This is a genomic window from Klebsiella sp. ZJOU C1 (assembly GCF_035620215.1).
Lineage (GTDB): Bacteria > Pseudomonadota > Gammaproteobacteria > Enterobacterales > Enterobacteriaceae > Klebsiella > Klebsiella variicola.
Window position 1 is genome coordinate 3,584,741 of the sequence record NZ_CP141644.1, and the last position, 115,343, is coordinate 3,700,083.

108 protein-coding genes, 2 pseudogenes and 1 other annotated feature (2 of these 111 running past the window's edge) are annotated in these 115,343 nt (G+C 55.9%); of the genes and pseudogenes, 68 read left to right on the forward strand and 42 right to left on the reverse strand.

Annotated elements, in window-relative coordinates; all coding sequences use genetic code 11:
* Both SPE70_RS17230 and SPE70_RS17235 read left to right on the forward strand, forming a co-directional pair.
* Positions 1–158: the 3' portion of an oxidoreductase gene (locus SPE70_RS17230; RefSeq protein ID WP_324726715.1), read on the forward strand. The gene continues 601 nt to the left of window position 1, outside the view; the window shows 158 of its 759 coding nt (coding positions 602–759); its start codon lies off the left edge, out of view; it ends in the stop codon at positions 156–158.
* A 143-nt stretch (positions 159–301) separates the two neighbouring features.
* Positions 302–610, forward strand: a complete 309-nt coding sequence (locus SPE70_RS17235) for a YciI family protein (RefSeq protein WP_324726358.1) — start codon at positions 302–304, stop codon at positions 608–610.
* Between the two features lie 930 nt (positions 611–1,540).
* Here the strand turns inward: SPE70_RS17235 and SPE70_RS17240 are convergent.
* Positions 1,541–2,005 (reverse strand): winged helix-turn-helix transcriptional regulator, encoded by a 465-nt coding sequence (locus tag SPE70_RS17240; protein WP_324726359.1) that lies wholly within the window; start codon positions 2,003–2,005, stop codon positions 1,541–1,543.
* Positions 2,006–2,091: 86 nt separating this feature from the next.
* On the opposite strand from SPE70_RS17240, the gene SPE70_RS17245 reads away from it, so the two are divergent.
* Both SPE70_RS17245 and SPE70_RS17250 read left to right on the forward strand, forming a co-directional pair.
* A complete protein-coding gene (locus SPE70_RS17245; protein WP_324726360.1) occupies positions 2,092–3,009 on the forward strand; it encodes an NmrA family NAD(P)-binding protein in 918 nt (305 codons plus the stop codon).
* 131 nt (positions 3,010–3,140) lie between these two features.
* Entirely contained in the window at positions 3,141–3,596 is a 456-nt protein-coding gene (locus SPE70_RS17250) for an Lrp/AsnC family transcriptional regulator (RefSeq protein WP_324726361.1), read from the forward strand.
* A gap of 23 nt (positions 3,597–3,619) precedes the next feature.
* Here SPE70_RS17250 and SPE70_RS17255 read toward each other — a convergent pair whose 3' ends face one another.
* Genes SPE70_RS17255 through SPE70_RS17270 form a run of 4 tightly spaced genes read right to left on the reverse strand, consistent with a single transcriptional unit; the run spans position 3,620 to position 6,318 of the window.
* Complete coding sequence (locus tag SPE70_RS17255; RefSeq protein WP_324726362.1) at positions 3,620–3,913, reverse strand: hypothetical protein; 294 nt, start codon at positions 3,911–3,913, stop codon at positions 3,620–3,622.
* The gene (gene brnQ, locus SPE70_RS17260; RefSeq protein ID WP_324726363.1) at positions 3,906–5,252 is read right to left on the reverse strand and encodes a branched-chain amino acid transport system II carrier protein; all 1,347 of its coding nucleotides are present in this window, start codon (positions 5,250–5,252) and stop codon (positions 3,906–3,908) included. Before brnQ ends, SPE70_RS17255 begins: the two co-directional genes overlap by 8 nt.
* Before the next feature lie 41 nt (positions 5,253–5,293).
* Positions 5,294–5,584: an AzlD family protein gene (locus tag SPE70_RS17265; RefSeq protein ID WP_324726364.1), complete on the reverse strand. Its 291-nt coding sequence runs from the start codon at positions 5,582–5,584 to the stop codon at positions 5,294–5,296.
* Positions 5,581–6,318, reverse strand: a complete 738-nt coding sequence (locus SPE70_RS17270; protein ID WP_324726365.1) for an AzlC family ABC transporter permease — start codon at positions 6,316–6,318, stop codon at positions 5,581–5,583. The genes SPE70_RS17265 and SPE70_RS17270 overlap by 4 nt, the downstream gene beginning before the upstream one ends.
* Positions 6,319–6,977: 659 nt before the next feature.
* Here SPE70_RS17270 and SPE70_RS17275 point away from each other — a divergent pair.
* Both SPE70_RS17275 and SPE70_RS17280 read left to right on the forward strand, forming a co-directional pair.
* Complete coding sequence (locus SPE70_RS17275) at positions 6,978–7,898, forward strand: LysR family transcriptional regulator (protein WP_324726366.1); 921 nt, start codon at positions 6,978–6,980, stop codon at positions 7,896–7,898.
* Between the two features lie 110 nt (positions 7,899–8,008).
* A pseudogene (locus tag SPE70_RS17280) lies at positions 8,009–8,431 on the forward strand (DMT family transporter); the annotation flags it as partial.
* A 62-nt stretch (positions 8,432–8,493) separates the two neighbouring features.
* Here the strand turns inward: SPE70_RS17280 and SPE70_RS17285 are convergent.
* Positions 8,494–9,606, reverse strand: coding sequence for an alkene reductase (locus tag SPE70_RS17285; RefSeq protein ID WP_324726367.1), 1,113 nt, complete (start codon positions 9,604–9,606; stop codon positions 8,494–8,496).
* A gap of 1,326 nt (positions 9,607–10,932) precedes the next feature.
* Between SPE70_RS17285 and SPE70_RS17290 the strand changes: the two genes are divergently transcribed.
* The 15 genes from SPE70_RS17290 to virB10 all read left to right on the forward strand — a co-directional run bounded on the left by SPE70_RS17290 (position 10,933) and on the right by virB10 (position 24,173).
* Entirely contained in the window at positions 10,933–11,904 is a 972-nt protein-coding gene (locus SPE70_RS17290) for an LLM class oxidoreductase (RefSeq protein WP_324726368.1), read from the forward strand.
* A 424-nt stretch (positions 11,905–12,328) separates the two neighbouring features.
* The gene (locus SPE70_RS17295; RefSeq protein WP_324726369.1) at positions 12,329–13,246 is read left to right on the forward strand and encodes a hypothetical protein; all 918 of its coding nucleotides are present in this window, start codon (positions 12,329–12,331) and stop codon (positions 13,244–13,246) included.
* A 340-nt stretch (positions 13,247–13,586) separates the two neighbouring features.
* Positions 13,587–13,772, forward strand: coding sequence for an AlpA family transcriptional regulator (locus SPE70_RS17300; RefSeq protein WP_324726370.1), 186 nt, complete (start codon positions 13,587–13,589; stop codon positions 13,770–13,772).
* A gap of 113 nt (positions 13,773–13,885) precedes the next feature.
* Positions 13,886–14,470: a DUF2857 domain-containing protein gene (locus SPE70_RS17305; protein ID WP_324726371.1), complete on the forward strand. Its 585-nt coding sequence runs from the start codon at positions 13,886–13,888 to the stop codon at positions 14,468–14,470.
* A complete protein-coding gene (locus SPE70_RS17310; protein ID WP_324726372.1) occupies positions 14,460–14,669 on the forward strand; it encodes a TraR/DksA family transcriptional regulator in 210 nt (69 codons plus the stop codon). Before SPE70_RS17305 ends, SPE70_RS17310 begins: the two co-directional genes overlap by 11 nt.
* A gap of 361 nt (positions 14,670–15,030) precedes the next feature.
* The gene (locus SPE70_RS17315; protein ID WP_324726373.1) at positions 15,031–15,252 is read left to right on the forward strand and encodes a hypothetical protein; all 222 of its coding nucleotides are present in this window, start codon (positions 15,031–15,033) and stop codon (positions 15,250–15,252) included.
* A gap of 89 nt (positions 15,253–15,341) precedes the next feature.
* On the forward strand, positions 15,342–16,049 hold the full coding sequence (locus tag SPE70_RS17320) for a lytic transglycosylase domain-containing protein (protein ID WP_324726716.1): 708 nt from the start codon (positions 15,342–15,344) through the stop codon (positions 16,047–16,049).
* Positions 16,049–16,342, forward strand: coding sequence for a TrbC/VirB2 family protein (locus SPE70_RS17325; protein ID WP_324726374.1), 294 nt, complete (start codon positions 16,049–16,051; stop codon positions 16,340–16,342). Before SPE70_RS17320 ends, SPE70_RS17325 begins: the two co-directional genes overlap by 1 nt.
* Before the next feature lie 10 nt (positions 16,343–16,352).
* Positions 16,353–19,097 (forward strand): VirB4 family type IV secretion/conjugal transfer ATPase, encoded by a 2,745-nt coding sequence (locus tag SPE70_RS17330; RefSeq protein ID WP_324726375.1) that lies wholly within the window; start codon positions 16,353–16,355, stop codon positions 19,095–19,097.
* A 20-nt stretch (positions 19,098–19,117) separates the two neighbouring features.
* Positions 19,118–19,822: a TrbJ/VirB5 family protein gene (locus tag SPE70_RS17335; protein WP_324726717.1), complete on the forward strand. Its 705-nt coding sequence runs from the start codon at positions 19,118–19,120 to the stop codon at positions 19,820–19,822.
* 11 nt (positions 19,823–19,833) lie between these two features.
* Positions 19,834–20,058 carry an EexN family lipoprotein gene (locus SPE70_RS17340; RefSeq protein WP_117341811.1) on the forward strand — a complete coding sequence of 75 codons (225 nt, stop codon included), beginning with the start codon at positions 19,834–19,836 and terminating at the stop codon, positions 20,056–20,058.
* 10 nt (positions 20,059–20,068) lie between these two features.
* Positions 20,069–21,100 (forward strand): TrbL/VirB6 family protein, encoded by a 1,032-nt coding sequence (locus tag SPE70_RS17345; RefSeq protein WP_324726376.1) that lies wholly within the window; start codon positions 20,069–20,071, stop codon positions 21,098–21,100.
* A gap of 247 nt (positions 21,101–21,347) precedes the next feature.
* Positions 21,348–22,031, forward strand: a complete 684-nt coding sequence (locus SPE70_RS17350) for a VirB8 family type IV secretion system protein (RefSeq protein ID WP_324726377.1) — start codon at positions 21,348–21,350, stop codon at positions 22,029–22,031.
* Entirely contained in the window at positions 22,031–22,936 is a 906-nt protein-coding gene (gene virB9, locus SPE70_RS17355; RefSeq protein WP_324726378.1) for a P-type conjugative transfer protein VirB9, read from the forward strand. Before SPE70_RS17350 ends, virB9 begins: the two co-directional genes overlap by 1 nt.
* A 19-nt stretch (positions 22,937–22,955) precedes the next feature.
* Entirely contained in the window at positions 22,956–24,173 is a 1,218-nt protein-coding gene (gene virB10 / locus SPE70_RS17360) for a VirB10/TraB/TrbI family type IV secretion system protein (RefSeq protein ID WP_324726379.1), read from the forward strand.
* Positions 24,174–24,482: 309 nt separating this feature from the next.
* Here the strand turns inward: virB10 and SPE70_RS17365 are convergent, their stop codons facing one another.
* Positions 24,483–25,490 carry a hypothetical protein gene (locus tag SPE70_RS17365; protein WP_324726380.1) on the reverse strand — a complete coding sequence of 336 codons (1,008 nt, stop codon included), beginning with the start codon at positions 25,488–25,490 and terminating at the stop codon, positions 24,483–24,485.
* A gap of 37 nt (positions 25,491–25,527) precedes the next feature.
* Between SPE70_RS17365 and virB11 the strand changes: the two genes are divergently transcribed.
* The 6 genes from virB11 (at position 25,528) to mobC (ending at position 30,974) form a co-directional block, all read left to right on the forward strand.
* Positions 25,528–26,547, forward strand: a complete 1,020-nt coding sequence (gene virB11 / locus SPE70_RS17370; protein WP_324726381.1) for a P-type DNA transfer ATPase VirB11 — start codon at positions 25,528–25,530, stop codon at positions 26,545–26,547.
* Positions 26,544–26,942 (forward strand): cag pathogenicity island Cag12 family protein, encoded by a 399-nt coding sequence (locus tag SPE70_RS17375; protein WP_324726382.1) that lies wholly within the window; start codon positions 26,544–26,546, stop codon positions 26,940–26,942. Before virB11 ends, SPE70_RS17375 begins: the two co-directional genes overlap by 4 nt.
* A gap of 47 nt (positions 26,943–26,989) precedes the next feature.
* Positions 26,990–27,292, forward strand: a complete 303-nt coding sequence (locus tag SPE70_RS17380) for a TrbM/KikA/MpfK family conjugal transfer protein (RefSeq protein WP_324726383.1) — start codon at positions 26,990–26,992, stop codon at positions 27,290–27,292.
* A 49-nt stretch (positions 27,293–27,341) separates the two neighbouring features.
* Positions 27,342–27,647, forward strand: a complete 306-nt coding sequence (locus SPE70_RS17385) for a dpoa decarboxylase (RefSeq protein ID WP_324726384.1) — start codon at positions 27,342–27,344, stop codon at positions 27,645–27,647.
* A gap of 711 nt (positions 27,648–28,358) precedes the next feature.
* Entirely contained in the window at positions 28,359–30,218 is a 1,860-nt protein-coding gene (locus SPE70_RS17390) for a type IV secretory system conjugative DNA transfer family protein (RefSeq protein ID WP_324726385.1), read from the forward strand.
* 9 nt (positions 30,219–30,227) lie between these two features.
* Complete coding sequence (gene mobC, locus SPE70_RS17395) at positions 30,228–30,974, forward strand: MobC family replication-relaxation protein (protein ID WP_324726386.1); 747 nt, start codon at positions 30,228–30,230, stop codon at positions 30,972–30,974.
* Between the two features lie 195 nt (positions 30,975–31,169).
* Here mobC and SPE70_RS17400 read toward each other — a convergent pair whose 3' ends face one another.
* On the reverse strand, positions 31,170–32,117 hold the full coding sequence (locus SPE70_RS17400) for an ArdC family protein (RefSeq protein ID WP_324726387.1): 948 nt from the start codon (positions 32,115–32,117) through the stop codon (positions 31,170–31,172).
* Between the two features lie 434 nt (positions 32,118–32,551).
* Here SPE70_RS17400 and SPE70_RS17405 point away from each other — a divergent pair, with 434 nt between their 5' ends.
* The 4 genes from SPE70_RS17405 (at position 32,552) to SPE70_RS17420 (ending at position 37,197) form a co-directional block, all read left to right on the forward strand.
* Positions 32,552–33,346, forward strand: a complete 795-nt coding sequence (locus SPE70_RS17405) for a TIGR02391 family protein (RefSeq protein ID WP_324726388.1) — start codon at positions 32,552–32,554, stop codon at positions 33,344–33,346.
* A 128-nt stretch (positions 33,347–33,474) separates the two neighbouring features.
* On the forward strand, positions 33,475–34,911 hold the full coding sequence (locus SPE70_RS17410) for a 3'-5' exonuclease (protein WP_324726389.1): 1,437 nt from the start codon (positions 33,475–33,477) through the stop codon (positions 34,909–34,911).
* Positions 34,908–35,558, forward strand: coding sequence for a DarT ssDNA thymidine ADP-ribosyltransferase family protein (locus tag SPE70_RS17415; RefSeq protein ID WP_324726390.1), 651 nt, complete (start codon positions 34,908–34,910; stop codon positions 35,556–35,558). The genes SPE70_RS17410 and SPE70_RS17415 overlap by 4 nt, the downstream gene beginning before the upstream one ends.
* Entirely contained in the window at positions 35,548–37,197 is a 1,650-nt protein-coding gene (locus tag SPE70_RS17420; RefSeq protein ID WP_324726391.1) for an ADP-ribosylglycohydrolase family protein, read from the forward strand. Before SPE70_RS17415 ends, SPE70_RS17420 begins: the two co-directional genes overlap by 11 nt.
* A gap of 309 nt (positions 37,198–37,506) precedes the next feature.
* On the opposite strand, the gene SPE70_RS17425 is transcribed toward SPE70_RS17420, so the two are convergent.
* The 4 genes from SPE70_RS17425 to SPE70_RS17440 all read right to left on the reverse strand — a co-directional run bounded on the left by SPE70_RS17425 (position 37,507) and on the right by SPE70_RS17440 (position 40,422).
* A complete protein-coding gene (locus SPE70_RS17425) occupies positions 37,507–38,529 on the reverse strand; it encodes a Kiwa anti-phage protein KwaB-like domain-containing protein (protein WP_324726392.1) in 1,023 nt (340 codons plus the stop codon).
* Between the two features lie 2 nt (positions 38,530–38,531).
* Complete coding sequence (locus tag SPE70_RS17430) at positions 38,532–39,146, reverse strand: hypothetical protein (protein WP_324726393.1); 615 nt, start codon at positions 39,144–39,146, stop codon at positions 38,532–38,534.
* Between the two features lie 685 nt (positions 39,147–39,831).
* A complete protein-coding gene (locus SPE70_RS17435) occupies positions 39,832–40,164 on the reverse strand; it encodes a type II toxin-antitoxin system PemK/MazF family toxin (RefSeq protein WP_008804165.1) in 333 nt (110 codons plus the stop codon).
* Positions 40,165–40,422 (reverse strand): AbrB/MazE/SpoVT family DNA-binding domain-containing protein, encoded by a 258-nt coding sequence (locus SPE70_RS17440; protein WP_012541132.1) that lies wholly within the window; start codon positions 40,420–40,422, stop codon positions 40,165–40,167. It abuts the gene before it with no gap.
* A 527-nt stretch (positions 40,423–40,949) separates the two neighbouring features.
* Here SPE70_RS17440 and SPE70_RS17445 point away from each other — a divergent pair.
* Positions 40,950–42,050, forward strand: coding sequence for an AarF/UbiB family protein (locus tag SPE70_RS17445; RefSeq protein WP_022065756.1), 1,101 nt, complete (start codon positions 40,950–40,952; stop codon positions 42,048–42,050).
* On the opposite strand, the gene SPE70_RS17450 is transcribed toward SPE70_RS17445, so the two are convergent.
* From SPE70_RS17450 to SPE70_RS17460, 3 genes are all read right to left on the reverse strand, one after another.
* The gene (locus tag SPE70_RS17450; RefSeq protein WP_016161433.1) at positions 42,047–43,018 is read right to left on the reverse strand and encodes a sensor domain-containing diguanylate cyclase; all 972 of its coding nucleotides are present in this window, start codon (positions 43,016–43,018) and stop codon (positions 42,047–42,049) included. The two genes, SPE70_RS17445 and SPE70_RS17450, sit on opposite strands and share 4 nt — an antisense overlap.
* 206 nt (positions 43,019–43,224) lie before the next feature.
* Positions 43,225–44,061, reverse strand: coding sequence for an alpha/beta fold hydrolase (locus SPE70_RS17455; RefSeq protein ID WP_008804155.1), 837 nt, complete (start codon positions 44,059–44,061; stop codon positions 43,225–43,227).
* A 177-nt stretch (positions 44,062–44,238) separates the two neighbouring features.
* A complete protein-coding gene (locus SPE70_RS17460; protein WP_032730762.1) occupies positions 44,239–44,814 on the reverse strand; it encodes a hypothetical protein in 576 nt (191 codons plus the stop codon).
* Positions 44,815–44,945: 131 nt separating this feature from the next.
* On the opposite strand from SPE70_RS17460, the gene SPE70_RS17465 reads away from it, so the two are divergent.
* Positions 44,946–45,860: a LysR substrate-binding domain-containing protein gene (locus tag SPE70_RS17465; protein ID WP_008804154.1), complete on the forward strand. Its 915-nt coding sequence runs from the start codon at positions 44,946–44,948 to the stop codon at positions 45,858–45,860.
* 5 nt (positions 45,861–45,865) lie between these two features.
* On the opposite strand, the gene SPE70_RS17470 is transcribed toward SPE70_RS17465, so the two are convergent.
* Both SPE70_RS17470 and SPE70_RS17475 read right to left on the reverse strand, forming a co-directional pair.
* Complete coding sequence (locus tag SPE70_RS17470) at positions 45,866–46,201, reverse strand: DUF1869 domain-containing protein (protein WP_016161436.1); 336 nt, start codon at positions 46,199–46,201, stop codon at positions 45,866–45,868.
* A 6-nt stretch (positions 46,202–46,207) separates the two neighbouring features.
* Positions 46,208–46,540, reverse strand: coding sequence for a TehB family protein (locus tag SPE70_RS17475; protein ID WP_008804152.1), 333 nt, complete (start codon positions 46,538–46,540; stop codon positions 46,208–46,210).
* 97 nt (positions 46,541–46,637) lie between these two features.
* On the opposite strand from SPE70_RS17475, the pseudogene SPE70_RS17480 reads away from it, so the two are divergent.
* Positions 46,638–46,765 (forward strand): annotated as a pseudogene (locus SPE70_RS17480) (hypothetical protein).
* Here the strand turns inward: SPE70_RS17480 and SPE70_RS17485 are convergent.
* Together SPE70_RS17485 and SPE70_RS17490 are read right to left on the reverse strand one after the other, a co-directional pair.
* Entirely contained in the window at positions 46,762–48,672 is a 1,911-nt protein-coding gene (locus SPE70_RS17485) for a putative bifunctional diguanylate cyclase/phosphodiesterase (RefSeq protein WP_012541126.1), read from the reverse strand. The pseudogene SPE70_RS17480 and the gene SPE70_RS17485 overlap by 4 nt on opposite strands.
* 10 nt (positions 48,673–48,682) lie before the next feature.
* On the reverse strand, positions 48,683–49,180 hold the full coding sequence (locus tag SPE70_RS17490; protein WP_012541125.1) for a putative pterin-binding protein: 498 nt from the start codon (positions 49,178–49,180) through the stop codon (positions 48,683–48,685).
* Positions 49,181–49,486: 306 nt separating this feature from the next.
* Between SPE70_RS17490 and shiA the strand changes: the two genes are divergently transcribed.
* Positions 49,487–50,806: a shikimate transporter gene (shiA, locus tag SPE70_RS17495; protein ID WP_117106921.1), complete on the forward strand. Its 1,320-nt coding sequence runs from the start codon at positions 49,487–49,489 to the stop codon at positions 50,804–50,806.
* Between the two features lie 46 nt (positions 50,807–50,852).
* Complete coding sequence (locus SPE70_RS17500; RefSeq protein ID WP_032733310.1) at positions 50,853–51,593, forward strand: lipoyl protein ligase domain-containing protein; 741 nt, start codon at positions 50,853–50,855, stop codon at positions 51,591–51,593.
* Here the strand turns inward: SPE70_RS17500 and SPE70_RS17505 are convergent.
* Positions 51,553–52,509: a LysR family transcriptional regulator gene (locus SPE70_RS17505; protein WP_072122288.1), complete on the reverse strand. Its 957-nt coding sequence runs from the start codon at positions 52,507–52,509 to the stop codon at positions 51,553–51,555. The two genes, SPE70_RS17500 and SPE70_RS17505, sit on opposite strands and share 41 nt — an antisense overlap.
* A gap of 115 nt (positions 52,510–52,624) precedes the next feature.
* On the opposite strand from SPE70_RS17505, the gene SPE70_RS17510 reads away from it, so the two are divergent.
* Positions 52,625–53,014, forward strand: a complete 390-nt coding sequence (locus SPE70_RS17510) for a tautomerase family protein (RefSeq protein ID WP_008804146.1) — start codon at positions 52,625–52,627, stop codon at positions 53,012–53,014.
* 21 nt (positions 53,015–53,035) lie between these two features.
* On the opposite strand, the gene SPE70_RS17515 is transcribed toward SPE70_RS17510, so the two are convergent.
* Positions 53,036–53,767 (reverse strand): HPP family protein, encoded by a 732-nt coding sequence (locus tag SPE70_RS17515; protein ID WP_040968708.1) that lies wholly within the window; start codon positions 53,765–53,767, stop codon positions 53,036–53,038.
* A gap of 200 nt (positions 53,768–53,967) precedes the next feature.
* On the opposite strand from SPE70_RS17515, the gene SPE70_RS17520 reads away from it, so the two are divergent.
* On the forward strand, positions 53,968–55,077 hold the full coding sequence (locus tag SPE70_RS17520) for an adenosylhomocysteinase (RefSeq protein ID WP_032730769.1): 1,110 nt from the start codon (positions 53,968–53,970) through the stop codon (positions 55,075–55,077).
* A gap of 45 nt (positions 55,078–55,122) precedes the next feature.
* On the opposite strand, the gene cobT is transcribed toward SPE70_RS17520, so the two are convergent.
* The 6 genes from cobT to dacD all read right to left on the reverse strand — a co-directional run bounded on the left by cobT (position 55,123) and on the right by dacD (position 60,732).
* Complete coding sequence (gene cobT / locus SPE70_RS17525; protein ID WP_023297931.1) at positions 55,123–56,190, reverse strand: nicotinate-nucleotide--dimethylbenzimidazole phosphoribosyltransferase; 1,068 nt, start codon at positions 56,188–56,190, stop codon at positions 55,123–55,125.
* 27 nt (positions 56,191–56,217) lie between these two features.
* Complete coding sequence (gene cobS, locus SPE70_RS17530; protein ID WP_136047314.1) at positions 56,218–56,958, reverse strand: adenosylcobinamide-GDP ribazoletransferase; 741 nt, start codon at positions 56,956–56,958, stop codon at positions 56,218–56,220.
* Between the two features lie 312 nt (positions 56,959–57,270).
* Positions 57,271–57,594: a DUF496 family protein gene (locus SPE70_RS17535; RefSeq protein ID WP_002911883.1), complete on the reverse strand. Its 324-nt coding sequence runs from the start codon at positions 57,592–57,594 to the stop codon at positions 57,271–57,273.
* A gap of 167 nt (positions 57,595–57,761) precedes the next feature.
* Complete coding sequence (locus tag SPE70_RS17540) at positions 57,762–58,820, reverse strand: FUSC family protein (protein WP_004203544.1); 1,059 nt, start codon at positions 58,818–58,820, stop codon at positions 57,762–57,764.
* A 98-nt stretch (positions 58,821–58,918) separates the two neighbouring features.
* Entirely contained in the window at positions 58,919–59,392 is a 474-nt protein-coding gene (sbmC, locus tag SPE70_RS17545; protein WP_324726394.1) for a DNA gyrase inhibitor SbmC, read from the reverse strand.
* Between the two features lie 176 nt (positions 59,393–59,568).
* Entirely contained in the window at positions 59,569–60,732 is a 1,164-nt protein-coding gene (gene dacD / locus SPE70_RS17550) for a serine-type D-Ala-D-Ala carboxypeptidase DacD (protein WP_016161444.1), read from the reverse strand.
* Positions 60,733–60,912: 180 nt separating this feature from the next.
* Here dacD and sbcB point away from each other — a divergent pair, with 180 nt between their 5' ends.
* Positions 60,913–62,337, forward strand: a complete 1,425-nt coding sequence (gene sbcB, locus SPE70_RS17555) for an exodeoxyribonuclease I (RefSeq protein WP_136047310.1) — start codon at positions 60,913–60,915, stop codon at positions 62,335–62,337.
* A 105-nt stretch (positions 62,338–62,442) separates the two neighbouring features.
* On the opposite strand, the gene fusA is transcribed toward sbcB, so the two are convergent.
* Positions 62,443–64,545 carry an elongation factor G gene (fusA, locus tag SPE70_RS17560; RefSeq protein ID WP_023297933.1) on the reverse strand — a complete coding sequence of 701 codons (2,103 nt, stop codon included), beginning with the start codon at positions 64,543–64,545 and terminating at the stop codon, positions 62,443–62,445.
* Between the two features lie 240 nt (positions 64,546–64,785).
* On the opposite strand from fusA, the gene SPE70_RS17565 reads away from it, so the two are divergent.
* The gene (locus SPE70_RS17565; RefSeq protein ID WP_008804136.1) at positions 64,786–65,094 is read left to right on the forward strand and encodes an ArsR/SmtB family transcription factor; all 309 of its coding nucleotides are present in this window, start codon (positions 64,786–64,788) and stop codon (positions 65,092–65,094) included.
* Positions 65,095–65,110: 16 nt separating this feature from the next.
* Here the strand turns inward: SPE70_RS17565 and nifJ are convergent, their stop codons facing one another.
* Positions 65,111–68,626, reverse strand: a complete 3,516-nt coding sequence (gene nifJ, locus SPE70_RS17570; protein WP_039104100.1) for a pyruvate:ferredoxin (flavodoxin) oxidoreductase — start codon at positions 68,624–68,626, stop codon at positions 65,111–65,113.
* A gap of 403 nt (positions 68,627–69,029) precedes the next feature.
* Here nifJ and nifH point away from each other — a divergent pair, with 403 nt between their 5' ends.
* The 14 genes from nifH (at position 69,030) to nifM (ending at position 82,643) form a co-directional block, all read left to right on the forward strand.
* Positions 69,030–69,911 carry a nitrogenase iron protein gene (gene nifH, locus SPE70_RS17575; RefSeq protein WP_004203553.1) on the forward strand — a complete coding sequence of 294 codons (882 nt, stop codon included), beginning with the start codon at positions 69,030–69,032 and terminating at the stop codon, positions 69,909–69,911.
* 16 nt (positions 69,912–69,927) lie between these two features.
* Positions 69,928–71,376, forward strand: coding sequence for a nitrogenase molybdenum-iron protein alpha chain (gene nifD / locus SPE70_RS17580; protein WP_012541112.1), 1,449 nt, complete (start codon positions 69,928–69,930; stop codon positions 71,374–71,376).
* 55 nt (positions 71,377–71,431) lie between these two features.
* Positions 71,432–72,994, forward strand: a complete 1,563-nt coding sequence (nifK, locus tag SPE70_RS17585) for a nitrogenase molybdenum-iron protein subunit beta (RefSeq protein WP_008804133.1) — start codon at positions 71,432–71,434, stop codon at positions 72,992–72,994.
* A gap of 39 nt (positions 72,995–73,033) precedes the next feature.
* Positions 73,034–73,252 carry a putative nitrogen fixation protein NifT gene (gene nifT, locus SPE70_RS17590; protein WP_004203557.1) on the forward strand — a complete coding sequence of 73 codons (219 nt, stop codon included), beginning with the start codon at positions 73,034–73,036 and terminating at the stop codon, positions 73,250–73,252.
* Between the two features lie 10 nt (positions 73,253–73,262).
* Positions 73,263–73,925 carry a NifB/NifX family molybdenum-iron cluster-binding protein gene (locus SPE70_RS17595; protein ID WP_012967614.1) on the forward strand — a complete coding sequence of 221 codons (663 nt, stop codon included), beginning with the start codon at positions 73,263–73,265 and terminating at the stop codon, positions 73,923–73,925.
* 582 nt (positions 73,926–74,507) lie between these two features.
* Positions 74,508–75,881, forward strand: a complete 1,374-nt coding sequence (nifE, locus tag SPE70_RS17600) for a nitrogenase iron-molybdenum cofactor biosynthesis protein NifE (RefSeq protein WP_117123125.1) — start codon at positions 74,508–74,510, stop codon at positions 75,879–75,881.
* A gap of 9 nt (positions 75,882–75,890) precedes the next feature.
* Positions 75,891–77,276 (forward strand): nitrogenase iron-molybdenum cofactor biosynthesis protein NifN, encoded by a 1,386-nt coding sequence (gene nifN / locus SPE70_RS17605; protein WP_016161449.1) that lies wholly within the window; start codon positions 75,891–75,893, stop codon positions 77,274–77,276.
* The gene (locus SPE70_RS17610; protein WP_008804129.1) at positions 77,263–77,733 is read left to right on the forward strand and encodes a NifB/NifX family molybdenum-iron cluster-binding protein; all 471 of its coding nucleotides are present in this window, start codon (positions 77,263–77,265) and stop codon (positions 77,731–77,733) included. Before nifN ends, SPE70_RS17610 begins: the two co-directional genes overlap by 14 nt.
* 194 nt (positions 77,734–77,927) lie before the next feature.
* Positions 77,928–78,767, forward strand: coding sequence for a Fe-S cluster assembly protein NifU (nifU, locus tag SPE70_RS17615; protein ID WP_016161450.1), 840 nt, complete (start codon positions 77,928–77,930; stop codon positions 78,765–78,767).
* 15 nt (positions 78,768–78,782) lie between these two features.
* Positions 78,783–79,985 (forward strand): cysteine desulfurase NifS, encoded by a 1,203-nt coding sequence (nifS, locus tag SPE70_RS17620; RefSeq protein WP_023297938.1) that lies wholly within the window; start codon positions 78,783–78,785, stop codon positions 79,983–79,985.
* A gap of 15 nt (positions 79,986–80,000) precedes the next feature.
* A complete protein-coding gene (gene nifV, locus SPE70_RS17625) occupies positions 80,001–81,143 on the forward strand; it encodes a homocitrate synthase (RefSeq protein ID WP_032700998.1) in 1,143 nt (380 codons plus the stop codon).
* A gap of 2 nt (positions 81,144–81,145) precedes the next feature.
* A complete protein-coding gene (locus SPE70_RS17630; protein WP_008804125.1) occupies positions 81,146–81,403 on the forward strand; it encodes a nitrogenase-stabilizing/protective protein NifW in 258 nt (85 codons plus the stop codon).
* Positions 81,400–81,843, forward strand: a complete 444-nt coding sequence (locus SPE70_RS17635) for a nitrogen fixation protein NifZ (protein ID WP_012541106.1) — start codon at positions 81,400–81,402, stop codon at positions 81,841–81,843. Before SPE70_RS17630 ends, SPE70_RS17635 begins: the two co-directional genes overlap by 4 nt.
* On the forward strand, positions 81,843–82,643 hold the full coding sequence (nifM, locus tag SPE70_RS17640) for a nitrogen fixation protein NifM (protein ID WP_136047308.1): 801 nt from the start codon (positions 81,843–81,845) through the stop codon (positions 82,641–82,643). Before SPE70_RS17635 ends, nifM begins: the two co-directional genes overlap by 1 nt.
* A gap of 22 nt (positions 82,644–82,665) precedes the next feature.
* Here the strand turns inward: nifM and SPE70_RS17645 are convergent, their stop codons facing one another.
* The gene (locus SPE70_RS17645; protein ID WP_008804122.1) at positions 82,666–83,196 is read right to left on the reverse strand and encodes a flavodoxin; all 531 of its coding nucleotides are present in this window, start codon (positions 83,194–83,196) and stop codon (positions 82,666–82,668) included.
* A gap of 319 nt (positions 83,197–83,515) precedes the next feature.
* Here SPE70_RS17645 and nifL point away from each other — a divergent pair, with 319 nt between their 5' ends.
* From nifL to SPE70_RS17665, 4 genes are all read left to right on the forward strand, one after another.
* The gene (gene nifL / locus SPE70_RS17650) at positions 83,516–85,000 is read left to right on the forward strand and encodes a nitrogen fixation negative regulator NifL (RefSeq protein WP_136047306.1); all 1,485 of its coding nucleotides are present in this window, start codon (positions 83,516–83,518) and stop codon (positions 84,998–85,000) included.
* Positions 84,997–86,571 carry a nif-specific transcriptional activator NifA gene (gene nifA, locus SPE70_RS17655; RefSeq protein WP_047666776.1) on the forward strand — a complete coding sequence of 525 codons (1,575 nt, stop codon included), beginning with the start codon at positions 84,997–84,999 and terminating at the stop codon, positions 86,569–86,571. The genes nifL and nifA overlap by 4 nt, the downstream gene beginning before the upstream one ends.
* 164 nt (positions 86,572–86,735) lie before the next feature.
* On the forward strand, positions 86,736–88,142 hold the full coding sequence (gene nifB / locus SPE70_RS17660; RefSeq protein WP_016161454.1) for a nitrogenase cofactor biosynthesis protein NifB: 1,407 nt from the start codon (positions 86,736–86,738) through the stop codon (positions 88,140–88,142).
* Positions 88,142–88,657 carry a nitrogen fixation protein NifQ gene (locus tag SPE70_RS17665; RefSeq protein WP_032733323.1) on the forward strand — a complete coding sequence of 172 codons (516 nt, stop codon included), beginning with the start codon at positions 88,142–88,144 and terminating at the stop codon, positions 88,655–88,657. The genes nifB and SPE70_RS17665 overlap by 1 nt, the downstream gene beginning before the upstream one ends.
* 2,021 nt (positions 88,658–90,678) lie before the next feature.
* Here SPE70_RS17665 and plaP read toward each other — a convergent pair.
* The 4 genes from plaP to SPE70_RS17680 all read right to left on the reverse strand — a co-directional run bounded on the left by plaP (position 90,679) and on the right by SPE70_RS17680 (position 94,080).
* Complete coding sequence (gene plaP, locus SPE70_RS17670; RefSeq protein WP_004148994.1) at positions 90,679–92,037, reverse strand: putrescine/proton symporter PlaP; 1,359 nt, start codon at positions 92,035–92,037, stop codon at positions 90,679–90,681.
* Complete coding sequence (gene yoeI / locus SPE70_RS26460) at positions 92,027–92,089, reverse strand: membrane protein YoeI (protein WP_096335043.1); 63 nt, start codon at positions 92,087–92,089, stop codon at positions 92,027–92,029. The genes plaP and yoeI overlap by 11 nt, the downstream gene beginning before the upstream one ends.
* Positions 92,090–92,326: 237 nt before the next feature.
* The gene (locus SPE70_RS17675) at positions 92,327–93,217 is read right to left on the reverse strand and encodes a LysR family transcriptional regulator (protein WP_032735995.1); all 891 of its coding nucleotides are present in this window, start codon (positions 93,215–93,217) and stop codon (positions 92,327–92,329) included.
* A 38-nt stretch (positions 93,218–93,255) separates the two neighbouring features.
* Positions 93,256–94,080, reverse strand: coding sequence for an SDR family oxidoreductase (locus SPE70_RS17680; RefSeq protein ID WP_111526519.1), 825 nt, complete (start codon positions 94,078–94,080; stop codon positions 93,256–93,258).
* Positions 94,081–94,256: 176 nt separating this feature from the next.
* Here SPE70_RS17680 and hisL point away from each other — a divergent pair, with 176 nt between their 5' ends.
* The 9 genes from hisL to hisIE all read left to right on the forward strand — a co-directional run bounded on the left by hisL (position 94,257) and on the right by hisIE (position 101,493).
* Entirely contained in the window at positions 94,257–94,307 is a 51-nt protein-coding gene (gene hisL / locus SPE70_RS17685) for a his operon leader peptide (protein WP_004899375.1), read from the forward strand.
* Positions 94,283–94,405: a sequence feature (His leader region), on the forward strand. Its footprint overlaps the gene before it by 25 nt.
* A 47-nt stretch (positions 94,406–94,452) precedes the next feature.
* Positions 94,453–95,352: an ATP phosphoribosyltransferase gene (gene hisG / locus SPE70_RS17690; RefSeq protein WP_002912152.1), complete on the forward strand. Its 900-nt coding sequence runs from the start codon at positions 94,453–94,455 to the stop codon at positions 95,350–95,352.
* Positions 95,353–95,391: 39 nt separating this feature from the next.
* Positions 95,392–96,696: a histidinol dehydrogenase gene (hisD, locus tag SPE70_RS17695; RefSeq protein WP_032740081.1), complete on the forward strand. Its 1,305-nt coding sequence runs from the start codon at positions 95,392–95,394 to the stop codon at positions 96,694–96,696.
* The gene (gene hisC, locus SPE70_RS17700) at positions 96,693–97,754 is read left to right on the forward strand and encodes a histidinol-phosphate transaminase (RefSeq protein ID WP_012967604.1); all 1,062 of its coding nucleotides are present in this window, start codon (positions 96,693–96,695) and stop codon (positions 97,752–97,754) included. The genes hisD and hisC overlap by 4 nt, the downstream gene beginning before the upstream one ends.
* On the forward strand, positions 97,751–98,818 hold the full coding sequence (gene hisB, locus SPE70_RS17705; RefSeq protein WP_008804114.1) for a bifunctional histidinol-phosphatase/imidazoleglycerol-phosphate dehydratase HisB: 1,068 nt from the start codon (positions 97,751–97,753) through the stop codon (positions 98,816–98,818). The genes hisC and hisB overlap by 4 nt, the downstream gene beginning before the upstream one ends.
* Positions 98,818–99,408 carry an imidazole glycerol phosphate synthase subunit HisH gene (gene hisH, locus SPE70_RS17710; protein WP_008804113.1) on the forward strand — a complete coding sequence of 197 codons (591 nt, stop codon included), beginning with the start codon at positions 98,818–98,820 and terminating at the stop codon, positions 99,406–99,408. The genes hisB and hisH overlap by 1 nt, the downstream gene beginning before the upstream one ends.
* Entirely contained in the window at positions 99,408–100,145 is a 738-nt protein-coding gene (gene hisA / locus SPE70_RS17715; RefSeq protein WP_004152515.1) for a 1-(5-phosphoribosyl)-5-[(5-phosphoribosylamino)methylideneamino]imidazole-4-carboxamide isomerase, read from the forward strand. Before hisH ends, hisA begins: the two co-directional genes overlap by 1 nt.
* Complete coding sequence (gene hisF, locus SPE70_RS17720) at positions 100,127–100,903, forward strand: imidazole glycerol phosphate synthase subunit HisF (RefSeq protein WP_008804112.1); 777 nt, start codon at positions 100,127–100,129, stop codon at positions 100,901–100,903. The genes hisA and hisF overlap by 19 nt, the downstream gene beginning before the upstream one ends.
* A complete protein-coding gene (hisIE, locus tag SPE70_RS17725; protein WP_008804111.1) occupies positions 100,897–101,493 on the forward strand; it encodes a bifunctional phosphoribosyl-AMP cyclohydrolase/phosphoribosyl-ATP diphosphatase HisIE in 597 nt (198 codons plus the stop codon). Before hisF ends, hisIE begins: the two co-directional genes overlap by 7 nt.
* 38 nt (positions 101,494–101,531) lie before the next feature.
* Here hisIE and wbdC read toward each other — a convergent pair whose 3' ends face one another.
* Genes wbdC through SPE70_RS17765 form a run of 8 tightly spaced genes read right to left on the reverse strand, consistent with a single transcriptional unit; the run spans position 101,532 to position 113,437 of the window.
* Positions 101,532–102,647 carry an N-acetyl-alpha-D-glucosaminyl-diphospho-ditrans,octacis-undecaprenol 3-alpha-mannosyltransferase WbdC gene (gene wbdC / locus SPE70_RS17730; protein ID WP_004184789.1) on the reverse strand — a complete coding sequence of 372 codons (1,116 nt, stop codon included), beginning with the start codon at positions 102,645–102,647 and terminating at the stop codon, positions 101,532–101,534.
* A gap of 9 nt (positions 102,648–102,656) precedes the next feature.
* Positions 102,657–103,802: a glycosyltransferase family 4 protein gene (locus SPE70_RS17735; protein WP_136047304.1), complete on the reverse strand. Its 1,146-nt coding sequence runs from the start codon at positions 103,800–103,802 to the stop codon at positions 102,657–102,659.
* 46 nt (positions 103,803–103,848) lie between these two features.
* Positions 103,849–106,371 (reverse strand): polymannosyl GlcNAc-diphospho-ditrans,octacis-undecaprenol 2,3-alpha-mannosylpolymerase WbdA, encoded by a 2,523-nt coding sequence (gene wbdA, locus SPE70_RS17740; RefSeq protein ID WP_023340496.1) that lies wholly within the window; start codon positions 106,369–106,371, stop codon positions 103,849–103,851.
* A 10-nt stretch (positions 106,372–106,381) separates the two neighbouring features.
* Positions 106,382–108,508: a class I SAM-dependent methyltransferase gene (locus SPE70_RS17745; RefSeq protein ID WP_012967601.1), complete on the reverse strand. Its 2,127-nt coding sequence runs from the start codon at positions 108,506–108,508 to the stop codon at positions 106,382–106,384.
* Positions 108,509–108,527: 19 nt separating this feature from the next.
* The gene (gene wzt, locus SPE70_RS17750; protein WP_012541096.1) at positions 108,528–109,823 is read right to left on the reverse strand and encodes an O9 family O-antigen export ABC transporter ATP-binding subunit; all 1,296 of its coding nucleotides are present in this window, start codon (positions 109,821–109,823) and stop codon (positions 108,528–108,530) included.
* A 2-nt stretch (positions 109,824–109,825) separates the two neighbouring features.
* A complete protein-coding gene (gene wzm / locus SPE70_RS17755; protein ID WP_012541095.1) occupies positions 109,826–110,611 on the reverse strand; it encodes an O9 family O-antigen export ABC transporter permease subunit in 786 nt (261 codons plus the stop codon).
* Positions 110,612–110,616: 5 nt separating this feature from the next.
* Positions 110,617–111,999 (reverse strand): O9 family phosphomannomutase RfbK, encoded by a 1,383-nt coding sequence (rfbK, locus tag SPE70_RS17760; protein WP_012967600.1) that lies wholly within the window; start codon positions 111,997–111,999, stop codon positions 110,617–110,619.
* Between the two features lie 22 nt (positions 112,000–112,021).
* Complete coding sequence (locus SPE70_RS17765; RefSeq protein WP_012967599.1) at positions 112,022–113,437, reverse strand: mannose-1-phosphate guanylyltransferase/mannose-6-phosphate isomerase; 1,416 nt, start codon at positions 113,435–113,437, stop codon at positions 112,022–112,024.
* A gap of 1,077 nt (positions 113,438–114,514) precedes the next feature.
* On the opposite strand from SPE70_RS17765, the gene SPE70_RS17770 reads away from it, so the two are divergent.
* Positions 114,515–115,343: the 5' portion of an NAD-dependent epimerase gene (locus SPE70_RS17770; RefSeq protein ID WP_008804104.1), read on the forward strand. It continues 176 nt past the right edge of the window; only the first 829 of its 1,005 coding nucleotides appear in the window; the start codon lies at positions 114,515–114,517; its stop codon lies off the right edge, out of view.

The window sequence follows — 115,343 nt, forward strand, 5'->3', positions numbered from 1 at the left end:
GTCCGAACTTTATTGCAGACGTAATCGTTGAATCAGCTGTGGGTCCATGGAAGATGCGTTCGGCTCCAAAGGGTGAGGCCTCGCTGTTGAGCAAATTGCGCCGCTTTGTGCCGGCAAAGGCCTTCGATTCGAGTGTTCGAAAGGCCTTTGGCCTTTGACTCTTCCAGGGCACCGTGACTTTGAGCGGTGAATCGTTTGTTTAATCCGGAATTTCTAGTGGCGCTGAGGTCTTTTAAAGATCTGCGATTCAGCTGGTTAAACTTGGCCCTCTTCACTGGTCAGTAAAACTTAAGGAGTTTTCGTGAAATATTATCTTTGCAAGTACGTACCCCCTCGTTCGGATTTCCTTGCGACGATGTCCGAGGAGGAGTGTAAATGGATGAAGCAGCATCGTGTTTATCTGGACAAACTGCTAGCGCAGGGAACTGTTGTGGCTCACGGGCCCGTGATTGACGGCGCAGGGGGCTATGGAGTTTCTCTGTTTCAGATCCCAGACGAGATGGAAATTGCTGATCTCACGGCTGAGGATCCGATTATGGCTAACGGGGTAGGCCACTACGAGCATTTTCCGATGCTCAATCTGAGCAGTCACGCACCGTCTGGAGACTGAGTGCGCATGGACTTAACGCCCGCCTCCGATTAACGTACCGAATTGTCAGGGAGTACGCGGTACATACGCAAGAGCCGTTTTGAAGCGGAGCTAGAACGACAAGTCCATACTCTGACTCGACTCAGCCAACGAATGATTCTTGGCGCAAACCCTACTTCACAAGTGCATCACACGATTTGCGCTGGACACTTTTCAGCTGTTTCGGATCACCTTCGAAACTATTTCGGCTATGCCGCCAGGATTAGAACCAGATTCCACTCGTGCCATGCTTAGCACGGTGGGCAGATGACTACTGGCGGTACACTGCATTGCCGCCGCCAGGAAAGGCAATAGGAAAACCATGATGACCACGTGATTGCAGGCATCCTGCACAGCCAGCAAACCCTGCACTCTGCGGAATGAGTAGTAAAAAGAAGTCCTAAAGCTCCGTTTCTACAAACTCGCACTCTGTGGCGGATTGTTATCCTCATGTAAATAAAGCAGGAGCACTTTAACGAAAACTGCAGCTCTAGGCGTCAAGACAATATTCAAATAGGTCTTGCCGTGATAGGAAAAATACCACGCCGATTTTTATCCAAAAGATATTTTTTTCTCACCTGTATATCCGATTGACTTTCTAGCTCAACATAGCCATTATCGAGGGTCTATTATGAAATTTAAACTAGTTTTTTTGAGGAATTTTAAATAATTAAAACGTCTAATCAGCGAGATTTGAATGAGAGCTTCACGTCTTCGTCGCATTCTAATGATGCTCAAAATGTTGCAAAACGCCATCTTCATCCCTGAGTTATTAGCGTATGAGTAATATCCCCTTGGAGCTCATCCAGATCCACAATCAATTCAGAAATCAACAAACCAGTATAATTAATTCCTCAGAAAGGGTTGATTTGACGATGTTTTGACAACTTTAAATAAAATGAGAAAATTATTTCATTTTTTTTGACGTCTAATATCTTTACTTGTACGCTTCAGAAAAATATGCTCTACGTCAAGCCTCTTCATAGTATTCAGATCCACTACTCCTGCTTTTATCTGTTGCCCGGTAGTCTCGTCTGTGACTGAAATTAGTTTCTCCTGCGGGGAAAGCCATCTGTTCCCCCACTCCCCGAGTGCAAGTAATATGGGCAGTAAATCTCGGGCCTTAGCAGTCAGTTCGTAGCGGTGACGAAGCGGATTTGTCTGATACTGAACCCGTACAAAAAAACCCTTTACCACCAAGGCATTCAGGCGCCTGGTCAGCGTTGAAGCTGCAATCGGTATTTTTTCCGCGAAAACATTAAACGTCGAAGCCCCTTTCAACGCTTCACGCAGAATGAGTATCGTCCACGCCTCACCAATTTCATCCGCTGCAAGAGCAATAGGGCAGCTCATGTCTGAAAAATTTATTCGTTTCATGGGATAAAGTTAGCACAGTTCACTTTCATCATGATAGTATCAAGTAACTCTCATAATGAGAGTTACTTGATACTGCTGGAGGAGATATGTCTTATATTTTAGTAACCGGAGCGACAGGGCGACATGGTGGCACCGGGGCCATTATCGCACGTCGCCTCAGGCAGCACGGTGCAAAGGTGCGGCTGCTTGTCCGAACGCTGGATGAACGCAGTGAGAGACTTCGTGCTGAAGGATTTGATATAGCCACGGGCGACTTGCATGAGCCTGCAACGCTTTATTCTGCTGTGGAGGGCATCAGCCAGGCCGCCTTTATTTATCCCGTCAGTCCGGGTATCGTTCAGGCTGCAGCCTCTTTTGCTTCGGCGATGAAAAGAGCCGCTCCGACTGCCACAACTACTGTAATGTCGATGATTGTTGCGCACCCTGCCAGTCCAAGCGCTCTTGGCCGGGCGCAATGGCTGGCTGAGGAGGCCATGACATGGTCAGGCATGTCACTCAGGATCCTGCGCGTCGCCGCCATGTTTTATGAAAATCTGCTTCTGGCCCACAGTGAAAGCATCCGTCATACCGGAGTAATCAGAAGCTGCTTTGGTGCAGCAAAGGCTCCGTGGATCGCCGCAGATGATGCGGCTGAGTTGATGGTTCAGTCCATTTTGCACCCGGAAAAGTTTGGCTCTGACAGAGTCATATATCCTTCAGCTTCAGCGCTGTATTCGTTTGACGAACTGGCGAGCAAATTATCTGAACAGCTTGGCCGTAAGATACAATATGAGGCGGTATCTGCTGATGAGTGGCTGAAAGAACTGCTGATACTTGCCCGAAAAGACGATTCACCCGTCAATGAACATATGGCGCGCCATATTTCCGCGATCGGGGCTGCGGTAAGCCAAAAGGGGATCATGCAGGAGCCCGACTTTTATGTCCTGGAAAGGCAGCTTGGCCGCTCTGCTCTGTCACTTGACGAATTCATAGCCGAAAAGGCCACGTATTTTCAACAAGGTTAAGTAAAACAAGGTGCTGGCGATGAAAGTAATTCGTGTATCGCTGACGCGGATTGTACTGTTTCAGGGTGTGTTTCTGACTGCCAAAGCGCATAATAAGCTTTCAGTCATACTCTCCAGACCGGATACCTGCTGTGGATGAAATTGATCGTCGCATATTGAGCGAGCTTCAAAGAGACGGGCGAATACCTAATAACGTGCTTGCGGATAAAATAGGATTGTCGCCATCCCCCTGCCTCCGCCGCGTCAGAGCGCTGGAAGAGTCGGGAGTAATTAATCGCTATGTGGCTGTGCTCAGTCCCCAAGCCATAGGTATGAACCTGACCGTATTTGTTCGCGTCTGGCTAAACGGTCAGGATGAAGATACGGTCAATCATTTCTGCAGAGAAGTCAGCCGCCTGCCAGAAGTCATTGAATGCCATCTTATGGTAGGCGACTGCGATTTTTTACTACGGGTCATGACAACCGATCTGCCAGCTTATCGCGCTTTTCAGACGCAGCATCTGACCCGTATTTCTGGTGTCCGCAGCGTCAAGACTGAACTGCCCATGCAGACCATTAAGCAGTCAACAGAAATCCCGCTGCGCTGAGCCTGCTGCACGCGGCTGGCCTGTTAAGGGACGTAGCGTTCTATACGATATACGCCTTCAATTCCCGGGGTGCCGCAGCGGAGGTATAAGCCATTCCTCTTATGAATAAGCTCAGGGATAGTCAGCGGCAGACCGCAGATATCCCGAACCGCCTGCGGCGTCAGCAGGCTACTGTCATTCACGTAGCGAACCTGCGTCAGGACAGCAGGATACCAGTCACCTGTGTACCACAGCAGCTTTTCAAGTGCCATAAACAGCACAAGCGTAATTGCAGCCAGGCAAGGATAAAGCACCGCTGCAGGGATGGGCTTAGCCATGCTTTTTTTGACCCTCATCGCGAATTTTACTTCTCAGCGGCGGCTGAGCAGGCTTCAGCATTCTGTCCACCACGGCTCCCACAATGAGCACCGCGACCGCTGGCATAAGCCAGGCCAGCCCCAGATTATGCAACGGAAGCTCGCGCGCCAGAGTAAACGGACGCAGGCTGACACCCGCCGCCTCCAGTGCGTCCGCCAGTCCAGAAAGAAAAGCGACGAGTGCGGCAGGCACTATCACTCGTGAAACAGAACGAAACCTGCTGCGGAAAAAAAAGGTCACAATCAGCACCACAAAGACCGGATAAATTGCAGTCAGGACGGGAACAGATATGCTAATCAGCTCCGTCAGCCCGAGATTGGAAACCAGCATTGAGAAGCCGGCAAAAAGCCAGACATATACCCGATAGCTGATGCGTGTCATGCTGCTGAAGTAGCCAGCGCATGCGCAGGTCAGCCCGATGGCGGTCACCAGGCATGCCAGCGTAATCAGTATCCCCAGAAAAACGCCCCCTCCTGCGCCATAGCTGAATCGTACGTAGGCGCTCAGAACCTGAGCACCGTTGGTCGCGTTTTCCATGAGTCCGGTACTGCCTGTACCAAGCCGGAACAGGCTGAGATAAACCAGCGCAAGTCCCGCCCCCGCTATCAGTCCGGAAAGCACGGCGTAACGCGTGACAAGATACACGGAGGTCACGCCCCGAGACCGGATGGCACTCACGATGACCAGACCAAAGACCAGAGCAGCCAGCGTGTCCATCGTGAGATACCCGTTTGTCAGCCCCTGTGAAAAGGCCGCCGTGGCGTATGCACCGGCCGGTTCCTGCGGTGCTCCGGCTGGCAGAAACAGAGCCGTGACGGCCAGAATAATCAGCGCGATAATTTTGATGGGAGAAAGCACTTTACCGACCGTATCCAGAAGCCGGCCTGGATAAAGTGATACCAGAACAACCACGCCAAAATAGACTGCGCTCCACGCTGGCAGCCAGCGTTCACTGCCGGTAAACGGCTGCAGTGCCAGCTCGTACGAAACCGTGGCTGTTCTTGGCGTGGCGAACAGCGGCCCGACACAGAGATAACAGATGACGGTAAGCAGGATGCCGCACAGACGGCCCATGGGCCCGGTGAGTGCCGCCATTGAGCCACCGGCCCTCGCCATCCCAATTGCCGTAATGACAGGAAGGCCCACGCCGGTCAGCAGAAACCCTGCCGCCGCAGGCCAGACGGCGGTACCGGCCTGCAGGCCAATAAAGGGAGGAAAGATAATATTTCCTGCCCCAACAAACAGGGCGAAGTTCATGAATCCAAGGATGAAAATGTCTCTGATACGAAATGTGGTCATTTTTCTGTCTGTGTTGTCATGTTTAAAAGTTGCGGCTCTGTTCAGAGCAGGTGGCGTAAAATTGCGGTCGCTGTAACGCTGATCAGCACGACGGGCAGTAGCGAAAACCGCAGAGCGGCCAGCAGTGAAATCACGAGTGCCAGCAGGTTCGCAGGGTCTGAAGTCACAAAATGCGGCGCAATGACCGTAATAAGCACACAGCCGGGCGCGGCCTCCATTACCGCCTCAGTCCGGAGGCTGAGCTTTCTGTCACGCAAAATCAGATAGCCTGTAACTCGCGTGAAGTAGGTGGTAACGGCCATAAGAACAATGGTGATGAGTGTCAGGTTCATGATGCTTTCCGGTTCAGCAGAAGAATGGCGGCGATGCCGGATATGGCCCCGGCCGGCACATAGGCGGCTCCCGGAAAGAGGTGGTACGTTGCCCCCGCACAGGTCAGGCTGACAAGCCAGGGCAGTGCTGCGCGGTACCCCTTCCACATGCCTTTGAGCAGTACCAGAAAAACGGCGGGAAAAGCCATGTCAAATCCCCAGCGGGTAATGTCTCCCAACACAGGGCCAAGCACAGCACCTGCGCCGGTGGAAATCACCCAGGTAAGCCAGAGCGATGCCGCGATGCCGCTGTAAAAACCCGTGCTGAAAGCCGGCGAGAAGCCGAGACTGCGACGTTTTGCCGCGTCGGCCATGCCTATGGCCCAGCTTTCATCACACATGAAAAAAAGGGCAAACAAAGCTTTGCGCGGCGGCAGGTGTGAAAGATATGGCGCAAACGAGGCACCCATAAGCAGGTGTCGGCTGTTGACCAGCATGCTGACGAGCACAATGGTCAGCACATGCGGCGGAGAGGTCCACAGCGCGATCGCAGCGAACTCTGATCCCCCGCCAAAGTTAAGCCCGGTCATCAGCATCAGACTGTGAGCATGGATCCCCTTCTGGGCCGCCTGCGCCCCGAGCAGCAGGCCAAAGGGAAGAAAACCGATGATGACTGGCAAGGCAGCAAGTACCCCGCGCCAGGTTTCGGCTGAGAAAGAGGATGCGGGCAGCATCCGTGTATCGCTGTTCGACATAGGCGGTCTCCTTAAAGCCGCCTATTTTATTGCTTTTATCGTGGCAGCAGGTTGCGTATGCATTGTCATTTCTTCTATTTAAGGCAAGAAATTTCAATAAAATTTGATAACTCGCAATCTGACGCCATGAGGTTTTTGAGGTTCAGCAGATTGAAGCTTCTTTTCTCAGGAAAAACGCCTGAAAAAACGCCTTATCTCTGCAGCCATCATCTTAGGCTGCTCCATAGCTGCAAAGTGCCCCCCGACTCCCAGCTCATTCCAGTCAGTCAGGTTATAGCCTCTTTCCACTAAGCTGCGTGGTGGCATGGGCAGCTCATAAGGCAATACTGCTATAACAGCAGGGGCCGGATTTTTTCCCCTCATTACAGCGTAAATGGTCGTTTTTAATCTCTAGATAAAAGTGCACAGAGGAATAATTGCAGCCAGTAAATCCGTAAACCAATATTTTGGTCAAAATATTGTCCCGGTTAAGGGTAGTATCACGAGCATATTTGCTAATACAGTCTCTCAGTTAGTTGATATTTGTTATATGGCACTCTTACTAACTAAAGCTTACTGGCGCCTTTGAATACCCGATGTCATCATATGCTATATATTAGGGAATCAGTTTCCCGATTTAGGGAGCCATAACGCCAGAGCGAGAATGAAAGGAGTACAAAATGGAAATAAACCGTATTGGGGACGTCGCGGCTTTTGTCGCAGCCGTTAAAGCAGGAAGCTATACTCAAGCAGCCGGTTCGCTTGGACTGACGCGTTCGGCTGTAGGTAAGAGTATTGTGCGGCTGGAAACGCGACTGGGAGTAAGGTTGCTTAACCGTACTACGCGACGTCTCAGCCTGACAGATGAGGGCCGAATTATGTATGAGCGCTGCCGACAGATTCTGGAAGACCTGGACGAAGTCGACAACATGATGGCTCAACGTCGTCTCAGGCCTACTGGTACTCTTAAACTGTCAGCTCCTTTATCTTTCGGACAGCGACATGTCCTGCCCTTGCTGGAAACCTTTCTCAGAAACTGGCCTGAACTGCAGGCTGACATCGCCTTCACCGATCGGTATGTTGACCTTATAGAGGAAGGTTTTGATCTCGCTATTCGCATTGGTGAACCCAGAGATGATTCCCGGATTTTAACCCGTACAATCGCCACTCAGAAAATGGTGACCTGTGCCTCCGCTGGTTATTTGGCGCGCCGGGGCATTCCTGAAACCCCTCAGGCACTGGCTGAGCATGACACCATTTTCTTTTTCAGCGCTGACCGCCGAAGAAACTGGAAATTTGAAACCCCTGAAGGCACCTGGATTTTTGAAGGACCCGGCCGGCTGAACATTGACAGTTCTGAAGCCATGCGCGTCTCTGCGCTTGCCGGCTTTGGTATTATTCATTTGCCGGACTATATGGTCTGGGAAGACCTGAAAAGCGGCGATTTGGTTCCGATACTGAAATCCTATCGAGAAAAACCGGAGCCAATACGCATTATTTATCCCAGCAAACGTCATCTCTCTCCCCGCATTCGGGGATTTATCGACCTGCTGGTTGAAAACTGGCAGGAAGAACTGCCCTGGACAAAGGGCGAATCCTGACTTTTTCGGTTACATGCTGCGCCAGTAAAGAGGGTGAACCAAATTTTTTTAACAAAAACGTCGACCACAGTTATGACTTTGAGCGGCGGGCACCGGGTGTTAGGCCATATGGCTGCGAACTCAGTGTTCAGACTGCTCTAATCAGCCAGCTTGGCAGTATTGTCGGCACATTCTGCAGCGCATCCCTGACCTTTTTGATCGGCACGCTAGTTACGGCATTGCCGATTTACCTGTTTAAAAGCAGCCGTAGGGTGACCCTGATGGACGTCCCTAAATGGCAGCTGATTGGCGCCATGTTCGGCGTTCCGTTGCTATTATGGCATTTTCCGTTCAGCGCATCGGCGCAACTGTGGCAACCATGACCGTGATCACCGGGCAGGTAGCAATGATTATCCTCATCGATACCTTCGGCTGGTTCCATAACCCCATCCATTGCTTTCTCTTTTAGTCTTGCGCTGGCCGTAATCTGTTTGGTAATTGCTCTGTGTTTTATTTACACGAGCAACTCGGCTAAAAACGTGGCCGCGTACTGATAAAAAGCCAACCTTCGGGTTGGCTTTTTATGTTTAAAACTGGGTTTTATCTTCAAGACCTACTATTTGTCAGAGAGAAATGGATAGTCGGTGTATCCTTCCTCACCGTTTGCATAAAACGTTTCTGGACGTGGTTCATTAAGATCAGCCCCGATACGTAAACGCTCCGGCAGATCGGGATTCGCAATAAATTTACGACCAAATGCGACCGCATCAATCAGCCCTGCTTTTATTAACTTTTCGGCTTTTTCTGGCGTGTAAGCGCCCGCTGCCACGATAACACCTGGCCAGGACCGGCGAATCGCTTCCCGAAATGCCTGTGTCAGGGGCCTACCGCCAGCCCAGTCGGGCTCAGAGATGTGTAAATAAGCAAGTTTTCGTTTCGCAAGCTCGCCAATCAGATAAAGTGCTGCCTTTTCATTTTCTTCTTCATTAGCATTATCAACACCGTTAAAAGCCCCAAGCGGATAAATGCGGATGCCGATATGATCGGCTGACCATGCAGACACCATGGCGTCAACAATTTCCAGCGCAAAACGCGCCCGATTTTCTACGCTTCCACCATACTCATCATCTCGATGGTTAGCCTCAGGAGATAAAAACTGATGAATTAAATAGCCATGTGCGGCATGTATTTCAGCAAAATCAAAACCAGATCTACGTGCATTGATAGCGGCCTGGCGGAAGTCCTCTACTATCTGCTTGATTTCGGCTTTTGTAAGAGCGCGTGGAACGGAAGTATCAATACGTATTACGTTGCCTTCAGCGTCACGAGCGGAGGTTCTGGTATCGGCTTTGATAGCTGAAGGCGCAACTGGTGTGGAACCGTCTGGCTGCATTGAAGTGTGGGAAATACGTCCTGTATGCCAGAGCTGTACGCAGCAGTGACCTCCAGACCGGTGAATATCAGCTGTAATTTTTTTCCAAGCCGCTATCTGTGCTTCTGTATGCAGCCCGGGTGAACCGGAGTAACCTTTAGCCTGAAAAGAAACCTGTGTGGCTTCAGTAATGACTAGCCCTGCACCTGCCCGCTGTCGATAATACTCACGCATGAGCTCGGTAGGAACATCACCAGGTTCCCGGCTTCTGACTCGGGTCAGGGGGGCCATAAAAACGCGATTAGGAACAGTAACAGAACCAATCTGTAGTGAGCGGAACAGCTCTGGATAATTCATTGTGACTCCGTGATTTAAATCAGGCGTTTAGCCATAGATGTACTTGCTTATATTGACCGAAAAGATAGTAGTTACTAAAGGGATCATCAAGAACCACACTTTCAGGAGGAATTATGGAAATAATAAAAATCATTTAAAACAGTAATTTGGAGCAAGCCGGGGATTATCAAGACCATTACACGGGAATTTTATTCCCAAGTAAGTAGTTAGTTTAGATGTGTAACTGACTTTAATCCCGGATGTCAGGACGACATATGTACGTGCAAGTGACCTAATAAGACAATTTCATATATGGGATAAAATCTGAGGCTATCCTGCCTGGATAATATTTAATCCCGGACATATGTCAGTGGCCGGGCACATTTTCAAAAATTTAATGCGATAATCCGCACCATAGATATTTCCTTCGTCAAACTCGAGCCACCCGGGAATAGACCTTCCCAAAAATTTGTAAGCTGTTTAACCGTCGGCTCAGCTAATGACCCTGAAATGCATACCATAATGCAGGTTCCAAGATCACTGCACTATGAATGCTTTACATCCTGCAGCAATTTTTCTCTCCTAATTTCAACAATTGTACTATTTGAGAAACGTCTTACTCTCCCTATGAACATAATTAATGAGGTCACCCGAATCCAGACTGATTATGAATCGGCCTCATTCATGTTTGTTACCGACTTTCACCTAAAGAGCAGGAAGTGCCGAAAATTACGCTCGACAATACCCGTAGTCTGGACAGTGAACTAAAGGACACAGACATCGATTATGTACACATGTCGCTCAGTGCCGCATGGTGAACCCCAATGAGTGACAAAAGCGATACCATGCCGATTATGACTTAGCTGAAATCCGTCAGTGCGATAAAGCTGGTCAATGGTGAAGCTGTATCAGGACGCCAGAACAGGCTGAAGAGCTAATTCAAAACGCAAATGATTTTGTCGCCCTGGGCCATAAGCTCATTCTCGACCCGAACTTTGTGGAGAAAGTAATATCCGGACATGAAGACCTTATTCGCTATAATTTGCATGCGGCTGATCTGGAGGACCTTGGTATTAAACCGCCTATAATTGTATATATCAGCGGTATGCACGGCTTAGACATTCAGGTGCTGATTTACTCTCCGCTACGACAGATAGACAACGTCACTTTGCTTTGAGTCGTCTTAATAATTGAGCTCGCTTTAAAGCACTGGCTCTGGCAGTAGTGATTGCTTTTTTTCCCCCAATACGGGAACCCTATTCCCTAATTTTTCAATTATCCTCACTACATTACTAATAGAAGCACAGCTAATCCAGATTGCGCTGACAACGAAGCAGGATAATTGAGATGACAACGCTGACACTTCCGGCCCATCTGACAGGGCATAAAGTATTCAACCGTGTTTTTCAGCAGGGAAAACTGACATTTGGTCTAATCGCACCTTTTAAGGGATATCCTGAAAATCCGATTCCGGATATGGAGGATCATCTTGAACTCGCACGGATAGCAGATGAGGGTGGTATTTCAGCCCTGTGGCTGCGTGACGTGCCCTTTTATGATCCCAACTTTGGTGATGCCGGGCAGCTTTATGACCCCATGGTGGATTTAGGTTTTCTCGCAGCATCAACGAAACAAATAGCCCTAGGAACCGCCGGGATTGTATCACCACTGCGTAATCCGGTACTGACTGCCAAACAAGCAGCGAGCGTTGACAGGCTTTCTGGCGGACGTTTACTGCTCGGTATGTCTAGTGGCGATCGACCGGTTGAATATCCGGCCTTCGGCTATGATTTTAATAATCGTGCTGAGCGCTTCCGGGAGGCTTGGGAGGTTATACGCACGCTTACTGAAAATGACTTTCCAGTTTACAAAACGCAGTTTTATGGCGAGTTTACTGGGAACATTGATTTAATACCCAAACCACTGTCTCCACGATTGCCCATGCTGACCATAGGTCGGGCACGTCAGGAAATGTCATGGATTGCCACGCAGTCAGATGCCTGGATTTGGCATGGTGTTGATCCGCGTAATTCCGAAAATATAATCAGGGATCTACATGAAGCGGGCGACGGTCAAACGTGGAAACCTTTTGGCTACGCCAATTTTCTCGAACTGAGTGAAAATCCAGACGAACCATTACGCCTGTTTAATAATATTTTCATGCGCGCCGGACGTAATACACTCATGGAGTTTTGGAAACAGCAGGAAAATGTTGGTGTTTCTCACATTACACTTAATTTAAAACCAACTCGCCGACCGGCTAAGGAAGTACTACAAGAGCTTATTGAGTTCGTACTACCAAATTTTTCAGACAGTTAAATTTACGAAATACAAATCCACCTCTTTAGCCTAGGTAGTACATAAAATAAAGTCAGACTCATAAACACTTATTTCACTTGCACTTAAAGGATGTGATATATGATTAAGCTTTACAAGCAAAGATATTAATAGGTACGAATTACAACATTATAGGCGCTATAGGATATTTTTTATAGCGCAGATGATTTTATAAGATATGCGGCATCATACATTAATGCAACATGTATTGTATAAGCAACTAAAGTATTAACTTTACGCATAATGTTTAGGTGATTTTTAAAATCACCTAAACACATCATCTAACTTTTACTTCAAGACTGATTACATAACTTTCATGAAAAAGCATCAAATACAATAACAACGTGGTCACCTAACAAATTAAGCGATGATTTGTCTTTTTTGTGACATTCAAGGAGTTTGTTTTATGCAAAACGAAACCCGTAAATCTAATACATTTCTTCCTAAACAAACCTGGGTTACTATTCGTGAAGCGGTTAAAATAGCGAATAAACTAAGGGGCGCAAAAATAGCAGAGAGTGATATTTATAGATATGCCTTATTTGGAAGCATTTCTCTTTCCATATATTTCCAATCTCCAATCATACTCAGAAAAATACGTTTTTCTATGAAAAAGATAAGGCTACGTCCAGTGGAAGGTTCACTACTAAACCGGCTTTGCATGCTTGAACGTAGTGTTTTCCTTGATGGCACATGCTTAACCCTAAGTACTGAAGGAGGATATATCCATTCTGATCAATTAGTTATGAATGCAGGGATGCTGGGGTATGAATTTGTTCTCATTCAGCGACTACTGGCACGTTCCCTGAATATGCCGTTACCCGTTACAGGTGCAAATTATTGCAATTATGGTATTACCATAACTTTGTCAGGACAATCATATCAGATTTTTGAAAAAAAAACATGGCAGGAAAGATTTAATCAGCAAATTATGCTATTACCTGAGCATATCATCGCAAATATTTATGATGATAAATCAATAAAGAAATTCATGGAATTTTCCAGCAAAGGATATTTTCCTGTTTATGATCTCCCAGAAGATGCTTGGTTTGTGATACGATACGATGAACTTGATAAATTACTCCGCACACCCGCAGAAAGGTTTAAACACTCGCAATCCGGTAGGCTTTCTACACCTCTTTCACGTTTATTCTGGCTGGCATGTAAGCATAATGATTTGATCAGCCCACTGCTCAGGCATCCCTATAAACTTCTTCCCATTTTTGAACAATGGGCATATATCGAGGGTATTACCGATCATCTGAGTGCAGATACGTTGAAAAGAGCGCTTGAACGAGGCTCTCCAAATCAGGGTTCAAAATAAATGTCACACCCGATTCAAAGTCCGCATTTACAATGCCTGCATTAATTTTACGGACCCATACTTTCCCTACCTTAACCCCATGATAACTCCAACTCTTTCAACATTTAATCATACTTACCCTCCTCATATTTAACAATTACATCATCATATCGGTTATCTGACAAAATATTAGTACCTACCCTGATAATTCAGAAGGCAACTGATGATATTTTCTTGCCCTAAAAACCGCATTAAGGTTCCTGTAACCCTCAATACGGGTTCGACAACTTTTCATCCATCCTTTTCTGTGTTTTTTTGTGATTACCGGATACCCTGGTTAAAATCGACATAGGAGAAAACAATGACATCTCATCAGTTATTACGTCTCAAACAGGTTGAAGAAAAAACCGGTCTGAAACGCTCCCAAGTCTATCTGTATATGAAAAAAGGCAATTTTCCGAAGTCAATAAAGATTGGCCCAGCCAGCGTTGCCTGGCTCGAATCAGAAATAGATGAGTGGATCAACCTTAAACTAGCTAAGCGCTGATACATTTCGGGGGGCGTGGAGGTGAAAAACAATCACCGATTTTTTTACATCTCCTATTAGCTCAATTCTTATCTATCTATACGTTTTAGAAAAAAGTGTGGGGAGATGACAGAATGATCCCATCATTGAATTACGCCGTATTAACCGATGCGCTGAATGCGCTGAAAGAAGGGAATATTCGCCACTGCGAAGCCCTTGGATTCACCTTCGACGAAATGAACTCCCTTAATCAGCTATCGCTTGATGAGCTGTTTATCGTCAGCCGGTCGCCAGTGCCGTTTGTCTCAATCAGCGTCCGCCATGACGTTTTGCGCCATCTGATGGCGCAGGCCCGTGAGGAGTTCGGGCACCAGCGACTGGTTAATCGTGCAATCCGCCTGGGTGGTTCAATCGCGTTACTCAACCAGTATTTTGGCCTCACTTCCAACGAAACCTGCCTTCGCCGCCGGTTACTGGGTGTCAGCGTACCTTATGGCCGGACGCCTGAACCGGATGAAGAAACAGATGCAGCTATCTGGCGGCAATGGCAGCAGTGCCGGGTGAATAACCTTGAATCGCCTGACGCACTGGCCGCCATGATGCAGGTGACGGAAAAGCTGTTGCCGGACGCAGGTGGTCTGTCACTCACCATCGTCTGGAAGTGTATCACACTCTGCGAACAGGAAGCCGCTAACAGGAGGTCACCACATGCCGGATGAGATTGATCGCGACCAGGAATTTAATGAGCAGCGGCTGGAAGAGATGATTGAACAGAGCCGTTTCAAACCAGCTGCCACTCCCTCACGAGCCCACTGTCGTTTCTGCGGTAAACCCATTCCAGAGAAGCGAAGGCAGTCATTGCCAGGGGTGACAACCTGTATTGAATGTCAGTCCATACTTGAACGCCGCAATCGCTGAAAATAATCATTATGACGTGTGAGGGAATTATTTTCTTTGCACGTCCTTATATTTCTCCATATATAAAAGCGCATCCCAACAAGTATCATTATTTATTTTATCTCTCATCGACGTTTTGAATTTTCCATATCCAACCCCTTGCTCAAATAGCATGCTAAACACACCGTTATTCGATGTTCCACCTGATGGGCGTTTATTCGTCCAGGGCGAGTAATGCTCTTTAACAATGTGCTTCGGGCTGTCACGCAACCACAATTCAGGGTGCCGCTGAATGTTCTCGCTGACCCGTTAAAACCGGAATGCAGAATCGGGATGTGACCCGTTTATTTTATTCGTTGTCGTTCTGATTAGAGGATAATTTATGAGAAAACCCATCTACCACGTATTTGTCACCCAAGAAGGCACGCCTGATATGCAGGGCGAAAAAAACACCTACTGGACCAGGGTTGGCGTGGCATTTGCCCATAACGGCAAGCCCGGCCTGAATATTGTCCTGACACCCGGTATTACGGTTTCCGGCAAACTGGTCCTGCTTGAGCCACGGGAGGATAGCAATCTTCCACAGAGTGCGGAGCCCGGCTAAACGGCGCTTTAACCCTTCTTTATTACTCCTTACTCCGCAGCGTGCCGGGTCAACTGACTGTGCACGTTGCCTTCAATTCCGAGGCCATCATGCTTTCCACCACTGCCTTTCTGGCGGCGGCCATGCAGTGTGCCGCCAGCATTCATCCGTCCACTGCACTCGACGTGGCACGGGTGGAATCCGGTTTTAACCCTTATGCCATCGCCGAAATAATTCCGAAGGCCACTCGCTCCTTCGGAGATAACAATGTCATCTCCCATCAGCCCGCCAGCCGGGACAAAGCTGAGCTCATTATTCGCCGCCTCGTGACACAAGGGCGCCGTTACTCTGTGGGGCTGATGCAAATTACCAGCACCAATTTCCATCATTACGGTGTGACGGCCTCTGACCTGCTTGATCCCTGTACCAATTTGTCAGTTTTTGAACGCATTCTCAGCGATTGCTACCAACGTGGCGGTTCCCTGAAAAGAGCGTTGAGTTGCTATTACTCCGGCAATTTCTATACCGGACAACAGCCGGAAGCGGCTTTTTCAGGGACCAGCTATCTGCAGCGGGTGGGTTATGTTTCGGCATCTCCCCGCTATGCCGTACCGGGCACCCGCGCGGATAAATCCACAACGCCGACTCCCCTCGAAGCCATCCCTGTTGATAAGCCATCCCCTCCCCGTCTGATCTGGCCGGGGACCGTTGTCCGGGGCGTCCCCACAAAACTCCGTCAGGGGAAAATCGCCATCGCACAGACCTCCGCGCCGTCAGTGCGCCGGAGCCTCTCCATGTCACCCCGTGAGGAAGAATAATGACACTTTTACGCAAGCTAAAGACCGCTGTCAGTGCTGTTCCCGTAGGTGTGCTCATAGTTTTTTCTACTACCCCGGCGTTTGCCGATGGTTTCACTCGCGCAAATACCGTGATGGAAAAGGTCTCCACCGGTCTTCATGGTCTGGCGGCCATCACCATCACCGTGGCCGTGATCTGGGTGGGTTACAAGACCCTCTGGAAAGGCGAAAGCCTGTCCCAGTGCGCCTACATCATTATTGGCGGGATCCTGATTGGCGGGGGCAGTGAGATCGGCGCGCTGCTCATGAGCTGAGAGGTCATCTATGGCAAAGCTGCTCAAAGCAATGAAACGTCCGGCGGCACTGTGGGGGGTGCCGATGGTGCCCCTGCTGGGTGTCACCGGTATCACCATCATCGTCGCTGTCTGGACTTCCGTCGCTTTCCTTGCCCTGCTCCCGGTTGAATTTCTGGTGATGAAATCCGTCACCCGGAATGAACCCATGCGGTTCAGCCTGATTGCCGTCTGGCTCAGGGCAAGAGGAAAACCGGCAGCAAACCGGCTGTTTGGCGCAACAGTATTTATGCCCGTTGAGCATGATGCTGTTGATATCACGGAGTTTCTCAACGCCATGAAACTGAATCAATGTGCCACGCTCAGGAAGTACATTCCGTATTCATCGCATATTCATCAGCATGTTGTCCGCTCTCCCAATAGTGACCTCTACTGCACCTGGGAACTGACGGGGACCCCGTTCGATTGCGAATCAGAAGAAACCCTCAGTATTGACCGCAACCAGTTGCACGGACTCATCCGCTCATTCGAGGGGATGCCGGTCACCTTTTATATTCATAACGTACGGGAGCCGTTTACCGATTCGCTGCACAAGCCGTCCGGCAACCCTTACGCCGATGAAATCAGCCGTCTGTATTATGCCTCGCTGGCAGCGGATCCATTTCGCCGTAACCGCCTGTTCCTGACCGTCTGTTACCGTCCGTTTGTCAGCCTGGAAAAGGCCGGGCGCAGACGCATGAATGACGGCAAGAAACTTAAAGAACTTGACGCTGCACTGCGGGAAATGCTGGAAATCAAAGGCTCGCTCGATACCGCACTGTCACGCTACGCCGCACGTCCTCTTGGCACGTTCCCCGAAGATCACGCGGTATTCTCCTCCCAGTTATCCTTTTATGAGTACCTGTTGACGCACCAGTGGCGCAGGGTGCGCGTCACCCGCGCTCCGGCCTATTCGATGATGGGATCGCCGGAGCTGTTCTTTTCCGGGGAGTCCGGGCAGATAAACCACGCCAGCGGTACGCAATATTTCCGGGGGCTGGAAGTGAAGGAGTTCCCGGAGGAGACCGCGACAGGGATGATGGACTCGCTGCTGTACGCCCCCTGCGATTATATAATCACCCAGTCGTACACCTGCATGTCACGTGAAGAAGCCCGCAAGGCCATCAAACGAACCCGACGTTTGTTAATGAGTTCAGATGATGATGCGGTGTCACAGCGACTGGATCTGGATGTGGCGCTCGACCTGCTGACCTCGGGGAAAATCGCCTATGGAAAACACCATTTATCCATCATGGTGTTTTCCCGCTCGCTGGACAGCCTGGTGGCCGATACCAGTGAAATCAGCAATGCCCTGAACAACCTCGGCATTACACCGGCTCCCGCCGCGCTTTCTCTTTCAGCTGCATATATGGCACAACTGCCCGGTAACTATCACCTGCGACCCCGCAAGGGCGAGCTGAGCAGTCAGAACTTTGTTGAGCTGGCCGCACTGCACAATTTCTACCCCGGCAAACGCGATAATGCACCCTGGGGGGATGCAATGGCCTTACTGCGCACCCCGTCAGGGGATGGTTACTATCTGAACCTGCATAACACGCTGGCGGACAAGGACGAGTTCAACGAGAAGAACCCGGCCAGTACCTGCATTCTCGGCACCAACGGTTCGGGTAAAACCATGTTGATGACTTTCCTTGAAAACATGCAGCAGAAATATGGTCGTACGGACAGTTTTTCTCCCGATGCGAAAACCAAACGACTGACCACCGTTTATCTGGACAAAGATCGGGGCGCGGAAATGAATATACGGGCGCTGGGAGGCCGTTACTATCGCATCACGCATGGCGACCCCACGGGCTGGAATCCGTTTTCGCTGTTGCCCACCAAACGCAATATCAGTTTCATCAGTCAGTTGATGAAACTGTTGTGTACGCGTAACGGTGCGACCATCACGCCCCGTGATGAACGCCGCCTGAATGATGCCGTACTGGCGGTGATGAGTAATGAACCACAGTACCGCATCCATGGGATCACCCGTTTACTGGAGAATCTGCCGGAGCCTGCCACCCGGGAGGCACAGGAGAACGGCCTGAGTATTCGCCTGTCGCAGTGGGCGCAGGGTGGCGAGTTTGGCTGGGTGTTTGATAACGCATCGGATACCTTCGATATCAGCCACTGCGATAACTTTGGCATTGACGGCACAGAGTTTCTGGATGATGCCAATGTCTGTGCGCCGATCTCCTTTTATCTGCTGTACCGCATCACCACGCTGCTCGACGGACGACGACTGGTTATCTTCATGGATGAGTTCTGGAAATGGCTACGGGATCCGGTCTTTAAGGATTTCGCCTATAACCGACTGAAAACCATTCGTAAACTCAACGGGATGCTGGTTGTGGGCACCCAGTCTCCGGCGGAGATCATCAGGGATGAGATTGCGCCCGCCGTGATTGAGCAGTGCGGCACGCAGATCCTGGCAGCCAACCCCAGTGCCGACCGGGCCCACTATGTTGACGGGATGAAGTTTGAACCGGAAGTGTTCGATGTGGTGAAAAATCTGGATCCGCAGGCCCGCCAGTATGTGGTCGTCAAAAATCAGTTCAGGCGTGGCGACACAAAACGTTTTGCTGCACGCGTGACGCTCGACCTCTCCGGTGTCGGCAGATACACCCGAGTGATGAGCGGCAGCGCCGACAACCTCGAAATCTTTGATTCCCTGTACCGTGAAGGGATGCAGCCCCATGACTGGCTGGAACCCTATCTGGCTCAGGCACTCTGATAACCCAAAGGAGATCCATGATGAAAAGGCGTTTTCATGCCCTGATTTTCGCGTGCGTCATTGTCAGCCCGCTGGCGCACGCCGGTATTCCGGTCCTTGTTGATGCTGACCCACTGCGTGAGCTCGAATGGCTAAAAGAAGCGCAGCGCTGGATGCAGACCGCGCAACATTATCAAAGCCAGATCCAGGCGTATAAAAATCAGTTAGCGACGGCCACCGGCGTCCGGGATATTGCAGATTTTGTGGATCAGGCGAAGAGTCTGAAATCGGATCTGGAAAAACTGCGCAAGCCAGGCCAGACACTCAATGACCTGCTACTTTCCGGCGGCACCTCAGGACAGTTCGATGCGCTGTATACGAAGTACCGGGTTTTCGATACCTGCAATGCCGAACAGTCAGGACGCTATGCTGATACCTGCAAACAGCTAGTCATCAATAAGGCGATCCAGCTTGAGCAGACTGACGAGATCCAGGAACAGGTCAGCCAGACACTGGGCGAGATTAACGGCCTCTCGAACCGTATCGCACTATCCAAAGACTCAAAGGAGTCTCAGGACCTTGCCAACAGTATTCAGCTAAAATCAGTGATGCTGAACACGCTCACTGACCAGTGGGAAATGAGCGTTAAGGCAGCAGAAAAGCGCGAAAAAGTCGTGGAGGATGTGCGTATTAAACAGTGGAATCAGCAACAGTTAACTGCGCCAACCCCTGATTTAAGCGGCTAAAGGAGTCTCACATGCGTTTATTAACCTTTTCTTTCCTGTCCTTATTACTCATCATCAGTGGCTGCAAAGAAGAAGCCAAAACCACTCAGTGGTACAAAGATCATCCCGATGAGCTCAAAGCGGTGTATGAAAAATGCCAGAAAACCGGCGATGCCTCAGATAACTGTAAAAACGCCAATGAAGCCCATTATCAAATTCAGCAGTTAAATGCCCCCACTCCCGACCTGAACTCATAGTGAGGTTAATATGCCCGGTGGTGTATTTATCGGTGTTGAAAAACATCTGATAGGAGGAGTTACTGACGCCACAAAGGGACTGATGATGTCATACTCCTCCATGATGGTGGGGCTGGCGGCAACGTCAGCCACGCTCTATATCATGTGGCGTGGATACCAGACCCTGGCAGGTAAGTTGTCCACACCAATGGAGGATGTCACGTGGGACATCATCAGGATGGCAATTATCCTGTCCTTTGTGGCAAATGTCAGCGGTTATCTCGATGGGGTTATTGATGCCATTAATGGCCTGAAGGAGGGATTTTCCGGCAGCGATAATATCTGGCAGTTACTGGATAGTTTATGGGGTAAAGCGAAGGTATTAGGTAAAACATTACACGACATGGATAACTCAACGTACATAAAAGATGAGGGAATGACCGCTCAATTTTATGTCTGGCTCGGGATATTCGTTTTAATGATTATCACCGCCTTTATTTCAATGATCGCGGAAGTCATGGTTTTACTGCTGAGTATTACAGCCCCCATATTTATATTTTGTCTGCTGTATGGTTTTTTACGCCCCATGTTTAACAACTGGCTGCAAAATGTGTTCGCCGCCATCTTAACGGTTCTGTTTTCTGCGTTGTCGCTGCGCATTGTCGTCAATTATTTAAACTCGCGGTTAGATATTGCAACACAACTGTCTGCACAATCCAACATTGTGGAGCTAGGTGCACAGGTCTGTCTGGCCGGTGTCTGCGCAGCAATAATGGTTTACCTCTCCGCAAAACTGGCCGGAGCGCTGGCCGGGGCCAGTGCAACCGTCTCCATGCAGGGGCTGGCGGCGGTGGGTATTGGTGCGGCGGCGTTTGGTGCCGGGAAGCTGGCAGCAGGAGCCGGAAAGCAGACTTCTCGTACCCTTCACGACAACATCCAGGGCTGGAGGGATGCCAGTGCGGGTAAACCCGGCAGCGGGCCAGGATACAGCGCAGCTCAGGCACGTAAGAATGCGATTGAACAGATGATCGCCCGCAACGAAGCCCGGCGGCTGGCGCGATAAAGAGAAATAGCCGTTCAGAAATTCCATCGTTAAACCTGTCATACCCGGCCGAAATACTCCCGTTAATCCCTCCGGCTAAAACATAACCCTGTTTTCATCTCACTAAGGAAACACCCCATGAAACGCTTGATTGCGCTGGTTTTGCTGTGCTCGCTTTTCGGATGCGCGCAGTCCCCCCGTCCCCCTGCCTTTGATAGTCATGGCATCCCGGTGAACACCCCTCAGATAATGGCGGAGTTAAACAGTCATGAGTGAACAGACCCTCATTGCGGATTCGCGCACCTTTGAGCAGCAGATGATTGAGCGGGACAAACGTGCCACGAAAGCCGGGTTTATGGTAGGTGGTGCAGGCCTGCTCATCGCCGTACTGGCGCTTATCGCGTTGGTGCTGATGTTGCCGCTGAAACAAACGGTCGTGGAACTGTACACCGTGGATAATCATACCGGGCGGGTGGAGCACATCACCCGTGTGTCGAAAACCAGTCTGACGGCAGAGGTCGCTTATCAGAAGGCGATGACGTCCAGTTACGTCAGGCTGCGTGAACGGTACGTGTACCCTTCCCTGCAGGACGATTATGCAACAGTACAGATTTATAACAGTCCTCAGGTTAACGATGACTACCTGGCGCTGTATGCCGGAAAAGATGCCCCGGACAAGGTCTGGCAGAACGCGGCTCATACCGTGCAAATCGACATTCTGTCAAACCAGATCACCTCAGGCACGGATCCCGATAAAGTTGCCACCCTCCGTTACAAAAAGACCATCCGCCGCCTCGCAGACAACAACACCCGCACCGAATACTGGGATGCCCGTCTGACATTTCACTCCGACCCCGGCAAAGAAATGGGCGATACGGAGCGGGAGATTAACCCGTTCGGTTTTACCGTGACCAGCTGGCAGGCAGACCGTGAAATCCGGGGAGGTGAATAATGAAAAACATCATCCTTATCATGCTCACGTTGATGATGTATAGGACGGCATGGTGCGCGGCCATCCCGCAGTCCAGCCGCTATGATGCCCGCGTTCAGCAGGTTGTCTATAACCCACTGAACGTTACTGTCGTCAACACCCGGCCCGGCTTCATGACCACGCTGGTCTTTGACAGCGACGAAGCGGTTATCAGTGCCAGACCCGGTTTTGAAGAAGCGTGGGAAGCCACACCGGACGCCAACCGAGTCAACGTCCGCCCGGTGGCGCTCGTTCAGGGCGCGTCCGGCGCGGACGGTAACACCACGCAGGTGGTGATCCCCCCTAACAGCCAGGACTGGCATACCAACATGCTGATCGTCACCACCCGTCGGCTGTACAACGTCGAGCTGAACGTCATCGATGATAAGTCACCGCAGCAGCCCGCTTTCCAGGTGAGTTACCGTTATCCGGGTGAAGCACAGGAAAAGGCCAGTCGTGAGACAGCGGCCAGAATGCGGGAGCGGGAGCAAAAACAGCACCAGGCTGATATTCAGCAGGCCCTGAATGCCGCGCAGACGCCACGCAACTGGGACTACCTCAAATATCCGGGGCGTGACAGCACCCGTATCGTTCCAGATTTCGCGTATGACGATGGCCGTTTTACGTTCGTGGGCTTCTCTCCAGCCAAATCTATTCCCTCCGTGACAAAAGCGCTGAACGGCCACGAGCATGTGGTTAACAGCAGTATCCGCAGAAAAGGCAACTTCACCGTATTGGTCATTCAGGAGGTCACGCCCCGTCTGATCCTGCGTTCCGGTAACGCCGTAGTCGGCCTGGAAAATCGCGGTTTCGGCAGAGTCCAGACCGCTGATGGTGCCACGGTTTCACCGCATGTCGAACGAGTGGAAAAGCCCGCAACCCACTGACAACTGAGGAGTCATGCTGATGAACGATGAACACCCGCATCCGGAGCCTGATGGCTCGGTGCCTTCTCAGGCACAACGAGATGATGATATTGCCACGCTGGAGCGCGAGGCCCGAGCAAGGCGGGAAACGGCGCTTCTCACCGCGCAGGACGATGAAGAGAACGACCCGCTACAACCCGCCGTCAATAAACTGAAAAAGCGCAGGCGTGGGAAAGCCACCGCGTTTCTGGCGATCGCCGCCGTTGCGCTGATTGCGCTGGCATGGGCGGGCAACTGGGTATATCGCAATCTACTCTGGCAACCCGGTGAAGAGAAGCGGCAGGATGCTACGCCACAGCCGAACCGCAGCGATTACCGGCAGCGTACCGATCTGGGTACGCAAGATACCGGGGCCGAAGCATCCGAACCGGCAGAAAACAACCCGCGCATGACGACAGCCCCGGAGCCTGAGATGCCGTCTCAACTTGATAAAGCCCATTTTTTGGTTCGGCGTGATGGTTCAGCCGCTGCGGCTCAAAACCCGGTCCGGACCAGGCAGCAGGAGATGACACAGGCAGCCTCTGCCAGACAACAACCAGACACCACGTCGCCACCGTCGGAACCCTCCCCGGCAGCAGTCCGGCGTATTCCTTACAACCCGGACCTGTACGTCCCGGAAAATACCGCTATTCCCTGTTCACTGGATTACCGCTTTGTCTCGGATCGGGCGGGGAAAATCCGCTGCACGATCGCCGACGATATCTGGAGTGCCAGCGGTAATACGAAGCTGATTGAAAAAGGGACCACCGCCACGGGCATTTACCAGACGGGTGCAGAAACCGGAATGACGCACGGACAGGGACGCGCCTTTCTCATCATCACAAAGCTGCGTACCCGCCAGCCCCCTTATCTTGATATTCCGCTGGTCGATACCCGCGCTGCCGGAGGGCTCGGCGAGGCTGGAGTTGATGGCTGGATCGACACGCATTTCAGGGAACGATTCGGCGGCGCATTACTGGTTGGTATGATCCCTGATATTGGGGCATGGGCATCCAACAGCGCCGGTCAGAAAGATCGTAATACGGACTATACAGAAAACAGCCGTCAGGCGATGGCGGATATGGCGCGAACCACGCTGGAAAACAGCATCAATATCCCACCAACTCTCTACAAAAATCAGGGTGAGATCATCAATCTGATCACTGGGCAGGATATTGATTTTTCCGGCATCTATACGCTGAGGATGAAGAGTGAATAATCGAAAATTTCTGTTTGGCGTCACCGCGACAGACGTCATCGTAAGGGACGATTACAACAATGCCGTAGTCAACGACATAATGTCACACCTTCGCGGGATCAGGAGAATAGTCATGACATGTTATCGTGCCGGGGACGCATTGACAGAGCTCATGATTGACTCACGAGAAGGACAACCGTTCTGCCTCACCATCGGTGAAGGTTCTCTGGACGTAGCACCTTTTACCTCGGACGATATCCGGCTGACACATAAGCAGATATCGCTGCCTGACGTCACCGATATTATCATTCTTGTGACGACATTAGCCCGCTATGCCGGACTATCCCCATCCTTCTCCGTTGATGGAGAATCATCTTCCTTGCTGGAGTTCAGCTCGTAATAAATCGCCAGTTGGCGCAGCTTTGATATTTCAAGGTTGATAACGCTTTTTCCTGTGCTGTTTTCCCGTTCAGAAACAACCGGATTGAGCAGAAATACACGGAAATATCTGACGTTTTCTGTGTCCAGAATTTCATCGATATAATGACCAAACCGGCCTTTCGCCATCAGATCTTTACTGACGTACAGGCGAACAGGTTTACCCTCATGTTTATCAAAGAAATTAATAAGAAAACCCCGCCCATACCGATGCATCAGGGTCCCACCGCCATAGATGACACCCGCGTACGGGTTAGTCAATCCTCGCTGAATATGCGTTATATATTCATGAAGATAGACCTGACTGTGGTGCATGATCCTGAGTCTCAACGCCCTGAACTCATCCTGAGGCAGCGTTTCTTTCGCTTCCTGCCATGTGTCGATAAGTCGCTGAAGCTGGTTAGTTCGCGTATAGCGACTCCAGCGGGGCTCTTCATCTGTACCAGGCTTATCATCATCCCCGTCAGTTTTTTTTACATGTGCAGGAGTAGCAAGCTTAACGGGATCGGCTGGCTCGCCATCAGGATCATCAATTGAAGGATCAAAGCAGTTGATATAGTCCGTCAGCTTTTGCTTTGCTTTTCTTTCCGTGAAATCAGCTTCTGATTCGTCCGGACGTCTGTCCTGATCGGCATCTTCGGTGAACTCGACCCATTCACATCCGAACTTGTGAGGATGGGGTGAACGGAAGTGTGCAGCCTTGAATTTTTCACCATCTTCAGCTTTGACGTGATAGTTAACGCCACTGATGGTGACATTACAGTTGCGATCGCTACAGGAAAAAGTGAACCGCTTTCTTTCTTCCGGCTTTCTGGAGAAAAATTCCGTTCGCGCTTCATCAATGGACAAGCAGCGCCCCAGTTCATGGCAATAAGCGAACAGTACCTTCGTCTTCGACATGCTCCCTCCACACATTTATCCGATTCAAGGATATCACATGAAAAACATCTCTCTCGACCGCTATAAGCAGCGATTTTTTGGCGATTTTCTGGCGCTTACCGGACTGACGGAGATCGCCGTTAATCGTCCGGGTGAGCTTTTCACCAAAATTAACGGCATTTGGGAACAGCACACCGTTCCGCTGGATTATGAGGGCTGCTACAACTTTGCCAGATGCCTGGCGAAGCATCACGGCGACAATATCGAAGATATCAAGCCGGGGCTATCAGCCACGCTGGAATCCGGCGAACGTTGTCAGGTTATAGTGCCCCCGGCCTGCGAACGTAACACGGTGTCCATTACCCTGCGTAAACCCTCACAGGTGCAAATCCCGCATCAGGACTATATCGCCGCCGGGTTTTATAACCGGGTGACGGGCACGGAAAAAACGCAGACGCACGATCAGGAATTACTGGCCTTATATAACGCGAAGGACATTCCGCGCTTTATGGAGAAATGTGTGGAATACGGTAAAACCATTGCGGTGGCCGGGGAAACCAGCACCGGTAAAACCACCTATATGAAGATGCTGATTGGTTATATCCCCTGCCACCTGCGTATTACGACCATTGAAGATAATCCGGAAATCACCTTATTTATGCATAAAAACTACGTCCACCTTTTTTATCCGTCGGAATCGGCAGATGAAAAAGGGTCAATTGTGACGCCCACCAGCCTGCTGCGCTGGAATTACCGCATGAATCCCGACCGCATACTGTTAACCGAAGTACGCGGCGGTGAGGCCTGGGATTTTCTCAAGATAACCGGTTCAGGCCATGAAGGCAGCATGACCTCTATCCATGCCGGTTCGGCAATGGAAGCGGTAGACGGGTTTATTACCCGCTGTTATGAAAACCCGCAATGCGCCCGACTCCCTTACACCTTTATGTTACGCAAGGTACTGGACAGTCTGGACGTTATCGTGAGTATCGACCTGGACGGTAATGTGCGCCGGATGAATGATATTTATTTCCGGCCACTGCACCGCAGTGCCTTTTTTGAGGAGATGAAAGCATGATGAAGCGCATCAATATGCTGCTATTTTCGCTGGTACTTTCCGGCTGTTCTTCACCCCCGTCACCGATGCCTGTTGAATGGGATAAACCGGGCCAGTCAGTCAATACCGGTTTACCGCAATGGCGAGACAACCCGGTTATCATTCCTTCACCGGTGGTTAAAGATAAATGGTTATTATCCATTCACGCACGGAATTTTAATGAGACACGCTGGATGCCCGCAGTATTTTACGCGGTCGCCCACTCTGCGCGTATTGTTGTTGCTGCACCATCAGGCGCAGAATTCTTTACTGCAAAAAACTGGTTGCGTCGGTATGGCGCAAAAGGCGTTATTGAATATCAGCCGGTCTCTGACTGCCTGACATGCAACGACACCCGCATTTATTTCTCACATTAAATCCTCCCCTCACATCCTGAAATTAATCTTACGGTAAGGTATCCATCATGAAATATTCCGCTATTGCGGCAGCAGTACTGTGCATTGCTGCCGGGACGCCTGTTTATTCTTTCGCTGCCGACCCGTGCGAAGTTGTGCTTTGTATGTACGGTAAGGCAACCGGAAACAATGGAGGAAGTGAATGTCGTTCTGCGGAGCGTGCTTTCTTCAATATCATTAAAAAGAATAAACACGGTTTTTTACCCAATCACACGCTCAATACCAGAAAAGCTTTCTTGGGTGAATGTGCCAGTGCTGACCCGGAGGCAGTGAATAAAATCCTGTCCAGGTTTGGCAGGGTCAGAGGCTAATACAACACTGCCGTTATCTTAATGTATTTCCCTGCATGGAGAAACAAAAGTGGATAAAGAAGACCTGTTTATTTCCAACATTCACTCAACGCATCACGACAGAATATCTGTCACGTGTATCTATGATTCTCTGTCAAAAAAAGCACATCAAGGATGCGGACTTTACTACGAGATATATGAGAGCCGATTTATCGGTTTATTGCGACATCATCTGTCACAGCTTAATGAATCGGACGCAGAGAAGCTCAGGCGGTATGCTGAAAGTCAGGGAATGAAAATCGATGATGAAACGTACCATGCGGCATTAAACGCGGAACAGGAATGCCGGGCTGAAATAGCCCGCGAACAGATGTGAATCACAAACATTGATAATGTATCGAATGACGCCACAGACTGACAGACGGCGGGTTTCAGGCGTGCTTATTTTTGGCTTCAATTTCGGAGAAATTGTTAAGCCGGAAAATAAACACGTGGAGCGCGGACAGAAAATTCAGTTTCGCAGAAATTGCTAATTTTCAGGCACTGCGCCCACCTGCGAACATTCGCCCAAAGCGAATTGAGCAGGCCGGGGGGAGCCGAATAAATTTCGCCGCCCCAGCGAGCGAAAAGCTGTCGCCCACGACAGCGGTTTATTTGGGGGGCTTGCCCCGCACACCGTCAAGCCAGGTCATATTTTCCGCCCCAGCGGGGAATATTACCGATCAGGCGCGACCAACCCCTTTAAAGCAGCGTTCCCGTTTTTTAGAGCTTGCGAGAAAAAACAGGCGAAACGCGCGTCTTAAAGGGGTTGGTCGCGCGTAGCGTGCGACGGTGTGCCGCCTTTGACCCTTAGGGGTTTTGACGCGGCGTCCAGCCACGACACTACCCCCATGCGGCAGGCAATAAGGACGTCCAGCCCGCATGTACTGGCGCACGCCGTTTCGTGCAGGGAAGCACGCTTTCCTGCATATGGCCGTACAGCGGCCACCTTCTTTACCCCATACGCTCGCCCCGCCTTTTCGCCCGATACCGTGGGGCGAATTGATGGGGCGATGTCGTGGGGCGAATGGCTGACGAAGGAGACACCATGATGTTAAATAAGCTTGCCGCTTCACTGTCGCCGATAGTGAACGGGATGCTGGCGCTGCTCACTTTTATGCAACAGCAGCAACTGATGCTGGCATTATTAGCAGGGCTGACAATGCCGTTTTTTGCGTCGATGAAAAGGGATGAACGGCAAAATGCCCCGTTATGGAAAAAATTGATTATCACTTTTTCCCTGCTGTGTTTTCTCTTCGGCACGATGGCTCCGGTAATTATCGGATTCTTTCAGTGGTTCTTTAAAATCAGATTCACCGGTGATAATACGGTACTGGCCTGGTCAGTACGGATTGCATTCACTGTAACTGGGATTATTTTTCATATTATGCTTCGCCGGGTACTCACGCCGGAACTGGACAGGATGAAGAAACGCCTTGTTAAAAAGACCACCCTTGAACGGGAATTACGTACTGATGTCCGCACCGTAAAATCCCTGCTGCCGGAAACACTGCATTATGACCCGCTGCATTATATCGACCTGAGTAAAGGGCTATTTATCGGCATGGGCAGGGAGAACGAACCAATGTATCTCCCGTTAAAAGACTGGCAGAAACAGCACGCGGATATTATCGGCACCACCGGAGCCGGTAAAGGGGTTGCCACCGGGATATTGCTTTACCAAAGTATTCTGGCCGGTGAAGGTGTGTTTGTTATGGACCCCAAGGATGATGAATGGGCACCCCACCTTTACCGCAAAGCCTGCGAGGATGCTGGCAAGCCTTTTGCCTTAATTGACCTGCGGAAACAACAATACCAGTTAAACCTGATTGAAGATATCACGCCAGATGAACTGGAAGAACTGTTTGTTGCAGGGTTCAGCCTAGCGGAAAAAGGACAGGAATCAGACTTCTATCGTATTGATGACCGAAAAGCCGCGCGTATGGCCGCGCAATTTGTCAGTGATAACCCATCGGCAACTCTCCGTGACGTTTATAACGGTGACTACGTTCAGAGCATTGCCGAAAAAATCAAAGCTTTTTTCGGTAAGATTGAAGAGCTGGCATTATTACATACCATTAATTCACCGGAAGGCTTTTCACTTAAACAAATGTTTGATGAAGGCGGCTGTTGTTATGTTATCGGCTCCATGCGAAACAGCAAAATTATTACCGCCCAGCGCATGTTACTGGTTCGCCTGTACCAGTTAGCAGAAAGTCGCGACCGTGTAACAGACGTCCCCCGCCCCATTGCTATTTATCTTTCCGAACTGAAATACCATTTATCCAGGCCAGCGCTGGAAGGTTTAGGTGCGGCGCGGGATAAAGGCGTTCATATTATTATGGACCACCAGTCCATTGCCGATTTAAAAGACTGCCCGGCAGATTTGAAAGGTGACGCCGTTGTCGGTGCGGTCGTTGAAAATGCCAAATTCAAACTGGTTTACCGGGTTATGGACCCGGATACAGCGGACTGGGTGGCGAGAATGTCAGGCACGATCCTGGTGGATGACGAACTCCGTAAGGCCAAGACGGATAATATGCTGACGGAAACCATCGACAGTGAGCGCACAATCCGCCAGGCCGAACGTTTCTTTATTGACAGCAATATGATCCTGAACCTGCCCGATTTTGTCAGCTTTATCTTTACGACAAAAATGCTACCTTCTGCCTCACTGATCTCGCCGATAAAGGTCAGAAAGCGTCAGCTAAAAATCTTTTCAGTTTCCTCTGATATTACCGCAGCGGCAGCCCCGGTGAAGGTCATGCTGGATTTTGGCGAGGATGATAAATCAGCCATGCCGGATGTGATGACAACGCACCCGGCTCTTTTCTTCGACGAAAGCGAAGTAAAACCGGCAAAGCCGAAACCTGATGATGAAGAATACCTATCCCCGCTGGATTTTTAAGGAGCGTTTATGCTGATTTCGTCATTTAACGAGCGCCAGACGCGTAACATCGAAAAAATAAAACAACTGCTGAACTTCCTGAAAGAAGAAACCTACAGTGATTTTAAAACGCTGATGCAGTTATTTGGTTTCCGGGATCATAAGTCGCTTTATTCGCTGCTGGCAAAAACGGAGCGAATGGGGTTAATCCATAAGCATGTGCTTGAATCACGGACAATGAAGATTTCATTATGGGGGATCACCAGCGACGGGCTGGCGGTGGTGTTAAGCCCGAATGATAAAATCTTTCCTGCGCGGTTTGAACCATCAAAAATCACCGGCTGGACGCTGGAGCACCATCTTGATAATCAGGCCGCCAGGCTTATTCTGGAGAAGAAAGGCGCTTCGGGATGGATTAACGGCGACCAGGCCAACTTTCTCAGCCAGTATCAGGTAAAACATCGCCCGGACGGATTACTGACGCTGCCCGACGGTAACGTTATTGCCATTGAAACCGAGCGCCGCCTGAAAACCAGAGCCCGTTACCAGTCTATTATCGCCAGCCACCTGCTGGCCCGTACACGCAAGCACTGGATTTATGTTTTTTATGTCATGCCTGACCCACAGAAAAAACGGGCACTTGAACTGCTGTTTGACAGCATCAGGCATGTCATCATCAACCATCAGCACGTCCCGCTGGAAGAGCGCCACCGCCGGGTGTTTCTCATTTATACCTTTGATGAACTGAAACACCTGTCATTAGGCAGATATACGTAAGCTTTTACTCAGGCCACCGAGATGGCCTCACCGGCCTGGTGACGATACCACCAGGCCGGACGATTTTTTTATTCCACTGCGAGACGCAGACTGTTCGGTACTCGCGGTGCTGCGTTCCGCCTCAGCCTGTGCCTTGCAGCGTTGTCGGTTAAAAACCATGTAACCGCATTCCCTTGCGGTTGTCCGGTTCAGATCTCAGAGTTTATCCATCAGGTAGCGGTGCGCTTTAGAGGCAGCGCTGGCTGCTTTGAAAATATAACGCTTGTCGTTTTTAAGCGCTTTCAGCCAGAAAGCAATATAGCTTTCATGTTGTACCTCACCCTCAATCCCCAGATCCGCCATCAGAAAGGCACTTCCCAGCTCCGCCACCAGTTCTTCCTCTGCATAATCCGCACTGCCAAACTTCCCTTTCATTTCACGGTTCAGGCGTTTTTTATCCCCACTCCAGTGAACCAGCTCATGCAGGCCGGTAGCGTAGAAATTAGCTGCATTTGAAAACAGATAGCGCTCCGGTAGCCAGACTTCATCAGTTGAGGGTCGGAAAAAGGCATTTTGTCCTTTCTCGATGATGTTTGCGCCGCTCTTCCTGAACAGATTTTCAGCCTGCGGTAACGGGTCAAATGTCACTTCCGGGCTGACGGTGTCAGTTATCAGAGGCAAACCGTCGATTTGTTGAACGTTAAACACGGTAAACGTTTTCAGCATCGGGATACGGTCAATGCCTCCGGCGTCGTTTTCCTTCTTCAGGGTGGTATAGAAAATGGCTGTTGTGCCACGTTCACGCGTGCGAACCTGTCCACCTGCCGCCTGTGCCTGTTTGTATGTCAACCAGCGTGAATCGCTGAACCCCTGTTTTGATGCACTGCTCCACAGCAACATGATATTCATGCCACTGTAGGATACGCCGGTGGCGTAATTAGATGGCAATCCAGACATGCCTGATACACGCTGCCACGGGCAGGACCACGGTTTTACACCACCTTCAAGTGCTGCAATGATGTTGTCTGTAACGGTCTGATAAATATTCTTTCTGGTTTTAGAAAATTTCGTTTTTGAGGAGCCTGACTGTTCCAGCGGGGATACGCTGGTCGCCGCTGCGGTGTTAGGGGCTCTTGTCCGGGTGGTATTCAGGGAAATGGTCATGGTTTTTTCTCCGTCAGTGTGTGATTTTCGTCTTCGTATCGCCTGACGGTTCGCTTTCCCGGCAGCGTTCTGGCCCGCAAGGGCGCAGCATGCGTGTCATTCACCCTTGCGGGACGGGTTGTGTTGGGAAACGATTAGCCGGAAGCAGATATGGAGAACGGAAAGCACACGGGAGAAAAACTGCCCCTGCAGAGCCGGACGTAGCCCCCCTTGCTCCGCGGCGTAGAAAGGGGATGGTAGTTGAATAGCTCAGACCTGAGTTGGCAGTTTATCCGACCTCATCCCAAAAGCTCATTTACTAGGTTGCGTGTCCCCTATCGTTGGGTAAGTTCATAGTGATGAGATAGAAAAATAAGTTATGTCACTATTCCATTTAGTTGCAATTTCGAGCATCATATAACAGATAGGTATGGCTCTTTGGGCGGACTAGTTCTATGGCATCATTTCCGATATTTAATCCCGATCACTTTGAATCCATTGCCCGAGAACTTGGAGAGCTTGTCAGTGGTAGTCAGTTAGATCAGTTTTTCATATCTAGAGGGATTCAGGATACATCTGGGCATTCAACTAAATGGCGACGGATCTATATCAGTTTGATGGCTCGGCAGCAAACTGATAGGTGTGGTAACAATGTTGCTGCTTTTATTATGCTTATAATGTCACCCGCTCGCCACACTAATAACCAAGCTCGTTTTGAGTCTGCCAGACAGATACTTAATAAAGTGCTAATATTTGATGGTCTACAAATCGGTGATGATGGGAATTTCAGACTTGTTAATGCAGCAAAGACAATTAATGAGTCAAAATTGAGAGTTGACACTCTTTTCAAGCATCTTCAAGGGCGAGATATTCATCCAGAAGTACTTAAATATTGTCAAGAAGAGCTAATGATGGAGAATTACTTTCATGCGGTCTTCGAAGCGGCAAAAAGTATCGCACAGCGTCTACGTGATATGACTGGGCTACCTCTTGATGGAGTAGCGCTTGTCGAGAAATGCTTTGCCGAGAGTAGCCCCTTAGTCTGGATAAATCCTCTTCGAACTGAAAGCGAACGCTCTGAGCACAAAGGGTTTGCTCTGCTCCTCAAAGGAGCATTTTCTGCGATTAGAAACCCAACAGCCCATGAACCAAAAATCCTTTGGCAGGGAGAAGAAGATGCGGCAGACTACATTACCCTACTTTCCATGTTGCATCGTAAACTGGATAAAGCCCATATCATCAAAGCATAATACTATTATTCACCCAGTCCAATGATTATATTGTTTAGTCTATTGATTAAAGGTGAAAAATAAACCATACAAACTAGTATAATTTTAATTGATTTACTAAAACATGGTTGCGTAAGGATGCACTGGTAATGAAAACTCTACAATCTGTCAAACCTACTGATGAACAATTGAAGTTGATGGTAAGGCCCAGACCTGGCACGTTAATCATTCGTGGTGCAGCAGGCAGCGGTAAAACCACCACTTCTATTTTAATGATGAAGCTATCTATAGGATATTTTTTAGAAGAGTTCGCTAGACTTGGTATAAATGAAAAAATTAACATTAAAATTTTCACCTTTAATAAAACACTTTCAGCCTATATTAATGACCTAGTAATAAGCGAAACTTTGCTATCTGCTCCCGAAAACCATAGCCGATTAAACATTGAAGTGTTGACATTATCCAAATATATGTACAACAGGATTGATGGTCACCCAAGAATTTTAAGTTTTCAAGCCCAAGCAAATCGGATCAGTCGTATTGGTCATTTAATTCCCTTGAGTAATCAATTTTTGATAGATGAAGTAGAATATCTTTTAGGACGATTAAATGAGGAAGATTTAGAAGATTACCTTGAGATAGAGCGTACTGGCCGCGGTACTATGCCCAGGGTGGAAAAACCACTACGAAGGAGGATTCTTGATGAAGTCGTTTACCCTTATATTAGATCAAAGGAAGTCGATAAAATTCTGGACTGGAACGATATTGCAACTTTATTTACAAAAAATAAAATAGACAATATTCACATAGCCATTATTGATGAAGCCCAAGATTTTTCAGCCAACCAACTTAAAGCAATAACCAATCAATTATCTGACATCAACTTCACCACAATTATCCTTGACAGCAATCAAAAAATATACAAACGAGGATTCACCTGGAAAGAAGCTGGTATTGACATTACTAACACTCGATATGCTCGATTAGAGTTTAATTATAGAAACACAGTCGAAATAGCTACTTTTGCAAGTAGGTTAATCGAAAATGCAGCCATTGCAATAGACGATGATGGAACACTTCCAATACTTGATGCAATTAAGAGACATGGTCCTGTCCCACTTGTCTTAGAGGGGAGGTTTAATCAGCAGTTAGATTTTGTAATTGATTACATATTAAAGAAAGTAGATTTAGCTCAGGAAACCGTTGGATTTTTACATGCCAAAGGTGGCGGATGGTTTGAGCGAGTGGGAGGAATAAAAGATTCACTTAGAAAACAAAATCTGCCATTCGTTGAAATATCAGGTGAAAGCTCTTGGCCGCCGAACGAAACGAACATAGCCTTGTCGACTATTCACTCAGCTAAAGGACTAGAGTTTGATCACGTTTTTATTCTTGGGCTTGAGGAGAACCATTTTTCTTTTAGTTTTGCGGATAGCCAAGATTCTGATTACTCATCTATAATCAAACTAATTTCAATGGGAATTACGAGGGCTAAGGTAAGTATTATCCTAGGATATCGCTTCAATACGAGGCCATTTTTCATCGATCATTTGGACACTAATACGTTCCAGAAGGTAATACTATGAACGAATTTGAGGCGTCAATAAAGTCGAAAGGAATTAATGAGATACTTCATTTCACAACAAATCAAGGGCTTTTAGGAGTCCTGAGGACTGGAGCTGTACTGCCTAATTCCAAATTAAAAGAAGAAGATACTTTAGCTTTTATTTTTCAACAGAATTCCCTGAAAAGAAGAGAGCGAGATTCAAAGTGGTTAAATTATATAAACCTATCAGTAACAAAATTAAATTTTGAGTTCTTTGAGCACTCGCAAAACGTTCACCAATATTCTGATATCTATTGGGTAATATTATCTTTTTCACCAGAAATCATCATGGATTCAGGCGTTTACTTTACAACCACAAACAACATTTATCCATCCTGTCTTAGAGGGGAAGGTATTGAGTGTTTCGAAAGGATGTTTCGCGACCCTATTGTTGGTAAGTACCAGAAAGTAATTTCCAGAGGTTCATCACATTTACCTTCGTGGACAACCTGTGAGCAAGCTGAAATTTTGTACCCTGGAAGACTAACTTTAGAGCATCTGGTAAAGGTTTATGTATCAAACTTTGAGGATAAAGCCAGTATCATGGCACAATTGGCTGTGTTAGGTTTAGTCTTGGATGTAGAAGTTTGTCCCAACAAGTTTAGAGATGATATCAATGACAATTAACAAAATAGAAAACACTGTTAACTCAAGTCTTTGGGCTGCTTATGGGGATGCTCTGGGGTTCATCTCTGAACTGGCAGACCGCAATATGCTGGTCAAAAGAACCGGTCAAGACCATTTGTCTGGCTTAGTTGAATGGAGAAGACAAGTTGGCGGCGTGTATGGACCTTTAATATCAATACCTTCTGGTGCTTACTCAGATGATACCCAACTGCGGTTATCGACGTCGCGAGCAATTAACCATAATAATTATTTTGACGTAAATGCATTTTCAAAAATAGAGCTCCCTGTTTGGTCTTCTTATGCTTTAGGGGCCGGTATATCTTCAAAGCTGGCAGCTGAATCTCTCGGAAAAAAAACCGTCACCTGGTATAACAACTTTTATCAATCAAAGAAAACAAATTATGTATACTCTGGAGGTAATGGTGCAGCAATGCGTATCCAGCCTCATGTTTGGGCAAGTCGAACACCAGAAAGAGTTGAATCATTCCTTCTTGATATAATAAAAAACTCGCTTACAACACATGGGCATCCTAGAGCCATTGCTGGCGCTGTTTTTCATGCTTTGTGCTTAAGTCATATTATGACAAACAAAGATATACCATCAATTTCAGATGCTCGACTTTTACTTAAATGGATTAATGAAATTCCGAAAAAAATATATAGCGACATTAATCTCAATACTGCCTGGGTTCCTTTTTTTGAATCCCAAACATCTACAAACCTTGAAGAATCCTATGATGAAGTACACCAAGAATTAGTACACCTTCTTGATGTTGTCGAAAAGTGGAAAACGGCAGAAAATAAATCATATAGCTCTTTAGTAAAAGTTCTTAACTTAAAAGATAAAAAAACAAGAGGAAGTGGCACATTAACTTCAATTGCAGCACTGGCTGCATCATATTTAAAGACGAATAATTTATCTTCATTAATGCTTGATATTGTTAATGAACTTGGCACAGATACCGACTCAATTGCCACTATGGTTGGTGCGTTAAGAGGATACATAGAAGAAACACGACCACCTCAAGAATTACAGGATCAATCATATCTAATTTATGATGCAGAGAGATTATATGCTCTCTCTCAAGGCAAAGAGTGTAATAGCTTTGCATTCCCCGACACATCGGAATGGAATGCTCCTACTTCTTCATTAGATTTTGTTGGTATGCAGGATGGAAAAATTGTGCTTCCACCTTTTGGCGAAATAAGGCCAATATCAGAAGAATTCAGAAGTAACAGCACGGATACTTACCAATATTTTTATCAATGGATGATATCTGAGTTTAATCAATCATTTTTGCTTAAGCGTCGTAACACTTCAACGTTAAAGAATTTAAATTCTAAAACTCACGCCCCTGAAAATAAAAAGTTTGATTCTGCTTTGCCAAAACAAAAGCAGATTGAAATACCAGTTGATTATCGAAATCAATCAAAAAACATTGTTGAGGAAAACTTAACCTTAAAAAATGAACCAGACCTTGATAAATTAACTACGGAAGCAATCAAACACAACTTTAACGAGAATTTAATCGGAAGTCATTTGTTATATATTTCAGATGTTATGGGTGTTAATGGTGCCATTGCATATTCAGCCATAATTGCAAAAGCAATTATTTCTCGCAAGAGAAAAAATAATTGAGTTTTAAACATGAGGCATTTAATAAAATTAGATGTCTCATGTCTTACCATGTATTTGGTACTGATTCTTTAAATTAAATGTGTTAACTTAATTCAAAATTTCCCCCTTAACGCATAAATGTGTCTTGTAATTAATTCCAATATTGATGAATGGGTTAGCCCTTGAAATTCAAGGGGTAGCACAAAAACCTTGATAAATAAAAAGTTACTTTTCCTCATAGCGAGAATATCAAAGCTTTTTTAAAGATATTTTTCACTCCTTTGAAAAGGATAAAACGCCCATACCGAAGAGCGTTTCATTGGATAGGAATTATTTGGTAACTGGACTAACTAAATTACCACTATCGGTACCATAGTATTTTTTTGTTGTCATCCCTTGTTTATAATAGTCATTGAGAAGTCTAAGAAAATTCCTCCCTTGCTTTTCATCTTCAATAACTATTCTTCCGTCATTATTGATAGTAAACTCTTCATTTTGAAACATTTTAAGCACACTATTCATTGATGTCACTTCATTCCTATCCAACGAGGTGTGATTGCCTTTCTCAGCTATATGTGCAAGAATCTTCCTTAATGATGGCTTATGTAATATGGCTTGCTCAATAATATCCAACCCCTCAACCAGATCAAATTCTTTTATAGTATTTAAGGTTCTTTGTGCTGCCTCTGTAAATTCCGCCTCGAGCCCCACAATGGATTCGAAGCTTTTTTTATGGAATACATAGAATTGATCTTTAATATAAATGCAGTCGATTTTGTCATCAAAATTAACTGCACTACCATCAAATGATCTCAATTCCTTATCCGACTTATCAAATAAAGCAAATATTCTTTGAACAACATCCTGAGGTTCATTCGTTGTGACTTTACCTTTACTTATTTTTCGGAAAGAATAAGTAAGCTCTGAGTTCTTCTGGACTTTTATGCAATAAGCCCATAAATCCTCTTGTATTTCGGTTAACGAAGTAAGAACTTTAGGTTTGTCATTTTTGATATCTTCATTTATAACTTTCGAAAATGAAATGGCGTTATTCATTGCATATGCATAAATTTTATTATCAATATCATCATCTATTACTGTATAATTCTTCATCTCAATATCATCTTTTGATGCGTGAGAAATTATTTGATTTGATAATGTGTTTTTAAAAAACTTAGCTATATCTGGAGCTATAGGAGCTTTAATAACTTTAAAATCGTATTTATCCGTAACTTTCGCCGCTTTGCTCATGCCATTCTTGAGGTGTCTCGTAACAAAATATAAAGAAATTTTTGCTTTATCATCTTCTTTAAGTTGCTCTGCGTATTCTAATAATTCATCAAGCTTTAACATTTTTATTCCTTATGAATTTCAGCGTAAAAAAGTTTTGGGCCTACATCTTCAATGTCAAGAAGATCATCTTCTTCTAAATATTTTGATTTAGTTAAGATCATTCCAGTACGTTTCTTATTACTCTCTATATCTAAATAGCTTATTTGATATAACGTGTACCTTATACTTATAGTAGGATTTATAAGAATCATACTTGAATTTATGTATATTAAAGCAGTTACCATCAATAAAATTGCAATAGGTATTACATTAGATAACCTTGATAAATCTTGAAAAACGAACGGTATTAGGTACGTAAATAGATAGCTTATTGATTCATTATTTTTATTTTCTATATCTAAAATTTTTACGGTTCTACCGCTTGTTTGGCATCGGCGTTTTATATTTTTTAAAAAAATCTTCAAACCTACAAGCCCAAATAAAGACAATAAAACCAATATAGTTACAGCCCCGAAATACTCAAGAAAAGTCATCACCGACTCAAGAGTAATACCCGCCCAGTTTAAATAGTTCTTATATGTATAAAGCTGAACAAAACACATTATAAAAAAAAGTGGAAGATATGACACTATAAACAAGGAGATTCTAGCTCCTAAATGTAATTTATTACCCCTCATAACCTCTCCCTATTTAATATAATAATTATAATTTAATAATCAATCCTCTGTAGATTAAAGTAATGCTGACTTTCAGTCATAAGCAGGCTACCGACCCTCGTTACATACCACTATGATATGTGACATAAACTTTTGCTTCATAGCTCTACCTTTTCCGAAACATCATAGTAATGTTCATCACTTACAGCAAGTACAGTCAAACCCCTTTTGTGCAACCCAATCCAATCCAATCCAATCCAATCAAGGCTCATTTTGGTGGTAAGTCTATCTTATGCCTGTACAGAACGACGTGACGAGATCACTCTGCTATACGTTGTGTCAGGTCTGCACCACAACCTCTACACGCGTCCCTGTGGAGATGACAAGCCCCAATGCTCTAGTATTTCTTTCATCTAAGATGGAGAGCTAGCTTTTGTCACTTGCCTCCCGGGCTTTTAAGGGCATAGTGACGGCTCTTCTCTTGCTTGAAATGTTGTATCAACGGATTATCGCTGATAGCAGGCCTTTCAAAACAGTTTTATGAAACCTGCAGCAGTTGGTGGTCATTATGGTGGTCTTGACAGACTAGCAATTCAGGTTTAGCTTGCTTATTAGCCAGTTACTGGCAAAGGCGATCCCAGTCAGAGGAGCCAAATTTAAAAAGCCTGCTTTCGAGCAGGCTTTTTGCTTTTTTGCGTCGCTGACGTTAACTGAGAATCGCATCCAGCCTGGCAAGCACTTCATTGACAACGGCGTCAGGTATGCGTTCCAGACGCTTGCCGTTCCGGGCCGCCATATCGATAGTTCTGGGCTGGTCGCAGCGAATAACGCCTGTTGTTTTGGTCCCCGCCTCTTCCAGTGAAACCGTGAAGCCTGCTGTACGTGCAAAGTTTCCGCCGCTGGTGACGGGAACCACGACCGGTAGCCGGGTCAGCTTGTTAAACGATGCCTTCGATACAATGAGGACCGGACGTTTTCCACTTTGCTCGTGGCCAGCAATCGGATCCAGTGAAACAAGCCAGATTTCCCCTCTGTCCATTTACAGAATCTCCTTGCCCACCGCAGGCGCATCAATCCATTCCCGATCCTCTTCGCTCATTTCGGCGTGCGGATCGCACTGCGCCAACAGTTCCTCAAGCGAATAATGGGGCCGTTTCTGCGGTTCAATAATCAGGCAGCCATTATCTATAGTCATACCCACTTCGCTGTCTGTCGACAGCTCCAGCGCTTTCAGCACGGCGGGAGGAACCGCCAGCATGATGGATCCGCCAACCTTTTTCAGGCGAGTTTTGTACATAGAGGACCTCCGAATATTATATTTTAATATAACATCCAGGGTGGATTGTGCACAATTACTCATCAGACTCATGTGATTTCCTTAGCGTAATAAACCGTCATCCATCGAACGAAAGATCCGGCTGTTTTCAGCGGTGTGATGACCTGTAAAACGGCGACCATCCTGATACATCGGGCACTTCTTGCAGGTCAGGAAGCATTGTGTGCAGGCGAGAACTGAGTTCGTTGTAAGAAGGCGATAATAGAAAACTGATTCTGGGGTTCAAAGGATTATGGCGAATCAGATAAACAAAATGCGGCGCAGCTTCCATATCCGGGTTGCGCTGGAGGAACATCAGCGATAGCGCGAAGGCCAGATTTGCTCAGGTGCTTGCCTTTCCCTGCCGCCTCCCTACGCCCCGTGTATCCTCCGTGAACGCCCCCCAGCTCAGCCTGAAAAAGCCCCCGCCAGTAGGATGAATTCACTACCGCTTGCGGGTGAGATAGCGTGGATTATCCACGCTATCTAACGTTATATCCGGAGGCACCATGAACCTCAGACAACAGCAACAGCAGGCGTTCGATCGCAGCGGAGAACCCCTTATCGTCGGCGACGTCAGCCACTGCCCGCTGCCACCCGAAACCCTCGCCGCACTGGGCCCCGATTCCCCTTATGTGGTGCAGGTATACGGCTCAGGCCTGACCGGGGAGGTTTACCGGTTGCGCATCGCTGGCAAGGAGTACAATTTAAAAAAACGACGCGCCATCGCCGGCGTCGCCAACCTCAACGGCCAGCTGTCGTTTTTAAATGAAGTGCAGCGCCGGCAAGCGTTGCAGCGGCTGAAGGATAACCCGGTCACCGCCCCGCGCTTCACCCACATCGTCCCAACGCTGTATGCCGATTATCGCCTCGGCATCCTGCTCTCGCCGTGGATCGATGGCGAGCTGATTCACCAGTTGACCCCGCCGCTGATCGCCCAGCTATTTACGACCCTGGAAGCCTGTGAGGAACAGGGGCTGATGGAGTGGGATCTCTGTCGTGGAAATCTGCTGGTGGACCATCAGGAGCAGCTGTGGCTGTTCGATTTTGGCTACATGTATCCCTTCGATCCGCTCAGGGAATTCAACAGCAACGGTCTGGCCGATCCGCTGTTCCACTTTGTCGAGCGCTTTGAGACCCGCTTCTTTTTTAGCTGGCTGATGACCCAGGTTCCCGGCGCGGAGCAGCAGCTGGCGCACTATCGCGATCTGAAGCGGCTGGCGCTCGAAAGCTACCGGCGCAAGCTCGCCTGGCTACGCGCCCGACAGGCCGCCCCGCAGGTGCAGGCCCATTTTCAGCAGATAACGGCGCGCTGGGCGTCGGCGCTGGCGGACCCAGCCGCGCTGAGCCGGTTATTTGCTGTGGAGGCTTTCCGCTCCCACGTGCTGGATATCGAAGACGATCTGCATGGCCAGTCGTGTACCTTACTCACTCTGCAACGTATCGACTGGGTGATAGGCCAGCTGGAACAGCATTATCGCTTTATCGCCGACGAAGGCGGTCTGTTTTACGATAACGAAGGCAAATCACAGCAGGCGCTGCTCAGCAGCTATGCGCAGAAGCGGCAGCAGGCGCAGCGGTACCTGCAGAACGCCTCCACGCCAGGTTAGCGACGCTCGCGACCCTGCTTCTGCTTCGCCTGGTACATCAGCCGGTCAGCGGTGGCCACCAGCGCGTTGAGACTGGGATGGCTGGCGGGATCGTACTCGACGCAGCCCCAGGAGAACGCCAGCTGCCAGGGGTGAGCCGCCTGCTGGTTGAAACGGGCCACGTTGTGACTGAGCGTCTCCATCGCTGTCGCGGCATCGTGGCGGCTGGTATTGGCGAACAGAATGATAAATTCGTCCCCACCCTGCCTGGCGAGGATATCGGACTCACGGAAGGCCGCTTTCATCAAATCGGCGATGGCGATCAGCGCGCGGTCACCCTCTTCATGCCCCCAGGTATCATTGATGTGCTTGAAGCGGTCGAGGTCGACAAAGGCGAGGCTTACCGGCTCCTGGCGGCGCTGGGCCGTCAGCAGGGCATACTCCGCCAGGGTAAGGAATCCCCGGCGATTAAACAGTCCCGTCAGCTCATCAGAGGTTGCTGCATCCAGCACCTTGAACTCATCCTCCACGATCGCCGCCAGATCGCTTAAGATCTGCATTTCATGGGCGGAAAATGAACGCGGCTGGTGGTCCATCAGACAAAAAGACCCGACGGTCGCGCCATCCGGCAGTTGCACCGGATACCCGGCGTAAAAACGGATAAACGGCGCCGCAATGACCAGCGGGTTATCGTGAAAGCGCTCGTCCTGCTGCATGTCGTTGACGATAAGCGGGTCGGTTTGCAGGATGGTATGGGCGCAAAATGAAATATCTCTCGGCACCGTGTCCACATCGAGGCCGGCACAGGACTTGATATGCAGGAGATCTTCCCCCACCAGACTGATGGACGCCACCGGCAGGTTATACAGCGAACGGGCAAGCCTGGTCAGGCGATCGAAGCGTTCTTCTTTTCCGCTATTCAACAGCCCGGAAGAGCGTAGCGATTGCAGGCGACGCTGCTCGTCGGGATGAAGTCCGGCTAATTTCATTGTCTCTCTCTTGTCTCTTGCGCAGAATTCTGCCGGGTTTCCACAGAGAAACCCGGCGTTTTATCCTGCCAGGGGGAAAATAGTCGTCAGGTATCCCATGAGTTAAGCAGATTTCCCCTGCTCGTCAACCAGCGCGCCCCGGCGACTGGCGACCAGGGCGCTGGCGGAATGCCATTAACGGCACTCTGCCCGGCAAAGGGGGAAGATCAGGCGCGGATAAACGCCAGCAGATCGGCGTTGATGGTATCGGCGTGGGAGGTGTGCATCCCGTGCGGGAAGCCAGGATAAATGATTAGCTGGCTGTTCGGCAGCAGTTTGTCCTGCAGAATGGCCGCATTTTTATAGGGAACCACCTGGTCGTCATCCCCCTGCATCACCAGCACCGGCAAGGTGATCGACTTAAGGTCTTCCGTCTGGTCAGTCTCTGAAAACGCCTTGATACCTTCATAATGGGCCTTGGCGCTGCCGATCATTCCCTGTCGCCACCAGTTCTGGATCGTCCCCTGCGACACTTCTGCCCCGTCACGATTGAAGCCATAGAACGGGCCAGAGGCGACGTCGAGATAGAACTGGGCGCGGTTCGCCGCCAGCGCTTTGCGGAAACCATCAAACACCTCGATCGGCGTACCGCCCGGATTCTGCTCGGTTTTCACCATCAGCGGCGGGACGGCGCTAATTAACACCGCTTTCGCCACCCGCCCCTGCGGCTGGCCGTAGCGGGCGACGTAGCGGGCAACCTGGCCGCCGCCAGTGGAGTGCCCGACGTGGACCGCATTGTGCAGATCCAGATGTTCCACCACCGCCGAAACGTCCGCCGCGTAATGGTCCATATCGTGCCCCTCGCTAACCTGATCGGAGCGGCCATGACCCCGACGGTCGATAGCGATGACCCGAAAACCTTCGGCAAGGAAAAACAACATCTGGTTATCCCAGTCGTCGGCGCTCAGGGGCCAGCCGTGATGAAAGACTATCGGCTGAGCTTCCTTTGGACCCCAGTCTTTGAAGTAAATGTTGACGCCGTCTTGGGTGGTGACAAATGCCATGTTACAGACTCCTCTTTCAGGATAACCAGCCTGCAGGCCCGTGCCTGGGCTGAACGCCGACGGCGGCCGGCAGGAGTGCCGACCGCACAGGAATGTGATGCCTGTAACAGTGTAGAAGAAATTTGTCACCACGCCGGGTGACTTACCCCGTCTCGCTTCATTTGCCGCCGGACTCCGTTACGCCGCACTCTCCTGCTGCCTGATACGCACGATCAGCGCGCCGAGCAGCGACAGGTCCAGCAGCACGGCGAAGGCGAAGCACACGCCGCTGCGCCCGGCCCCGGCGGTATGTTGGGCCAACAGCGTCGCCGCGATGACAACGACCACGCTCAGCAGCGTTGCGCCATCGACTCTGGGCCCACACTGCGCCGACCGTCCCGCCGCAATCCGCCAGGCGACAGCCGCCCCCGCCCCGCCGCACGCCACGCCCGGCAGCATGGCGGACCAGTCCTGCCCGCCATACCAGGCCACCAGCGCCAGCAGCCAGCCGGCCGCCGACAGCAGAAAGGCCCAGCGCGTCGCCGCCAGGGGCGAGCGATAGAGCCAGGACTGCCCACGTGTGAATCCCCACCCGGCACCGAAGGCGGCGATTAGCGCTGTCAGCAGACTCAGCATGCCGGTCACTCTGATAACGGGAACCATGTTTAACAGCAACACTCCGGCGGCAAAAGCCACGCTCAGGGCGATGGCGCGGCCGCGCGGCTCGATCATCCCCGCCGCGTCCGCGGCGGTGTAGCGGCTTACAACGTGCATAGTTGACTCCTGACAGGTGAAGAAGCATGAATTTAATTCATGTTGTTGTCTTTACATGCTCGTAGCCTATCGCCACTATATTGCCTTACACAAACGCATAGTTTTCAGCCATAGATGAGAAAAACTCAGCCATGAGAACACCCCGTCTACCGCCGCTGGGGGCGCTGCGCGCCTTTCATGCCGTCGCCCGCCACCGCAGTTTTAAACAGGCCGCCGGGGCGCTCGGCGTCAGCGCGACGGCAGTCAGCCATCAGATTAAACTGCTGGAGTCGGTGCTGGAGTGCCGGGTTTGCGAACGCAGCGCACAGGGGGTCAGTCTGACTGCCGATGGCGAGATCCTCTACGCCGCCACGCAGCGCGCTTTTAGCGCCCTGGAACAGGCCGTCGTCCAGATCGCTCATGCCCGTCAGCCACCATCCTTAACCGTCACCACCACCTCCAATTTTCTCACCCACTGGCTGGTGCCACGGCTGGCGGACTTTACCGCTCGCTTTCCGGCTATCGACCTGCGTCTGCACACCAGCGTCGAACGGGTGGATCTACAGTTGGGTACCGTGGACGCCGCGATTCGCTATCGTGAAACGCCGGAACCAGACCTGTGCTGTACGCTGCTGTATGAGGATCGTTTTATCGTGGTCGCCAGCCCGTCCCTGGGCCTCGCCCGGCCTGAAGATCTGCAGCGGGTGACGTTGTTTCACGTCGCCAACCGCCGCGTGCCGGCCGACTCGCCAAACTGGGAGAACTGGCGCCGCCGCTATGGGCCGTCGACGCTGAATATTGATGCGGGGTTAACCTTTAGCGATGAGACCCATGCCCTGCAGGCGGCGGTGGCCGGCCAGGGGGTGGTGATCGCCAGCGAACTGCTGGCGCGGGATCTGCTGCAGCGCGGGGTGTTGTCCGCGCCGTTTAGCTGTGCATTACCGGGCGCCTGCTACTACCTGGTCACCACCGAGGCTGCGGCGCAGCGCGCGGATATTATCGCTCTGCGGGAGTGGCTGGTCGGCCAGATGGTATTAGGTGACGGTCGCCATCCGGCGGAAGAGTAGCGGGCTTACCAGCCGCAAACGTTGGTCTCTTCATCGGACTCGTAGCCGCGAACGATATTGATCAGATCCTTCACCGTATCAGCGGCGGTGAGCGGGTCGCGCAGCGCCGCCAGCGAGGAAAAGGTTTTATCAACCGAGACGCCGTTATTATTATTGGTGACGGTTAACACCCACTCCTCTTCTTCATTGCCAGCTGGCAGGTCATCCAGCAGACTATTTACCGCCTCCACCGCGTGTTGCGGAATATAAAGCGCCATCGGTTTGAGATATATTTTTTCGCGTTTTTCCTGACGCTGGCCATTCTCAACCGCCAAGGCATAGCCTTTATTTTCGCTGTTCATCTCTTGTTATCCCTCGATGAGAATTTTCGGATCGACGTAAAAGTCGACATTAAAAACCGTGTCCTCGCTGAGCGCCTCAATACAGTGCCATTTCTCCGGCGGAAAAACGCCAAACTGCCCGGCTTCAATGGTCAGCGTTTCAACAGGCTCGGGGCTGGTTTCATCGGCATAGCCGAGATAGCGGATCGCCCCCTGCATCACCGAGAGACGAGGATAGACGCCCTGCCGGGTGCCGGCATCCAGATGGCGACGCCAGATAGAGGCCGGGGCGGTCTCCCTGGTCCACAGCGGCGTGCTGCGGGTGTGAACGTAATGGGTGGGAATAATGATTCGCTGCATGATGGTGCCTCACTTTACCGTCTCAAATGCGACGTTCAGAAATAGCCTATATGATGCATATCATATACCCCTTTTAAACGCTAAGCATATTATTTTGTTGCTGCTTTTACCGTCTACTCCTTTTTATACCTCGCAGGGATTAGCGACGCGGTAAAATAAAAAAGGCGATTTCAGGATCCTGAAATCGCCCGGAGAATAAAAGTAAACGCGTTAAAAATTTGTTAGCGCAGCGGACTCGGCTTGCCGATTAAATACCCCTGGACCAGGTCGCACCCCAGCGCCTGCAGCGAGGTCAACTGCTCTTCGGTTTCCACGCCTTCCGCCACAATACGCATATGCAGACTCTTCCCCATACTGATAATCAGGCGAACGATATCCAAATCGTCTTTTTGCTCCGGAATATTGATAACAAACGAGCGGTCAATTTTGATTTTATCGAACGGGAAGTAGCTTAAACGGGACAGGGAAGAATAGCCGGTACCAAAGTCATCAATGGAAATCTGAATGCCCTGCTCGCGCAGCTGGCTGAGAATTTCCAGCGAACGGGTATTCTCATTGAACACATCCGACTCGGTGATCTCCAGATCCAGACGTCGCGGATCGAGGCCGGTCTGCTGCAGCACGCCGATAATGGTATCGGTCAACGACGTGTTCATCAGTTGAATCGGCGAAACGTTGACCGAGACTTTTAGCGGCGTCGCCCAACTGGCCGCTTCGGCGCAGGCGGTTTTCAGCACCCACTCGCCGAGGGTATTGATCAGGCCGATTTTCTCCGCGACGGGAATAAACACCGTCGGCGGCACAGCGCCGCGCACGGGATGGAACCAGCGAACCAGCGCTTCATAGCCGTAGATTTCACGCGTGACGGTATCGGCGATCGGCTGGTAGTAGACTTTAAATTCGTCATGGGCCAGCGCCTGCAGCAGGTCATCTTCGAACGATTTATTCTCCTGCAGGCGCTGCAGCATGCCCGGCCGGAAAATTTGCACATGACCGCTGCCCTCTTTTTTCGCCTCGTACAGCGCAAGGTCAGCACACTTGTACAGATAATCGGTCCGGCTTTCGCCGTCAGAGATAACGATCCCGATGCAGGCGTCGATATTAATCTGCGCATCGTAGATCTGATAGGGCTGGCTGATCTTCTCCCGGATAACATTGGCGCGCTCGAGGGCCATCTCTTCAGTCAGATCGTAAGAGAGCATCGCGAACTCATCGCCGCCGAGGCGATACAGCGTCTCGGAGGTTTTGCGGAAAAAAGAGAGACGACTGGCCAGATCCTGCAGCAGCTTATCGCCAGCATCATGGCCGAGGGTATCGTTCACATCCTTAAAGCTGTCGAGGTCGAACAGCATCACCACCGCGCACCCCTGATAGGGGCGCACCTGGTTGACAATCTCCTGCAACCGCTGCCAGAAAGAGAGACGATTCGGCATACCGGTCAGCGAATCATGGTAGGCATCGTACTGCAGTCGGCGGTTCTGTACCTGCAACTTCTCTTTCGAGGCCTGCAGATCGTTGGCCAGCGTCTTCATGCGCACATGGGCGCGACGCAGGTTATTATTCTGCCGGAGCATCAACAGGCCGAGGGTAATACACATGGCGATCAGCAGAATGGAGATCACCGAGTAGATATAATAAAGATGCTGGATTTTATCATGCGTGATATTAACGATATTAATATCTTGCGTCAGGGTGGCGGCGGCCATTGAGGTCAGGGGGCCATCCAGTTCACTCAACACCGGCAGGATCTGTTTGACCTGCTCCGGCGTCATGGTATCAACTTGTTTATCAAGCAGATGAAGATTACGAATCAGCGTCGCGACCACCGCCTTCCGCTGTTCGCTTTTATTAATAAATTTACCCAGATCGCCCTGCTGCAGGAGTTCGATCTGGCTCATCATGATCTCCAGGCGCAGGCGCACCTCATCGTGGTCCGCCCCTTCGGCCCCGATCGCCATTCCCGCCAGACGAGACTCCAGTCGCATATATTCCGACACCATCTGCGACATTGACCAGGAGTCTGTATAGCGGGTAAATTTTTGCAACTCACTTTGTCGCTCATGCACCAGATAGGTAATATATCCGGTAACAATAAATAACGACAAAATAATAGCCGTGAGTATTCGATTCAAGATCCAACCCTTACTCTATAATAATCTTAGAAACTTGCCAGGCCGATCGGGAATAATAGATCTGGTTTTGTAATTCAGTGCTGCTGTCGTAAGGGTAGACGATAAATAATGGACCTTTATCACGAACGCGCATATATTCGCCGTTCATTTTTAAGGCCATAATGACCGGGAATTTATAAAAATCATCAATCGGGATAATGGTGGTGTAGTCGTTAAGCGCCAGCACGCGCGCGGATTTGCCCTTAGCGCCGACTAAATCCATGAGTTTATTAAGGGGAATGCCATCGAAACGAACCTTACCGGTGTACCAGGGGGTGGTGGTTTCCACCGTTTTCATCCCCAGTTTTTCCAGCGCCGCGAGGTCAAAAACGGCTTTGTCACCGACGTTCGTATTCCCGATTTTTCCGGAAATGGTCAGTACAGGTTTTCCTGTCGGCGCAGGCAGTTTTTCAGCGTAAGCGGAAGGCAACATGACAGAACAAAATAACACTGCAAGAAGTAGACGCATTTAACTCACCATTCCAGAGAAGGAGACATGTTAAGTGTAAACCATTTACGTCAATTCTTAAAAGGTGTCCCTCTTTGTTATCCGTTGATTTAATTAAAAGTATAAGCTGGCTGGCAAATTGCCAGATTGTTTAGTACAGGGTGTGATTTAGCCCGCCTTTCCCGTCGCTTCTTTTTTGCGCCATCTCCCCGCTTAGCAGGCAAACTACTTTCCTCCACGGCCGCTGCGCGGTAGTCTCAACGCTGACGCAACAGTAAAAGCGTCTCATTCCAATAACGACAAATTATGTGACAGACAGGACAGGGTATGGATTCAACAATAAGCGTGCAGCCCGCCGAGGCGCCAGATTCACTGCTTCGCGCCCGGCGGGCGGCATGGGGCAGTTTTGCCGGCGCGGTGGTCGACTGGTACGATTTTCTTCTCTATGGCATTACCGCCGCGCTGGTGTTTAACCGCGAGTTTTTCCCGCAGATCGGCCCGGCGATGGGGACGCTTGCCGCCTTTGCCACCTTCGGCGTCGGGTTTCTCTTTCGCCCGCTCGGCGGGATTATCTTTGGCCACTTCGGCGACCGCCTCGGGCGTAAACGGATGCTGATGATGACCGTCTGGATGATGGGTATCGCCACCGCCTGCATCGGCCTGCTCCCCTCGTTCAGCCAGATCGGCTGGTGGGCGCCGGCGCTGCTGGTGTTCCTGCGGGCCGTTCAGGGGTTTGCCGTCGGCGGGGAATGGGGCGGCGCGGCGCTGCTCTCGGTGGAGAACGCCCCGCAGGGGAAAAAAGCCTTTTACAGCAGCGGGGTGCAGGTAGGCTACGGCGTCGGCCTGCTGCTCTCCACCGGGCTGGTATCGCTGATCAGCAGCCTGACCACCGACGAGCAGTTCCTCAGCTGGGGCTGGCGCTTACCGTTCCTGTTCAGCGTGGTGCTGGTCCTTATTGCGCTGTGGATCCGTAACGGCATGGCGGAATCGCAGGAATTTGAAGCGCAGCAGAGCCAGGCCAACCTTCAGCCGGAGAAAAAGCGACTACCGGTGGTGGAAGCCCTGCTTCGCCATCCGGGAGCGTTTTTACTGATTATCGCCCTGCGGCTGTGCGAACTGCTGACGATGTATATCGTCACCGCCTTCGCCCTCAACTATTCCACGCAAAACCTCGGCCTGCCGCGCGAGCTGTTTCTCAACATCGGCCTGCTGGTGGGCGGACTCAGTTGCCTGACTATCCCCTGCTTCGCCTGGCTGGCAGACCGCTTTGGTCGCCGACGGATCTATATCACCGGCGCGCTGATCGGCACGCTGAGCGGTTTTCCGTTCTTTATGGCGCTGGAGAGTCAGTCTGTTTTCTGGATCCTGTTCTTCGCCCTGATGCTGGCCAATATCGCCCATGATATGGTGGTCTGCGTCCAGCAGCCGATGTTTACCGAGCTGTTCGGCGCCAGCTATCGCTATAGCGGCGCCGGCGTCGGCTACCAGGTGGCGAGCGTGGTCGGCGGCGGTTTTACGCCGTTTATCGCCGCGGCGCTGGTCACCTTCTCCGGCGGTTCATGGTACAGCGTGGCCCTCTATCTGACCGCGGGATGCCTGCTGTCGGCGCTCACCGCCCTGCTGATGAAAAAACAGACCGTCCACTGACCCACCTGCGGGGGGCGTGACCCGCGCCCTCCGGTAAGGAGAATGCATGTCTCTGTTATCGCTGGCCGACTGCTGGCCTCGCCGTTTTACCCCCTCCTCGCTGGCGCTGCAGTTTTGCGAGGACCCCACCCAGGCGGAACAGCCGCTGTTTGCCAAAGCCTGCGCCGGGGAAGCCGTCGCCCAGCTCTGGCAGGCGCCGCAGGGATTTGTGGTGCCGGGGAGCTATCGTCAGTTTGCGGATCTGCCGGCGGTCAGCGCGCATTTTGCCGCGCGCGGCTGGCCGGTATGGCTCCGCCGCTCCGGGGGCGGGCTGGTGCCTCAGGGGCCGGGAATTATCAACCTTAGCCTCGCCTGGCCGGTGCAACAGTCGCTCGGCGAGGCCGCCGAACCCATCTATCACTCGCTGTGCGCGGTGCTGCAGCGTACCCTCGCGCGCTTCGGCGTTGCCAGCCACGCCCGGGCGGTAAACGGTTCCTTTTGCGATGGCCGGTATAACCTCGCCTGCGGGGAGGGCGAGGCGGCGCGCAAGATTGTCGGTACCGCCCAGTACTGGCGGCCGCTGACGGCAGGCCGCGGCCACGTGGTGCTGGCTCATGCGGTGATCCTTATTGACGCCGATCTTACCGCGGCGCATCAGGCGGCGAACGCCTTTGAAGCGCAGCTCGGCAGCGAGCGGGTCTATTGCGCCGACAAAACCGTCACCCTCGCGCAGCGGCTTCCCGGCGAGCGCCATCTGCTTCCCCGCTTTAGCGAGGCGCTGGCGCGGGAGCTGGACGCGGCTCGCTAAAGGTCGCTTTCAGGTAGCGGCTGAAGGTTTCCACCGCGCGCGACACGCGCGGGGTATAGGGCCGGATGACGTACAGCTTATCGGCAAACACCTCCACCGGCTGCCACGCCGGGAGCAGCTCCTGCACCAGCCCGCGCCCGATGGCCTCCCGGGCGCTGAAATCCGGCAGCAGCGCCACCCCAAGCCCCGCCAGCACGGCATCGCGTAGCGACTCGCTGTTATTCGTGGCGAAGGGCCCCTGCACGTTGATGGTCACCCGTTCATCGGGCGTCTGGCGGGAGGCGAACGTCCACTGCGGGCGCTGTGGCCCACGGGGATAGGTCAGGCACTGGTGGTGGCGCAGATCGTCGGGTGTCTCCGGGCGGCCATGGCGGCGAATATAGTCGGCGGACGCGACGATCAGCGTCGCGGTGTGACACAGCGGCCAGGCGACGTGGGTGTCCGGGAGCGCCTCGCGCCGACAGTGGCGGATGGCAAGATCGAACCCTTCGCTGGCCAGAGAGACCAGCCGGTCGGTCACCTCAAGCTGCAAATGCAGCTGGGGATGCTGATGTAAAAACGGCGCGATCGCCGGGACCAGCTGCTGGCGGGAAAAGGCCACCGGCGCGGTCAGGCGCAGCGTTCCCCGCAGCGGCCCGCCCTCATCGCAGGCACCGGTGAAAATATCCCGCAACTGACCAAACGGCTCGTTGAGCTCCGCCACCAGCCGCAGTCCGTCTTCGCTGAGGCTCACGCTGCGGGTAGTGCGATGGACCAGGGTTTTGCCGGTCACCCGCTCCAGCTCGCTGATTTTCTGGCTGATAGCCGACTTGCTGATCCCCAGCTTTTCCGCGGCCCGGGTATAGCTTTTTTGCTCTTCCAGCACCGTCAGCCAGTACAGATGGGCCCAGTAACTCTCCGGACGACTCTCGCTCATGTGATTGTTCACCAGTAAAAACAATGTATTCAACTATAGCGGTTTTTGCCCGCGACGGCATCGGCTAGCATCCTGTTCAGCCCGTCATTATTCCCTAACGATAAGGAACACCTGCATGCCATTACTGACATTTGACCTGATTGAAGGCCGTACGGAACAGGAGATCAGAACCCTGCTGGATGCCGCCCATCGCGCCGTGCTGCGTGCCTTCGAGGTACCGGAACGCGACCGCTACCAGATTGTTCACGAAAACAAAGCCCACCATATGGTGATTGACGATACCGGCCTCGGACTGACCCGCACGCGGGATCTGGTGGTGGTGCGGGTCTATACCAGCCCGCGCAGCGAGGCGCAGAAGCAACGCTTCTTCGCCCTGTTGCAGGAGGAGCTGGCGGAGCACTGCGGCCTGAGCGGCGATGATGTGATGGTGTCGATTATCAGTAATCAGAAAGGTGACTGGAGCTTTGGCCGCGGGGTCGCGCAGTATCTTACCGGCGATCTGTAACCCGCAGCCCGAAGCGCGCCCTTAGCGGCGGGCAGCCGTCGCGATGCGCTGGCGCGCCTGCTGCTCGATATTCTCCAGCAGTTCCTGGACATCGTCTTCATCAATGTCGAGGAACTGGCCTTCCAGCAGCGCGGCGTGAATATCCTCCCGGGTGACCGAGATGCCCAGTGGCACCGCCCGGGGCTTGACCTCCTCCGCCGCCAGCGGATGCGGATAGCGGCGGCCAACCAGGTTATTAAACACGATGGCCAGCAGCGCCAGCATCAGCGAGTTGAGCAGCACCGGCGTCAGTACAAAGTGATAGCCTTCGCTGTGCACCCCGGCGCCGCCGAGGATCGCCGTCAGGGCCACCGCGCCGCCGGGGGGATGCAGACAGCGCAGAAAATACATCCCGGCGATCGCCAGCGCGGCCGCCAGCCCGCAGGCCAGCGCCGGGTCGGGAACCAGCATGCCCACCGTGACGCCGATCAGCGCCGACAGCACATTACCGCCGACAATCGACCACGGCTGCGCCAGCGGGCTGCTCGGCACGCCAAATAACAGCACCGCCGACGCGCCCATGGGGGCAATAAACCACAAATTGACTTCGCCGAGCAGCCAGTGGCTGAACACGCTGGTCACCGCCAGCCCGGTGCCGGCGCCAATGGATCCCAGCACGATATGCCGGCGGGCCACCGGTAGCGCGTGCGGCTTCAGGCGCCCAAGGAAAATCCGCAGCCGTGAAAACAGCCCCGCAGAAATGACACTCAACATCGCTTTATCGCTTAGGTCATAGGAATTACTTATATTTTATTTTCTTTTTTTAACCTTACATTAACAACCATGTATTTCACAGGGGGATAGCGTGGGCAATATCGTCCAGAGGGCACAGGGCTGTGAATTCTCGCGTGGGCTGATAGAATCCCTTTTCTGTCAGGGGGATACCCCTTTTGCGAACTGAAGGTCATAACCCAGTGAATAATAAAATCTCTTTAGCGAAAGAAGTGGCATGGGCCAGCCAGAATATGCCGCGTACCCTGCGTCAGGTCGCCGCCCTGCCCGACCTCAGCGGCGTGCGCCTGGCCTGCTGTATGCACCTCGACATGAAAATGATCCCGCTGGTGCAGGGGATCCTCGACAAGGGCGCTCAGGTCTTTTTAACCACCTGTAACCCCACCACCGTGCAGGACGACGTGGTGGCCTGGCTGGTGGAGCGCGGCGCCGAGGCCTGCGCGTGGCGCAATATGAGCGACGCCGACTGGCAACAGTCATGGGAAAAAGCGATTGCCTGGCAGCCCACTCACCTGTGCGAGATGGGCGCCGATATCACCACCCTGCTCCACCAGCGCGGCGAGTTCGGTAACATCGTGGCGGGTCTGGAAGCCACTGGCTCGGGCGTCAATCGGCTGGGCGATATTCAGCCAGGCTATCCGATCTTTAACTGGGACGATCTGCCGGTCAAAGAGGGGCTGCACAACCGCCATATGGTCGGTCTCACCGCCTGGCACACCTTCTTCCAGACCACTCATCTCACCCTGCATGAGAAAAAAGTGCTGGTGATCGGCTACGGCCTGGTCGGCCAGGGCGTCGCGGCGGCGGCAAAAGCCTTTGGCGGTCAGGTGATGGTGGCGGAGATCGATCCTGCCCGTCGTCTGCAGGCGGCCTACGACGGCTGGCACGTGGTGGATCTGCAGGAGGCTATCGCCTCGGCGGACGTGGTGGCCACGGCGACAGGCGGGAAAAACGTGGTTAATCGCCAGGCGCTGGAGCGCGCGAAAGCGGGAGTCTTTATCCTTAACGTCGGCCACGTGGCGGAAGAGATCGACGGCGAGTACCTGCGCCAGTACCCTCAGGAAGAGGTGATGCCGTATATCAACGCCTACCGCATGGCCGACAAAACCATCTATCTGCTGGCCAATGGTTCGATGCTCAACCTGACCGCGGGCTTCGGCGACAGCCTGAACGCTTTTGACGTCACCCTGGCGGTGATGGCCAGCGGCATCCGCCATATTGTCACCGACGGCATGCGCGCCCCGGCGCAGGTTTACCTCCTGCCCCAGGCGGTCTGGCAGCAGGCGCTGTAAACGCAGCGCATCGTCCCCCCATCGTGGAGACGATGCGCTCTACCATCAGGACGACGGCGCGGTATCGGGCAGCACAATGTTGCTCTGCGCCAGCGTTCCCATCTGGTTGTACATCACGCTGGCGGCATCCAGCAGGTGCATCGCCAGCGCGGCGCCGCTGCCCTCTCCCAGGCGCATGTCCATATCGAGATACGGCCGCAGACCCAGCGCGTCCAGGGCGATCTGCGCCCCTTTCTCCGCCGACAAGTGCGAAGGGATAAGATAAGGATGCGCCGTCGGGGCCATGCGACACGCCGCCAGGGCAGAGGCATAGGAGAGGAAGCCATCCAGCACCACCGGCAGGCCACAGGAGGCCGCCCCGAGGATCACCCCGGTCATGCCCACCAGATCGTAACCGCCCACCTTCGCCAGGACATCCAGCCCCTCCTCCGGGTTCGGCTGGTTAAGGGCTATCGCCTGGCGCACCACCGCCACCTTATGGCCCCGCTGCGCCAGCGGCAGATTGGCCCCACAGCCCACCACTGTGTCAGGATCGCTGCCCGTCAGGACACTGATCACGGCTGCGGCCGGGGTGGTATTGGCCATTCCCAGTTCGCCGACGCCAAAAACTTTCACCCCGTCGGCGGCGAGCTGGCGGGTGAGATGCATGCTGGCCAGCAGCACCGTCTCCGCCTGCTGGCGGCTCATCGCCGCCGTCCGGGCGATATTCCCGCTACCGCGGGCCACCTTGAGGTTAATCAGGCCCGGCAGCGGGTCGGCATCGATGCCGACATCCACCACCTGCACCCTGGCCCCGGCCTGCGCCGCCAGCACGCAGACGCCGGTGTTGCCCCGCACCATATTGCCGGCATGAATGGCCGTCACCACCTGCGGCGAAGGCGTCACGCCTTCATGCCAGACGCCGTGGTCGGCGCACATGACCACTATCGCCTTCTCCGCCAGCGCCAGCTGCCCCTGCAGCCCCGGCAGACCAGCCAGTTGCACGGCCAGCGTCTCCAGACGGCCAAGGCTACCGGGCGGCTTTAACAGGCCATCAATATGCTGCTGAGCGCGCGCCATGCCCGCCACATCGGGCTGCGGAATGGCAGCCAGTAACGCAGAAAGTGTTTCCATTCTGTTCCTCATCGTTGGCGCCAGGCCTTACAGCAGCGCCAGTAAAAAGAGTAATTCACCCAGCTCAATCGCCGCCCCGAGAGTATCCCCGGTCTGCCCGCCGAGGGTTCGCTTCAGCGCCCATCCCAGACCCCAGATCAGCACCAGGGTGATCAGCGCGGCGCGCAGGCCCTGCAGCCCCAGCAGGACGGTGGCCAGCGCTACCCCCATCACCATCGTCACCAGCGTCTGCTGCAGGCTAACTTTGCCAATAAACAGATTGCCCAGCCCCTTTTCCCGCGCGTAGCGATGACGATACATCAGCAGCACCGCCATTCCGCGACCGACGGCGCAGGCCGCCGCCAGCGCGGCGATGGGGTGGGTATCGCGCAGCAGCAGCTCGCCGACCACCAGCACTTTCGCCACCAGCACGAAGATCAGCGCCAGCCCGCCGTGGGTGCCCAGCCGGCTGTCGCGCATGATCTCCAGCATCCGATCGCGGGTGCGGGCGGAGAAGATGCCGTCGCAGGTATCAGCCAGCCCGTCAAGGTGAAATCCGCCGGTGAGCAGCGCCAGCGCCAGCACGCCGAACAGCGCCGCCAGCGGGACGCCGCACCACGGCTGCAGGAGGAGCGCCACTGCGCCGGCGATGGCGCCGAGCAGTAAACCGACCAGCGGAAAGGTGACGATACTGCGCTGGTACTGTTCGATCTCCAGGCCCTGAGATAACCGCGCCGGGACCGGCAGGCGGCTGATAAACGAGAGTGCAGCAAAGAATGACTTAATCACGTGAGGTTGACTCCTGTCGGCGAAAGCAGCGGAAGAGTTCGGTCGCGCCCGGTCAGCACCTGAGTTTGTCTTCTGGCGAATCGATCGTCGGAGAGGTGAGAGGTGTTGAGATATCGCTCTGACGCCGCTGCGTCAGATGCCCGGCCAGGATGAGAGAAACCTTTCCGATATCAATACGTTTTCGCGGGGCAGTATAGCAAAGAGTCGGTGAGGAGAGTCAGTTGCCGGGACAAAGTTTTGCAGAAAAAGAGACGAATGGGGAGGTAGAGCAGAACAGCCCGGCGACGTCGATCGCCGCCGGACCGGCAGGGATTAGCCTTCGACTTTGGCTTCGCCCATCACTTTCAGTTTTTTGGAGATGTCGCGGCGCTCTTTGGACAGCTCGGCATTTTTGATGATGTAATCATCAACGCGATCTTCGTAATCGCTCTTCATGCTGGCGATGATGCCCTGGATAGCTTCCACGCTCATGCCCGGTTTGATGTAGTCGCTGAGGTTGTCCAGCAGCAGAACACGCTTCTGGTTATCACGGATCTTTTTCTCAACGTCCTGAATTTCACGCTGCAGTTTGTTCTTACGACGGTACAGACGAACAAACTCCAGTACGTCCTGGAAAGAAGGCTTAGTTGTTTCCATTTTTACACCCCTAATAATTGAGATTCGGATTCGTAAAGCGACTGCGTTATAGGGCTAACATAACTGCTAGCAGTCGCTGATGACAATGTTTTTTCCTTTGCGTTTATCATAACCCTAAACGCTGCTGAATCGAAACAACCCATGCAGTTACCCGGTGCATCTGGTGCTTATTTGCGCAACGCGCGGCAGATCAGATGCGACAGCAGCTCCAGCTGGCGCGCCAGTTCAATCGAGAGCCAAACATAGCCATGAATTGGGGTTTCCGCCAGGCTGTCGTCCCCCTGCTCTTTCATCAGCTGGCGCAGTTCGAGGACAATTTCATTCAGCTTTTCATTGTTGGCGCGAACGGGCTGAGGGTTCCCTTCATACAAGGCGTGGGCGATGGCCAACAGCGTCTGCTGGGTCATCTGCTGCGTCTCCCGCAGGGTGTGCGCATTGAGCATCACAAAATGACCCGGACGGGTGGCCCACCAGGCGTTGATCTGCAGCTCCAGCATGCAGACGAGGTTGCGGCTGACGGTCTGGATAGCCTCGAAGATCGCCTTCTGGATGTGCGTCTCTTTGCTGGCGGGGGTGATCAGCCCGCGCATTTTGACGACGTCGTTCAGCGCCTGCTGGAGATGCTTTTCCAGCCGCGGCCGATCCACCAGATTTGGCGAGAAGCCGGCCTGGTAGAGGCGGTTAAAGTTGGTGACATAGCTGGCCATCTGGATGCGCCAGTGGATGAACGCCCGCTGCGGCCAGATACCGGTAAACAGCATCGCCAGCAGCGAGCCGAAGATCACGTCGCCGCTTCGCCACAGCGCGGTATGCATATCGCCGGGCGGCGCCCCGACCACCACCGACAGGGTAATGCCGATCAGCAGTGCCTGATAGGGTTTCTTGCCCAGCGCCAGCCAGCCGCAGAGGAACATTGCCGCCGCGCACCAGAGGACCATCAGCGGCAGGGAGATGAGCTCAAGCTTCAGCGCCACCAGCCCCAGCGCCGAGCCGAGGATCGTGCCGCCGATGCGCTGAAACGCCCGCGGCACGACGTTGCCCCAGAAGGAGATCGGCCCCATCACCACCACCAGGGTGATGAGAGGCCAGGTCCCCTCAGGCACGTTCAGCAGCCGCACCAGCAAAAAAGTGAGCACAAAGGCCAGCGCAATCCGCACGCCATGCACCACCCGATAATGGCGATACAAGCGGATCTCAAATGGCTTGAGTGATTTATCAGCGCGCACAACCCTCTCCGGCAAAACGAAAAGGCCAATTGTAACTGCTTTTTCGCCCGGAGCGTGCCGGGAATGTAAAAATCCTTGTCCGGAACAGGGGTAAACCGCTACGACGCGACGCGCTCAACGGGGACATACATGTCGATATCCCAGTAGCCGTCGTGGTTGCCGTCGTTGAGATAGATCTCAAAACAGGGCCTGGGGGCCACGCGATACGTTGTGCTCTGCAGCAGGCTGTCGAAAAACTGCATCCACGGGGTGGCAAAATCGTAATCCACCACCCGCGCGCGGGCGCAGGCGTAATCCCCGCCGGCAATCGCCGCCAGTATCACCCCTTCGCTGTTGGCGGGAATGACGTAATCCTCGTCAACGGCGACCACGGTAGCGCAGCGCAGTTTTTCCGCCGGCACTTCCTCCGGGTTATCGTAGTAGACGGCAAGCCATTCACGGGCGGGCACCTGATGGTTCTCAACCCACATCATCAGTTGCGCAAACCCCTGCTTGACCGTTTGATCCCAGGGCCCGACCAGATGGAAACCGGCAATGGTTTTCTTGCCGAGGGTGGTGATACTGTAGTTCATCTTGCCTCCTTTGGGGATAAATGACTGTATGAATATACAGTTAATTTAACAGGAGATCCCCCCTCAGTATGTGCGCGAATTCACAGAGTCGCCATCACACTGCTGAAAAAACAGGCGCCCCGCCAGCAGGAGCGACAGACGAAAAAAAACCGCCTGCAAAGAGGCGGTTATCATGGTTACAGCTCGTGGTGCAGGTAATCGCTCATTCGCGAGAACACCCCGCCTTTATTGATGCTTTCGAGGGTGACCAGCGGATAGTGCCCCACCACCTTGTCGCCGTCATACAGCGAAATCTCGCCGACCCGCTGGTTGGCGGCGATCGGCGCCTCCAGATCCTTCTTATCCAGCACATATTTCGCTTTAATCCGCGACACTTCCGCCTTCGGCAGCGCTAACCAGAAATCCTGATCGGTGCCGAGCTTAATCTGCTCTTTATCGCCGTACCAGATGCGTTCGGTGCCGACCTTCTGGCCTTTCTGCAGCACCTGCACGGTGTCGAAGTTCTGCTGCCCCCAGTGCAGTAGTTTCGCGGCCTGCTGCTCGCGGCCTTTCGGACTGTCCGCCCCCATCACCACGGCGATCAGCCGGCGCTGGCCATCCACCGCCGAGGCGATCAGGTTGAACCCGGCGCCCGAGGTGTGGCCCGTTTTCAGGCCATCGACGTTCATGGTTTTATCCCACAGCAGACCGTTACGGTTTTGCTGGGTGATCCCGTTCCACGTCAGGCTTTTCTGGCTGTACATGTGGTAGACGTCAGGTTCGCCATGAATAATCGCCCGCGACAGCACCGCGAGGTCATAGGCCGAACTGTGCTGGCCCGGGGCGTCGAGGCCGTGGACGGTTTCGAAATGGGTGTCCCGCAGGTGCAGTTTTTCGACATACTGATTCATCAGGGCGACAAACTGCGGCTGGCCGCCGGCGACATAGTCGGCCAGCGCGACGCAGGCGTCGTTACCGGAGTCGACAATCAGCCCACGGCTGAGGTCGCGGACGCTGACCCGATCCCCTGGTTTTAAGAACATCAGGGATGACCCGTCGAACACCGGGTTGCCCTTCGCCCAGGCGTCTTTACCCACGGTGACGATGTCGTCAAAGGTGATACGATGGCTGTCGATGGCGCGATCGACCACGTAGCCGGTCATCAGTTTGGTCAGACTGGCAGGATTGCGCTGCTGATGTTCGTTACCCGCGGTCAGGACCTGACCGGTGGTGTAATCCATCAGCACCCAGGAGCCAGCCTGAATAGCCGGTGGCGCGACCGTAGCAGGGAAGTCGACGGCAAATGCGCAGGAAACGCTCGAAGCGAGCAAAGATACAGCAATAAACAAACGGCCTTTCAACGGCATATCCTCTAGATTTACAGATCCGCCGTCCTTTTTACGGAACTTCGCGTTTCATATCAGGGTTTAATTGCAAGAAAATATGACACAGCAGAGGAAGTTGCTTGCCGTTACCCTTCTGATGACCGGGCAAATCGTTTACCATACCGGTCGCACGCCACCACGGATAATGAACAGACTATGCAAGATAGCGTCAACCAGCCCGGATTTTTATTCCACGATTATGAAACCTTCGGCACCAGCCCTTCCCTCGACCGGCCGGCGCAGTTCGCCGCCATCCGCACCGACGCGGAGCTGAACGTGATCGGCGAGCCCGAGGTGTTTTACTGCAAGCCCGCTGACGATTATCTGCCGCAGCCGCAGGCGGTGATGATCACCGGGATCACCCCGCAGGAAGCGCTGGCCAAAGGGGATAACGAGGCCACATTTGCCCGCCGCATCCACAATCTGTTCACGGTGCCGCAAACCTGTATCGTCGGCTATAACAACGTGCGCTTTGATGACGAAGTGACGCGGAATATCTTCTATCGCAACTTCTATGACCCTTATGCCTGGAGCTGGCAGCACGATAACTCGCGCTGGGATCTGCTCGACGTGATGCGCGCCTGCTATGCCCTGCGTCCGGAAGGGATCACCTGGCCGGAGAATGACGAGGGTTTGCCCAGTTTCCGGCTTGAACATCTGACCGTCGCCAACGGTATTGAACACCAGAACGCCCATGACGCGATGGCCGATGTGTACGCCACCATCGCCATGGCGAAGCTGGTGAAAACCCGGCAGCCGCGGCTGTTTGATTATCTCTACAGCCACCGCAATAAGCGCAAGCTGGCGACGCTCATCGACGTGCCGCAGATGAAACCGCTGGTGCATGTCTCCGGCATGTTTGGCGCCGCGCGCGGCAACACCAGCCTGGTGGCGCCCCTGGCCTGGCATCCGGAAAACCGCAATGCGGTGATTATGGTCGATCTGGCGGGCGATATGGCGCCGCTGCTGGAGCTCGATGCCGATGCCTTGCGCGAGCGGCTTTACACCCCGCGCGCCGAGCTTGGCGATCTGCCGGCGGCGCCGATCAAGCTGGTGCATCTCAATAAATGTCCGGTGCTGGCTCAGGCCAATACCCTGCGCCCGCAGGATGCCGACCGGCTGGGGATCTCCATTCAGCGCTGTCTGGAGAATGCCCAGCTGCTGCGGGCGAATCCGCAGGTGCGCGAGAAAGTGGTGGCGGTCTATGCCGAAGCCGAGCCGTTCGTGCCGTCCGAAAACGTCGACGCCCAGCTTTACAATGGGTTCTTTAGCGATGCCGACCGCGCGGCGATGAAAATCGTGCTGGAAACCGAACCGCGCAATCTGCCGGCGCTGGATATTACCTTCGCCGATAAGCGTATCGAACGCCTGCTGTTTAACTATCGGGCGCGCAACTTCCCCGGCACGCTCGATGAACATGAGCAGCAGCGCTGGTTAGAGCACCGTCGTCAGGTGTTTACGCCAGAGTTTTTGCAGGCCTATGCCGATGAGCTGCAGATGCTGTATCAGCAGTATGCGGATGATAAAGAGAAGCTGGCGCAGCTGAAGGCGCTGTGGCAATACGCACAGGATATTGTCTGATTGGCTGACATTCCCGGGTTGCGGCTAACGCCTTACCCGGGCTACAAACGATGGCTGGACTCGTAGCCCGGGTAAGACGCCTCGCGTCGCCCCCGGGAACGTTGCTTAGCTTTTCGCGCGGCTGGCGATGATTTCATCCGCCACATTACGCGGCGCTTCCGCGTAATGGTGGAACTCCATGCTGTAGGTTGCCCGTCCCTGAGACATCGAGCGCAGCGTGGTGGAATAACCAAACATCTCCGCCAGCGGCACGTCGGCGCGGATGATCTGGCTGCCGAAGCGCTCTTCCATCCCCTGCACCATCCCGCGACGGGAAGAGAGATCGCCCATAATGTTCCCGGCGTACTCTTCCGGCGTCTCCACCTCGACGTGCATCACCGGCTCAAGGATCACCGGATCCGCTTTGCGCGCGCCTTCCCGGAAGCCAAAGATCGCCGCCATGCGGAACGCCATCTCCGAGGAGTCCACGTCGTGGTACGACCCGAAGGTCAGGGTCGCTTTCACGTCAACCACCGGATAACCCGCCAGCACGCCGGTGCCCATCGCTTCGCGCAGCCCTTTCTCCACGGAAGGGATGTACTCGCGTGGCACCACGCCGCCTTTGGTGGCGTCCTCGAAGACGAAACCGCTGCCCGGCTCCAGCGGCTCCAGGGTCAGCACGACGTGCCCGTACTGCCCTTTGCCGCCGGACTGGCGCACAAATTTGCCTTCCACGTCCGTCACTTTCTTGCGCAGGGTTTCGCGGTAGGTGACCTGCGGACGACCAATGTTGGCCTCGACGCCAAACTCGCGCTTCATCCGGTCGACAATGATCTCCAGATGCAGCTCGCCCATGCCGGAGATAATCGTCTGGCCGGACTCTTCATCGGTATGTAGACGGAACGACGGATCTTCCGCCGCCAGCCGCTGCAGCGCGATGCCCATTTTCTCCTGATCCGCTTTGGTCTTCGGCTCAATGGCCAGCGAAATCACCGGCTCCGGAAACTCCATCCGTTCGAGGGTAATGATCGCATCCGGATCGCACAGCGTATCACCGGTGGTCACATCCTTCAGACCGACGCAGGCCGCGATATCCCCGGCGTGCAGTTCGTCAACTTCGTGGCGGTCGTTGGCCTGCATCAGCACGATACGCCCGATGCGCTCTTTCTTGCCCTTCACCGGGTTCCACACCGCATCTCCTTTCTTCAGCGTCCCGGAGTAGACGCGGATAAAGGTCAGCTGGCCGACGTAGGGGTCGGTCATCAGTTTAAACGCCAGCGCCGACAGCGGCTCATCGTCGCTCGGATGGCGTTCCGCCGGCTGGCCTTTCTCATCAACGCCCTGTATCGCCGGAATATCCAGCGGCGACGGCATCAGCTCCACCACCGCATCGAGCATGCGCTGCACGCCTTTGTTTTTAAAGGCGCTCCCGCAGAGCACCGCCTGGATTTCCCCCTTCACCGTGCGCTGGCGCAGACCGGCAACGATCTCCGCCTCGTCCAGCTCGCCGGTTTCCAGGTATTTATCCATCAGCGCGTCGCTGGCTTCCGCCGCCGCCGAGACCATTTTCTCCCGCCACTGCTGTGCCGTCGCCAGCAGATCGTCAGGGACAGGCCCATAGCTGAAGGTCATGCCCTGGGTGGCGTCATCCCACAGGATGGCGCGCATTTTCACCAGATCGACAACGCCGGTGAAATGCTCTTCGGCGCCAATGGGGATCACAATCGGCACCGGGTTGGCCTTCAGGCGGTCGATCATCATCTGCACCACGCGGAAGAAGTCCGCGCCGGGGCGGTCCATCTTGTTGACGAAGGCCAGCCGCGGAACGTGGTATTTATTTGCCTGGCGCCAGACGGTTTCCGACTGGGGCTGCACCCCACCGACGGAGTCATACACCATCACCGCGCCGTCGAGCACGCGCATGGAACGTTCCACCTCAATGGTGAAATCCACGTGCCCCGGGGTGTCGATGATATTGATCCGGTGCGGCTCGAAGCTGCGGTCCATACCCGGCCAGAAGCAGCTCACCGCCGCCGAGGTAATGGTGATCCCGCGCTCCTGCTCCTGGGCCATCCAGTCGGTGGTTGCCGCGCCATCGTGTACTTCACCAAGCTTATGGCTCATCCCGGTATAAAACAGGATGCGCTCGGTGGTGGTGGTTTTACCGGCATCGATATGCGCGGAGATACCGATGTTGCGATAACGTTCGAGGGGGATGGGTCGGGGCATGATGCGTCCTTAGTCGTTTTGACTGTCAGTCTGCGGTCGGAATGATCCGCAGTTCATTTAACTGCCGCCTATCATAGTACAACTGTACGAGTATATTCGAACTATTTTTGCTATTATTACGATTGGTCAGGTTGCGGCGGCGCGCGTGGCATCAGAACCGGAGTTTGGGTATAGTAGCCGCCAGCCGCCGATATGGGCTGCGGCTGCCATGCGCCGCGCCACCGCCGACACAGGATTATTATGATCGCCAATCACCCCGAACGAGAACAAATTCGCCTGGAAAATGTCCTTTCCGCGCTCGGTAACCCACTGCGACTGGAGATCATCCGCACGCTGGCCGACGGCAGCGAGCTGAGCTGCAACGCTCTGCGCCAGGAAGAGGTGGCCAAGTCCACCATGACCCACCACTGGCGCGTCCTGCGCGACAGCGGTGTGATCTGGCAACGGCCTCAGGGACGGGAGAACATGATTTCGCTGCGCCGGGAAGATCTGGACGCCCGTTTTCCCGGCCTGCTGGATACGCTGCTGAACGTGATGCAGCAGCCGTGAATCGCTAACCGACAGCCTACTCCTCTCCCGCCAGCCGCTGATACTGCCTGAAACGGGCCCGGGCATCGTCCTCCGTTTGCCGGAACAGCGCGTCCGCCAGATCCGGCGTGGTTTTATGCAGCGCGGCATAGCGCACCTCGCCGAGCAAAAAGTCGCGGAAACTCTCTTCCGGCTCTTCGGAGTCCAGTATAAACGGCGTTTTGCCCTCGGCTTCCCGCTGCGGATGATAGCGCCACAGGTGCCAATATCCCGCCTCCACCGCCCGCTTCGCCTCGCGCTGACTGCAGCGCATCCCGGCTTTCAGACCGTGGTTGATACAGGCGGCATAGGCGATCACCAGCGACGGTCCCGGCCAGGCCTCGGCCTCGGCGATGGCCCGCAGGGTCTGATCTTTATCGGCGCCCATGGCGATCTGGGCGACGTAAACATTGCCGTAGCTCATCGCCATCATGCCGAGATCTTTTTTACGCGTGCGTTTCCCCTGAGCGGCAAATTTGGCGATCGCCGCCACCGGGGTCGATTTGGACGACTGGCCGCCGGTGTTGGAGTAGACCTCGGTATCAAACACCAGAATATTGACGTCTTCCCCACTGGCCAGCACATGATCGAGGCCGCCAAAGCCGATATCGTAGGCCCAGCCGTCGCCGCCGAAGATCCACTGCGAACGCCGGACGAAATAGTCGCGGTTCTGCCAGAGCTGCTCCAGCAGCGGGACGCCCTCTTTTTCCGCCGCCAGCAACGCACTGAGGCGGTCCGCGCGCTCGCGGGTCCCCTCCCCCTCATCCTGCTGCGCCAGCCACTGCCGCATCGCGGCGTGAAGCGCGTCGCTGACTGGCAGCGCCAGCGCGGCGGTCAGCTCCTCGGCGATCTGTTGGCGGATCGCCTGGCCGCCAAGCATCATGCCGAGACCGAACTCGGCGTTATCCTCAAACAGCGAGTTTGCCCAGGCCGGCCCGTGGCCGCGATGGTTGGTGGTATAGGGCATCGAAGGCGCGCTGGCGCCCCAGATCGAAGAGCAGCCGGTGGCGTTGGCGATCAGCATCCGGTCGCCAAACAGCTGGGTGATAAGCCGGGCATAGGGCGTTTCTCCGCAACCCGCGCAGGCGCCGGAAAACTCCAGCAGCGGCGTTTCGAACTGACTGCCTTTGACCGTCGTTTTGCGAAACGGGTTATCTTTTGGCGCCAGTCCCAGGGCGTAATCCCAGACCGGAGCCATCGCACGCTGGCTGTCGAGGGAGACCATCTGCAGCGCCTTGCCGCGCGACGGGCAGCTCTCCACGCAGTTGCCGCAGCCGGAGCAGTCCAGCGGCGAGATGGCCAGATGATAGTGATAGTCTTTGGCCCCCTGGGCGGGTTTACTCAGCAGCCCGGCGGGAGCCGTGTCCTGCTCTTCAGCGCTCAGTAACGCCGGGCGGATCGCCGCATGCGGGCAGACAAAGGCGCACTGGTTACACTGGGTACAGCCGTCAGGCTGCCAGACCGGCACCTCCAGCGCGATGCCGCGCTTCTCCCAGGCGGCGGTGCCGGAGGGAAAGGTGCCATCTTCCATCCCGGCGAAGGCGCTCACCGGCAACAGGTCGCCACGCTGGCGGTTCATGGGCTGCAGGATATCGCGGATGAAGTCCGGCATCAGGGCGCTCGCCTGCGGTGCCGGCGCCTCGAGGGTCGCCCAGTGGGCGGGTACCGTCACCCGGTGCAGCGCCGCCATCCCCAGCTCGATAGCCCGCTGGTTCATCTCAATGACGCTCGCCCCTTTGCTGCCATAGCTTTTCTCCACCGCCTGCTTGAGATAGTCTGCCGCCGTTTGCGGATCGATAATCGCCGTCAGCTTAAAGAACGCCGCCTGCATCAGCATGTTAAAGCGCCCGCCGAGGCCCAGCTCGCGGGCAATGTCCACCGCATTAAGGGTATAAAAGTCGATCTTTTCCTGCGCCAGATAGCGCCGGACGCTGACCGGCAGGTGCTGCTCCAGCTCTGCCTCGGACCAGCTGCAGTTGAGCAGAAAGGTGCCTCCCGGCTTCAGCCCCTCCAGCAGGTCGTAGCGGTCGACATAGGATTGCTGAGAGCAGGCGATAAAATCGGCCCGGTGGATCAGGTAGGGCGAGGTGATCGGCCGGTCGCCAAAGCGCAGGTGCGAAACGGTGATCCCCCCGGACTTTTTCGAGTCGTAGGAAAAGTAGGCCTGGGCGTAGAGTGGCGTGTTATCGCCGATGATCTTGATGGCGCTTTTGTTCGCCCCGACGGTGCCGTCCGAGCCCATCCCCCAGAATTTACAGGCGGTGATCCCGGCATGGGAGACCGCCAGCGGTTCCTGCCGGGCGGGCAGCGAGGTAAAAGTGACATCATCGACAATACCCAGGGTAAAGCCGTCCTTCGGCTGCGGCTGCCTGAGGTTGTCAAACACCGCGGCGATATCGTTGGGCAGCACGTCCTTACCGCCGAGCGCGTAGCGGCCGCCGACGATCAGCGGCGCATCGTCGCGTTGATAGAAGGCGTTCTTGACGTCGAGGCACAGCGGTTCCGCCTGCGCCCCCGGCTCTTTGGTGCGGTCAAGGACGGCAATACGCTGCACGCTGGCGGGCAGTTGCGCGAAAAAGTGCGCCAGCGAGAACGGCCGATAGAGATGGACGCTGAGCAGCCCCACCTTCTCCCCCGCCGCATTCAGCGTCTCCACCACCTCCTGGACGGTGTCGCACACTGAGCCCATGGCGATAATCACCCGCTCGGCATCCGGCGCGCCGTGGTAATTAAACAGGTGATATTCCCGCCCGGTCAGCGCGGTGATCTTCGCCATATAGCTTTCCACCAGATCGGGCAGTGCGAGGTAGAAGCGGTTACCCGCCTCCCGCTCCTGGAAGTAGATATCCGGATTTTGCGCGGTGCCGCGGATCACCGGATGATCCGGGTGCAGCGCCTGCCGACGAAAGCGCTCCAGCGCCGGCCGGTCCAGCAGCGTCGCCAGTTGCTCATACGCCAGCACCTCAATTTTCTGTATTTCGTGCGAGGTGCGAAAGCCGTCGAAGAAGTTGATAAACGGGATCCGCCCGGCGATCGCCGCCAGGTGCGCCACCGCCGACAGGTCCATCACCTGCTGAACGTTATTCTCCACCAGCATGGCGCAGCCGGTCTGGCGTACCGCCATCACGTCCTGATGGTCGCCAAAAATATTCAGCGAATTGGTCGCCAGCGCCCGCGCGCTGACGTGAAAAACGCCCGGCAGCAGTTCACCGGCAATTTTGTACAAATTGGGGATCATCAGCAGCAGCCCCTGCGACGCGGTGTAGGTGGTGGTGAGCGCTCCCGCCTGCAGCGCGCCGTGCACCGCCCCGGCGGCACCGGCTTCGGATTGCATCTCCATCAGGCGCACCGGCTGGCCAAACAGATTCTTTTTCCCCTTAGCGGCCCATTCATCGACATTTTCCGCCATCGGCGTGGAGGGGGTGATGGGGTAGATGGCCGCCACGTCGGTAAAGGCGTAGGAGATCCAGGCCGCCGCCGTGTTGCCATCCATTGTTTTCATGTTTCCGGACATCGTTCAATCCTCAAAGGTGAGCGTTCTCTTTACCGCGGCAGCCCGCGGCAAACCCTGTCACCTCTCCAAGCACAGCCTGTGCCAGCTCGCGAATTGCCGCCTGTCACTCATCAATTCAACAGGTTAAGGGAAGAAACGCACAGGCCCGTCCGGCGGGATTGCGGGGAATAAGACACTGTGCGCGACAAGCTGTTGAACAGGTGACAAAGCGCCGCGCCGGGCCCGTGGCGGGAAATTGTTCTGTTTCGCACATTTGGTAGCGTTATTGTGCCGTTTGCTCAGCCTCCCGGCGCGGCCGTTTTACAAAAAACACTTATTGATCAAATAACTGAGCAAAAATTCGCAGCTGGTACGTTCCCTGCACTTCTCTGCTGGCAAACACTCAACAACAGGAGAAGTCACCATGACCATGCGTCAATGCGCTATCTACGGTAAAGGCGGTATCGGTAAATCCACCACCACCCAGAATCTCGTCGCGGCCCTCGCCGAGATGGGTAAGAAAGTGATGATCGTCGGCTGTGATCCGAAAGCGGACTCCACCCGTCTGATCCTCCACGCTAAAGCCCAGAACACCATCATGGAGATGGCGGCGGAAGTGGGCTCGGTCGAGGATCTGGAGCTCGAAGACGTGCTGCAAATCGGCTATGGCGATGTCCGTTGCGCCGAATCCGGCGGCCCGGAGCCAGGCGTCGGCTGTGCCGGACGCGGGGTGATCACCGCCATCAACTTCCTCGAGGAAGAAGGCGCCTATGAAGAAGATTTGGATTTCGTCTTCTATGACGTCCTCGGCGACGTGGTCTGCGGCGGCTTCGCCATGCCGATCCGCGAAAACAAAGCCCAGGAGATCTACATCGTCTGCTCCGGCGAGATGATGGCGATGTATGCCGCCAACAATATCTCCAAAGGGATCGTGAAGTACGCCAAATCCGGCAAGGTGCGCCTCGGCGGCCTGATCTGTAACTCGCGCAAAACCGACCGGGAAGACGAACTGATCATCGCCCTGGCGGAGAAGCTTGGCACGCAGATGATCCACTTCGTTCCCCGCGACAACATTGTGCAGCGCGCGGAGATCCGCCGGATGACGGTGATCGAGTACGACCCGACCTGTCAGCAGGCCAACGAATATCGTCAACTGGCGCAGAAGATCGTCAATAACACCAAAAAAGTGGTGCCGACGCCGTGCACCATGGACGAGCTGGAATCGCTGCTGATGGAGTTCGGCATCATGGAAGAAGAAGACACCAGCATCATTGGTAAAACCGCCGCTGAAGAAAACGCGGCCTGAGCACAGGATCCTCACCATGACCAACGCAACAGGCGAACGTAACCTTGCGCTCATCCAGGAAGTCCTGGAGGTGTTTCCCGAAACCGCGCGCAAAGAGCGCAGAAAGCACATGATGATCAGCGATCCGCAGATGGAGAGCGTCGGCAAGTGCATTATCTCGAACCGTAAATCGCAGCCCGGGGTGATGACCGTGCGTGGCTGCGCCTATGCGGGCTCGAAAGGGGTGGTGTTTGGGCCAATCAAAGACATGGCCCATATCTCGCACGGCCCCATCGGCTGCGGCCAGTATTCGCGCGCCGGACGGCGCAACTACTATACCGGCGTCAGCGGTGTCGACAGCTTCGGCACCCTGAACTTCACCTCTGATTTTCAGGAGCGCGATATTGTTTTCGGCGGCGATAAAAAGCTGACCAAACTGATCGAAGAGATGGAGCTGCTGTTCCCGCTGACCAAAGGGATCACCATCCAGTCGGAGTGCCCGGTGGGCCTGATCGGCGATGACATCAGCGCCGTGGCCAACGCCAGCAGCAAGGCGCTGGATAAACCGGTGATCCCGGTGCGCTGCGAAGGCTTTCGCGGCGTATCGCAATCGCTGGGCCACCATATCGCCAACGACGTGGTGCGCGACTGGGTGCTGAACAATCGCGAAGGGCAGCCGTTTGCCAGCACCCCGTATGATGTTGCCATCATTGGCGATTACAACATCGGCGGCGACGCCTGGGCCTCGCGCATTCTGCTGGAAGAGATGGGGCTGCGCGTAGTGGCGCAGTGGTCCGGCGACGGCACCCTGGTGGAGATGGAGAACACCCCATTCGTTAAGCTTAACCTCGTCCACTGCTACCGTTCGATGAACTATATCGCCCGCCATATGGAGGAGAAACATCAGATCCCGTGGATGGAATATAACTTCTTCGGCCCGACCAAAATCGCCGAATCGCTGCGCAAGATCGCCGATCAATTTGATGACACCATTCGCGCCAATGCGGAAGCGGTGATCGCCAAATATGAGGGGCAGATGGCGGCCATCATCGCCAAATATCGCCCGCGGCTGGAGGGGCGCAAAGTGCTGCTGTACATGGGGGGGCTGCGACCGCGCCACGTCATCGGCGCCTATGAGGATCTCGGGATGGAGATCATCGCCGCCGGCTACGAGTTTGCCCATAACGATGATTACGACCGCACCCTGCCGGACCTGAAAGAGGGCACCCTGCTGTTTGACGATGCCAGCAGCTATGAGCTGGAGGCCTTCGTCAAAGCGCTGAAACCTGACCTCATCGGCTCCGGGATCAAAGAGAAATATATCTTCCAGAAAATGGGGGTGCCGTTCCGCCAGATGCACTCCTGGGACTATTCCGGCCCCTATCACGGCTATGACGGCTTCGCCATCTTTGCCCGCGATATGGATATGACCCTGAACAATCCGGCGTGGAACGAACTGACTGCCCCGTGGCTGAAGTCTGCGTGATTGCCCCTTCACTGTCCCGTCAGTCCACCGATTTGTGGCGCGGGAGGAGAACACCATGAGCCAAACGATCGATAAAATTCACAGCTGTTATCCGCTGTTTGAACAGGATGAATACCAGACCCTGTTCCAGAATAAAAAGACCCTTGAAGAGGCGCACGACGCGCAGCGTGTGCAGGAGGTTTTTGCCTGGACCACCACCGCCGAGTATGAAGCGCTGAACTTCCAGCGCGAGGCGCTGACCGTCGACCCGGCCAAAGCCTGCCAGCCGCTCGGCGCCGTACTCTGCGCGCTGGGGTTCGCCGGCACCCTGCCCTACGTGCACGGCTCCCAGGGCTGCGTCGCCTATTTTCGCACCTACTTTAACCGCCATTTTAAAGAGCCGGTCGCCTGCGTCTCCGACTCCATGACCGAGGACGCGGCGGTGTTCGGCGGCAACAACAACATGAATCTGGGCCTGCAGAATGCCAGCGCGCTGTATAAACCCGAGATTATCGCCGTCTCCACCACCTGTATGGCCGAGGTGATCGGCGACGATCTGCAGGCGTTTATCGCCAACGCCAAAAAAGAGGGATTTGTTGACGACAGCATCGCCATTCCTTACGCCCATACCCCCAGCTTTATCGGCAGCCATGTCACCGGCTGGGACAATATGTTCGAAGGGTTCGCGAAGACCTTTACCGCTGACTACGCCGGGCAGCCGGGCAAACAGCAAAAGCTCAATCTGGTGACCGGATTTGAGACCTATCTCGGCAACTTCCGCGTGCTGAAGCGGATGATGGCGCAGATGGATGTCCCGTGCAGCCTGCTCTCCGACCCATCAGAGGTGCTCGACACCCCCGCCGACGGCCATTACCGGATGTACGCCGGCGGCACCAGCCAGCAGGAGATCAAAACCGCGCCGGACGCCATTGACACCCTGCTGCTGCAGCCGTGGCAGCTGGTGAAAAGCAAAAAGGTGGTTCAGGAGATGTGGAACCAGCCCGCCACCGAGGTGGCCGTTCCGCTGGGCCTGGCCGCCACCGACGCGCTGCTGATGACCGTCAGTCAGCTGACCGGCAAACCGATCGCCGACGCTCTGACCCTGGAGCGCGGCCGGCTGGTCGACATGATGCTGGATTCCCACACCTGGCTGCATGGCAAAAAATTCGGCCTCTACGGCGATCCGGATTTCGTGATGGGGCTGACGCGCTTCCTGCTGGAGCTGGGCTGCGAGCCGACGGTGATCCTCAGCCATAACGCCAATAAACGCTGGCAAAAAGCGATGAAGAAAATGCTCGATGCCTCGCCGTACGGTCAGGAAAGCGAAGTGTTCATCAACTGCGACCTGTGGCACTTCCGGTCGCTGATGTTCACCCGTCAGCCGGACTTTATGATCGGTAACTCCTACGGCAAGTTTATCCAGCGCGATACCCTGGCGAAGGGCAAAGCCTTCGAAGTGCCGCTGATCCGTCTGGGCTTTCCGCTGTTCGATCGCCATCATCTGCACCGCCAGACCACCTGGGGCTATGAAGGCGCAATGAACATCGTCACGACGCTGGTGAACGCCGTGCTGGAAAAACTGGACCACGACACCAGCCAGTTGGGCAAAACCGATTACAGCTTCGACCTCGTTCGTTAACCATCAGGCGCCCCGCCGCAGGCGGGGCCAGGAGGGAGTATGCCCATCGTGATTTTCCGTGAGCGCGGCGAGGCGTTGTATGCCTATATCGCCAAACAGGATCTGGAGGCCCGGGTGCTCCAGGTCGAACATGACGAGACGGACCGCTGGGGCGGCGCGATTGCCCTCGAGGGGGGACGTCGCTACTACGTCAATCCGCAGCCGGGGCGACCCGTCTTCCCGATAAGCCTGCGCGCCACCCGCAGCACGCTGCTATAAGGAGCTGGAAATGTCCGACAACGATACCCTTTTCTGGCGTCTGCTGGCGCTGTTCCAGACGCTGCCGGAGCTGCAGCCGGTGCAAGTCGTCGACTGGCTGGCGCAGGAGTGCGGCGAAACGTTGACCCCGGCACGGTTAACCACCCTGACGCAGCCTCAGCTGGCCGCCAGCTTTCCTTCGGCGACGGCGGTGATGTCCCCGGCCCGCTGGGCGCGGGTCATCGCCTGCCTGCAGGGGGTGCTGCCCGGCCATTTGCGCATCGCCCGCCCCCCTCAGCGAACGCCGCAGCTGCGGGTCGCTTTTTGCTCGCAGGATGGCCTGGCCATCAATGGTCATTTTGGCCAGAACCGGCTGTTTTTTATCTATGCCTTCGATGACCAGGGAGGCTGGCTGGCGGATCTGCGCCGCTATGCGTCTTCTTCTGCGGCGTCGGACGCCAGCGAGATGCGCGCCAGGCTGCTGGAGGATTGCCATCTGCTGTTTTGTCAGGAGATTGGCGGGCCTGCCGCCGCGAGGTTGATCCGCCATCAGATCCATCCAATGAAAGCGCCGCCGGGCACGACGATTCAGGCTCAGTGCGACGCGGTAAGCGCGATGCTGGCCGGTCGGCTGCCGCCGTGGCTGGCGAAGCGCCTCAATCGGGATAACCCTCTGGAGGAACGTGTTTTTTAATCGTTGCGTTTTGCTTGTTGCCCGCCGACCCCGCGGGCCTTTTTTTGCCCCCGCAGGGAACATTCTTTCAGCAAGGCAAGCGCCGCAGGACAGGGACAAAAGTAACAGCCGGGGGTTGGGCGCATCAGGAAAATTGGCGAGAACGCAGGCGCGCATCCAGGACTGGCCGCCAGGACGGCGGCCAGAGGGCGGTCGAGACAAGGATGTCGAGTCCGCCCGTTCCGCCAGATGAAGCCGGAGTGGAGCGGACCGCGCAGCGGCAATTTTCAGCGCCATGCTGGGGGTCATGGGGGGCGGGCGAAACGCCCCCCATGCCGTTCACCCGCAGAGGGCGCAATGAAATAGTGAGGAAGGTCGGTGAACGGAATATTCCACCTTATCGACCCTTCCCGTCATTCGCCAATATGCGGCAATACTGTCGCGGTAAATCCAGTTATCAGCGCGATAAATCATGCCTTCCCCCTGTTTGATTGTTGCCTTTGTCGCAAAACCCACAACCCTTTTCCCTTAAAAATCAATCTCCCTCTCCCTGGAGCGCGAATTGCATCACCTCTCCGGTCTCCCACCGTCAACGAGGTCACTATGAAGGGAAAGGAAATTCTGGCGCTGCTGGACGAACCCGCCTGCGAGCACAACCAGAAGCAAAAATCCGGCTGCAGCGCTCCTAAGCCCGGCGCAACCGCCGGCGGCTGCGCCTTCGACGGCGCGCAGATAACGCTCCTGCCCATCGCCGACGTCGCGCACCTGGTGCACGGCCCCATCGGCTGCGCGGGCAGCTCGTGGGATAACCGCGGCAGCGTCAGCGCCGGCCCGGCCCTCAACCGGCTCGGCTTTACCACCGATCTTAACGAACAGGATGTGATTATGGGCCGCGGCGAACGCCGCCTGTTCCACGCCGTCCGTCACATCGTCGACCGCTATCATCCGGCGGCGGTCTTTATCTACAACACCTGCGTACCGGCGATGGAGGGGGATGACCTGGAGGCCGTCTGCCAGGCCGCACAGACCGCCACCGGCGTCCCGGTCATCGCCATTGACGCCGCCGGTTTCTACGGCAGTAAAAATCTTGGCAACCGAATGGCGGGCGACGTGATGCTCAGGCAGGTGATTGGCCAGCGCGAACCGGCCCCGTGGCCAGACAACACGCCCTTTGCCCCGGCCCAGCGCCACGATATCGGCCTGATTGGCGAATTCAATATCGCCGGCGAGTTCTGGCAGGTCCAGCCGCTGCTCGACGAGCTGGGGATCCGCGTCCTCGGCAGCCTCTCCGGCGACGGCCGCTTTGCCGAGATCCAGACCCTGCACCGGGCGCAGGCCAATATGCTGGTGTGCTCGCGCGCGCTGATCAACGTCGCCCGGGGGCTGGAGCTGCGCTACGGCACGCCGTGGTTTGAAGGCAGCTTCTACGGGATCCGCGCCACCTCCGACGCCTTGCGCCAGCTGGCGACGCTGCTGGGGGATGACGACCTGTTCCGCCGCACCGAGGCGCTGATCGCCCGCGAAGAGCAGGCGGCGGAGCAGGCGCTGGCGCCGTGGCGCGAGCAGCTCCGTGGGCGCAAAGTGTTGCTCTACACCGGCGGCGTGAAATCCTGGTCGGTGGTATCAGCCCTGCAGGATCTCGGCATGACCGTGGTGGCCACCGGCACGCGGAAATCCACGGAGGAGGACAAACAGCGGATCCGTGAGCTGATGGGCGACGAGGCGGTGATGCTTGAGGAGGGCAATGCCCGCACCCTGCTCGACGTGGTGTACCGCTATCAGGCCGACCTGATGATCGCCGGCGGACGCAATATGTACACCGCCTGGAAAGCCCGGCTGCCGTTTCTCGATATCAATCAGGAGCGCGAGCACGCCTACGCCGGCTATCAGGGCATCATCACCCTCGCCCGCCAGCTCTGTCTGACCCTCGCCAGCCCCGTCTGGCCGCAAACGCATGCCCGCGCCCCGTGGCGCTAGGAGAACACCATGGCAGATATTATCCGCAGTGAAAAACCGCTGGCGGTGAGCCCGATTAAAACCGGGCAACCGCTCGGGGCAATCCTCGCCAGCCTTGGGCTGGCCCAGGCCATCCCGCTGGTCCACGGCGCCCAGGGCTGCAGCGCCTTCGCCAAAGTTTTCTTTATTCAGCATTTCCATGACCCGGTGCCACTGCAGTCGACGGCCATGGATCCGACCGCCACGATCATGGGGGCCGACGGCAATATCTTCACCGCGCTCGACACCCTCTGCCAGCGCCACAGCCCGCAGGCCATCGTGCTGCTCAGCACCGGTCTGGCGGAAGCGCAGGGCAGCGATATCGCCCGGGTGGTGCGCCAGTTTCGCGAGGCGCATCCGCGCCATAACGGCGTGGCGATCCTCACCGTCAATACCCCGGATTTTTTTGGCTCGATGGAAAACGGCTACAGCGCGGTGATCGAGAGCGTGATCGAGCAGTGGGTCGCGCCGACGCCGCGTCCGGGGCAGCGACCCCGGCGGGTCAACCTGCTGGTCAGCCACCTCTGTTCGCCAGGGGATATCGAATGGCTGGGCCGCTGCGTGGAGGCCTTTGGCCTGCAGCCGGTGATCCTGCCGGACCTCTCGCAGTCAATGGATGGCCACCTCGGTGAAGGGGATTTTACGCCCCTGACCCAGGGCGGCGCCTCGCTGCGCCAGATTGCCCAGATGGGCCAGAGTCTGGGCAGCTTCGCCATTGGCGTGTCGCTCCAGCGGGCGGCATCGCTCCTGACCCAACGCAGCCGCGGCGACGTGATCGCCCTGCCGCATCTGATGACCCTCGACCATTGCGATACCTTTATCCATCAGCTGGCGAAGATGTCCGGACGCCGCGTACCGGCCTGGATTGAGCGCCAGCGCGGCCAGCTGCAGGATGCGATGATCGACTGCCATATGTGGCTTCAGGGCCAGCGCATGGCGATGGCGGCGGAGGGCGACCTGCTGGCGGCGTGGTGTGATTTCGCCCGCAGCCAGGGGATGCAGCCCGGCCCGCTGGTCGCCCCCACCAGCCACCCCAGCCTGCGCCAGCTGCCGGTCGATCAGGTCGTGCCGGGGGATCTTGAGGATCTGCAGCAGCTGCTGAGCCACCACCCCGCCGATCTGCTGGTGGCTAACTCTCACGCCCGCGATCTGGCGGAGCAGTTTGCCCTGCCGCTGATCCGCGTCGGTTTTCCCCTCTTCGACCGGCTCGGTGAGTTTCGTCGCGTCCGCCAGGGGTACGCCGGTATGCGAGATACGCTGTTTGAGCTGGCCAATCTGCTGCGCGACCGCCATCACCACACCGCCCTCTACCACTCGCCGCTTCGCCAGGGCGCCGCTCCCCAGCCGGCTTCAGGAGACGCTTATGCCGCCCATTAACCGTCAGTTTGATATGGTCCACGCCGACGAGTGGTCGATGAAAGTCGCCTTCGCCAGCTCCGATTACCGCCACGTCGATCAGCATTTCGGCGCCACGCCGCGGCTGGTGGTCTACGGCGTCAAAGCCGACCGGGTCACCCTGCTGCGGGTGGTGGAGTTCCCGGTCGCCAGCGGTCACCAGACCGAGAAGATAGCCGAGCGCATCCATGCCCTTGAGGATTGCGTCACCCTGTTCTGCGTGGCGATTGGCGAGGCGGTTTTTCGCCAGCTGCTGCAGGTGGGCGTCCGCGCCGAACGCGTCCCAGACCAGACCACCATCCTCGGCTTGCTGCAGGAGATCCAACTCTCCTGGTATGAAAAAGCGCAGCGCCGCAGCGCGCGGCAACGCGATCCGCAGCGCTTTAACCGCCTGCTGGAGGAGCCGGCGTGGCGGGAGGAGCCCGACCCGCTCCCCTGATCCTGTCGTTTATGTGACAAAGCCCACAAAACGCCACAACAGTGTCGGCCCTGTCGGGGGCGCTTAACCCGTCAGGTCATTAACAAATAAGGTTTTTATGCGTTGGTATCGCAATTGCTTGGGGGTCAGTACCACCGCCAGTCTGCGGTGTACCGCGCCCCGGCGTTTTCGTCATCATCCCTGGAGCTGACAGCATGTGGAACTACTCCGAGAAAGTGAAAGACCATTTTTTTCATCCCCGCAACGCGCGCGTGGTCGACAACGCCAACGCGGTGGGCGATGTGGGTTCATTAAGCTGCGGCGATGCGCTGCGCCTGATGCTGCGGGTTGATCCGCAGACCGAGATCATCGAGGAGGCGGGCTTCCAGACCTTCGGCTGCGGCAGCGCCATCGCCTCCTCTTCCGCGCTGACGGAGCTGATTATCGGCCACACCCTGACCGAAGCCGGGCAGATCACCAACCAGCAGATCGCCGACTACCTCGACGGTCTGCCGCCGGAAAAAATGCACTGCTCGGTGATGGGCCAGGAAGCGCTGCGTGCGGCCATCGCCCATTTTCGCGGCGAAAGCCTTGAGGAGGAGCATGAGGAGGGCAAGCTGATCTGTAAGTGCTTCGGCGTCGACGAAGGGCATATTCGCCGGGCCGTGGTGAACAACGGCCTGACCACCCTCGAGGAAGTGATCAACTACACCAAAGCCGGCGGCGGCTGCACCGCCTGCCATGAAAAAATTGAGCTGGCTCTGGCGGCGATCCTCGCCCAACAGCCGCCAGCGCCCCTGCCAGCGGAGACGACCCACGATGCGCACTGGCAAAGCGTGGTCGATACCATCAACGAACTGCGCCCGCACATTCAGGCCGACGGCGGCGACATGACGTTGCTCAACGTCACCCCGCGTCAGGTGACCGTCAGCCTCTCCGGCAGCTGCAGCGGCTGCATGATGACCGACATGACCCTCGCCTGGCTGCAGCAAAAGCTGATGGAGCGTACCGGAACTTACATGGACGTGGTGGCGGCCCCGGCCGCGGTTAACTAACCCAAGGGGGATACGATGAAACCTGTTTATCTCGATAACAACGCCACCACCCGTCTCGACCCGATGGTTCTCGACGCGATGATGCCCTTTTTAACCGACTTTTACGGCAACCCTTCGTCGATACACGATTTTGGTCTGCCGGCGCAGGCGGCCCTTGAACGGGCGCACCAGCAGGTGGCCGCCCTGCTCGGGGCCGACTACCCCAGCGAGATCATCTTTACCTCCTGCGCCACCGAGGCCACCACCACCGCCATCGCCTCGGCGGTGGCCCTGATGCCGGAGCGGCGCGAAATCATCACCAGCGCGGTCGAACATCCCGCCACTCTGGCGGTGTGCGAACAGCTGGAGCGTCAGGGATACCTGATCCACCGTATCGCCGTGGATCAGCAGGGCGCCCTGGATATGGCGCAGTTTCGGGCGGCGCTTAGCCCGCGCGTGGCGCTGGTCAGCATCATGTGGGCCAATAACGAAACCGGCGTCATGTTCCCGGTGCCCGAACTGGCGGAGCTGGCTCATGAGCAGGGCGCGCTGTTTCACTGCGACGCGGTGCAGGTGGTGGGCAAAATCCCGATGGCGCTCAGCCAGACGCGGATCGATATGCTCTCCTGCTCGGCGCATAAATTCCACGGTCCCAAAGGGGTGGGCTGCCTCTGGCTGCGGCGGGGAACGCGTTTTCGCCCGCTGCTGCGCGGCGGCCACCAGGCGCATGGCCGGCGGGCCGGTACGGAAAATATCAGCGGCATTGTCGGGATGGGCGCCGCCAGCGAGCTGGCACAGGTTCATCTGCCGGGCATGGCGCAGATTAGCCAGCTGCGCGATCGTCTTGAACAGCATCTCCAGGCCACTATCCCGGCGGTGACGGTGATGGGCGGCAGCCAGCCGCGGGTGCCCGGCACTCTCAATCTGGCCTTCGAGTGTATCGAGGGCGAGGCAATCCTGCTGCTGATGAATCAGGCCGGGATCGCCGCCTCCAGCGGCAGCGCCTGCACCTCCGGCTCGCTGGAGCCGTCGCACGTCATGCGGGCAATGAATATCCCCTACACTGCGGCCCACGGCACCATCCGCTTCTCCCTCTCACGCTATACCCGGGAAAAAGAGATCGACTACGTCATCGCCACCCTGCCGTCGGTTATCGACCGGCTGCGCGCCCTGTCGCCCTACTGGCGACAGGGTCAGCCGCACCTGCAGGATGGCGCCTTCACGCCGGTCTACGGCTAATGCGGGGAGACAATGATGGGACGCGTACTGATTAACGACACCACCCTGCGCGATGGTGAACAGAGTCCCGGCGTGGCCTTTCAGGCCAGCGAAAAGATCGCCATCGCCGAGGCGCTGTACGCGGCGGGGATCGAAGCCATGGAGGTCGGCACCCCGGCGATGGGCGAGGAGGAGTGCGCCCGCATCCGGCAGGTGCGCCGTCAGCTCCCGGGCGCCACGCTGATGACCTGGTGCCGGATGCAGGCGGGAGAAATTCGCCAGAGCGCCGACCTGGGCATGGACTGGGTGGATATCTCCATCCCCGCCTCCGACAAGCTGCGGCAGTACAAACTGCGCGAAGGCTTACCGCTGCTGCTGGAGCGGCTGGCGGCCCTGATCCACCTCGCCCACACCCTTGGCCTGAAGGTCTGCATTGGCTGTGAGGACGCCTCGCGAGCCAGCGACGCGACGCTGCAGGACATTGCCCACCTGGCCCGGGAGGCGGGAGCCACCCGTCTGCGCTATGCCGATACCGTCGGTATCCTCGACCCGTTCACCACCGCGGCGCAGATCGCCGCCCTGCGCCGCGTCTGGCCCGGCGAACTCGAGATGCACGCCCATAACGATCTGGGCCTGGCTACCGCCAACACCCTGGCGGCGGTGCGCGCCGGGGCCACCAGCGTGAACACCACCGTGCTGGGCCTGGGCGAACGCGCGGGCAACGCGGCGCTGGAGACCGTGGCGCTCGGACTGGAGCGCTGCCTGGAGGTCAAGACCGGCGTGCGTTTCACCGCCCTGCCGGCGCTGTGCGAACAGGTGGCCCTCGCCACCCGCCGCCCGGTGGATCCCCAGCAGCCGCTGGTGGGTGAGCTGGTCTTTACCCACGAATCCGGCGTGCACGTTGCGGCGCTGCTGCGCGACAGCGAGAGCTATCAGGCGATCGACCCCGCCCTGCTGGGCCGCGGCTATCGGCTGGTGCTGGGCAAACACTCCGGTCGCCAGGCGGTTAACGGCGTCTTCGATCGGATGGGTTATCACCTGACATCAGCGCAAATTGACCAGCTGCTGCCAGCGCTCCGTCGCTTTGCCGAAAACGGCAAACGCAGCCCGCGGGATGATGAGCTGGCGGCAATCTACCACGCGCTCTGCAGCGCCGAAACGCTGCAGGCCAGGGGGTGAGTATGGAGTGGTTTTATCAGATCCCCGGCGTGGGCGACCTGCGCTCCGCCGATGCGTTCTTTCAGTTTTTCGCCGTTCCCTATCAGCCCGAGCGCCTGGCGCACTGCAGCCTGCCGGTGCTGGCCACCTTTCACCGCAAGCTGAAGGCGGAAGTGCCTCTGCTCAACCAGCTGGAGGATAACCCGCGCGCGCACTGGCTGCTGGCGCGCCGACTGCTGGCGGAGAGTTATCAGCAACAGTTCGAGGAGAACACGCCATGAGACCCCGATTTACCTTTAGCGAAGCGGTCCGCGTCGTGCGCGCCATCCGTAACGATGGCACCTATGCGGGCCTGCCGTCCGGCGCCCTGCTGGTGCGCCGGGGCAGCATCGGCTATGTCCGCGACTGGGGAGTATTCTTGCAGGACCAGATCATCTACCAGATCCACTTCCCGGACTGCGACCGGGTGGTCGGCTGTCGCGAACAGGAGCTGATTGCCGGCGATCGGCCCTGGCTGGCCGGCAATCTGCAGTATGGCGATAGCGTAATCTGTCAGACGGCGCTGGCGATGCAGGGCGAGATGGTGGTCAGCGTCGGTCAGTTGGGGCGCATCGAAGCCACCGACCGGGGCGAGCATGGCGACGGCTATATCGTCGACTTCGGCGGCCGCTGGTTCCAGGTCCCGGTAAGCGCGCTGGCGCTGGCAGAGGAGGAAGAATAATGGAGCCCTGGCAACGATTTGGCCGGCAGCGGCTGGCGCAGAGCCGCTGGAACTGCGAGCCGGCGGCCATCGCCGCGGTCGACCGGCAGGCCTTCGAGGCGGCCTGGCAGCGCCAGGCCCAGATGGAGCAGGTTATTGTCGCCCAGATTGCGCCGGAGGCGATCCCCGCCGCGCTGCAGGAGGGCCTCGCCACTTCGCTGGGCGCCTGGCTGGATGAGGGAGGATTTACGCCAGCGGAGCGGGCGGCGATCGTCCTGCACCACGCCCGGCTGGAAACCGCCTTCGCCGGGATTGCCAGCCAGGCGCCGCGGCCGGATCCCGCCGCGGTGCAGGCCTGGTATCTGCGGCATCAGGCGCAGTTTATGCGCCCGGAACAGCGCCTGACCCGCCATCTGCTGCTCACCGTCGATGGCGACGACCAGGCGGTTTACTCGCGCATACGGGAGCTTCATGGGCAAATCGAAGCCTCCCGCGAGGCGTTTGCGCCGCTGGCCCAGCGACACTCCCACTGCCCGAGCGCGCTGGACGGCGGGCGGCTGGGGTGGATCGGCCGGGGGCTGCTCTATCCGCAGCTGGAGGAGGCGCTGTTTGCGCTGGTGGAAAATGCGCTGAGCGCGCCGGTGGCCAGTGAGCTCGGCTGGCATCTGATCTGGTGTGAGGCCATTCGCCCTGCCGCGCCGATGACGCCTGAGCAGGCGCTGGAAAGCGCCCGCGATTACCTCAGTCAACAGAGCCAGCGCCGCCACCAGCGCCAGTGGCTGGCCGAGATGTTAGCGCGCCAGCCGGGGCTGTGCGGGTAGCCGACAGGCTACCCGCCATCGCCTACAGCAGATGCGGTTTAATCTCCTCAAGCCAGGTCGCCAGCCGCGCGTCGGTCTCGTCGAACTGGTTATCCTGATCCAGCACCAGTCCGACAAAGCGATCCCCCTCCAGCGCCGATGAGGCGCTGAACTCATACCCCTCGTTCGGCCAGCTGCCGATCATCGTCGCCCCGCGGGCACGCAGGGCGTCGTACAGCGGCCGCAGCCCGCTGGCGAAGTTATCCGGATAGCCACGCTGATCGCCGAGGCCAAACAGCGCCACCGTTTTCCCCTGCAGGCTAACGTCGCCGAGGTTGCGGATAAACTCGGCCCACGACTCGCTCTCGCCCCCGGCCTCGAGGCCCGGCAGCTGGCCGTCGCCCAGCGTCGGCGTCCCCAACAGCAGGGCCGGGTAGGCCAGCAGGTCCGCCAGCGTGGCGCGGTTAATATTGACCGGGGCGGCGGCGGCCTCCCCCAGCTGCTTGTGGATCATTTTCGCGATCTTGCGGGTTTTACCGGTATCGGTACCAAAGAAAATGCCAATGTTCGCCATAGTACGCTCCTGTCGGAATGGTGTTGAAAAAAGGAATGACGACAGAGGTATTGCGAAGGCTGTGCCAGGTTGCCCTGCACCGCGACGGCCCATCCCTGCCCCATCAGGATCGCTTCGCATCACGATGCCGCGCGCCAAAGGCGCCCCCGGCGGGGCGAAAGGTAAAAATCCGTGAATTTTCCCCCTGTCGGATCAATGTTTCGCGTGGTCGTTCCGATAAGGGCGCACACTTTGCATGGTTATCCGGGTTCGGCTTACCCCGCCGCGTTTCGCGCACGGTGTCGGACAATTTGTCATAACTGCGACACAGGAGTTTGCGATGACCCTGAATATGATGCTCGATAACGCCGCGCCGGAGGCCATCGCCGGCGCGCTGACTCAACAACATCCGGGGCTGTTTTTTACCATGGTGGAACAGGCCTCGGTGGCCATCTCCCTCACCGATGCCAGCGCCAGGATCATTTACGCCAACCCGGCGTTTTGCCGCCAGACCGGCTATTCACTGGCGCAATTGTTAAACCAGAACCCGCGCCTGCTGGCCAGCAGCCAGACGCCGCGCGAGATCTATCAGGAGATGTGGCATACCCTGCTCCAGCGTCAGCCCTGGCGCGGCCAGCTGATTAATCAGCGTCGGGACGGCGGCCTGTACCTGGTGGAGATTGACATCACCCCGGTGCTTAGCCCGCAAGGGGAACTGGAGCATTATCTGGCGATGCAGCGGGATATCAGCGTCAGCTACACCCTCGAACAACGGCTGCGCAACCATATGACCCTGATGGAGGCGGTGCTGAATAATATCCCCGCCGCCGTGGTAGTGGTGGACGAGCAGGATCGGGTGGTGATGGACAACCTCGCCTATAAAACCTTCTGCGCTGACTGCGGCGGCCGGGAGCTGCTCACCGAGCTGCAGGTCTCCCCTGGCCGGATGACGCCCGGCGTGGAGGCGATCCTGCCGGTGGCGCTCCGCGGGGCCGCGCGCTGGCTGTCAGTGACCTGCTGGCCGTTGCCCGGCGTCAGTGAAGAGGCCAGCCGCTACTTTATCGACAGCGCGCTGGCGCGGACCCTGGTGGTGATCGCCGACTGTACCCAGCAGCGTCAGCAGCAGGAGCAAGGGCGCCTTGACCGGCTGAAGCAGCAAATGACCGCCGGCAAGCTGCTGGTGGCGATCCGCGAGTCGCTGGACGCCGCGCTGATCCAGCTGAACTGCCCGATTAATATGCTGGCGGCAGCCCGTCGGCTGAACGGCGAGGGAAGCGGGAATGTAGCGCTGGAGGCCGCCTGGCGTGAAGGGGAAGAGGCGATGGCGCGGCTCCAGCGCTGTCGCCCATCGCTGGAACTCGAAAACCCCGCCGTCTGGCCGCTGCAGCCCTTTTTCGACGATCTGTGCGCCCTCTACCGTACCCGCTTCGATCCCGACGGGCTGCAGGTCGACATGGCCTCACCGCATCTGATCGGCTTTGGCCAGCGCACCCCGCTGCTGGCGTGCTTAAGCCTGTGGCTCGACCGCACCCTGGCCCTCGCCGCCGAATTGCCCTCCGTGCCGCTGGCGATGCAGCTCTACGCCGAGGAGAACGACGGCTGGCTGTCGCTGTACCTGACTGATAACGTACCGCTGTTGCAGGTGCGCTACGCCCACTCCCCCGACGCGCTGAACTCGCCGGGCAAAGGCATGGAGCTGCGGCTGATCCAGACCCTGGTGGCGCATCATCGCGGGGCCATTGAGCTGGCTTCCCGACCGCAGGGCGGCACCTGCCTGACCCTGCGTTTCCCGCTGTTTAACACCCTGACCGGAGGTGAAGCATGATCCCTGAATCCGACCCGGACACCACCGTCAGACGCTTCGACCTCTCTCAGCAGTTCACCGCCATGCAGCGGATAAGCGTGGTGCTGAGCCGGGCCACCGAGGCCAGCAAAACGCTGCAGGAGGTACTCACTGTATTGCACAACGATGCCTTTATGCAGCACGGGATGATCTGCCTGTACGACAGCGAGCAGGAGATCCTCAGTATCGAAGCGCTGCAGCAAACCGGCCAGCAGCCCCTCCCCGGCAGCACGCAGATCCGCTATCGCCCCGGCGAGGGACTGGTGGGGACCGTGCTGGCCCAGGGGCAGTCGCTGGTGCTGCCCCGGGTCGCCGACGATCAGCGTTTTCTCGACCGCCTGAGCCTCTACGATTACGATCTGCCGTTTATCGCCGTACCGTTGATGGGGCCCAACGCCCGGCCAATAGGGGTGCTGGCGGCCCAGCCGATGGCGCGCCAGGAAGAGCGGCTGCCGGCCTGCACCCGTTTTCTCGAAACCGTCGCCAACCTCGTCGCCCAGACCATCCGGCTGATGATCCTTCCGGCCTCACCCGCCCTGTCGAGCCGCCAGCCGCCGAAGGTGGAACGGCCGCCGGCCTGCTCGTCGTCGCGCGGGGTGGGCCTTGACAATATGGTCGGCAAGAGCCCGGCGATGCGCCAGATCGTGGAGGTGATCCGTCAGGTCTCGCGCTGGGACACCACCGTGCTGGTACGCGGCGAAAGCGGCACCGGGAAAGAGCTGATCGCCAACGCCATCCATCACCATTCGCCACGGGCTGGCGCCGCCTTCGTCAAATTTAACTGCGCGGCGCTGCCGGACACCCTGCTGGAAAGCGAACTGTTCGGCCATGAGAAAGGCGCCTTTACCGGGGCGGTGCGTCAGCGTAAAGGACGTTTTGAGCTGGCGGATGGCGGCACCCTGTTCCTCGATGAGATTGGTGAAAGCAGCGCCTCGTTCCAGGCCAAGCTGCTGCGTATCCTCCAGGAGGGGGAGATGGAGCGGGTCGGCGGCGATGAGACCCTGCGGGTGAATGTCCGCATCATCGCCGCCACCAACCGTCACCTGGAGGAGGAGGTCCGGCTGGGCCATTTCCGCGAGGATCTCTATTATCGTCTGAACGTGATGCCCATCGCCCTGCCCCCGCTGCGCGAGCGTCAGGAGGACATCGCCGAGCTGGCGCACTTCCTGGTGCGCAAAATCGGCCAGCATCAGGGGCGCACGCTGCGGATCAGCGAGGGCGCGATCCGCCTGCTGATGGAGTACAGCTGGCCGGGTAACGTTCGCGAACTGGAGAACTGCCTCGAACGATCGGCGGTGATGTCGGAGAGTGGCCTGATCGATCGCGACGTGATCCTCTTCACTCACCAGGATCGTCCCGCCAAAGCCCTGCCTGCCAGCGGGCCAGCGGAAGACAGCTGGCTGGACAACAGCCTGGACGAACGTCAGCGACTGATCGCCGCGCTGGAAAAAGCCGGCTGGGTGCAGGCCAAGGCGGCACGGCTACTGGGGATGACGCCGCGCCAGGTCGCTTACCGGATCCAGATCATGGATATCACCCTGCCGCGTCTGTAGGCCGCGGTGTCAGGTTCAGGACATTGTCGTCAGTGCGGCAGGAACGCGACAATGTTGTGCCGCAGGGATGCGGGATAATGCTTTATTTTTCAGCCAGATAAAAAATTCGTCTCTGGTACGTCGTTTGCAGCAGGAAGGTATCGCCCAACCATGAAGGTACGACCATGACTTCCTGCTCTTCTTTTTCCGGCGGTAACGCCTGTCAGTCGGCGGACGCCAGCGCGTTAGCGCCGCGGGTGGCCGACAAGGTCGCCGCGCACCCCTGCTACTCCCGCAGCGGGCACCACCGTTTCGCCCGGATGCATCTTCCGGTCGCCCCGGCCTGCAATCTGCAGTGCAACTACTGCAACCGTAAATTCGACTGCAGCAATGAGTCCCGTCCCGGGGTGTCATCGACGCTGCTGACCCCCGAGCAGGCGGTGTTGAAAGTGCGCCAGGTGGCCCAGGCCATCCCGCAGCTGTCGGTGGTCGGCATAGCCGGGCCCGGCGATCCGCTGGCCAATATGACCCGCACCTTCCGCACCCTGGAGCTGGTCCGCGACCAGCTTCCGGACCTCAAATTATGCCTGTCAACCAACGGGCTGATGCTGCCCGACGCGGTCGATCGCCTGCTGGAGGTCGGCGTGGATCACGTCACGGTGACCATCAATACCCTGGATGCCGATATCGCCGGGCAAATCTATGCCTGGCTGTGGCTCGACGGCGAACGCTACTGCGGCCGGGAAGCCGGGGAGATCCTGATTGCCCGCCAGCTTGAAGGAGTCCGCAGGCTGACCGCCGCGGGAGTGCTGGTCAAGATAAACTCGGTGCTGATCCCGGGGATCAACGACGGCGGCATGGCTGAGGTCGGCCGTCGTTTGCGGGAAAGCGGCGCGTTTATTCACAATATTATGCCGCTGATTGCCAGACCGGAGCACGGCACGGTCTTTGGTCTCAACGGCCAGCCGGAGCCGGACGCCGGGATGCTCGCCGCGATCCGCAGCCAGTGCGGGGAGGTGATGCCGCAGATGACCCACTGCCACCAGTGCCGTGCCGACGCCATCGGCATGCTGGGCGAAGATCGCAGCCAGCAGTTCACCCGGCTGCCGGACCCGGACAGCCTCCCCGACTGGCTGCCCATCCTCCACCAGCGCGCCGAACTTCATGCCAGCCTCGCTACGCAGGGGGAGTCGGACGCGGATGACGCCTGTCTGGTGGCCGTGGCCTCCCGCCACGGCGAGGTCATTGACTGTCATTTTGGCCATGCCGACCGCTTCTCGATCTACAGCCTGTCGGCCGCCGGTATGGTGCTGGTGGGCGAGCGCTTTACGCCAAAATATTGCCGCGGCGAAGAGGAGTGTGATCCACAGGAGAACGAGGCCAGACTGGCGGCGCTGCTGGCGCTGCTCGCCGACGTAAAAGCGGTGTTCTGCGTGCGTATCGGCCATACGCCATGGCAGCAACTGGAATTGCAGGGCATTGAGCCGCAGGTGGACGGCGCGTGGCGTTCGGTCGCCGAGGTGCTGCCTGCCTGGTGGCAGCGGCGGCGCCAGAGCCTGGCGGCATCGCGTCTGCGTCAGGGGGTCGCCTGATGGCGCCGGTCGACTGGTTGACCCGCCTGTGGCGATTGTATCACGCCGGAAAAGGCTGCTTTCCGCTGCGGATGGGGCTGACTCCCGCGGCATGGCGGTCGCTGCAGCAGCGGCTGGGCGAGGTGGCGACGCCGCTGGACAGCGCGACGCTGAGCCGCCGTCGACTGATGACCGAGCTGAATGCCACCCGTGACGAAGAGCGTCGGCAGCTGGGGCAGTGGCTGACGGAGTGGATGGCGCCGGGGGCTGAACCGATGGCGCAGATCGTTGCCGAGGTAGCGCTGGCGTTTAACCATCTGTGGGAGGATCTGGGACTCGATTCGCGGGCGGAACTGGGCCGGCTGATGAGCGACTGCTTTCCACAGCTGGTGGTGCAGAACGTCCACCATATGCGCTGGAAAAAGTTCTTTTACCGCCAGCGCTGCCTGCAGTCGCAGGGGGAGATTGTCTGCCGATCGCCGAGCTGCGACGAGTGCCTGGAGCGCAGCCTCTGCTTCGAACCGCCACCGCTATAAACAAGCCGCAGCCCCCTGCGGCTGACCCAACCACACTCGCGTTTTAGCGCTTTACGCGGGTTTCTGCCGGGTGGCGCTTCGCTTACCTGGCCTAGAACCCCAAATCACCACTGGATCAGGGGCCGCTGAAACTGCCGGTGCTGGCGGCCTCAAAATCGCTGAGACGTTCCCGGAAGGCCGGGGCAGCCCGCATGGATGCGGGCTGAGGGCCGTGTTTTGCAGGGACGCTGCCTCGGCCCGACCCGAAGCCTGCAGTGATAAGTCGAAGGTACCACGAAGTGGCGATTTTGCTGGCCGGAGCCCGGGGGTACAGGGGGCGGCGGCGACTGGCCGCCCCCTGTGCGCTCCCTGCACCATAAGAGACATAACGCAGAAGACTAACCGGGAGCGCAAACTACGCTGAAGCCACAGATAACATAAACAACCACACTGCAGTGCTTCCCCTCACCCTAACCCTCTCCCGGAGGGAGAGGGAACCGTCCGGTCGTCGTTTCCGTGCCCAACATATTGCCGGGTGGCGGCTGCGCCTGACCCGGCCTAGAACCCCAAATCACCACTGGATCAGGGGCCGCTGAAACTGCCGGTGCTGGCGGCCTCAAAATCGCTGAGACGTTCCCGGCAGGCCGGGGCAGCCCGCATGGATGCGGGCTGAGGGCCGTGTTTTGCAGGGACGCTGCCTCGGCCCGACCCGAAGCCTGCAGGGATAAGTCGAAGGTACCACGAAGTGGCGATTTTGCTGGCCGGAGCCCGGGGGTACAGGGGGCGGCGGCGACTGGCCGCCCCCTGTGCGCTCCCTGCGCCATGAGAGACATAACGCAGAAAACTAACCGGGAGCGCAAACTACGCTGAAGCCACAGATAACATAAACAACCACACTGCAGTGCTTCCCCTCACCCTAACCCTCTCCCGGAGGGAGAGGGAACCGTCCGGTCGTCGTTTCCGTGCCCAACATATTGCCGGGTGGCGGCTGCGCCTGACCCGGCCTAGAACCCCAAATCACCACTGGATCAGGGGCCGCTGAAACTGCCGGTGCTGGCGGCCTCAAAATCGCTGAGACGTTCCCGGCAGGCCGGGGCAGCCCGCATGAATGCGGGCTGAGGGCCGTGTTTTGCAGGGACGCTGCCTCGGCCCGACCCGAAGCCTGCAGGGAAAAGTCGAAGGTACCACGCAGTGGCGATTTTGCCGGCCGGAGCCCGGGGGTACAGGGGGCGGCGGCGACTGGCCGCCCCCTGTGCGCTCCCAGCACCATAAGAGACATAACGCAGAAAACTAATCGGGAGCGCAAACTACGCTGAAGCCACAGATAACATAAACAACCACACTGCAGTGCTTCCCCTCACCCTAACCCTCTCCCGGAGGGAGAGGGAACCGTCCGGCCGTCGTTTACGTGGCCAACATATTGCCGGGTGGCGGCTGCGCCTGACCCGGCCTACAACCCCAAATCACCACTGGATCAGGGGCCGCTGAAACTGCCGGTGCTGGCGGCCTCAAAATCGCTGAGACGTTCCCGTAAGGCCGGGGCAGCCCGCATGGATGCGGGCTGAGGGCCGTGTTTTGCAGGGACGCTGCCTCGGCCCGACCCGAAGCCTGCAGGGAAAAGTCGAAGGTACCACGCAGTGGCGATTTTGCCGGCCGGAGCCCGGGGGTACAGGGGGCGGCGGCGACTGGCCGCCCCCTGTGCGCTCCCAGCACCATAAGAGACATAACGCAGAAGACTAACCGGGAGCGCAAACTACGCTGAAGCCACAGATAACATAAACAACCACACTGCAGTGCTTCCCCTCACCCTAACCCTCTCCCGGAGGGAGAGGGAACCGTCCGGCCGTCGTTTCCGTGGCCAACATGTTGCCGGGTGGCGCTTCGCTTACCCGGCCTACATAACCATTAAATTTCAGAAGGTTAACCATCACCGTAGGCCCGCGCAAGCGCAGCGCCGCCGGGCAAAAGGGTATCGCACCGGGCCAAACGAAAAAAAGCCGGAGGTTTCCCTCCGGCTTTTCTCATTTACATCACGCTATGCCTTAGGCCACATCTTCATACTGCGGCACCGGGTTGCGGAAGCTTTTGGTCACGCAGGCCAGATAGACCAGACCGATACCGGCCCAGATCAGGCCCAGAATCATCGAGCTCTCTTCCAGGTTGACCCACAGCGCGCCAACGGTCAGGGCGCCGCACATCGGCAGGAACAGATACTGGAAGTGGTCTTTCAGCGTCTTGTTGCGTTTCTCACGGATCCAGAACTGCGAAATCACCGACAGGTTAACGAAGGTAAACGCCACCAGCGCACCAAAGTTAATCAGCGCCGTCGCCATCACCAGGTCGAAGTTAATCGCCAGCAGCGCAATAGCGCCGACCAGGATGATGTTCATCGCCGGGGTGCGCCAGGTCGGGTGGACGTAGCCGAAGAAGCTTTTCGGGAACACGCCGTCGCGGCCCATCACGTACATCAGACGCGCCACGCCAGCGTGCGCCGCCATACCGGACGCCAGCACGGTGATGGTGGAGAAGATCAGCGCGCCAACCTGGAAGGCTTTACCTGCTACGTAGAGCATAATTTCCGGCTGTGACGCATCCGGATCTTTAAAGCGCGAGATGTCCGGGAAGTACAGCTGCAGGAAGTAGGTGGCAAAGATAAAGATCAGGCCGCCAATCAGCGCGGTCAGGAAAATCGCCCGCGGGATGACGCGCTCTGCATCTTTGGTCTCTTCAGACAGGTTGCTGATGCCGTCGAAGCCGGTAAACGAGAAGCACAGGATCGTCGCCCCGGTAATCATCGGGATCACGTGCGCGTCACCGGACCAGAACGGACGGCTGCTGGCCAGCGTACCGGCGCCTTCGCCTTCAAACACGCCATAAATCACCATGCCGAGAATAACGGCAATCAGCACCACCTGCAGCACCACGATCACGGTGTTGAAGTTGGCCACGGATTTAATACTGCGCAGGTTAAAGGCGGTCATAAAGGCGACCAGCGCGATAACAAACACCCACGACGGAATCGAAGGCACCAGCGCTTCAAAATAGATTTTCGCCAGCAGAATGTTGATCATCGGCGCGAACAGGTAGTCGAGCAGCGAGGACCAACCCACCATAAAGCCGACGGTCGGGCTGATGGATTTCTGCGCATAGGTATACGCCGAGCCGGCAGAAGGGTAACGACGTACCAGCTTGCCATAGCTCAGGGCAGTAAACAGAATGGCGATTAACGCAAAGGCGTAGGCCGTCGGCACGTGACCGTCGGTCATACCAGAGACGATACCAAACGTATCGAACAGCGTCATCGGCTGCATATAGGCCAGGCCCATCATTACAACCGGAACTAACGTAAGCGTTTTACGTAATTCCACGCGAGAGGTATTTGGAGTAGCGTTATGCGACATAGTTATCCCCTTTTACGGTGAACGCCAGCGCGTAAGCAAAAAATTGCCCCATTTCTTTCTATTCCTCAGCGACAACGACTGTCGGTTTTTAGTAAATATCTATCCGGTACGAAGCCCGGCCTCTTGGTATTGAATGATGTGTCTTTCGACCAAAAAAATAACCGACACTTTTAAAAAAAGCGTCGGCTAGTCTCTGGTTTTCAGGCCGCATATTTTGCAACAAATTCAACGGCGTTGACAAGATGTTATGAAGTTCATTGCGTAAGCGTATTTTTTAACGTGCTAATATCTATACGATTTCCGTATGATAAATTGTAAAAATAGCACTATTTGCTAATAGCGTTTCCCGCCACCATTTGCTGGCCAAACCGCAGGTGGCGTCATTCCAGGCGATCCAGGCATGCTGGCGGGGCGACAGCCCGCGAACCGCCATGCTGATGAGCTCGCCGCTCTCCAGCAGCCCCTGCACCTGGTAACGCGGCAGACAGCCCCAGCCCAGCCCCATGCGCAGCAGCGCCAGCTGCCCCGCGGCGTCACACACCGTCAGGGTCTCCTGATCGCTCAGCAGCGCCCCGCCCTCGCCGGTGGCCACCGCCCGGTAACGGCGCAGGGTCCGCCAGCTCAGCGGAGCGCGGTGTCGCGCCAGCGGATGCTGCGGGGAAACCACCAGCAGCAGCTCCAGCTCGCCGAGGGGGAGATAGTCATAGCCGCTCAGCGGCGGCGGCTCGCCGAGGGCGCCCAGCAGCAGATCGGCCTGCCCGTCAGTCAGCGGCCGCCAGTCCAGCAGCGAGGGGTTTTGCGTGAAGTGCAGCCGGGTCAGCGGCTGTTGTTGATAAAATGCGGCAATCAGCGGCGAAAGCTGCGCCACGGGAAAAGTGCAGTCCACCGCCAGGCGGAGGGTGTGCTCCCATCCCTGCTGCAGCTTGACCGCCCGGATCTCCAGTTCGCGGGCGACATGCAGCACCTCCCGCCCTTTCTCCAGCAGCATTTGTCCGGTGGGGGTAAAGCGCGCGCGGTGGCCGCTGCGGTCGAGCAGCTGAATATTGAGATCGCTTTCCAGCCGGTGAATGGTGTAGCTCAGCGCCGAGGGCGTTTTAAAGAGCTTTGCCGACGCGGCGGCAAAGCTCCCCTCTTTTTCCAGCGCGTCGAGGATCACGAGGACATCCAGCAGTGGTTTCATCGCTACCCCCTTACGGTATGCGAATCACCGCTGGTAGATCACTCCATCGGCATCACCAGCGGATCGGGGTACTGGTACTCAAACCCCAGCTCATTGCAGATACGATTGCCATCCACAATCTTGCCCTGACCGCCGTCCGGGCTGTCGCTGAACACCGGCGGCGGCAGCCCCAGTTCACGGGCCATTTGCGGATAAAAGAGGCCACGCGCCGGATGGCGGGGCGCACTTAGATTATAGATGTGCCCGCCCTTCGGGGCCTGCAACAGCAGTTCGATAGCGGCCACCACATCCTGCAAATGCACCAGATTGACCACGTGCTGGCCATCCGGCGCCGACTTGCCGGCAAAAAAACGTCCCGGATGACGGGAAGGCCCCACCAGCCCGGCCAGACGCAGAATATCCACCGAGGTTCCCGGCAGGTTGTGCAGCCAGTCCTCCAGCTCCTTGAGCACCTGCCCGCTGGCGGTTTGCGGCAGACGCGGGGAGTTCTCTTTCACCGTGCCATTGACGTTGCCATACACCGAGGTGGAACTGGTGAAGACGATCCGCGGAATATGGTGCGCCAGCGCGGTATCGACAATCTCCTGCACCGCCTGCAGATAAAACCCTTCTCCCGCCCCGGTACGCCGGGCCGGCAGCGTGATCACCAGCGCATCGACGTTCATCAGCGCGTCGAGGTCCTCGGTATCACAGACCAGCTGCGGCTCCAGGCGCAGCGGATAGCTGTCAATCCCGCACATCCGCGCCGCCTCCACGCCATCCTGCGTGGTTTTACTGCCGGTGACCTGCCAGCCTCGCGCCATCAATGACAGCGCCAGCGGCATCCCCAGCCATCCCAAACCGACTATCGCGACCTTTTTCATCCCAGGCTCCTGACTCTTTCGCTGTGCTGATTACAGGCTACGCCAGCCTGCGGCAACTGACAATTTCTTCGCTCAATGTGAAATGAATTAATGATAGAAAAAAGCCCTTGCTTTCTGCGGCGGAAGTGGTTTAGGTTAAAGGACATCAAATGCATAGTCATTCACAGAGAATTTTTATGAACCGCGTTCAATTTAAACACCACCATCATCACCATCATCCTGACTAGTCTTTCAGGCGATGTGTGCTGGAAGACATTTGGATCTTCCAGTGGTGCATGAACGCGCAGAGAGCCCCCGGAAGATTCACTTCCGGGGGCTTTTTTTTGGACCAAATTCGGACAGATTCAGACAGGTATTCAGAGGAAAAGAACAATGTTAGACAACACCCGTTTACGCATAGCTATTCAGAAATCAGGCCGTTTAAGCGAAGATTCACGCGAATTACTCAGCCGCTGCGGCATTAAAGTCAATTTGCACACCCAGCGTCTGATTGCGCTGGCGGAAAATATGCCAATCGACATTCTGCGCGTGCGTGATGACGATATCCCGGGCCTGGTGATGGACGGTGTTGTCGACCTCGGCATTATCGGCGAAAACGTGCTGGAAGAAGAGCTGCTCAGCCGCCGCGCTCAGGGCGAAGACCCGCGCTACTTCACCCTGCGCCGTCTCGACTTCGGCGGCTGCCGCCTGTCGCTGGCGACCCCGGTGGATGAAGCCTGGAACGGCCCGGCGGCGCTGGACGGCAAACGCATCGCCACCTCTTACCCACACCTGCTGAAGCGCTACCTCGATCAAAAAGGTATCTCCTTTAAATCCTGTCTGCTGAACGGCTCCGTGGAAGTGGCGCCGCGCGCCGGCCTCGCCGACGCCATCTGCGACCTCGTCTCCACTGGCGCCACCCTGGAAGCCAACGGCCTGCGCGAAGTGGAAGTGATCTACCGCTCCAAAGCCTGCCTGATCCAGCGCGACGGCGAGATGGCCGACGCCAAACAGCAGCTGATTGACCGCCTGCTGACCCGTATTCAGGGCGTGATCCAGGCCCGCGAGTCGAAATACATCATGATGCACGCTCCGACCGAACGCCTGGAAGAAGTGGTTGCCCTGCTGCCGGGCGCCGAGCGTCCGACTATTCTGCCGCTGGCAGGCGACAAGCAGCGCGTGGCGATGCACATGGTCAGCAGCGAAACCCTGTTCTGGGAGACCATGGAAAAACTGAAAGCGCTGGGCGCCAGCTCCATTCTGGTGCTGCCGATTGAGAAGATGATGGAGTAATCGGCCAGCCGGTCACGGGACACACAGGGGAAAACAATCATGAGCTTCAACACAATCATCGACTGGAACGGCTGTAGCGCAGACCAACAGCAACAACTCTTAACGCGCCCGGCGATTTCCGCCTCCGACAGCATCAGTAAAACGGTGGCGGAGATCCTCGATAACGTCAAAGCCAACGGCGACGCGGCGCTGCGCGAATACAGCGCGAAGTTTGATAAAACCACCGTCGCCGCGCTGCAGGTGAGCGAGGCGGAGATCGCCGCCGCCAGCGAACGCCTCAGCGACGAGCTGAAACAGGCGATGGCGGTGGCGGTGAAAAACATCGAGACCTTCCACAACGCGCAACAGCTGCAGGCGGTGGATGTCGAAACGCTGCCGGGGGTACGCTGCCAGCAGGTCACCCGCCCTATCGCCTCCGTCGGGCTGTATATTCCGGGCGGCTCGGCGCCGCTGTTCTCCACGGTGCTGATGCTGGCGACGCCGGCGCGCATCGCCGGCTGTCAGCAGGTGGTGCTCTGCTCGCCGCCGCCGATCGCCGATGAGATCCTCTATGCCGCGCAGCTGTGCGGCGTGAAAACCATCTTTAACGTTGGCGGCGCCCAGGCCATCGCCGCCCTCGCCCTCGGGACCGAGTCGGTGCCGAAGGTGGATAAAATCTTTGGCCCGGGTAACGCTTACGTCACGGAAGCCAAACGTCAGGTCAGCCAGCGTCTGGACGGCGCAGCCATCGACATGCCGGCCGGCCCGTCGGAAGTGCTGGTGATCGCCGACAGCGGCGCCACCCCGGACTTTGTCGCCTCCGACCTGCTGTCGCAGGCGGAACACGGCCCGGACTCGCAGGTGATCCTCCTGACCCCGGACGCCGACCTCGGCAGCCGCGTCGCTGAGGCCGTCGAACGCCAGCTGGCCGCCCTGCCGCGCGCGGAAACCGCCCGCGTGGCCCTCTCCGCCAGCCGGATCATCGTGGCCCGCGACCTGGCGCAGTGCGTGGCTATCTCCAACCAGTATGGTCCGGAGCACCTGATCATTCAGACCCGTCAGGCCCGCGAGCTGGTGGACAGCATCACCAGCGCCGGTTCGGTTTTCCTCGGCGACTGGTCACCGGAATCCGCGGGCGATTACGCCTCGGGCACCAACCACGTCCTGCCGACCTATGGGTATACCGCCACCTGTTCGAGCCTCGGCCTGGCCGACTTCCAGAAGCGGATGACCGTGCAGGAGCTGTCGCGCGACGGCTTTGCCGCCCTCGCCTCAACGATTGAGATCCTGGCCGCCGCCGAGCGCCTTGACGCCCACAAAAACGCCGTAACGCTGCGCGTTGCCGCCCTGAAGGAGCAAGCATGAGCATTGAAGATTTAGCCCGCGCCAACGTCCGTGCGCTGACCCCGTATCAATCCGCTCGCCGTCTGGGCGGCAAAGGCGACGTCTGGCTGAACGCCAACGAATTCCCGACCGCCGTGGCTTTCCAGCTTACTGCGCAAACGATGAACCGCTATCCGGAGCCGCAGCCGAAGGCAGTCATCGAGAGCTACGCCCGCTACGCCGACGTCAAACCGGAGCAGGTGCTGGTCAGCCGCGGCGCCGACGAAGGGATTGAGCTGCTGATCCGCGCTTTCTGTGAGCCCGGCAAAGACGCGCTACTCTACTGCCCGCCCACCTACGGCATGTACAGCGTCAGCGCCGAGACCATCGGCGTCGAATGCCGCACCGTGCCGACCCTCGCCGACTGGCAGCTCGACCTGCCGGGTATCGAGGCGCAGCTGGACGGCGTGAAGGTGGTCTTTGTCTGCAGCCCGAACAACCCGACCGGTCAGATCATCGATCCGCAGTCGATACGCGACCTGCTGGAGATGACTCGCGATAAAGCCATCGTGGTCGCCGACGAAGCCTATATTGAATTCTGCCCGCAGGCGACGCTCGCCGGCTGGCTCAGCGACTATCCGCACCTGGTGGTGCTGCGCACGCTGTCCAAAGCCTTCGCCCTCGCCGGCCTGCGCTGCGGTTTCACCCTCGCCAACGCCGAGGTGATTAACGTGCTGCTGAAAGTGATCGCTCCGTATCCGCTCTCCACGCCAGTGGCCGATATCGCCGCCCAGGCGCTGAGCGCGGAAGGCATCGCGGCGATGCGCCAGCGCGTGGCGCAGATCCTCGACGAGCGCCGCTACCTGGTGGAACAGCTGCGCGGCATCGCCTGCGTGGAGCAGGTCTTCGATTCCGAGGCGAACTACGTTCTGGCGCGGATAACCGCCTCCAGCGCAGTGTTTAAATCTTTGTGGGATCAGGGCATTATCTTACGTGACCAGAATAAACAACCTTCATTGAGCGGCTGTTTGCGTATCACTATCGGTACCCGTGCTGAGAGCCAGCGCGTGATTGACGCCTTGACTGCGGAGAATGTATGACCCAGAAGTATCTCTTTATTGACCGTGACGGCACCCTGATTTCCGAACCGCCGGTGGATTTCCAGGTGGACCGTTTCGACAAGCTGGCGTTTGAGCCGCAGGTGATCCCGGCGCTGCTGAAGCTGCAGCAGGAAGGCTATAAGCTGGTGATGATCACCAACCAGGATGGCCTGGGAACCGACAGTCTGCCGCAGGAAGCATTTGATGGCCCGCACAACCTGATGATGCAGATCTTCGCCTCGCAGGGCGTCAATTTCGAAGAGGTGCTGATTTGTCCGCACTTCCCGGGCGACAACTGCGCCTGCCGCAAACCGAAAACGCAGCTGGTGTTGCCGTGGCTGGAAGACGGCGTACTGGATAAAAGCCACAGCTATGTGATTGGCGACCGGGCCACCGACCTTGAGCTGGCGGATAACATGGGGATTACCGGCCTGCGCTATGACCGTGAGACCCTGGACTGGCCGACCATCAGCGAGCAGCTGACCCGCCGCGACCGCTATGCCCACGTCGAGCGCATCACCAAAGAGACCCAGGTGGACGTGAAGGTGTGGCTGGACCGTGAAGGCGGCAGCAAGATCCACACCGGCGTCGGCTTTTTTGACCATATGCTCGACCAAATCGCCACCCACGGCGGCTTCCGCATGGAGATCAACGTCGGCGGCGATCTGTACATCGACGATCACCACACCGTGGAAGATACCGGCCTGGCCCTCGGCGAAGCCCTGAAGCTGGCGCTTGGCGACAAGCGCGGCATCAACCGCTTCGGCTTCGTGCTGCCAATGGACGAGTGTCTCGCCCGCTGCGCGCTGGATATCTCCGGCCGTCCGCATCTGGAGTATAAGGCGGACTTCACCTATCAGCGCGTCGGCGATCTGAGCACCGAGATGGTGGAACACTTCTTCCGCTCGCTCTCTTACACCATGGCGGTGACCCTGCACCTGAAAACCAAGGGCAAGAACGATCACCACCGCGTGGAGAGCCTGTTCAAAGCCTTTGGCCGTACGCTGCGCCAGGCGATCCGCGTCCAGGGCGATGCCCTGCCGTCTTCCAAAGGGGTGCTGTGATGAATGTGGTGATCCTTGATACCGGGTGCGCCAACCTCAATTCGGTGAAATCGGCGATTGGCCGCCACGGCTATGAGCCGGTGGTCAGCCGCGATCCGGAGGTGGTATTGCGTGCCGATAAACTGTTTCTTCCCGGCGTCGGCACCGCCCAGGCGGCGATGGACCAGCTGCGCGACCGCGATCTGATCGACCTGATCAAAGCCTGTACCCAGCCGGTGCTGGGGATTTGCCTGGGCATGCAGCTGCTCGGCAAGCGCAGCGAGGAGAACAACGGCGTCGATCTGCTGGGCATTATCGAAGAAGAGGTGCCGAAGATGACCGACCACGGTCTGCCATTGCCGCACATGGGCTGGAACCGGGTGTATGCCAAAGCAGGCGATCGTCTGTTCCGCGGCATTGAAGAAGGCGCTTATTTCTACTTCGTGCACAGCTACGCCATGCCGGTCAACCCGTACACCATCGCCCAGTGCAATTACGGTGAGGCGTTCACCGCCGCGGTGCAGAAAGATAACTTCTTTGGCGTGCAGTTCCACCCGGAGCGCTCCGGGAGCGCCGGGGCGCAGCTGCTGAAAAACTTCCTGGAGATGTGATGATTATTCCTGCTTTAGATTTAATCGACGGCACCGTCGTTCGTCTCCACCAGGGCGATTACGGCCAGCAGCGCGACTATGGCAGCGATCCGCTGCCGCGCCTGCAGTCCTATGCCGCTCAGGGGGCGGAAGTCCTGCACCTGGTCGACCTGACCGGGGCGAAGGATCCGGCGAAACGCCAGATCCCCCTGCTGAAATCGCTGGTCGCCGGCGTTGACGTCCCGGTACAGGTTGGCGGCGGCGTGCGGACCGAAGCGGATGTCGCGGCCCTGCTTGAGGCCGGCGTCGCCCGCGTGGTGGTCGGCTCCACCGCGGTGAAGTCCCCGGAGGAAGTGAAAGGCTGGTTTAAACGCTTTGGCCCTGAACGGCTGGTGCTGGCGCTCGACGTGCGCATTGACGCCGACGGCAACAAGCAGGTGGCGGTCAGCGGCTGGCAGGAAAACTCCGGCGTGACGCTGGAGGAGCTGGTGGAAAGTTATCTGCCGGTCGGCCTGCAGCACGTGCTGTGCACCGATATCTCCCGCGACGGCACCCTGGCAGGCTCTAACGTCTCGCTGTACGAGGAAGTCTGCGCCCGCTACCCGCAGGTGGCGTTTCAGTCATCCGGCGGCATCGGCGATCTTAAAGATATTGCCGCGCTGCGCGGCACTGGAGTGCGCGGCGTGATTGTTGGTCGCGCGCTGCTGGAAGGTAAATTCAACGTAACGGAGGCCATTCAATGCTGGCAAAACGGATAATCCCCTGCCTCGACGTCCGCGACGGCCAGGTAGTGAAAGGCGTGCAGTTCCGTAATCACGAGATCATTGGCGACATCGTCCCGCTGGCCAAGCGCTATGCCGACGAAGGGGCTGACGAACTGGTGTTCTATGATATCACCGCCTCCAGCGACGGCCGGGTGGTCGACAAGAGCTGGGTGTCGCGCGTGGCGGAAGTGATCGACATTCCTTTCTGCGTAGCCGGCGGGATCAAGTCGCTGGAAGACGCGGCGCAGATCCTCTCCTTCGGCGCCGATAAGATTTCGATTAACTCCCCTGCTCTCGCCGACCCGACGCTGATCACCCGCCTTGCCGACCGCTTTGGCGTGCAGTGCATTGTGGTGGGGATTGATACCTGGTTTGATGCAGAGACCGGCAAATATCACGTCAACCAGTATACCGGCGACGAGACCCGCACCCGGGTGACACAGTGGGAAACCCTCGACTGGGTGGAGGAAGTGCAGAAGCGCGGCGCGGGCGAGATCGTCCTCAATATGATGAACCAGGACGGGGTGCGCAACGGTTACGACCTGCAGCAGCTGGCGAAGGTTCGCGCGGTGTGCCATGTCCCGCTGATCGCCTCCGGCGGCGCGGGCACCATGGAACATTTCCTCGAAGCCTTCCGCGACGCCAACGTTGACGGCGCACTGGCGGCCTCGGTATTCCACAAACAGATTATTAATATTGGCGAACTGAAAGCGTACCTGGCGGCACAGGGCGTGGAGATAAGGGTATGTTGACTGAACAGCTGGACTGGGAAAAAACGGACGGCATGATGCCGGCCATCGTGCAGCACGCCGTATCCGGCGAAGTGCTGATGCTGGGCTACATGAACAAGGAGGCGCTGGAGAAAACCGAAGCCACCGGCAAGGTCACCTTTTACTCACGCACCAAACAACGGCTGTGGACCAAGGGTGAAACCTCAGGTAATGTCCTCAACGTGGTGAGCATCACGCCGGACTGTGACAACGATACGCTGCTGGTGCTGGTAAACCCGATCGGGCCGACCTGCCACAAAGGCACCACCAGCTGCTTCGGCGAAACCGGCCACCAGTGGCTGTTCCTCTATCAGCTGGAGCAGCTGCTGGCCGAGCGTAAGCACGCCGACCCGGAGAGCTCCTACACGGCGAAGCTGTACGCCAGCGGCACCAAGCGTATTGCGCAGAAAGTGGGGGAAGAAGGCGTGGAGACCGCGCTGGCCGCCACGGTGAACGACCGCTTCGAGCTGAAGAATGAGGCGTCGGATTTGATGTATCACCTGCTGGTGCTGCTGCAGGACCAGGGGCTGGATCTCGGGGAAGTGATTGATAATCTGAAGAGTCGTCACTAACGCGTTAACCCCCGCCGCAACGGCGGGGGTAGCTGACCTCAGGATTTGCTTTCCAGCAGCGTAGTGTAGAGATTGACGTAAGCGTCAATCATATGGTCGGCAGTAAACATCTCTTCAAAACGACGACGCGAGTTTTCGCCATAGCGGCTGGCGGTTTCATCGTTATGCCAGAGCTCATTCATCGCCTCCACCAGCGCCTGACTGTCATTCGGCGGGATCACACAGCCATTCACTTTGTCCTGGTTAATGAACGAGGTCCCGGTGCCGATCTCGCAGGAGATCAGCGGCCTGGCGAAGCGCGCGCCTTCCAGTAATGTAATGCCAAACGCTTCGGAACGTAGATGCGAGGGGAAGACCACGCCCCGGCAGAGCTGGAAGAGAATGTATTTATCTTCGTCGTTGAGCATGCCGGTAAACACCACATTGCTCAGCCCGCGTTGCTGCGCCTCACGACGCACTTCCGCCTCCAGCGGCCCGCCCCCGACGATCACCACCGGCAGCCTGCTACGTTCGGCGGCATCCAGCAGAATGTGCAGCCCTTTGTAGTAGCGGAAAGCGCCGACGAAGAGGAAGAAGTTATCGCCGACGGTTTCCCGCCAGTGCGCCACCCGCTGTGGATCGTGTTGCACGTCATGCTGCTCCAGACCAAACGGGATCACCACGGTTTTATCCTGATATTTTTTCAGGGTCTGGCTGGAGGCCACGTAGTTGGGCGACGAGGCGACGATGCAGTCTACGCTGGCGAGGAATCGCTCCTGCAGCGGCTGGTACAACTTCATTAACCGTTTTTGTTTCACAATATCCGAGTGATAGGTCACCACCGTTCTGGCGTCAGGCCGCGCCGAAAGATGCAACATATCCATGAATGGAAACGGAAAATGGTAGTTGATGATGTCGTAATCATCTTTAATCTGCTTAAAACGCTTTAACGCTTTCAACGAAAACGGCGTGGAGGCAATTTCAAAAAGCTGCTTATTATAAATGACCCGATGGTCTTCGTAGGCGACAGGACCTGTCTCTTTGTCCGGGCTAAAAGTAAAAACATCGGCTGCGATTCCCCGGCGGGCGCAGCCCTGACTTAGCTGATAAATGACCTGCTCAATACCGCCGTAGGTATCGGGATAGTAGGTCTTATAGACGTGTAGAACTCTCAACTGACACCCTTAGAGTAATTTATAGGCGTTAATGGTCTGGATCGTACAGTTCTCCCACGAAAACTGTTTCGCCTGGGCAAGACCGCGCGCGGTGGCGATTTCCCGCCAGCTATCATCCTGCAGGCTCTGCAAAATATGCGCGCTAATCGCGTCTACATCATTAGGATCGGCAACGAGGCCGGCATCGCCAACCACCTCAGGCAAAGAAGTGACATTGGAACATACTACCGGCACACCGCAAGACATCGCTTCAAGAATAGGTAAACCGAATCCCTCATAGAAGGAGGGATAAACAAAGGTTCTGGCCGCCGCGTACAGATAAGGCAGGTCTTCATCCGGGACATAGCCCAGGTAACGGATCCACCCTTCACGCGTACCGCGCTCGACTAACTGCCACAGCACATCGTCTTCCCATCCGCGATAACCGCTGAGGATCAGCGGGTAGCGCATGCGGGTCTCCATCGGCAGCAGCTGATAGGCCTGCAGCAGACCGCGGATATTTTTACGCGGCTCCATGGTGCCGATATATAACGCATACCCCTGCCACGCCAGCTGATATTTCTGCAGGACCGGCAGGCACTCCGCCGGGCTGCGCGGAATATAGTCGCTGCTGCAGGCCAGCTTGGTGGTGACGATCCGATCCGCCGGATAGTTGAACAGGCGGATGATTTCACTGCGCGAGAAGTCGGAGACGGTCAGGATCAGCTTCGCCGAATCCAGGCTCTCGTGCAGGGACTTCTCCATATAGCGAACCCGATCTTTTGGATGATATTCCGGGCAGGTAAAAATGGAGATGTCATGAAACGTGGTCACGGCGCGTTCCAGGCGATGCGGCAGATAGAAATTGGGACCATGGTAAATGTAGTCTTTGTAATCGCGCAATGCCCACGCCTGGCGCCGCGGATGCAGCAGGCGATACGCCTCAATCAGCAGCGGCTGGCGGCGCAGAAACGCCGACAGACGACCATGATTGCTGGCTTTGGTATCGCTTTTATTCTCCACCTGGGGGATCTGATCGATAAACGACGCGCCGTGAAACAGCTTCAGCTCTTCGATTTCACGGGCAACCGCCAGCCGCTTAACCAGCTCCAGGGAATACCGACCGATGCCCGTTAATGGGTATTTAATTGGCTCAGTAGCAAAAATAATTTTCATAACGAACTCATCACAAGGGCCACCGGAGTAGCCCTGTTGATAGCGATTATTGCTTCGCGGCTGGCGCGATAATCGGCAGGTTTTTCAGGAGAAATTCCGCGCTCTGTTTCCAGGTTAACCAGTTGATATTTTCGGAACGAGGATGCGCGTTTTGCTCGTACAGGGCTAACCACTCTTCTACCGCCTTCGCGATGTCGGACGGCGCTTCACCGGAGAAATACCAGGCATGTTCCTGAGCAATCTCTTTAAACACCGGAATGTCGCGAATAATCACTGGCAGCTTTTTCTGCGCCGCTTCAATCAACGGCAGGCCAAAGCCTTCTCCCTGCGAGGCAAAGATCAGCGCGCGTGAACGAGCGTATAGCTCGGCCAAAAACTCGTCGCTGATATTCTGCAGCCAGAACAGCTTTTTGTTCAGCTGCGGATGATGGCGTAATTTTTCGCACAAGCTGTCAACGTTCCAGCCCTGTTTGCCGACGATAAACAAGTTGTAGTCTTTGCCCTCGCGCCACAGTTCCTCGAAGGCGGCCAGCGTCTGGGCGTGGCCTTTGCGCGGCTCCATGGTACCCACCATGATAAATGACGGGGCTGCAGCCATCGTTGCTAACAGCGCCTGTGCATTATCCGGCATGCCAGTGGACGGTACGCTGGCATCGAGGTCGGCTCCCAGATGGAAGTTGCTGACGGTCAGCAGCGGGTTCGGTTTCACCCAATGGCGATTTTCCGCAATCCACGCTTTCACATCCTCGGCAACGCTGGCAGAGACGCAGATCAGCCGATCGGCGTGCTCTGCGAGGCAGGACAGCCAGATCGGGAATTCACGCTGAATGCCTTCGATACTCCACTCCGGGCGGCGTAATGGCAGAATATCATGCACCACGAAGCAGGCGAACGCCCCGGCGGCGCGCATGCTGTCAATTTGCGTCACCACCTCCGGGAAGAGATGCGCGGTCAGATCGGTGGCGATAAGCACATCGTCTTTGCTGAACAGCACCGGTTCATCAGCGCCAAATTCGCCCGGGAAATGACTGGACAGATATTGGTTGGCGTAGCGATAACACTCGCCAGGGGTGTAGTAGACAGCGGAAACCTCGTAACCCGGCACGCCAGATTTCAGTAATTCGCTGAGGATACTGCGCGAGACGCGCTGGATCCCGGTCTTCGCGTCATGTTTCGCCAGAACCGAAATGTCCACCAGCAGCTTGCGGGAATGGCGCTTAAAGCTATTGCGCGCAACCGCCCATGCCAGACCAAGACGGTCGACTTCGCTCAGCGCATCGATTTTCTGCATCGTCTGGATACGGGAGGCGGTCACGCTTTCCGCCTGCCCGGCATTCGCCTCTTGGGACGACTGCAGCAGACGAGTGAAACCCTCGATCGCCAGATGGGCGGTATTGGCCCACGAGAATTTGGCCGACTGCGCGAGAGCATGCGCTTTCAGCTCACGATAAAACGCCTCATCGGTCAGCGCCTTTTCCATGACCCGGCGAATGTCCTGCACATCATGCGGATTGAACATGGCATCTTCCCAGCCAATGACTTCCGGCAGGCTGGTAATGTTTGAACCCAGGGTCGCTGCCCCACAGCGCATCGCTTCCAGCGGCGGCAGGCCGAATCCCTCATGCAGCGACGGGAACACAAACAGTTTGCAAAGGTTGTACAAGGCAATCAGATCGTCGTCGGTCAGGAAGCCGGTAAAGATAAGCTGGCTGCGTGACAGGCCATAGCTTTCCGCCAGACGCAGAATACGCTCCAGATCTTCAGGATGCACCTTATACGCGAGCACCATCGGATAGCGCTGCTGCAGTTCGGCAGGCAGCATGCTGTAAGCATGAATAAGCGCTTCAATGTTTTTCCGCGGCTCGATCATCGCCAGCGTTAGGATAAACTCATCCGGCAGGCTGTATTTCTCTTTTAAAGACTGAATACGCTCAGCGGAATAATCGATCACCGCAAACTCTTCGCCCACCGCCGAGGAGATGTTCAGTACCCGATCGCTGGCGATGTCGGTATATTCGATCACTTCCTGAGCTGCCGACTGCGAAATAGCGAAGATCGCGTCTGCCCGCTCAAATTCCGCCAGCTTGTTCATATAAAACTCACGGAAATTCGGATCGCCGAGGTAACGCTCTTTATTTAACAGCGGGATCAGATCGTGGCATACACACACCGTCTTCCACGGCACATTATCCGCCGGAATAGACACGGTATAACTATCCCCATGGCCTTCGAAGAAGCTAATAACATAGACGATATCAGGCGCGATATTGGCGATAGCGATATCGCGGGCCGCCTGGGCTGCCTTGCTACGACCGTGGTTTTCGATGTTGCAATAGGCCGTTGGCGCAACGGCGGAGAAGATGAACATATCTTCATCCGTCAGCAGGTCCCGATAGGCCATTTTGACATCATTGATATTATCAATGGGGTACATACCATTGATCAAAATACTGACGCGATGCTCACCGGCATTTTCAATAATGGCGCGGCTCATGGCCAGGGTACTGCGACCGATACCGCGGAATTTACTTTCCGACTGGTAACCCTGGACATCAATCAAAATATGCAAGTTAATCTCCTTATTTATTTTTCGTTAGTTTGAGATAAATTTCGTAAACCTCCGGAGGTAAAAGCTCCGGATGCATCACTTGCAGTTCAGTCTGCGATAAAATCTGCGCATCAGCCTGATACTGACTGTGCGGCAGTGGATTCATACGACGATACAAACGATAGGCAGGCTGATAAAGGCCCAGCTTATGTAAACCATTTACCGCGGTATGTTTTACCTGCGGATGTTTTCTCATAAACGAGAAAACAAACCGCAGGACGCGCTTAATAAAATGTTTACACCGCTGCACGAAACCATACTGCCTCAGCAAATGGATCTGCAGGCCCAGATAACGATAACCTTTGGTCATTCTCCAGGAACGGCTGCGATGGATTTTTTCGATTTCATGGCGAAGCTGCTGGTTTTCGTTGCTTAAATGGTGGATCTCCCGGTTAGCGGCTTCCAGTCGCTGCAGTAGCTCAGCGGTTTCAGGGGGCAACTCGGGCTGAACGTCAGCCTGGGCGTGCGCTTGTGCCGACTGCAACAGCGCCGCCAGCTGCTCCATATTCTCACCAAGCCAGGCGAGTTCATGGCTGACTTCCACAGGTTGTTGAGCTTTCTCGACTAACGCATCCTGAGCGGCCTGCAGCTGAGCCATCTGCTCTTCCAGGGTATGGATTTGGCCGCGCAACGCCTCCGAGCCGGCGCTTTCATGACGCACCCGGGACTGGAGCTCCAGCAGCACCGTCTCCTGAGCGATGATCCACTGTTCCGTCGCCCCGCGCTGCTGTTCAGCTGAAGGCAGCTTCGCTTTCTTCTCGAACAGCGCCAACAGCAGGGCAAAGTTCCAGCGTTCAACCGGCTCCTGCCAGACCGCATACAGCCAGTTAGACCACGGCTGGGGCAGATTAAACGGATGAACAGGCGCCGAGCGCCAGAAACCAGTCCAGCTTTTGTTTTCGGCAAACAGCTCATTCACAAACACGAAGAACGACTGGACAAGGTTCGTCGGCCAGCTGCAGTCCTGCGGCGTGGTAACGATAGAGCCGAAGTCGATTAAGCGGGCATGCTGTCGGGCATCGACCATCACGTTCCACGGGCGTACATCGTCATGCCAGAACCCTTGTTTCTCCAGCGCCGCTAAGGAACGAAGCAAGCTACCGAGGATTTTTTCACGATCGATCTCCTCCCCGGCTGCCAGCATATCGCTCAGCAAACGACCCGGGAGTTTTTCCATCACCAGCCAGCCAGACTGAGCATTTTCGCCGTGGGCCAGTAATGCGGGCGCGTCAAAGCCCGCTGGCGGTTGCGCCAGGAACTTTATTTCATTATGCAGTTCATGTTTATTACGCTGGCTCTCTTCCGCCGTCAGGATGCCGTGGGGCATGTCGTAATAGAAAAACTTGCATACATAATCTTCGCCAAAGAAGTAGCGACGGCTGCGCTTATGCGCCAGGCCGGCCCCGGCATAGGGCTGATTCTGCCAGTGCTGGAACGGCTGATTAAAATCGTTGATCAGCACCCGGTGGTTGCTGACCAGGTACATCGGGCGCGGTACGGGGGATAAATGGGTGTCAAACTCACCGATCAGGCGATAAAACGCGCACTGCTCAATCAGTTCGCGCGGGTCGTCCGGCTGAGAAACGCCCCAGTAAAGCGGTTCTTCTTTCACCGCCAGCTCAAGGATCACCGCCTGGGTGACATCGGCCAGGCGCGAGAGCAGACGTTTAACTTCATCGATACCATGAAGGTGAACAATATGGTGAAACACGCTTAAGCCAATGGCCAGATCAAACTCGCCCTCTTCCAGCGCGGCGATCACCTCTTCAATTCTGCCTACCCGGAACTCGGCGGCAAAATCGGGGTTCTCTTCGGCCAGCGCGCGGCACACGTTAATATTTTCCTGCTGGAAATCGATACCAACGATAGTCGCGCCTTTGCTTGCCAGACTCAGGCTAAAAAAGCCCTGCGCGCAGCCCAGATCGAGAACGTTAAGCGGGCGCCCCAGCGCACGGGATAAGTTATCGTACTGTTCGGTAATCAAATCGAGGCGTTGATTACAATCACGAGCGGCGTCGCCATCCCATTCGGGATGGCCAAAAATAGTTTGATAAATCTCAGGTAATTCGCTAACCAGCGTGTTTAAGTCTTTAGTCATGGAATCGTTTTTCTCAACGTCATTGGTAGCTAGTAAAGGACGACTTAAGATCGATGACACCCCAGAAATCCATGCTCTTGGTCACATGTAAAATAATGGAGTCGTAACGTCTGTCCAGCGGCGTCATATCCGTCTGTGGGTTGCCGGCAGAGATACCAAATGACAGCAGGTAATCGCCACTGTTTAAATCAACCGGAAGGCTAAATTTAAAGACCCGAACATCGCCGCGGGAAACCGAAATATTTTCGCGCCCTTCAGAGGCGAGGAAAGAGTTGGTTCCGTAGAGGAATAAGCCATCGAGGGTCTTAATCAGTATGCCTGGCACCACGCAATCAAAATCGTATTCAAACACGACCTTCATCAGAAAATCGGTCTGCTGATTACCCGTCAGTGAGGGAGGAAAATCAACCCCGGCGCTCTGGATATGATAATCGATGATTTTCGCGCCACCCTGCCCCCAGCGATATTCTTCCGGACGGTAGCCTGGGCGCGTGTGGTACACATCTTCAATCTCATCGAGAGACATCTGGCTTTCGCCACTGGCTGACGAGATAGCCGTTGCGCTTTTTGTCGCGCTGTCTTTATCCGGTTTGCCAAACAGCTCATCCAGGTAACGGTTGGTCACGTCGCGGGCGGTGCCGTCCATGCAGATGTCACCATTTTTGAGGAAAATGGCGCGGTCGCAGTGCTTGACGATATCCCCGGCGCTGTGGGAAACCAGCAGCAGCGTGGTCCCCTGCTTTTTGAAGTCCGCGATGCGAGCATAGCATTTCGCCTGAAAACGGGAGTCACCCACGGAGAGCGCTTCATCGACGATCAGAATATCCGGCCGGGAGGCCGTGGCGACAGCGAACGCCAGGCGCATTTGCATGCCGCTGGAATAGATGCGCACGGGTTCTTCAATGTAGTCGCCAATATCGGCGAAGGCTTCGATCTCCGGCATTAAGCGCTCGATCTCTTCCCGGCCCAGGCCCATCATCAGCCCGGACATATACACGTTCTGCCGGCCGGTAAAGTCAGGATGGAAGCCCATGCCCAGCTCCAGCAGCGCGGCGACGCGCCCCTGGATTTCAATGCTACCTTTGGTGGGCTGAGTGGTGCCAGTCAGCAGCTTCAGTAACGTACTTTTACCTGCGCCGTTCACCCCAACAATGCCGACCGCTTCACCGGGTTCAATGCTGAAATTGATATCTTTCAATACCCATTTCTTGCTGTGCCGCGGCTTATCGCCCGGCAGTAGTTTCTCAATGACCCGGTTCCATTTGGATGGATAATATTTATACGCCTTGCCGACGTGCTGAACTTTGATACTCATGATTAAATCTCGTCCACAATATCAGCGGCATGTTTTTTAAATAAACGCCAGGCAAATAAAAACAGAATGACCGACACCACTGTGACCGGAAGCAGCGCCATCCAGTTAGGGCTCTGGTGATAGAGCATCACGTTCTGGTAGGAACCGATAATGGTCGCCATCGGGTTATACGCCAGCAGACCTGATACCCATTCCGGCAGCGTTTTGGATACGTAAACAATCGGCGTAAACCAGAACCAAAACTGCAGCAGGATATTGACGAACTGCCCGACGTCGCGGACAAAAACGTTCAGCACCCCGAGGATAATCCCCAGGCCAAGAGTAAACAGCATCTGGACGATCAGCACCGGAATGATTTCAAAGAAAATCATGCCCGGGAAATTGCCCGTGACGATCAGAAACAGTACAAACAGACCAAAAATGATCAGGAAGTTAATGAACGCCGAGGCGGTGACAATGATCGGTAAACAGATCCGCGGAAAGCTCAGTTTCTTGAGGATATTGGCATTGGTCAGAAAAACGTTGACCAGATTGCCGAGCGTTTCCGTAAACAACCCCCAGGTTAATACCCCGGAACAGAGGTAGATACTGTAGGCAAAAGGACCATCCATGCCCGCCAGGCGGGCACGCATTAACTCTGAAAAAATTAATGTATAGACGGAAATCATGGCGATCGGCTGTAAGATCAACCATGCCGCGCCTAAAAAACTGGTCTGGTAACGGGACTGAAAGTCCCGTTTAACGCTGTCAATAATAAAGCCACGGTAGCGATAGATCGCTGAAAACATAGGACTCAAAGCGATTCCTCTTTTAACAGGTTGAGCAGCTCGGCGGTTTTCTCATTCATTAACGCAGTATCCGCTCTGGACTCCACATTCAGACGCACCACCGGCTCCGTGTTGGACGTGCGCAGGTTAAAGCGCCACTCAGGGTATTCAATACTGATACCGTCCGTTGTGTCGATGTGTGCGGCCGCCGGCTCATACTGCGCCCGGATGCGCGCTATCGCCTCCGCCGCATTCCCCAGCTTGCGGTTGATCTCCCCCGACGCCGGGAACGCCGCCTGGCGGTCCGCCACCAGCGATTTCAGCGAACTGTTCTTCAGGCACAGCAGCTCCGCCACCAGCAGCCACGGGATCATCCCGCTGTCGCAGTAGGCGAAGTCGCGGAAGTAATGGTGCGCACTCATCTCCCCGCCGTAGATGGCGTCTTCCTGGCGCATCCGCTCCTTGATGAACGCATGCCCCGTCTTCGACATCACCGGCTGGCCGCCGCTGCGGGTCACGATGTCCACCGTGTTCCACGTCAGCCGCGGGTCGTGAATGATTTTCGCCCCCGGCTGCTTCTGCAGGAACGCTTCCGCCAGCAGGCCGACAATGTAGTACCCCTCGATAAACGACGCCTCGTCATCGAACAGGAAGCAGCGGTCGAAATCGCCGTCAAAGGCGATACCCATGTCCGCCTGATGCGCACGCACCGCGTCGGCGGTGTCCTGACGGCACTCCGGCAGCAGCGGGTTCGGGATACCGTTCGGGAAATGGCCGTCCGGCTGGTGATGCACCTTGATAAAGGTCACCGGCGCCCCGGCCGCCGCGAAGCGTTTCTCCACCTCATCAATCACGTGCCCCGCCGCCCCGTTGCCGGAGTTCACCACCAGCTTCAGCGGACGGGTGAAGTTCGCCAGGTCCACGTAGCCCATCAGGTGGTCGACGTACTCCTTCAGCACCGATATCTGACGCAGGGTTCCGCGACGCGCCGGGTCCACCGGCGGGAACTGGTTCTCCTCCGCCAGGCGCTGGATATCCCGCAGGCCGGTGTCGCCGCTGATGGGCTTCGCGTTCTCGCGCACCAGCTTCATGCCGTTGTAGTTCATCGGGTTATGGCTCGCCGTCACCTCGATACCGCCGTCCACCCCGAGGTGGAAAGTGGCGAAGTAAATCTCTTCCGTGCCGCTCAGGCCGATATCCAGCACGTCGGTGCCGGCGTCCATCAGCCCGCGGGCCAGCGCCAGCTTCAGCGACTCGCTGGTGAGGCGCACATCGCCCCCCACCACTATCTTCCCGGGTTTCAGAAATTCGCCGTAGGCGCGGCCGATACGGTAGGCGATGTCCTCGTTCAGCTCCTCGCCCAGTTCACCCCGGATGTCATAAGCCTTAAAGCATGTTAACTGTGTCATTCTGCGTTTTGTCCCGAAAAAATTAGCAACGACCATACTGGTCTTTAATACGAATAATGTCGTCCTCGCCGAGGTACGACCCCGACTGGATCTCCAGCACTTCCAGCGGAATACGGCCCGGGTTTTCCAGGCTGTGCTCGGCGCCAATCGGAATAAAGGTGGACTGGTTCTCGGTCAGCAGGAACTGCTTGCCGTTGACCGTCACCTGGCCGGTGCCGGCGAGAATGACCCAGTGCTCGGCGCGGTGGTGGTGCATCTGCATCGAGAAGGCGCCGCCCGGTTTCACGGTGATACGGTTGACGTTGAAGCGCGGGGTCTGGACCACCACGTCGCAGCGGCCCCAGGGACGGTAAATCTCGCGGTGGCGCTTGTACTCGCTGCGCTGGTTCTGCTTGAGGAACTCGACCGCCTTCTTCACGTCCTGGGAACGCTCACGGTTCATCACCAGCACGGCGTCCTTGGTGCTGACAATCACCAGGTTCTCCACGCCGATGGCCGCCACCAGCTTCTCGTCGCTGTTGATGTAGCAGTTTTCGCTGTTATGCACCCACGCGTCACCGCTGAGGACGTTACCCTGCTCGTCTTTCGGGCTGACCTCCCACAGGGCGGACCAGGAGCCGACGTCACTCCAGTCGGCATCGAGACCGACCACCACCGCGTCGGCGGTTTTCTCCATCACCGCGTAGTCCACGGACTCGTCCGGGCACTCGCAGAAAATGTCATGCGGAATGCTGATGAAGTCGCTGCCGTTGTCGGCGGCATTGACCGCGGCCTGGCAGGCTTCGAGGATATCCGGGCGGAATTTGGCCAGCTCGGAGAGGTATTTTTTGGCGCGGAACATAAACATGCCGCTGTTCCAGTAGTACTCCCCGGAGGCGAGGTAGGCCTCGGCGCGCTCGCGGTCCGGCTTCTCCACGAAGCGGGCCACCTGGTACGGGGTGTGGGCGCTGTCGGTGAGAGCCACGCCGCGCTGGATGTAACCGTAGCCGGTTTCCGGGGCGTTCGGCACGATACCGAAGGTGACCAGATGGCCTTCATCGGCATACTGCTCGGCGACGCGGATGGCGTCGTGGAAGACCGGCTGGTTATTGATGATATGGTCGGCGGCGAGGACCAGCATCAGCGGGTCGTCGCCGTGGCGGGTGGCCTGGAGGGCCGCCAGGGCGATGGCCGGGGCGGTGTTGCGCCCGACCGGCTCAAGAATAATGTTGTTCGACAGCTTGTTGAGCTGGCGCAGCTGTTCGGCCACCAGGAAGCGGTGCTCTTCGTTACAGATGACCATCGGTTCATGGATTTCAAGGCCCGAGAGTCGGGTGATGGTTTCCTGCAGCATGGAGTTCTGCCCGTACAGCCGGAGGAACTGTTTCGGGTAAAGCTCGCGAGACATCGGCCAGAGACGACTGCCGGTACCACCAGCCATAATTACAGGAAGTAACATAATGAAATCCTTAAATAAATAATTGCTTTATTTTACTATCAATCAATCGACCGTCAGGTGGCGTGGCCTTTTTGAGGCACGCTACCGCCATTGGCTGTCGCAACCAAAATGCGTACTGCTCCCGTGCTCCAGGCTAAGCGCCACCCTCTTTCGCTTCAGGCTGTCGGCAGATCGTTCAGTCAGCGGCTACAATGACAGCCTGGCGGAACGCGTGTCCTGAAAACCTAAAAGCAGAGATATACCTTCAGGCATATCTCTGCTTTTAACATGCATCTTCCCTCACCTGGCCGCCAAATGCACCACACTTTCCGCATTTGCCGCCGGGTTAACCATCAGGACTTTCTCATTTACGCAGGGCAAAACACATGCCCTTACCGCCACCGAAAAAAGCGCAACGGGCGCCCAGCCGATGCTGGCAACCGTCAGAAAGGAGCGTTTACGACGTGGGGAAAGATAAGAAGAGACATCGCCTTCGCCGCCAGGGAGACCACGCGCATTCAGGCTTGATGGCCCTGTGCACACAACAACGGCGCTATGTTCCGATAGGTGGGATAAACGACTCATGCCTCTACACTGCACATTCCACAAAGAAAATCGTGCGCAGATTATAGCGCTGGTCGGCGGGAATAAAAATAAAAAAGCCTACTGATTAATGGATTACTCAAATGACACACATCATAAACATTCATTAAACAAGCAAAAAAAGAGCAATTTGTTGATATCCATGAAGAAAAGAAAGCCACCATTGCGCGCTTTTAGCCCGTTTGATAAATAAACCGGGCACAAAAAATATAACTTTAAACAAACTTATGCCGGGCTCAATGGGTATTTGTTGCCTTTGTGTTTAGCCACAAATCGCTAAACCGCTGACAAGTCACAAGGTTATTATTCGGATGCTAACAGTCAAATGAGAAACGTTGTTATTTATCACCTTTTGCCACGGTTATTTTGCCAGAAAAAACGTCCTTCACCTCACGTCTGGCGGAGATGACGCGGCAAAGCAAGTGATCCCAACCGCAAGCCAGTGTAAAATCGGCACTTATGTAGAACGGGATATCCACACCCCGGAGGAAAAATATGAAGTTTTTGGTCACTGGTGCCGCAGGTTTTATCGGCTTTCATATCGCGCAGCGCCTGCTGAATGAAGGGCATGATGTTGTCGGGATCGACAACATGAACGACTATTATGACGTCAGCCTGAAGCAGGCCCGTCTGGATCGCCTGGCATCTCCGGCATTCCATTTCCAGCAGCTGGATCTGGCTGACCGGGAAGGTATGGCAAAGCTGTTCGCCGCAGAGCAATTTGATCGCGTGATCCACCTGGCCGCCCAGGCCGGTGTGCGTTACTCGCTGGAAAATCCGTATGCCTATGCGGACGCTAACCTGATGGGTTATCTGAACATTCTGGAAGGCTGCCGTCATACCAAAGTGAAACACCTGGTGTACGCCTCCTCCAGCTCGGTTTATGGCCTTAACCGTAAAATGCCGTTCTCCACCGAAGATTCCGTCGATCATCCGGTCTCCCTGTATGCCGCCACCAAGAAAGCCAATGAGCTGATGGCGCATACCTATTCCCATCTGTACAGCATCCCGACCACCGGGCTGCGCTTCTTTACGGTCTATGGCCCCTGGGGCCGCCCGGATATGGCGCTGTTCAAGTTCACGAAAGCGATGCTGGAAGGGAAAAGTATTGACGTCTACAACTACGGCAAAATGAAGCGCGACTTTACCTATATCGACGACATCGTCGAGGCGGTGGTGCGTGTTCAGGATGTGATCCCGCAGGCTAATGCCGACTGGACCGTTGAGAGCGGTTCGCCGGCCACCAGTTCCGCGCCGTATCGAGTCTATAACATTGGCAACAGCTCGCCGGTGGAACTGATGGACTACATCACCGCCCTGGAAG

Coding starts and splice junctions, on each gene's coding strand:
- nifU (WP_016161450.1), top strand. CDS start 77,928: ATGTGGAACTACTCCGAGAAAGTGAAAGACCATTTTTTTCATCCCCGC.
- nifB (WP_016161454.1), top strand. CDS start 86,736: ATGACTTCCTGCTCTTCTTTTTCCGGCGGTAACGCCTGTCAGTCGGCG.
- SPE70_RS17595 (WP_012967614.1), top strand. CDS start 73,263: ATGTCCGACAACGATACCCTTTTCTGGCGTCTGCTGGCGCTGTTCCAG.
- sbmC (WP_324726394.1), bottom strand. CDS start 59,392: ATGAACTACAGTATCACCACCCTCGGCAAGAAAACCATTGCCGGTTTC.
- SPE70_RS17565 (WP_008804136.1), top strand. CDS start 64,786: ATGATCGCCAATCACCCCGAACGAGAACAAATTCGCCTGGAAAATGTC.
- SPE70_RS17415 (WP_324726390.1), top strand. CDS start 34,908: ATGAACGAATTTGAGGCGTCAATAAAGTCGAAAGGAATTAATGAGATA.
- SPE70_RS17285 (WP_324726367.1), bottom strand. CDS start 9,606: ATGAATTATCCAGAGCTGTTCCGCTCACTACAGATTGGTTCTGTTACT.
- SPE70_RS17335 (WP_324726717.1), top strand. CDS start 19,118: ATGAAAAGGCGTTTTCATGCCCTGATTTTCGCGTGCGTCATTGTCAGC.
- plaP (WP_004148994.1), bottom strand. CDS start 92,037: ATGTCGCATAACGCTACTCCAAATACCTCTCGCGTGGAATTACGTAAA.
- SPE70_RS17300 (WP_324726370.1), top strand. CDS start 13,587: ATGACATCTCATCAGTTATTACGTCTCAAACAGGTTGAAGAAAAAACC.
- SPE70_RS17460 (WP_032730762.1), bottom strand. CDS start 44,814: ATGCACGTTGTAAGCCGCTACACCGCCGCGGACGCGGCGGGGATGATC.
- SPE70_RS17445 (WP_022065756.1), top strand. CDS start 40,950: ATGAACCTCAGACAACAGCAACAGCAGGCGTTCGATCGCAGCGGAGAA.
- nifH (WP_004203553.1), top strand. CDS start 69,030: ATGACCATGCGTCAATGCGCTATCTACGGTAAAGGCGGTATCGGTAAA.
- SPE70_RS17465 (WP_008804154.1), top strand. CDS start 44,946: ATGAGAACACCCCGTCTACCGCCGCTGGGGGCGCTGCGCGCCTTTCAT.
- SPE70_RS17365 (WP_324726380.1), bottom strand. CDS start 25,490: ATGTCGAAGACGAAGGTACTGTTCGCTTATTGCCATGAACTGGGGCGC.
- SPE70_RS17295 (WP_324726369.1), top strand. CDS start 12,329: ATGCAAAACGAAACCCGTAAATCTAATACATTTCTTCCTAAACAAACC.
- SPE70_RS17610 (WP_008804129.1), top strand. CDS start 77,263: ATGCCGCCCATTAACCGTCAGTTTGATATGGTCCACGCCGACGAGTGG.
- hisIE (WP_008804111.1), top strand. CDS start 100,897: ATGTTGACTGAACAGCTGGACTGGGAAAAAACGGACGGCATGATGCCG.
- SPE70_RS17390 (WP_324726385.1), top strand. CDS start 28,359: ATGATGTTAAATAAGCTTGCCGCTTCACTGTCGCCGATAGTGAACGGG.
- hisD (WP_032740081.1), top strand. CDS start 95,392: ATGAGCTTCAACACAATCATCGACTGGAACGGCTGTAGCGCAGACCAA.
- SPE70_RS17350 (WP_324726377.1), top strand. CDS start 21,348: ATGAGTGAACAGACCCTCATTGCGGATTCGCGCACCTTTGAGCAGCAG.
- brnQ (WP_324726363.1), bottom strand. CDS start 5,252: ATGACCACATTTCGTATCAGAGACATTTTCATCCTTGGATTCATGAAC.
- SPE70_RS17410 (WP_324726389.1), top strand. CDS start 33,475: ATGAAAACTCTACAATCTGTCAAACCTACTGATGAACAATTGAAGTTG.
- SPE70_RS17405 (WP_324726388.1), top strand. CDS start 32,552: ATGGCATCATTTCCGATATTTAATCCCGATCACTTTGAATCCATTGCC.
- SPE70_RS17765 (WP_012967599.1), bottom strand. CDS start 113,437: ATGTTACTTCCTGTAATTATGGCTGGTGGTACCGGCAGTCGTCTCTGG.
- SPE70_RS17330 (WP_324726375.1), top strand. CDS start 16,353: ATGGCAAAGCTGCTCAAAGCAATGAAACGTCCGGCGGCACTGTGGGGG.
- SPE70_RS17420 (WP_324726391.1), top strand. CDS start 35,548: ATGACAATTAACAAAATAGAAAACACTGTTAACTCAAGTCTTTGGGCT.
- virB11 (WP_324726381.1), top strand. CDS start 25,528: ATGAAAAACATCTCTCTCGACCGCTATAAGCAGCGATTTTTTGGCGAT.
- SPE70_RS17425 (WP_324726392.1), bottom strand. CDS start 38,529: ATGTTAAAGCTTGATGAATTATTAGAATACGCAGAGCAACTTAAAGAA.
- hisF (WP_008804112.1), top strand. CDS start 100,127: ATGCTGGCAAAACGGATAATCCCCTGCCTCGACGTCCGCGACGGCCAG.
- nifT (WP_004203557.1), top strand. CDS start 73,034: ATGCCCATCGTGATTTTCCGTGAGCGCGGCGAGGCGTTGTATGCCTAT.
- shiA (WP_117106921.1), top strand. CDS start 49,487: ATGGATTCAACAATAAGCGTGCAGCCCGCCGAGGCGCCAGATTCACTG.
- SPE70_RS17680 (WP_111526519.1), bottom strand. CDS start 94,080: ATGAAAAAGGTCGCGATAGTCGGTTTGGGATGGCTGGGGATGCCGCTG.
- nifV (WP_032700998.1), top strand. CDS start 80,001: ATGGGACGCGTACTGATTAACGACACCACCCTGCGCGATGGTGAACAG.
- SPE70_RS17245 (WP_324726360.1), top strand. CDS start 2,092: ATGTCTTATATTTTAGTAACCGGAGCGACAGGGCGACATGGTGGCACC.
- SPE70_RS17325 (WP_324726374.1), top strand. CDS start 16,049: ATGACACTTTTACGCAAGCTAAAGACCGCTGTCAGTGCTGTTCCCGTA.
- SPE70_RS17450 (WP_016161433.1), bottom strand. CDS start 43,018: ATGAAATTAGCCGGACTTCATCCCGACGAGCAGCGTCGCCTGCAATCG.
- SPE70_RS17270 (WP_324726365.1), bottom strand. CDS start 6,318: ATGTCGAACAGCGATACACGGATGCTGCCCGCATCCTCTTTCTCAGCC.
- SPE70_RS17515 (WP_040968708.1), bottom strand. CDS start 53,767: ATGTTGAGTGTCATTTCTGCGGGGCTGTTTTCACGGCTGCGGATTTTC.
- SPE70_RS17500 (WP_032733310.1), top strand. CDS start 50,853: ATGTCTCTGTTATCGCTGGCCGACTGCTGGCCTCGCCGTTTTACCCCC.
- nifS (WP_023297938.1), top strand. CDS start 78,783: ATGAAACCTGTTTATCTCGATAACAACGCCACCACCCGTCTCGACCCG.
- SPE70_RS17635 (WP_012541106.1), top strand. CDS start 81,400: ATGAGACCCCGATTTACCTTTAGCGAAGCGGTCCGCGTCGTGCGCGCC.
- SPE70_RS17400 (WP_324726387.1), bottom strand. CDS start 32,117: ATGACCATTTCCCTGAATACCACCCGGACAAGAGCCCCTAACACCGCA.
- SPE70_RS17265 (WP_324726364.1), bottom strand. CDS start 5,584: ATGAACCTGACACTCATCACCATTGTTCTTATGGCCGTTACCACCTAC.
- wzm (WP_012541095.1), bottom strand. CDS start 110,611: ATGTTTTCAGCGATCTATCGCTACCGTGGCTTTATTATTGACAGCGTT.
- SPE70_RS17475 (WP_008804152.1), bottom strand. CDS start 46,540: ATGCAGCGAATCATTATTCCCACCCATTACGTTCACACCCGCAGCACG.
- SPE70_RS17430 (WP_324726393.1), bottom strand. CDS start 39,146: ATGAGGGGTAATAAATTACATTTAGGAGCTAGAATCTCCTTGTTTATA.
- hisC (WP_012967604.1), top strand. CDS start 96,693: ATGAGCATTGAAGATTTAGCCCGCGCCAACGTCCGTGCGCTGACCCCG.
- SPE70_RS17320 (WP_324726716.1), top strand. CDS start 15,342: ATGCTTTCCACCACTGCCTTTCTGGCGGCGGCCATGCAGTGTGCCGCC.
- SPE70_RS17375 (WP_324726382.1), top strand. CDS start 26,544: ATGATGAAGCGCATCAATATGCTGCTATTTTCGCTGGTACTTTCCGGC.
- SPE70_RS17675 (WP_032735995.1), bottom strand. CDS start 93,217: ATGAAACCACTGCTGGATGTCCTCGTGATCCTCGACGCGCTGGAAAAA.
- SPE70_RS17340 (WP_117341811.1), top strand. CDS start 19,834: ATGCGTTTATTAACCTTTTCTTTCCTGTCCTTATTACTCATCATCAGT.
- SPE70_RS17470 (WP_016161436.1), bottom strand. CDS start 46,201: ATGAACAGCGAAAATAAAGGCTATGCCTTGGCGGTTGAGAATGGCCAG.
- SPE70_RS17440 (WP_012541132.1), bottom strand. CDS start 40,422: ATGTACAAAACTCGCCTGAAAAAGGTTGGCGGATCCATCATGCTGGCG.
- hisA (WP_004152515.1), top strand. CDS start 99,408: ATGATTATTCCTGCTTTAGATTTAATCGACGGCACCGTCGTTCGTCTC.
- SPE70_RS17275 (WP_324726366.1), top strand. CDS start 6,978: ATGGAAATAAACCGTATTGGGGACGTCGCGGCTTTTGTCGCAGCCGTT.
- sbcB (WP_136047310.1), top strand. CDS start 60,913: ATGCAAGATAGCGTCAACCAGCCCGGATTTTTATTCCACGATTATGAA.
- nifE (WP_117123125.1), top strand. CDS start 74,508: ATGAAGGGAAAGGAAATTCTGGCGCTGCTGGACGAACCCGCCTGCGAG.
- SPE70_RS17435 (WP_008804165.1), bottom strand. CDS start 40,164: ATGGACAGAGGGGAAATCTGGCTTGTTTCACTGGATCCGATTGCTGGC.
- SPE70_RS17455 (WP_008804155.1), bottom strand. CDS start 44,061: ATGGCATTTGTCACCACCCAAGACGGCGTCAACATTTACTTCAAAGAC.
- SPE70_RS17745 (WP_012967601.1), bottom strand. CDS start 108,508: ATGACTAAAGACTTAAACACGCTGGTTAGCGAATTACCTGAGATTTAT.
- SPE70_RS17735 (WP_136047304.1), bottom strand. CDS start 103,802: ATGAAAATTATTTTTGCTACTGAGCCAATTAAATACCCATTAACGGGC.
- SPE70_RS17510 (WP_008804146.1), top strand. CDS start 52,625: ATGCCATTACTGACATTTGACCTGATTGAAGGCCGTACGGAACAGGAG.
- SPE70_RS17310 (WP_324726372.1), top strand. CDS start 14,460: ATGCCGGATGAGATTGATCGCGACCAGGAATTTAATGAGCAGCGGCTG.
- SPE70_RS17315 (WP_324726373.1), top strand. CDS start 15,031: ATGAGAAAACCCATCTACCACGTATTTGTCACCCAAGAAGGCACGCCT.
- rfbK (WP_012967600.1), bottom strand. CDS start 111,999: ATGACACAGTTAACATGCTTTAAGGCTTATGACATCCGGGGTGAACTG.
- SPE70_RS17380 (WP_324726383.1), top strand. CDS start 26,990: ATGAAATATTCCGCTATTGCGGCAGCAGTACTGTGCATTGCTGCCGGG.
- nifL (WP_136047306.1), top strand. CDS start 83,516: ATGACCCTGAATATGATGCTCGATAACGCCGCGCCGGAGGCCATCGCC.
- nifA (WP_047666776.1), top strand. CDS start 84,997: ATGATCCCTGAATCCGACCCGGACACCACCGTCAGACGCTTCGACCTC.
- wzt (WP_012541096.1), bottom strand. CDS start 109,823: ATGAGTATCAAAGTTCAGCACGTCGGCAAGGCGTATAAATATTATCCA.
- SPE70_RS17505 (WP_072122288.1), bottom strand. CDS start 52,509: ATGAGCGAGAGTCGTCCGGAGAGTTACTGGGCCCATCTGTACTGGCTG.
- SPE70_RS17645 (WP_008804122.1), bottom strand. CDS start 83,196: ATGGCGAACATTGGCATTTTCTTTGGTACCGATACCGGTAAAACCCGC.
- nifJ (WP_039104100.1), bottom strand. CDS start 68,626: ATGTCCGGAAACATGAAAACAATGGATGGCAACACGGCGGCGGCCTGG.
- nifD (WP_012541112.1), top strand. CDS start 69,928: ATGACCAACGCAACAGGCGAACGTAACCTTGCGCTCATCCAGGAAGTC.
- nifM (WP_136047308.1), top strand. CDS start 81,843: ATGGAGCCCTGGCAACGATTTGGCCGGCAGCGGCTGGCGCAGAGCCGC.
- SPE70_RS17240 (WP_324726359.1), bottom strand. CDS start 2,005: ATGAAACGAATAAATTTTTCAGACATGAGCTGCCCTATTGCTCTTGCA.
- SPE70_RS17630 (WP_008804125.1), top strand. CDS start 81,146: ATGGAGTGGTTTTATCAGATCCCCGGCGTGGGCGACCTGCGCTCCGCC.
- nifK (WP_008804133.1), top strand. CDS start 71,432: ATGAGCCAAACGATCGATAAAATTCACAGCTGTTATCCGCTGTTTGAA.
- hisH (WP_008804113.1), top strand. CDS start 98,818: ATGAATGTGGTGATCCTTGATACCGGGTGCGCCAACCTCAATTCGGTG.
- nifN (WP_016161449.1), top strand. CDS start 75,891: ATGGCAGATATTATCCGCAGTGAAAAACCGCTGGCGGTGAGCCCGATT.
- SPE70_RS17290 (WP_324726368.1), top strand. CDS start 10,933: ATGACAACGCTGACACTTCCGGCCCATCTGACAGGGCATAAAGTATTC.
- SPE70_RS17665 (WP_032733323.1), top strand. CDS start 88,142: ATGGCGCCGGTCGACTGGTTGACCCGCCTGTGGCGATTGTATCACGCC.
- virB10 (WP_324726379.1), top strand. CDS start 22,956: ATGAACGATGAACACCCGCATCCGGAGCCTGATGGCTCGGTGCCTTCT.
- mobC (WP_324726386.1), top strand. CDS start 30,228: ATGCTGATTTCGTCATTTAACGAGCGCCAGACGCGTAACATCGAAAAA.
- cobT (WP_023297931.1), bottom strand. CDS start 56,190: ATGGAAACACTTTCTGCGTTACTGGCTGCCATTCCGCAGCCCGATGTG.
- SPE70_RS17535 (WP_002911883.1), bottom strand. CDS start 57,594: ATGGAAACAACTAAGCCTTCTTTCCAGGACGTACTGGAGTTTGTTCGT.
- hisG (WP_002912152.1), top strand. CDS start 94,453: ATGTTAGACAACACCCGTTTACGCATAGCTATTCAGAAATCAGGCCGT.
- SPE70_RS17305 (WP_324726371.1), top strand. CDS start 13,886: ATGATCCCATCATTGAATTACGCCGTATTAACCGATGCGCTGAATGCG.
- SPE70_RS17345 (WP_324726376.1), top strand. CDS start 20,069: ATGCCCGGTGGTGTATTTATCGGTGTTGAAAAACATCTGATAGGAGGA.
- virB9 (WP_324726378.1), top strand. CDS start 22,031: ATGAAAAACATCATCCTTATCATGCTCACGTTGATGATGTATAGGACG.
- hisB (WP_008804114.1), top strand. CDS start 97,751: ATGACCCAGAAGTATCTCTTTATTGACCGTGACGGCACCCTGATTTCC.
- fusA (WP_023297933.1), bottom strand. CDS start 64,545: ATGCCCCGACCCATCCCCCTCGAACGTTATCGCAACATCGGTATCTCC.
- SPE70_RS17255 (WP_324726362.1), bottom strand. CDS start 3,913: ATGGCTAAGCCCATCCCTGCAGCGGTGCTTTATCCTTGCCTGGCTGCA.
- SPE70_RS17490 (WP_012541125.1), bottom strand. CDS start 49,180: ATGCGTCTACTTCTTGCAGTGTTATTTTGTTCTGTCATGTTGCCTTCC.